The organism is uncultured Apibacter sp. (assembly GCF_946479295.1).
Lineage (GTDB): Bacteria > Bacteroidota > Bacteroidia > Flavobacteriales > Weeksellaceae > Apibacter.
Genome location: NZ_CAMLFD010000001.1, coordinates 1 through 115,343 on the forward strand (window position 1 = coordinate 1; position 115,343 = coordinate 115,343).

The following is a 115,343-nucleotide window of genomic DNA, read 5'->3' on the forward strand; positions in this document are numbered from 1 at the left end:
CGATTTTCTAATTGATTGAGTTCTATTCTGACTATCATGATTGTTATTCTTGTTTAGGAAGCTGCTGCTTTAACTCATCGGGTAAAAAAGCTTGAAAGTAGTCAACTCTACCATCAGTAAACGTTATTTTTATATTGCTATTTTGTTGTAAAGCAAATAAAGCAAGTGCTTGTGCTCGATATTGTTGTTTTTGTTTTTCAGCATGGACTAAATCCGTTTGGTATAACGAAGATTCTTTATAGTTTAGTCTTTCTAAAGAAGGTAATTTAATCAATCTAGCAATAGTTGAAAGTTCAATTTTTGTTTTATATAACTCTAATTGCTTAACTTGATTTAAGAGTCCTTGATCTAACCATTGATTAAAGAGTGCATCTTCGATAAACCTGATAGATAGATTATCGGCAAAAATATTCTGCTTTGCTAGTAAATCATCAAAGGTTTTAAAATCAATCTCCAAATCATCGCGAGGAACTAAGCATGACACATAAGCATGATCACCTTTTATATTTACTTGTTGAATTTGATTTTGATCATTAAAAAACAATACTAATTCACCTGTATGATGTGTGCCTTGATAATCTAAATAACGTGATTCAATTTTTTTAAATGAATTATTTTCCCATTGCAAAGACCATTCTCTATCACCCGTGGTTTCAGTAATATCAATATGTTTTTCTTCGTATTTTCTTAACCTACCCGTACCGTCAGGATAAAAACTGATATCTTTTACAATCCAACCATTAATACAAAGTGCTTCACCAGATACAAATCCTGCAAAATAATCATAAAATAAACCAGTAAATGGCTTACCAAGATAAGTATAAGGAATATCATTCATCACATAGTCAAAATCTCCACTATGGACAAGTTCAGAATCCACTTTTACCATACCGTTAGTTTCAAAAAAGCCATAATCTCGACTGCCAGTAATCTCGCCGTCGGTTATTTCATAGACTTGATAGAGCTGATTATCGCGATGATGGTACGCTTCGCCAGTAAATAAAATGTCATTATAAAAGTAGTAATTACTACGTTTTTCTAGTTGATTAAGTTCTATTCTAACTATCATGTTATTAACTCCTTAATCTTTTAATCATCAATACTACCGGCAGGATTACCCATTAACCGCTTCTACAGATTCAATTTCATTGGGTAACATTTGTTTTAAAAGTTCTTCAATTCCATTTTTCAAGGTAAATGTAGAAGATGGACATCCATTACAAGCTCCCTGCAACAGCATTTTAGCAATTTTTGTATTTTCATCAAATGAAATAAGTTCAATGTTACCGCCATCACCGGCTATAGCAGGCAACACGTATTCATCTAAAATATTTTTTATTCTTAGTTCAGCTTCTGAAAATTCTCTATTATTATGATCTATAGATTTATAAGTTGAAAAATTTTTAATGGTACTGATTTCTTTTTCCTCTCGAATATATTCAGAAATATTAAATCTTATTTCCATAGAAATGTCTTCCCATTTAGAATTATCTGTTTTTGTTATTGATACAAAATTATCTGAAATAAAAATTTCTTTTATATAGGGAAAGCTAAATAAATACTGTGCCAAAGGAACTTCTTTAGCTTCTTCTATATTTTTCAATTCAATGATTCCTTCAACTAATATTCTGTTTGTAACAAACTTCATCACGGAAGCATTAGGAGTCATTTCCACATAAACTGAAATAGGAGCTTTGCTTGGTTGTAAAACTACAGTAGGGTTAGCTAATAATTCATCTTCAATTAATTCTTTTACTTCATCTATAACCATATCCCATTCAACCATATCATTTTTTTGTATAGCGATAAAATTTGCCGTTATAAAAATATTAGTAATGAACGGTAATTGCAATAATTCTTGAGCTAACGGAATATTGGCTGCATCTTTTATTTCCGATATTTCATAACTACCTTCAACCAGCGTTGAAGGAGCTATAAATTTTATGATGTTTTTATTGAGGGTATTTTCAATTTTTAATTTCATGTCATTTAGTTTAATTCTTCAAAATTACATAACTTGCCAATAAATCTTTATAGGTTAATAATATTTATTTACTATGGCTCTAATTAAAAACATATTAGATAAAAATCCTTTAATCGGAAATGATTGCTTTTTATCAGACACATGTGTGCTAATTGGTAATGTGACTATCGGAGATCAATGCTCTGTATGGTTTAATGCTGTGATACGTGGTGACGTTAACTTTATAAAAATTGGTAATAAAGTCAATATTCAAGATAATGCAGTAATTCATTGTACTTATATGAAATATCCTACTATTATTGGCAACAATGTATCTATAGGTCATAATGCTATAATTCATGGTTGCACAATTTACAATAACGTCTTAATTGGAATGGGTGCAATAGTAATGGATGGCGTAACAGTTGAAAGCAATGCTATTATAGCTGCCGGTGCTGTTGTAACACAAAGAAAGCACATATTTGAAGGTGAAATATGGGCTGGTATACCTGCACAAAAAATAGGAATGGTTTCTCAACAGTTACAAAAAGAAAAAATTCTACAAACTGCAAATAATTATATTAAATATAGCGAATGGTATAGAAAGAATAAAGATAATGAGGATGACAAGGGAATGTGATTTTTCTATCTATTTTTTTAAATCAAATTATAACTTTTAACTAATAATTATTTCTAAATTATTAGATTAAATTTCAAATAGCAAAAAAATCCTAATTATAAATTTAATGTAATGATGTTTTATAATACAGTTGATTATTAAATTATTAATTTTTATGGATAATTCAATGGATTTTTAAATTTATTTTGAATAGCTTTTTATGATTAATAACATTATTTTAGTTGGATTGGGTGGCTCTTTAGGCTCAATAATTCGATACCTTATATCTTATTATACCCAAAAAAATTGCTCAGATGGATTTCCATTAGCAACATTCTTTATAAATTGTACGGGATGTCTATTAATCGGTTTATTCTTAGGATTATCCGAAAGATTTAATTTTATAAATAATGAAATAAAATTGTTTTTAGTAACAGGTTTTTGCGGCGGATATACTACATTTTCCACTTTTTCAGCGGAAAATTTGCAATTAATTCAAAATAATAATTTAACAACTCTGTCTTTATATATATTTTTTAGTCTTTTTATAGGAATATTAAGCGTTTTTTTAGGAAATTTTATTTCTAAAATTTAATAAATATAAATCATTAGTTGATTAATTATATCTATCTTATTGTAATAGCTAAACTTATAAAAATATAATTTTGAATTAAATTAAAAAATTCTGATTAAAAAAGTGGAAAAATATATATAATTATATCTAATTCGAAAATTGAGAAATTATCTCCTTTCTATCATCCTGTATCTGGAACTGAAGGTATTTAAAACTATCCCTAGGTATTACTCTAATCCATCTTTTATAGGTTAAAAACCATTCATTTCTAATACTTTTAATACCTTTTGTTAAATATGCAGCAACGAAAGGATGAGTATGTAAATATAGCTTGCCTTTATGGTTAACAATAGCATTTATAATTTGTTGCTGTATTCTATCTATTAATACAATAGGAGATTCTATTTTTCCATTACTATTAGGATTTTCTTCTGTTGTATTAAGTTGTTTTTGAGGACGTACACGTTGTCTCGTAATCTGTACAATTCCAAATTTACTCGGTGGTAGAATCTTATGTTTTGCTTTGTCATCTTTCATGACTTGTTTTAAATATTCATAAAGATCCTTTTTATGCTGTGAAGAAGTTAAATCTATAAAATCCACAACGATAATTCCTCCAATGTCTCTTAAACGTAACTGACGAGCAATTTCTGCTGCAGCTAATTTATTAATGTGGAGAGCTGCATCTTCTTGCGATTTTTGATTGGCAGTAACATTTCCAGAATTTACATCTATAACATGCAAGGCTTCGGTATGCTCAATAATCAAATAGGCACCTTTTGATTGATATATATTAACGTGTTTACCAAATAATTGCTTTATTTGTTTGTCAATGTTATAATATTCAAATATAGGAATATGGGAATCATAGTATTTAACCAATTTAGATTTTTCAGGAGCTATGATATTAAGATAATTTTTCATTTCTCCAGCTAATTCCTCATTATCACAAACGATGCTTACAAAATCCTCATTAAAATTATCTCTTAGAATTGAAGATGCCTTATCCAATTCACCCAAAATTTTAGCAGGAGACTTACTCTTCTTTATATTACGGAAGCATATATTGTTCCATTTGTTTAATAAATAGACTAAATCCGATTGTAATTCCTGAGATGATTTTCCTTCTGCAACAGTTCTAATAATTAAGCCGAATCCATTAGGCCTAATTTGCTCTCCTATTTTTTTTAATCTCTCTTTTTCTTCAGCAGTTGATACATTTCTTGACACTGATGTTTTTGATGCAAATGGAATAAGTACAAGATATCTACCTGCCAAAGAAATTTCGGATGATATACGAGGCCCTTTAGTTGAGATAGGCTCCTTGGTTATTTGCACTAAAATATCTTGGTTGGGAACTAAAACGTCTTGTATAACGCCGTCTTTATTTATATCTTCTTCAAATGAGAAAGAAGTTAATTTAGGAGAATTAATTTTGCCTGAAGAGACTCCTTTACAATATTTTAATGATGATTTAATTTGAGGACCTAAATCGTGATAATGTAAAAAGGCATCTTTTTCGTAACCGATATTTACGAAACAAGCGTTAAGACTAGGGGCAAGTTTTTTTACCTTACCCATAATAATATCTCCAACAGTAAAATTATTGCCTATCTCCTCTTCATGAAGTTCTTGAATTCTTCCTCCTTCTAATATTATAATTCTAACTTTTGAATGTTCATATGATACTATTAATTCTTTACTCATTTTTTTACATTAATTTTCCTCTCTTATATACATTCACTTTTGAACAAAAACATTCTTTACCTATTACTTTGGTAAAGAATGTTAAAATATCTTAAGTAAAAAAACCTTAGTTTTATGGTAGAAGAAAATTATTTATTTTTCTTTTTATGACGATTTAATCTTCTTCTTTTTTTTCTTTTGTGGGTCGCAACCTTATGACGTTTTCTTTTTTTTCCGCTTGGCATAGTATTCTTTTATTTATTATTTATTATTACTAATTTTTAACTTTAACATTAGTTTTTACATCTTCTACAAAAGACTTAGCTGGTTTAAAAGCAGGTACATTATGAGCCGGTATCTTTATTGTTGTATTCTTAGAAATGTTTCTCCCTGTTTTAGCTGCTCTTTTCTTAATTAAAAAAGTTCCAAAACCTCTTAGATAAACATTATCTCCATTAGCCATAGCTGTTTTTATCTCATCCATAAAAACTTCAACGACCTTTTGAGTTTCAACCTTTTCTAGACCAAGTTTACTTGAAATCGAATTTACGATATCTGCTTTTGTCATACTTTTTAAATATTATCTTATTATACTTCTAATTAAATTTTGAGTTTGCAAATATAATATTATTTTTGGAAACTAAAACTTATAAACATTTAAAAGTGTGAATTTTATTAGTCTTTTACAGAAGTGGTATAAAATTAATAAACGCTTATTACCGTGGCGTGAAACTCTCTCTCCTTACAACATATGGATTTCGGAAATCATTTTCCAGCAAACCCGTATTAATCAGGGATATAGATATTATTTAGATTTTACAAATCGGTTTCCGACTATTGAAATTCTTGCTAAGGCTTCAGAAGATGAGGTATTAAGTTCCTGGCAAGGTTTGGGATATTATTCTCGAGCCCATAATTTACATTTTACGGCTAAGTATGTTGTAGATAAGCTAAATGGAATTTTCCCCAACTCTTATCAAGAAATAATAAAGCTTAAAGGAATTGGTAAATACACAGCAGCTGCCATTGCTTCCATATCTTTTAATGAAAAAATTCCCGCTATTGATGGAAATGCTTTTCGAGTATATTCACGAATTTTTAATTCTGAAAAAGATATTAGTAAAAGTAGTACATTCAAATATTTTTTTGATTTAATAAAGCCCATAATGCCTGATAATCCTGGCGATTTCAATCAAGCCATTATGGATTTCGGATCTTTAGTTTGTATTCCATTAAATCCTAAATGCAATCAATGTGTTATAAAAGACGAATGTTTGGCTTATAAAAATAACTTACAAAATGATCTTCCTATAAAATCTTCCGCTATTAAAATTAAAGAAGAAAAAATTCATTACGCATATTTTTATCACAATAATTATATCTTAATAAAAAAGAGAGATAATAATTCTATTTGGAAAGGGTTATATGAGTTTCCTTTATATGAGAAAGAATTTGGAAATTATAATAACCTACACAACCACCAGATAAAACACAAGCTTACTCATAAACTATTATTAATAACAATAAGTGAAATTAAAATTGATGAAGCTGAATTCTATAAAATTGCGAGTAAAACAAAGGCTATAATTTTGAATAAAAACAACTTAAAAAGTTATGCTTTTCCAAAACCGATGGAAAATTTTTTATTTTATAATTAATTTTTTTCTTATTTTTGCTCTTCAATGCGATCAATTTAAATATAAAATGAGTACATCTATTAATAAAGTAATTTTAGTTGGAAATTTAGGTACTGACGTAAAATCTTATAGATTTAGTGATGGAAATATCGTTGTAAATTTTCCGGTAGCTACTTCTGAAAGTTATATAAACAAAGAAACTGGTGAAAAAGTAGATGTAACAGATTGGCATAATATAACTGCTAGAAATAAATTAGCAGAACTTTGTGAGAAATTTCTTAAAAAGGGAAGTAAAGTTTACATTGAAGGTAAGCTTAAAACCCGAAAATTTGAAGATAACGGTATCACTAAGCATATTACAGAAGTTATTGCAGATAATATTTTATTTTTGTCAAACTTATTAGGCAAACAACCTGATAACGATGAAATAATTCAGAATGATTTTTAAAACGCAAAAAAAGCTTACTTATAATAAAATTTAAATTCATATGGAAGACCCCGGGCCCACGAGTATTTCATTAAACTATTTCCCATTACTACATTTTTGTCTACTCTTAATTTTGCATCATTTTAAGAGAATTGATGTCTTTAAAATTGTTATTAAAATTTTACAAGATTGGGTTAGTTATGCTTTTACATATAAAAATTTGATCAAAAAATATTTTCAATTTATTAGTAAAACATGGGCTAACATACATATTATATTTAAAAATCCGTTAAACATATTATTTGATTTAAGATAAAATTTAGATACCTAAATGAGTAAATTATTAAATAAATTATATTTTTTATATCTTACAGCACTATTTATTATTTTCTTTATCAGTTGTGAAAAAGACGATTACTTTCCTAAACCGGAAGGTCAAGTAAGATTAGAATATCCTATGCCAAAATATATTCTTTTTAAAAAGGATGATTGTCCCTATCAATTTCAATATTCTGACTTAGCAAGAGTAATAGACAAACAAAAAAATTGTTGGTATAATTTCACTTATCCAACTATGAAAGCTACCCTATATTTAACCTATTCAAATGTTAATAACGGCAATTTGAATTCATTGCTAAAAGAGACACAGAGGCTTGTATATGAGCATACAATAAAAGCCAACTCTATAAAAGCTAAAACGTTTTCTTATCCTGAAAAAAAAATATTTGGAAATCTATACCGATTAGGAGGCGAAACTGCCTCAAATATTCAATTTTATGTTACAGACAGTGTTAAACATTTTCTTTCGGGTACACTTTATTTTAAAGTTCAACCTCGACCTGATTCATTACAACCTGCTGTTGAATATATTGAAAGAGATATAATTAAAATGATTGAAACAACTACCTGGAAATAAACTTAATTTTTTTATATTAAAATGTTAGAAATAGGAATTCTTTTATTATTAACTCTTTTAAATGCCTTTTTCGCTGTATCAGAAATTGCCTTAGTATCTGTTAAAAGGCAAAAGATTGAAAATAAAGTTAAAAAAGGTAATAAAAAGGCACAAATAGTACTAAGTCTCTTAGAAAAACCAGAAGACTTTTTATCTTCCATTCAAGTAGGTATTACATTAATCGGAATTATTTCCGGTGCCTATGGGGGAGCTACTTTAGTGAAATATGTTGAACCGTTTTTCGAACATTTCTCTTTGACACAATCTCATGCTAATGAGCTTTCATATATGGTTATTATTGCATTAATTACCTTTGTATCTATTGTTTTAGGGGAACTTATTCCTAAAACATTCGGCATGAGAAATCCGGAAAAGATTGCATTATTCGTAGCTCCGATTATCAAAGTTTTTTCAGTGGCTTTGTATCCATTTGTTAAAATACTATCATTTTCAACACATTTATTTAATAAGATATTTAAAATTTCTAATGTAGAAGGGGAAAAAATATCTGAAGACGAACTCATATATATGCTTAAAACAGCTAGTTTGCAAGGTGTTTTAGAAAAAGAGGAAAGTGAGTTACATCAAAATGTTTTTGCTTTTTCAGAGCAAAAAGCTAAAAGTTTAATGACGTATCGTAAAAGGGTTGAATGGATAAATTTAAAAGACAACTTTGAGGAAATCGAGAAACAGATTAAAGAAAGCAATTTTACAAAATTTCCTGTTTGTGACGGAGATTTAGATGAAGCCAACGCTTATTTAGCTATTAAAGAATTTTATGAAAATATAAATTCTCCCAATTTTGATATTAAGTCAATTCTTAAAACACCAATATTCATCCACGAAAACATGCATTCCGTTGATATTTTACAAGAATTTCGAAAGAATAAGCAACATATGGGGTTTGTAGTTGATGAATATGGTACTTTTCAAGGTATAATTACCTTACAGGATCTTATTGAAGGTATTGTCGGTGATATGCCTGAAAGCGACGAGGAAGAGACTGAAATTGTGGAACGTGAAGATGGATCTTATTTAGTTAATGGAAATATTGGAATTAGAGATTTAAATTCATTCTTCGATGATGTAATTATTGATTTAGATGACGACGAATATGTTACATTAGCCGGATTTATAATTTATCATATGGAATATATTCCGGAAGTGGCTGAAAAATTTAACTACAATGGATTTTCTTTTGAAATAGTAGACAAGGATGCCTATAGGATAGATAAAGTATTAATGGAAAAATTAAAGCCTATCGATGAGGTTGATAACATCTTAAATGAAGATGAAACTAAAGACTAATAAAATTCTAAAATGGTTTACCTTATTTATAGCATGTTTTTTATCATATTTATTTTAATATCATTAAAACTTTATATTTTTTTATTGAAAACAACAGATATTATGAAGTTTATGTTTTACATTATTCTGTATATCGTTGGTATTTTATTATTTTTTCAAATTGCGGAAACATTTGTTAAGTATTTTTATGATCCAATTCCCGATATTTATTTAAATTTTATGTTCCTTACTTACCTTTTTTCTACTATGATAGGATTTATAAGTATTTCTATCATTACAATAAAAAAATTGAAAAAAAAATAATTAATTATTTGTATTAACTACTTTAACATAGTAATTTTCATCAACATAGAAATATTTATTATCTACATTAATTTTTTTAGATTTCCAATTTTCAGAAGGTTTAATTTTCCCAATAGAAGTATTTATTTCCATTGAAAAATCTTGAACAACATTTGACCATTTATAATATAATAAATTGTCTTTTATATAATAAGTCAGCTCAGGTATTTTAATCGTTCTAAGGTATTGATCAAAAATTTTTGAAAAATCGATTCCTGCTTTTCTTGATATGTAATCCTCAATTTGCTTTGTTGTAACTGTTTGATGATAATATTCTTTATTTAAACCTCTCATAATATCTCTAAATAACTGATCATTATCTATAATTTGCCTTAGGGTATGTATCATATTCGCTCCCTTATCATACATATCTTGGCTTCCTTTTTTATGTATTTGGTAAGTAGCAATAATTGGTATGTCGTTAATTACATTTTTTCTTTGACCAATAATATATTTATTTGCCATTTGTTTCCCGAAATAATATTCTATAAATAAAGTTTCCGAATAGGTTGTAAATGCTTCATGTATCCACATATCTGCTATATCTGCATTAGATATATTATTACCAAACCATTCATGCCCTGATTCATGTATTATAATAAAATCCCATTTTAAACCTATTCCTGTACCGCTTCTATCCTCTCCTAAATAACCATTCCTATATCTATTACCATATGCGATCGCACTTTGATGTTCCATACCTAAATAGGGAGACTCTACCAGCTTATATCCGTCTTCATAAAAAGGATAAGGACCGAACCAGTATTCAAATGCTTCAAGCATTTTCTTTACTTGTATAAATTGTTGTTTAGCTTTATTTAAATTATACGGTTTTACCCAATAACTCAATTCTAAAATCCCTTTTTCTCCTTTATATTCATCACTGAAATTAACATATTCTCCAATGTAGGGAACTATATTGTAATTATTTATCGGATTTATAACCTGCCATTTAAAATAGTTTTTATCCAATTCTTTCCAATATTTTATTAATTTACCATTTCCTATTCCTTTTAAATCATCGTCTGTAATAATAGTCAACGTCATCCCCTCATCAGGCTCGTCTCCAAGATAATCTTTACACGGATACCATATACTAGCACCTATACCTTCACAGGCAACACTCATCCAATCTTTACCACTCCTATCTTTAGTAAAAATCCAACCTCCATCCCAAGGTGCATTCTTGGCTATAATTGGTTTTCCGCTAAAATAAATGGTAAGTTCATTATTTATATTATCTTCATTATTTAAAACGCTTATATCTAGATAATAGAAATTTCCTTGCTTATTAAATGTAACAACTCTATTTTTTACAGAAAATATACTGTCGATTTTCATAGGCTCTTTCAAATCTATTTGTATGATCTTCGATCCTTTATTTTGGAATTTTATTGTATTCGATCCTTTAATATATTTATTTTTAAAATCAGGTTCAATTATAAGATCATAATGCTTTACGTCCCATTTTTTTCTATATTCTGTATTACTTCCTAATAATGAATCTTCTAAATTTGAGTAATATTTATCTTGAGCAACAAAAATTGCTGGAAGTAGGATTAATATTAAATAATTAAGTTTGATTTTCATAGTTTAAAATTAAATTCCTAATAATATACAAGATAAATAATATTTAATAAATTTACCTATAAAAATTTAAAATTAAATTAATAAATTTATAATGATTGTGGTTACTGTTATCGAATATATTCAGGACCAAAAATGAGGAAAATATGGCTATCGACTTTATTTATTACTTTCCAAACTAGTTGTAAAATATCTATTTTCTATCCTCTAAAATTAGATTTGCGTTAATTATGCGCTTAATTCAAAAAAAGTTATAAACCAAAAGATTTATGGATTAGTGACAATAAAGTACTTTAATACTGATCAAATCTTTTTCGACTTCATTGTATTCCTTTTTATTCAAAATATACTTCATAGCTTCAATAACAGGGGGATTTTTGACTAATATCTTGATTTATCAATGTTTCTGTCATAACAATGTCATTTTTGATGTTGTGAAAGTCCTGTTAGCGCAGGGCTTTTTTGGTTTTATGTAGTTTCTTTTTTGTTAAGTTTATCAAACTCTTATACTTTTTTTATTTATAAGGTTTTGTAGGTAAGATTTATTTACGAAAAAAACTTGCTAAAATCTCTGCCTCTTTTTCTTTACTTAAAGGTTTTATTTTTTTGTGGTAAGACCTAGGAGCGGCTCCTACACCGCCCTGAGCCTCTTTTATTACTTCAAGTGTGTAATTCAATTCTTTTTTTCCATTATTAATTATTATATGCACATTGTTTATAATGTTTTCTGCTGCATCTAATGCTTTTAAAGCAATTTTTATATTATTAATTGATTTATTAAATTTATCCCTGTGCTTGATCATAATTATTTCGCTAAAATTTTTTTATCCTCATCTATCTGTTTTACTTTAACCGATATGCTTGCTTTACTTATTTAAAGTATTTTCTATCTCTAGAACTAATTCTTTATACTCTTTTCTAATAGTATCGGAAGTTTGGCTATTTCGGTCCCCTCTCAAGCATTGACGTATGTAATAGCCGGTAAAACCGTGTTTCTCTGAAAGTTTATTTACTACCAAAGAATTCCACTTATTCCTTTTTTGAGTATTTTTGATCATTGATTTGTTTGTTTTTAATTCTAAAGCAAATATATTAAGATTTTTTCTAATTAAACAAATATTAATTAAAATATTTTCTAATAAATGAGCAACACTTTGCATAGAATAAAAGAATTTATTGATTATAAAGGAATTACAAATCAGAGTTTTGAGAAGAGTATTGGGTTTTCAAATGGCGCTTTCGCAAGTCAATTGAAAAATAATCGAACTATAGGAGTAGATAAATTAGAAAATATACTAAAAGTATATCCCGATATAAACCCCGAATGGTTATTAACGGGTAAAGGGGATATGTTGAAAAATGCAGGGTACACTACTAATGAGGAAACTAAAACAACAGTAAAAGAACCAAAAACAGCTTATATCCGTAAAGAAAAAGAGACAGGGAAGGGAATTCCTTTAATATCCATTGAAGCAATGGCCGGGTTTGGTTCAGGGGATATCCAGGTAATGAATTATGATTCGGAATTATACAACATCCCTGAATTTACGGAATTAAATGTTGATTTCATGATACGAGTAAAAGGGAGCAGTATGTACCCTAAATATAGCAGCGGCGATATTGTGGCCTGCAAAAAATTACTTCTAACTGATTTATTTTTTCAATGGAACAAAGTTTATGTCTTAGATACCACTCAAGGAGCTCTCATTAAGAGAATAAAAAAAGGTTCAGACTCTGAGCATGTTTTGATAGTTAGTGAAAATTCTAATTACGATCCCTTTGAACTTCATTTATCACAGATATACGCAGTTGCTATAGTATGTGGCGTAATAAGATTAGAGTAAAAAAGATAGAACAAGTATTATGCGTATAAATTTTACAGAAATGAATATTATTGTAGATAAGAAATTGATTTTGAATAATATAATAAATCATTTAGGAGTTAAAAAAAAATCAGATTTTGCAAAATTTTTAGGAATTGCTCCAACTACATTATCCAGTTGGTACGCAAGAAACACATTTGACAAAGATTTAATATACTCAAAATGCGAATTTTTAAACCCGAATTGGCTTTTAACGGGAAAAGGCGAAATGCTGAAAGAACCGGAAAGCCCTAAATACAGAGAAGTTAAAGAAGTAGACCCTAATTACATGGAAGTGCCTTTAATTGGAATAAAAGCTCAAGCAGAATATTTGAATGAGTATAATGATACTGCTTTTGTTGAAGAATTGCCCACGGCAAAAGTTCAAGTTGACAGAACTTTTCACGGTAAATACAGATGCTTTGAAGTTTCCGGAGACAGCATGAATGACGGCTCATTCCGTTCTATTTGCGAAGGAGATGTTATTTTGGGTAGAGAAGTTAAAAAAGAGCTTTGGTGTTATAAATTACATTTTAACCAATGGTTTTTTGTAATAAACCATGTTAACGGATTGCTGATAAAACAAATTGTTGCACACAATGTCGAAGAGGGAACTATTACTTGTCATTCATTAAATCCTAACTACGGAGAAGATTTTACCCTAAATCTTAATGAGGTTAGAGAATTATACAACGTGATCAAAATAACAGAAAGAATTTTAAGATTTTAGCCCAAATATAAGGCTAAAATTAATTTTTCAACCAATAGAGTTTCTTTTCTAAAAGAATATTATTTACATTATTCTTATGGGTTTTTTGGATTTCTGAAAAACCCATTTATTATCAAAGCTTGCCTTAAGAAACCCAATTTCTTATCAATTTACATAATCAGCAAGTATATACTTATGTCGCCTTAGGCTGTTTTTTAACGTTTTTAGGCTTTCTGGCGAACTTTCTCTTCAAAGATAAGTATTTGTTCATCTGATGTATTTTGAGTGCTTAAAAACGATTAATTATTCTTTTCTTTTTTGCCCCAACTTTTTTCTTTTCTCACTCATCGGTTTTTAATTGGGATTTTGAAATCACTAAATTTTCAATCTCGTTTTTTTAGATTTTTTTATTTTTCACTTTCTCCTAACCTGAACAACTGAACAAACAAGTCGATACGTTCACGAAATTTCTCGTATTTCGATATTTTTAGCCTTTCTGGTGGACTTTTTTATCAAAGATAGGTATTTGTCCGCTTGGTGTATTTTGAGCGCCTTAAATCGCTTGTTTTTTCTTTTCTTTTTTTTGGCGGAACTTTTTTTTCTTTTCTTCTCTTCGAGGTGGTTAAGTTTGATATGGCTGATTAGGAAATTTGATTTTTTTAAAATTGGTTTTGAAATTGAATTTTTTTGAAAAATTTTTTTTGCCCTTTATAAACGTTTGTTTTTTTCTTTGTTTTTGTTTTTTTCTTTTTTTTCTTTGGTTCTTTCTTTTCTTTCTTTTTTTCTTTTCTTTCTTTTCTTTCTTACTTTATTAGCTTCTGGTTGGGTTTGATTTTGGTTTGATTTTGGTTTGATTTTTTAAAAAATGCTATCAAAAAATAAAATTTTTAATATGAAATAAATTATTTTGAAAAATTAATAATTTAGTTAATTAAAAGGGGGCAAAATACCCCCTGTTTTTAAAATTCATTTTGAAGGTGTTTTAATCGTTCTAATTGTCTTTGTTTTTCACCTATTGCATAATTTTTTTCTATCATTTTTGTAGTTGTATGAGATGCCATTTTTGCTGCATCTTCCATTGATAATATTTCGGTAACTTCATCTAGGTTTAAATGTTTTAACGAATAGAAATCTGCTGTTATTCCTAGTTTATCCTTGACATGAACTCGCCAACGTGTTGTTATTTGGTCTCTATTTATAGGTTTATCTGAAACTTGGGGGGCTAATCCTTTATGAAAAATATATGCTTCTGCATCTGCTGTTTTACCTATAACTTCTTCCCAATAGGGCAATGCAATTGTTTTAATTACTTTCCATACCTCTCTATTTAACCCTCCTTTTCTTATAATTGTTTTATACCGTTGGTTTTCTAAATCAATATCTTTTATTTTTAAACTTAATAATTCTTTCATACGACCTCCGGAATGAAAAAATATTACAGTAAATAACCAAAAATTCCTATAATTTTCTCTTAAAAAATCATTTACTTTTTTGCGTTCTTCAGAAGTTAAAACTTGACGTAATTCATTTATAACTGATAATTTTTTTATATTATGACAGGGGTTATTTTCTATTGCGTCATATTCTATTATATCTTTAAAAATTCCTGACAAATAATTAATATATTTATTTCTTCTTTTATCCGTTAATGTATGATAGGTTACCTTTTGCCCCTTTACTTTTTTCTCAATAACTTTATTGTTTGAAAGATATTCTAAGATGAATTTTATATGCTTACGCTTTACCTCTGAAATTGTAAGTGTATCCAGATGGAGATTTTTTATCGCTAAAATTGTATATTTGATAACAGATTTAAGATCTGCTTTTGTATCATTATCTTCTCTTTTATTAAAAACAAATTCTATGGCATCGACAAAGGGGGGGGCTCATCAATATTCTGATTTACCTCTACTTCTCCCATAAAGGTTTTAGTAATAGGGTTAAATCCGGAATCTAGTAATTTCTTCATATTATTATATAAAAAAAGTACTAATCTTTGCCTTCCTTTTAGTGTTCTAGGCTTATTTCCTCGTTTTCTAAACTGAAAACCATTAGGGTATTTTTCTTTAAAAGCGGGATCGTAAAAAATACATTGAACGTACCAATTTACAGTAAGATTTTTCTTATTTGAAGTTTTCCAGTCTTTTTGAGCTTATCTATAATCTATATTTCAGAGTATGAACACCCGAATTTTGTTTCTTTTGTCATAGTAATTACATTGCTGCTTGCATTGTGGTTTTGTAACTACAAGTTTGATATTTAATAAAAAAAGCTACAAACCCTTTGTAGGATAGGTTTATAGCTTAGTGACCGCGGAAGGAGTCGAACCCTCAACCTTCAGAGCCGTAATCTGACGCTCTATCCAATTGAGCTACGCGGCCATTTAATTTGCGTGCAAAAGTAGTATATTTTTTCTTTCTTTTAAAATTTTTTTATTTATTTAACTAATATTTTTCATTACCATTATTTTCTTAGCAATATTTTTTTCAGAATTCTTGATAATGGAGTTTCTAAATATTTATAACTATATAGGGAAAACATACATGCCAAAAAAGCTATTATTAAGGGAACTAAAAGTACTTCTCTTCCTAAATATTTAAATATACATTTTATAGTAGCAACTCCTATATGGTAATGAATTAAATATAATGAATAAGAGGCTATACCTAATTTACAAAACCATTTGTTATTTAAAAAAGAGAGGTATTTGGGAAAATAAATAAAAACTAAAAAAATACATAGAATCAAAAAATAAATAAATAATAACTTTATTTCCCGTCCCCATAATGTTAGAATAATAATTATAAATGACATTATGAATATATTTTTATAATCTCTTTTGTTAAGATATAATTTATGTAAAAATAGACCTATAAGAAACCATAAACATTCGTGAAAAAATGCAAAAGACCTGCTAATTAATTTAAAATATTTTATTTTTTCGAGAGTAATATAATTTTGTAATATGCTATGTCCCATTTTACTGGAAAATAGAATAAATATCGGTATACCAATGATACAAATCAGCGTATAATTTCTTATCACTTTTTTGGGTGATAAGAAATACAAAAATCCTATTATTATATAAAAATTTACTTCTATCCATAAACTCCAATAGGAATTATCAATGTAATAATATTTAATATATCCTACAAACACGTCTATAACATGGGGGTCTATAAAAGTATTGGCTATAATATAATTAACCGGGTCTTTTGAATATCCATATCCTGATCCTGTATAAACAAATTTAAAAAATAGAAAAGTCAACGTAGAACAAACAAACATTCCTGGAGCTAACCGAATATATCTTTTTATTAAAAATTGTTTATAATTTTGAGAGTTTTTGAGAGAAATTGAAATAACAAATCCTGAGATAATGAAAAAAAATTGTACACCTAAATATCCATGTATTGCCAAATATTTTACTATATTATTATTTGAAAAATTATAATAATGTCCTAGCATAACCATACCTATAGCTAAAACTCTGAATCCATCTAAGACAGGAACTCTGGATTTCTCCATATTATATTAAAATTATGGTAAGTTTTTCTTTTATCTTATTAATTCAAATATTTCTTCCGGTTTGTCAATTATATATTCGGCTCCATTTTCTATTAACTCTTTCTTAGACCTGAAGCCCCATGATACTCCTATACCCTTTACTCCTGCATTTTTTGAGGTTTGCATATCTATTCCTGTATCGCCTATATATAGAATTTCATTCTTATCCTTAATTTCTGTTTCATTCATTATATCATATACAATTTGTGGGTTTGGCTTAATTGGTACTTCTGTTCTTTGACCTAATACAGAAGAAAAATTGATTTCACTAAAATATTGACTTACTAACATTTGAGTTCCTTCAATAAATTTATTTGATGCAACAGCTAACTTTATATTCATGGAATATAATGTTTTTAACATATCTATAACTCCTGTATAAGGCGCTGTTTTGCACATGGAATGAATTTTATAATATTCAATAAATTCTTTTCTTAGTTTTTCAACTATATCAGGGTTTATACTTATATCTACCGGGAGTGCTCTTTCTATTACTTTGCTCATTCCATTACCCACAAAATATTTGTAAGAGTCAACAGGATGTATAGGAAAATTATTTTTTTGCAATATGTAATTGCATGAATCAGCCAAATCATTTATCGTATTAAGCAATGTTCCATCTAAATCAAAAATAGCTAACTTTATCATAATTTTAATTATTTTTATTGACAAATATAGTTCTTAACAAATAGTTAACATCATTTGTGAAGCTCCAATTTTCAATATAATCTTTATTTATCTTAACTTTATCTTTCCAAATTATGTTATCATTATATAATTTCGGATCTTTTACTTTTGAAAGAATTTCTTCTTCATTTCTATATTTTAATTGTGCCGGACCAGTAATTCCTGGCTTTACTGAAAGAATAATTCTATCTTCTCCTTCTAATTTATCTGCATATCCGAAAACATCCGGTCTGGGACCAACCCAGGACATATCGCCTTTTAATATATTAAATATTTGTGGTATTTCATCCAATTTGTATCTTCTCAAGAATTTGCCCAGTTTAGTTATTCGCATTTCTCCTGTAGTAATTGAAGAACTATATTCTCCTTTCATTGTTCTAAACTTATACAAATTGAAAGCTTTACCATTTTTTCCTACTCTTTCTTGAATAAAAAACCCGGACATCCCAATATCGATTGTGACGAAGATAAAAATAAATAGGATGGGAAATATAAATATAATTAGACATAAAATCGCTAATAAATAATCTAATATGATTTTACTATTTTTCATAATGATAATTACAAAAATATAAAAGAAAAAGGATTTCCAAGGAAATCCTTTTTATACATAGCATCTATTAATATATTAAATAATAATTTATTCAGTCATTTCTATATCACTTTCTCACCGTGTTGTGACAAATCTAAACCTAATTCTTCTTTTTCAGGATCTACTCTTAAAGGAACGATTTTATTAACTAAAAATAATATTAATAAAGTTCCAAAAAATACAAATAAGGAAACCACAATCATGGCAATAAAATGATGGATAAATAGGGCGCTTTCTCCAAAAAACAATCCGTTACTAGGCACATCACTATTTATAGATTTATCTGCAAATACTCCCGTAAGAAGCATTCCAACCATCCCTCCTACTCCATGGCATGGAAATACATCCAGCGTATCATCTACATCATTATTATGAAAAAATTTAACCATGTAAAAACTTATCACGCTAGCTATTAAGCCTATAAAAAAGGAATGACCTAAGGATACAAATCCGGCTCCGGGAGTAATGGCTACTAAACCAACTACAGCTCCAACACATACTCCTACAGAGGATAATTTTTTACCATTAATTTTTTCCAAAAATCCCCAAGTTAAGGCACTTAATGCAGAAGCAGCAGTTGTATTTGCAAAAGCTAATACACCTAACTCATTGGCTGCAAACGAAGATCCCGCATTAAATCCAAACCATCCAATCCAAAGTAAGCTTGCGCCTAAAATTACATAAGGAACTTGCGCTGCAGTAAGTGTTGTATCTCTTCTTTTTTTTAAAAAAATCGCCCCGGCTAGAGCTGCCCACCCCGAACTCATGTGTACTACCGTACCTCCGGCAAAATCCAAAATTCCAGCCTTTGCTAAAATTCCTTCTGGATGCCAAGTAGCATGTGCTAAAGGTGAATAAATAAAAATTGAAAACATTACAATGAATAGTAAATATCCCCAGAAATTTATTCGCTCAGCCACTCCTCCGGAAATTAATGCAGGTGTTATTATAGCAAATTTTAATTGAAATAAGGCAAATAAAAGAATGGGAATTGTAGGTGCACCTACCCATGAAGATGTTGTGCCAATTCCTTGCATAAACATATGAGGTATAGGATCTCCTATTACTCCTCCTATATCGGGTCCAAAAGCTAATCCGAATCCAAACATAAACCATAAAACAGTTATGGTAACCATGGCTATAAAGCTTTGAAAAATAGTACTAATAATGTTTTTATTATTAACCATTCCCCCATAAAAAAAACCAACTCCCGGTGTCATCAAAAATACTAACACTGAGGCTACCAGCATCCAGGATACATCTGCCGCATTGAAATTTACGCCATCTGCTACCGCTTTAGCTGTTCCATCTGCAAACCAATAATTTGAAAAGAGGCTTATAACACCTACAACAATTAAAATTAAAATTAAAAATTTGTTACGCATACCTATATATTTATAGGGCAAAATTATAATTTTTTATTTATAAATAAAATAAACATATATAATTTAATGGGTATAAATATTATTTTTATTATTTTTTTTAAGACACCCCTTATTTTACTTAATTATATTTTTAACATACAAGAAACATCTTCCCGATAAAATTATAGTTAGCTTTATCACTAAGTATCATTTTTACATAAAATTATATTATTGTTTTTAAACAATTGAAAATTTTAATTTTTCACATATTGTTTAGATATGCATTTTGCACTTTCTTAAATTATACAATAAGATCATTCAATCCTCACATATAATTATTCAAAATTTTAAACAAATTATCGCCTTAAATAATAAAAAATATATACTACATTATAATAATTGTTTATATATAAAAATAATAATTACATAAATAAATATTTTTTTTATACTTTAAATAAAAAAATAAACTTATCTTTATAATATATTTTATTTATTTATATTTAAAATATAAATACCTGATTTGAAATATTTTACTAATTCTAAATAATAATTATAATGAAAAAAATTATTTTAACAATTTGTACAATTTTAGCACTTTATTCATGTAATAATAATGAAGATCTTTATGACCGTTCATCATCAGTTCCTTCTTTAAGTAAAAATATAATAAACAAGTCAGGAAAAATAGACGGAGTTGATTACACATTTGACAATGTGGAGGTAAATCCTAATTTAGTCATATTAAATTCTAAAAATAGTAAAATCCTTAGTTCTCAAGCTGAAATGTCAAAGGGTATATTCAGATTAGAGGTTTTATCCGAAGATTTAACTAAAGAACTTATATCCGGGAATACTATCTATTTGATTACTGATGAAAATACCTATATTAAAAATATTACTTCAGTAGATCAAAGTAACTCTACTTATAATTTACAAACAACAGATGCGAGCATAGGTGATATTTTTAAAAATGGATCTCTTAAAATTTCATTATCCTCTACCGAACCTACTGTAAATAATAATTCTTTAAAAGCAGTTACCAATTCTTTTGATAGAGATTATATTTTTAAACCTATCATTTTTGACAAAGAATTTAAATTTGATGGAATATCTTTCAATCCTAATACTTTATATACCTCAGCCTTATCAATTAAATTAGGTTTTACTAATACACAGAAATTTCCTAATAAAGTTGAAATGATTTATCAAACAAACTTATCAATTAATCCTCATATAAAATTTGAAAAAGCTATAAATAAAAAATTAAAACATGATTTTGTTGAGCAAATGCCTAATGTAATTTTAGATCAAATAAAAAAAATTGAAGTTGGCATCAATATACCTACCGGTAGTTTTTTAGGGGATATACCGGTAAGAATTAGCATAAACCAAATCAACTTTCCTACAGAGTTAGAGGCTAATATTCAAAATAAATCATACCTCAGTTATAACTTTAACCGATCCCTTAAAATAGGTTTTAAATATTGTAGTGACCCTAATGAAAAAAATACTTTTATTTATGATAATTCGGTTAATCACGTTAATGAAATAGATAGTGACCTGATAGGAGAGGCTACTACTAATATGGAAATTTCAATTATACCTAATATTAAAGTATTTGATTCAAATCTCATAGATATAAATGGAAAAATCATTTTAGGTGTTAATACTTATAATATTGGCGACGTTAATATTTCTCAATCTCCAAAATCATATTCAAAAGGACATTTTCATTCCTCTGCATTATTTTCATTCGGAAGCTTAGGAATTCCGGTTTATTCTACAGATATTTTCAAAAAATCTATTGATCTATGGGAAATTGGAGAATTTGAAAGGACTATAAATTTTTCAAATTTTATACCTGGAAATGCTTCAATACTACCATGCAACGGATTAACATCCTATGGATATGATGTATTTTTAAATTATAAGTATCCTATATCTGGAAAATTAATTTCAGAAAATTTAGAAATGACTTATGATGTATACGCAGACAATGGTGCGATACTTGAATTAAATAAAAAAATAAAAATTTACCCAAAAGACATTACTGCGAATAGTTTTAAATTTCCAATGTGCATTCCTTTTAGAAAAATTGGTTTATTCAATACTGCTAAAACAAGTTACCTAAAAAACATAACTATCAAGGATGCCAATGGTTATGTAGCAAATGGAATATCAGATCCAATTTCAGATATTCTAATAAATGAAATAAAATTAACAAGATAATTCAATATACATTTCATTAAATAAAAAAAGACAAACATAAAATTGTTTGTCTTTTTTTATTAAGAATATTTTAATTATAATAAATTATAAAATTATTGCAATAAATACTTTAAAGTACTTACAGATTATTATTAAATTTGCACGATAAAATTGTTATTATGCAACTTTCAGAACAAGAACTAATTCGAAGAGAAAAATTACAAAAGCTTAAAGATGCCGGGATAAATCCTTATCCTGCAGCCGAATATAAGGTAACACATACTACTCAAGAGATTAAAAACAAATTTAAGGAAGGAGAGAAAGTTGTAATTGCCGGAAGGTTAATGTCTAATCGTATTCAAGGTAAAGCCGGTTTTTCCGAATTACAAGATACTACAGGGAGAATTCAGCTTTATTTTAATAGAGATATTATTTGCCCTGACGATGATAAATTTAAATATAACGATTTTTATAAAAAATTACTTGATTTAGGAGATTTTATTGGAATTGAAGGAGAGTTATTCTTGACAAAAATGGGAGAAAAAACCGTAATGGTTAAGGATTTTACACTACTTTCGAAAGTATTGCGCCCATTACCTCTTCCTAAAATTGATGAAGAAGGAAAAGTACATGATGCTTTCAATGACCCAGAACTAAGATATAGGATGAGATATGTAGATCTTGTTGTAAATCCACATATTAAAGAAATCTTCATTAAAAGGACTCGTCTTTTTAATGCAATGAGAACCTTTTTTAACCAAAAGGGATACTTTGAAGTAGAAACTCCAATTCTTCAATCTATACCCGGAGGAGCTGCGGCAAGACCTTTTATAACGCATCATAATGCACTAAATATTCCTTTATATTTAAGAATTGCAAACGAATTATACTTAAAAAGATTAATCGTTGCTGGATTTGACGGGGTTTATGAATTTTCTAAAAATTTCAGAAATGAAGGGATGGACAGAACTCATAATCCTGAATTTACTGCAATGGAAATTTATGTTGCTTATAAGGATTATAATTGGATGATGGAGTTTACCGAACAATTATTAGAATATTGTGCTATTTCCGTTAATGGTACAACAAATACTAAATTCGGAGATTACGAAATAGATTTCAAAGCTCCTTATGCAAGAATTACCATGACAAATGCCATAAAAAAATACACCGGATTCGATATAACCGGCAAATCTGAAGACGAATTAAGAGAGGCAGCTAAAAATATGGGTATTGAGGTAGATGAAACCATGGGAAAAGGTAAAATTATTGATGAAATTTTTGGTGAAAAATGTGAAGGTAATTTTATACAACCCACCTTTATAATAGATTATCCTAAAGAAATGTCGCCCTTAACCAAACAGCATCGTGATAATCCTGACTTAACGGAACGCTTTGAGCTAATGGTTTGTGGAAAGGAAATTGCAAATTCTTACTCTGAATTAAATGATCCGTTAGACCAACGAGAACGTTTTGAAGAACAATTAAAACTTTCAGAAAAGGGAGATGATGAAGCGATGTTTATTGACCAAGATTTTTTACGCGCACTAGAATTTGGAATGCCTCCTACGGCTGGATTAGGAATAGGAATGGATCGATTAATAATGTTCCTTACTAATAATCCTTCTATACAAGAAGTATTATTCTTTCCACAAATGAAGCCAGAAAAAAAATCGTCATCTATTGAGCATACCGAGGAAGAAAAGGTTATTATTAATTTATTGCAGAATAATGATTCGCAAATGGATTTAAGTGAATTAAAATCTCAATCTGGATTAAGCGGAAAAAAATGGGACAAATCTATGAAATCTCTTTCCAAGCATTCAATAATTAAAGTTATTGTAAATAATGATAATAAGATTGTTGAACTAATTCAATAAAATTTTAATTATAAAAAAACGTAAGACTATCATTCATGATAGTCTTTACTCTATTATAAATCAACAAATTCGCATAATGAAAACTTATAAAATATCATATCCCAACAATTTAAGGTAAAATACTTTTAATATCTACTAAATCTATAGGAATTAAATGAATATACATTCTAATTTCTTATCTTTGATCAAAAAACAAAAAAATATTTATGGAAACAATATCTAAAAATAAAAGCGAGAAATTATTAACAAGCATTGATAATTTAAAATTAAACAAATCTGATTATAAACAGGTTGCATCAGAATTATTTAAATATGATTTTAAAGATTATGACGCTGCTTTTAATATTAGTGAAATTAATGTTCCTGAAGAAAGTTATGTAAGAATACCTATATATTCCGATAATTGCTGTGCTATATTGATGCTATGGGGAATTAATAATAAAACAGCTATTCATGATCATTTAAACTATGATGGCTTAATAAAAGTATTGAAAGGAAATCTTACAGAAATAAGCTATGTTGAAGAAAATAATTTTATAAAATATGAAGGAGAAGGCGTAGCTTCAGAGGGTGCAATTTTTCCAGAAGATTTGGGAGGCATACATTCAGTTGTAAATAATTCTCCGGAAATTTCGGTTAGCTTACATATATATAATACCTCACAAACCTCTTTAAATGGCGTAAGAATTTTTGATATTGAAAATAAAATGATAGGCATTTTAAATGAAAAGGCTACATCTTGTTCTTGGAATTTACCTAAAGACAATTTTGAGAAAATAACTAAAATATAAATAAAATATATTTTTATTCAAACTATTTTTTAATTCTAATTTCCTATAGAAGTTAGAATTTTATTTTTTATTTATAACGATTATTAATTAATTTATTTTTTTTAAGCATTACGTATTTTATAACTTAAATAAAAAGCTATTTCATTAATAATGAAATAGCTTATCAAATTTATAATTTTTATAAACTATTGTAATAATTTTTGAAGATTTAAAGCATCTTTATTTTGAGGATCTATTGACAAAGTTTTATTCAAATAATTTTCTGCTTTTTCTTTATTGCCTGCTTGATATTCTTTATAGGAAAAGAATGTATAAGCTATAGTCAAATAGGCTTTTTCATTATCTGAATATTCTTTTTTAGGTTCAACCATATCTATATATTTTTGAAATGATTGTGCCGCAAGACCGCTTTTATCATCAGAGTCATACGCATATAAAGCCATTCCTTTTCCGGCATATGCAACTTCCCATGATGGAATTAAAGATATTAACTTATCCCATGATTCAATAGAACCTAAATAATCTTTAGCTTCATATTGTTCTAAAGCTAAATTATACCACGATGTAGTATCATTAGCATTAGCAGCTACCAATTTTTTTAAAGCTTCTATTTTGGAATTGGTAATTGCAGTTTGGGTAGATGCACCAGGACGTAAGGTCAACAGAATGGCTTGATAATCATAAGTTCTGTCTCCTCCTTCTAAAGCTTTAGTCAAATTGAATACAGCCTCTTTCTCTAATTTTTCTTTTTCTTGACCAGTTGCTGAAGATAATAGAGAAGATTGAATTTTTCCTAAAATACCATAATCCGATCCTTCTCTTTTCGATTGTGGTGTAGATTTAAGATATTGATTCATATTATTATATGCTTCAGAAAATTCTGAATTCTCAATTAATACCAAAGCTTTTAACTTATACTTTAATGGATCCGAAATATCATTCCAATTAGCATTCAAAATTGATAGAGATTTGCTATAATCTTTAACATAATAAGAAATCTTGGCTAATTCGAATTGGGTGTAAGAATCATTATTCTCAGTCAAAGAAATGTACTTTTGTAAATTATTTGAAGCATCATTATAATTACCGGTTCTAAAATTAAATTCCGATAAATATTTATATGTTAAAGGGTTATTGGGATTGGCAGCCAATGCCTTATCAAAATTTTCAGTAGCTAATTTTACTTGTCCATTAGTTCTTCCCCATATATTACCTATTAATGAATATGGTAGGGATTTATCCTCTGAAATTTCTAAAGCTTTGTTATAATTTGACAATGCTTTACCCGGATCTTTTTTTTCTAAATAGGCATTACCCAAAAGAATATAATATTCAGCCTTATCTTTGCTTTTCACTAAATCTAACAGTCTTTGAAGATATTCTATACTTTTATCATAATCAGAGCTTTCCGGCTTATTATTAAATAATTGATAAGCTTTTGCTATCTGAAACAGAATTTCTGCATTTTTATATTTTGATCCTTTAGCTATATTTTCGAACTCAGTATTCGCTTCTGCTTTATTTCCTTGATACAATTTTATGGTTGCCAACCCAATACTATTTAAATTTGATTTAGAATCTAAGGCAAATCCCTTATTGAAATTTTTAGAAGCAAGCTCAATATTTGGCTTTGATATAGATAAATAATAAGACCCTAAGTAATAATAATTATCAGCAGAGGGAGATTGAGCTACTAAACTTTCAAAAGTATTTTTTGCTTTGTTGAATTGGTCGCTTCCTAAATACTTTATACCTTCTTGAATACTTTGTGCATTCATAAATCCTGATAACATCATAGCAGAAATTACAAATGTGGCACCCATTTCTTTTTTCGTGTAATTCATTCTATATCTTATTTTTTTATTGTACTTAATTTTATTAAATTTACTTATGTTTAGTTAGTATCATTTTAAGAATATAAAAAATTTAGCAAATTTATTTTATTAATCTCTTAAGCATAATTAATCAATGTAATTCTACTCTTCTCTCATATAAATAGTAAGGTTGTAGCCCAGCCCTAGTGACAATAAGTTGTCCCCTTTGAGATCCACAGAATCTTGCAAAACTACTACCAACCTTAAAACTGTTTTCTGCATTTAATAGAAATATTCTTTTTGTAAACGGATATATACCCTTTCTTAAATTGGGAACTGTCGGGTATATTCTAGTATCCTTAATCTTTATTGGTAAAATTTTTACTTTTGATAGAAACTTTTTAACTTCATTATTATTTTCTTCACTAAGCTCATCAAATCCTATAACCCCAATATGTGAAGTATTTTTACTTACAAAATCGATTACTTCTTTACCATTAGTAAATGAATTTATTTTCTGATCTTTAGAAAGATTAAATCCTAACTTTTTTTTTAAGTTATTAAAATTGCTTGAATTACCACCATCAAACACAACTTTACTCTCTTTCGATTCGATATTGGATTTTAATGAACTAAGATCCAATTCACTTATTGAACTTTGCTTTGATGCGATAAAAATAGTTGCATCGCAAGCTATTTGCGAGGATATATAATTTACATTCGTCCTGTTATATAAAATTTTTGCTTCATCTAAAGTCAAATCTCTTGTAGTCATTGCCATTGAAATCTTTCCATTCAAAAGATCAGCAATTACTAAATCTTCTACTTCTTGCTTGAATATGATCTTCGAATCTGGATATGTAGATTGAAAAACCTCAGCTAATGAAGAACCTAAATTAGTTAAAGATGGATCAATAGCTAAAATTAAAGTACCTTTACGATATGCTTGTTTCTTTTGGATATCTTTTTGGCAAGAAATCAACATTATTATAAAAGCTAAAAATAAAGTAAATTTTATAAATACTTTGTTATTCATTCTTTTTTATATATCTTGTAGACCTATAAGCCCTAAATAAACCATATATAATGAATAAAGCCCCTAAAATCCAAGAATATATAGGCTCCAATTCAATAAAAAATTTTTTATAAATAATAACTAAAATTCCTATTATAAAATATCCTATCCCTATGAATAAAGAAAGTGATTTATAAGTAATTCTCATACTTCTTTTTTGAAGAATTCTAAATAACAAATATAGAAATAATTATTTACTTAATTTTGTACATATTTATTATAATTTTTTTCATTATGAACTTTATTATAAATACATTTTTTGATTTAGAAAGGGCAGCTGAAGAGATAATTTCAAAGTCAAAATATAAGATTTTTACACTTAATGGAAATTTAGGTGCAGGAAAAACTACATTAGTGAAATACCTTTGTAAGGTGTTAAATTGTACGGATTCTGTAACGAGTCCAACTTTTTCATTAGTCAATGAATATCTTTCAACCTCGGGAAAAATCTTTCATTTTGATTTATACCGTATCAATTATGTTGAAGAATTATTTAATATTGGATTTAACGAATACATAGATTCTGATAATTATTGTTTTATAGAATGGCCAAGTATATGTGAAAATGAATTACCCGAGCATCATAAAATTTTATTAAATTTGGTGGATCAAACCAGGTATATAACATTTAATTAAAATGAGTATTTATACACCTTTTTCCGAAGAAGAACTTATTCCTCTAGAGGAAAGGATCGATGTAATAAAAAAAGGAGGAAAAGTTAGCATAGGTATTCCTAAAGAAGATCATCTGATTGAAAGTAGGATTGCGCTTACCCCTGATGCCGTATCAGTTCTTACTTCCAATGGAATTGATGTAATATTGGAAAGTGGAGCTGGATTAGGAGCACATTATTCAGATACGCTATATTCCGAGGCAGGAGCAAAAATATCATACGACCCTAAAGAAGTATTATCTCAACCAATAATTTTAAAAGTTAAGCCACTAACTGTAGACCAAATAAAACATTTACAACCTAATACTTATCTAATATCTGCCGTACAAATTAATACTCAATCTAAAGAATATTTCGAAAATCTTTCAAAGAAGAAGATAACAGCTTTAGGATATGAATATATAAGGGATGAACATAATGAATTATCAATTGTTCGGCTTATAGGTGAAATGGCAGGAACATCAAGCATACTTATAGCAGCAGAATTACTATCTTCATCACATAATGGTAGTGGACTTTTGCTAGGAGGAATAACTGGCGTTCGGCCCACTAATGTTGTAATTATAGGAGCAGGAAGTGTAGGAGAAAGTGCAGCCAGATCGGCATTAGGCTTAGGAGCTACCGTAAAAGTTTTTGATAATTCTCTTACTCGTTTACGGAGATTCCAGGAACTATTAGGAAGAAGAGTATATACCTCAACCTTGGATCCTAAAGAGCTTAATAAAGCACTTATTCGTTGCGATGTAGTCATAGGATGTTTAAAAGGAGAATTAAGAGCTCCCATTATTGTCCCTGAATCCGTTGTTAAAAGAATGAAACCGGGCTCTGTAATTATTGACGTTAGTATTGATAATGGAGGTATATTTGAAACTTCAGAGATAAATCCTAAAAATGAAGCATTTATTAAACATGAAGTTTTACATTATTGTGTTCCCAACATAACTTCTAAATTCGCTCGAACATCATCTAAAGCATTAAGCAATTTCTTTTTAAGTTATTTTTTAAATTTATGTGATCAAGGAGGTTTTGAAGCTATGTTTAGAAAGCATCGTGGAATTTGTCAAGGTATTTATATGTATAGAGGGAGAATAACTAATAGGCAAATATCCAACTGGTACGACCTTCCCTATCAAGACATTCATTTATTAATTATTTAATTATGACTTTTACTAAGAGGTTAAGCCTATATCTTTCCGGATTTTTCATCAGTTTAATATTTATTTTATTTATATTCGGAAAAAAGATATTTTCTTGGTCTTATCTACCCAATGATAGAGTTCTCGCTGAAATCAAAACTAAGCCTTTGAAGCTTTCGGACCAAAGTATTCGCCAATTAAAATTTAGAAAATTGTCACTCGATTATATAAAAGATACTGTTCTTGTTAAAGGAAAAATAAATTTCAAAAAAAGTCATGCTCAGGAAGTCCCCTGCCCTGATTATATTCTTAACTACAAATCTCTTGAGGTTAAATTCACCAAATGTAAAGATACTATAATAATAAACTATATAAACTAATTTTATTAAGGATCTTTTAACATAAAATTTCATTTCTTCATTTTTTTCCTATATTTACAATCAAAATGTAAAACAGAATATATGAGATGGTTTACTAGACAGAAGAAAAACATCAGTACTGATATTAGCGAAAAGATGGATGTTCCTAAGGGGTTATGGTATAAAACTCCATCAGGAAAAATTATCGAGACCGATCAATTAAGAGCTAATTATTATGTAAGTCCGGAAGATGATTTTCATGTGAGAATCGGAAGTACCCAATATTATGAAATTTTATTTGATAATGGTCAATTCAAAGAACTTGATACTAAAGTCCATAGTAAAGATTCTTTAAATTTCACCGATTCTAAACCTTATAAAGATCGATTAAAAGAAGCCCAATCCAAAACTAATTTAACTGAAGCCATACGAAATGCTGTAGGCAAAGTAAATGGTAAAGAAATTTACATTTCTTGCATGGATTTTAGTTTTATCGGAGGATCTGTAGGTTCTGCAGTAGGTGAAAAAATTAGAAGAGCCATTGATTATTGCATTAAACATAATTTACCTTATGTGATTATAAGCCAATCTGGAGGAGCTAGAATGCAAGAGGCAGGTCTATCCCTCATGCAATTGGCAAAAGTTGAAGCAAAATTAGCACAATTAAGCCAAGCAGGCTTACCTTATATATCAGTTTTAACCGATCCAACATTTGGAGGAATTACGGCCTCATATGGCTCAACCGGAGATATTATTATTGCAGAACCCGGTGCATTGATAGGATTTGCAGGACCTAGAGTAATTAAAGAAACTATTGGTAAAGATCTACCTCCAGGCTTTCAGTCATCTGAATTTCTTCTAGAAAAAGGATTTATAGACATTATTTCACATAGAAAAGATTTAAAAAATACCATTTCACAATGTGTGGATATGCTAATGAATAAAGAAATAAATTAAAATTTTATACAATCACAGAAAGCTAATTTTTATTAGCTTTTCTTTTTTTAATTCATCTCATCTAATTTCAAATCTTCAATACTTATTTAAACTAATGACTCTTAATTATATTTGGATTGCCTTTATTGTAATATCTTTTTTAGTAGGATTATTTAAACTTATATTTTTAGGAGATACTGTCGTATTTAAGTACATGGTCGATGGTTTATTTAGTACCACAAAAATTGCCGTAATGGATATTGCCCTACCTTTGGCCGGTATGATGACTTTTTGGTTAGGAATAATGAAAATCGGAGAAAAAGCCGGGGCTATCAGATTTTTATCTAAAATAGTATCTCCATTTTTTTCAAAATTATTTCCTTCAATACCTAAAGGGCATCCGGCAATAGGAAATATGATGATGAACTTTAGTGCAAATTTGCTTGGTTTAGATAATGCAGCAACTCCTTTAGGACTAAAAGCAATGAATAGTTTGCAAACTTTAAATAATAAAAAAGATACGGCAACAGATGCCCAAATTATGTTTTTAGTATTGCATACCTCTGGATTAACATTAATACCTACGTCTATCATGCTTTTTCGCTATCTAAACGGAGCTCAAGATCCAACCGATATTTTTATTCCATGTATTATTGGAACCTTTTGTACTACCCTATTTGGTATTATAATTGTCGGAATAAAGCAACGACTTAATTTATTAAGTCGTGATGTAGTATTAGGATTACTTTTAGCAATATTGATTATATTCGGTCTTTCTTATTTTATTAAATATTCTACTGCTTCTCGTACTAAAGCTGCAGTTGAATATGTTTCAAAAATCACCCCTAAATCTATCGATATAGAAAATACTTCAACCAATGATTTAATAAAATTATATCCGACCACATTTCAAAATGAAATAAAGATAAAAGACAAAAAAATAACACCTGAACTTATTAATAAAACTAATCAGGAATATATCAATTTTGAACAAGGCACCCCATCAAGAGTTTTAAGCAATGTTCTTTTATTATTAATTCCCGTTATATTTATAACAGGAGCTTTTGTAAAAAAAATAAACGTTTTCGATAGTTTTATCGAAGGAGCTAAAGAAGGTTTTGGAGTATCCGTAAAAATAATTCCTTATCTAATAGCCATGTTAGCTGCTATAAGCTTATTAAGGACCAGTGGCATTATGGATTATATTATTAATTCTGTTACCTATTGCTTGTCTTCTTTACATATTTCAACTGAATTTATTCCGGCTTTGCCAACAGCATTAATGAAACCGCTTAGTGGCAGCGGTAGTCGCGCCCTTATGATTGAAACTATGCAAGCCTATGGCGCAGATTCTTTTGTAGGTAGACTTACATGTATATTTCAGGGAAGCGCCGATACAACTTTTTATATTATTGCTCTTTACTTTGGAAGTGTTGGTATTAAGAGAATACGTTATTCATTATCTGCAGGATTACTTACCGATTTATTGGGTGTAATAGCAGCAATTTTTATAACTTATTATTTTTTTGGATAATTAATTATAATAGAATCTATAAATTCTTTAACATTTAACTCTAATCTCATAACAATATTTTTCTTAAGTAAATATTAATATCTTTGCACCTGTAAATATTTAATTTTATCATGTTCATATGAATGATTTTAGTTGGGGACAATTAGTTAATCCGGAGTTTTATATAAAGTTAGGGGGTATTTATTTAGTGTTATTTATAGTTTTTGCAGAAACTGGTTTATTTGCAGGTTTTTTTCTTCCAGGAGACAGCTTATTATTTCTTTCCGGAATATATAGCAAAGAATTAATTCGAGAAATTACATATATTGAATCAGACTTTTTATGTGTTTTATTATTGTCTTGCCTAATTTCAATTACAGGCATTATAGGTAATGAAATAGGTTATTGGTTTGGGAAAAAAAGTGGAGCCTATCTTTATAATAAAAAAGATACATTATTGTTTAAAAAACGATATTTATTCCAAGCAAAAGAATTTTATGAAAAACACGGAGGAAGAGCTATTATTCTAGCTCGTTTTTTACCGATACTTAGAACATTTGCTCCTATAATAGCCGGAATTGTCCAAATGAATAAAGGTAAATATTTATTATATAATATTCTAGGTTCGACGGCTTGGTCATTTTCTTTAATATTTGCCGGACATTATCTTTATCATATATTTCTCAATGAATTTGATTTTGATTTAAAGCGTCATATTGAGACTATAGTTTTAATAATGGTAGCCGTAACTACTACTCCCGTAGTATTCAAATTGTTTTTTCAGAAAAATAAGGTTAATTAAAAAATAAACAAGGATAGAAAATATAATTTATAACTCAATTACAATATATTATTGACTCTTTGAGCTTTCTTAATTCGAGAGTTTTTATGCTTTTGGAAAAATTTAAAATAAAATTTATAGTGCAATCGGAAGGACCTCTTCTCTCATTTGAAAAATTAATAGATTTCTTATACATCGAAGTTATCTTTACTTTAATTATTATAGTAGAGATAACGATGTTAGATTAAATTTTATTATTATAAACGAATGTTAAATTTTTACTTTCTATCAGTTTTCTTAAATTTAAAATTGCATATCTCATTCTACCCAAAGCAGTATTTATTCCCACATTTGTTTCTTCCGCTATTTCTTTAAAGCTCAAACCCTTATAAAAGCGTAATTCCAAAACTTCTTTTTGATCCTCAGAAAGTTCATCTATTAATTTTTTAAGATCTTGATTAATTTGTTCATTAATCATTATATCTTCAATAGAAAGTTCTGATACCTTCACAAAATCGAAAATATTATAATCCTCATTTTGACCGCTCGATTCATTAATTATTTTCGTTTTATTAGTAACTCTGAAATGATCGATAATCAAATTATGTGAAATTCTTAAAACCCACGGCAGAAATTTTCCTTCTTCATTATATTTTTTCTCCTTAAGGGTTAATATAACTTTTATAAATACATCTTGAAATAAGTCTTCAGCTAATTCGGGATTATTAACTTTCCTGTTAATATAATTGAATATCTTCAACTTATGTCTATCCAACAATGCTTTAAGAGCACTTTCATTTCCATTTATATAAGAATGAACTAATTCACAGTCAGTCCTTTGTATCATTTTTTATGATATTTTGTTAGTTAACAGAGTAAAATTATATCTTATAATTACATATTCTAAATTTCAATTAATACAACTTTATTAGTGAACAAATGTATATATAAAATTTTAAAAAAAACTAAAAAATGTTAATAAAAATATAATTTTTAAATTATCTCATATAAATATTACTTATTTAACTGTTTTATATAAAACAATTAAAGGATATTGATATCATATTTGCGAAATTGAAAATTTTTGTATAGATTAATATATTTTCAAAATATAGAACAAATTTATATATTGCAACTTGAAAAGAATATTTAAATATGAATAAGACAAAATATCAGCTAGAATTTCCTATGAAATGTTCCACTACTCTTTTATTTGAATATATTGGAACTTCTTCAGGAATGAGTGAATGGCTGGCAGACGATGTGGTAGAAAGGGGAGATAAATTTACTTTCATATGGGGAGATCAAGAAGAATCAGCCAATTTAATCCGATACAAAGAAGAGTCTTTTGTAAGATTTAGATGGGAAGAAGATGAAGGCACCAAATATTACTGGGAATTGGCTATTAATGTGGATGACGTGACTAGCGATGTAGCCCTTGTTATAACAGATTTTGCTGAAGAGAATGAGCTTGAACATTCCAAATTATATTGGGAAAATTTGATTGAAGCCTTAAAAAAGATTATAGGATCTTAAATTATCTTTATATTAATTGACCTTTAAAAACCATCATCAATAAATCAAAATACTAATATTTTTAGTATGAAAATAATTTTCAATCAAACATGCATTGAAGAAAATCAATTAAATATAAATTACACTGAAAACAATTATTTTTCCGGCGATTTTGTAAATGGATTTTGCTGGTTATTTCAAAATAAAATTCTTTATTGGGAATACGTTTATTTTCAATTAATGGCTTCTATGAGAAAAATGAGAATTGATATTCCTTTATCATTTACTCCCAAATTATTCGAAAGCCAAATCAAAATACTCTCTGAAGAATTGCATATTACACAAGGAAGAATAAAAATAACAGTTTATAGAAACACGCAAAGTAAATCTCCTTCATTTGTAATAAAATTTTTACCCTATAAAAATTTTATTATTGATAGCGAAAATGAAATAGACGTTTTTAAAGAAATACTTACATATCCAAATTTATTGACTGAAATGTTACTATACCAGCCAATTGATAGTATAGCTAAGCAATATGCAAATGAAAATGATTTACAAGACGTTATTTTGCTCAATAACGAAAAAAGAATTGCAAGATCTATTCTAGGCAATATATTTTTAATACAAGATAATATGATTATGACCCCTTCTTCTACGGAGGGATCTATATTATCAGTATTGAAAAAAAATTTCATCATTTTTTTACGAGAAAAAACAGATTATGTTTACAGAGAGATGCCTCTATCCCCATTTAGTGCACAGTCAGCAGAAGAATTTTTTATTTTAAGTGATGAAAATGGAATAATACCCATAACTAAATTTAGAAAAAAAACTTTTAAAAAGGATATAATCGGCTTACTTACAAAAAAATTCATTGGCTATTCCCTTGAACAATATAAACAGGTTGTGAATTACTAAAATATAAAGAAAAAGGTCGCATAAGCGACCTCAAACTAAAACCACAAAAAAATGAGAAAGCGATTACAATTAAGTAATCTTGTATTGAAAGATCAATAAAAAAAATCTTTTTAAAGAAATCTCTTACTTTCTTATTGCAAAAGTAATTTAAATATTGATCTATAAAGGATATTATCAATAAAATTATTTTATAGTGTAAATAGTACGTTTTTAATGGCTCCTCTCTTCTAAGGAGATATACATACTAAAGTGTATCATAAATTTTAAGATTGTATGATAAAAATCGTGGGCTCTTTATGAAATTTAGGCTTTTTAGTCCTCCATTCTTTGCAGTACAATGTTCGAATAGATTCATTAGGTAGGGTAACATTGGTAGCAATACATAAGAAGGTATTAGGGTTAAGATATTTAATCAGATGATCAAATAAAGATTGATTCCGATAAGGTGTTTCCATAAAAATTTGCGAAGAACCATTTGTCTTGCTTATTTTTTCTAAATTCAGTATAGCCTTTTTTCTTTCTCCGGCATCTATGGGAAGATAGCCGTTAAATGCAAAATTTTGGCCATTTAAACCACTAGCTATTAAAGCTAATATTATTGAAGAAGGACCAGTTATTGGTATTACTCGTATATCATTCCTATGGCACCAAGATACAAGAAGATTACCCGGATCAGCGATACAAGGCAAACCTGCTTCAGAAATCAAACCTATATCTTTACCTTCCTTTAATGGTTTCGAAAGATATTCCAACTCTTTTTCCGAAGTTCTTTTATCTAAGATTGAAAAACTTAAATCGCTTTGGGTTATCTCCGGACAAAGAAATTTTACAAATTTTCTTGCTGATTTCTGATTTTCTGCAACAAAAAATTTTATTTCTTTCAATAAATCGATCTCCTTAAGAGAAAATATATCTTTAGGTGATGTTTCGCCTAAATAGGCAGGCAGTAGATACAATATAGCCATGATTTATTTGCTAAATTTTTTTCTTCTTACAAATATAATGATCCCCCCTATCATACAAACCAATACCAACGGAACACATAAATTTAGCCATTGCCAATAAGATTTATCCAGAACTAACAAAGGTTTATTCAGCATTCTCATTTGTACAGTTCGATTTCTTAAAAGCATCAACCCATGATCATCAAGTAAATAATCCAGTGCATTAATTAAAAACTCTTCATTCCCATATGTAATCCCTGTAGAATAATCAAAACCTAAGGGTAAAGGTTGTCCTTTAATAACCTGATTCCTTGCGATATCTCCATCAGATATAACAATCATTTTATTTTTTTTAGATTGATTTAAAAAATTTTTAATTCCGAAGGATTCTATTCTATCCTTATAGGCTGATGTAAATTTGCCTTCCAGCAATACTGCCATAATTTTAGGACCTTTATTATATTCATAGCTATAAGTACTATCTTTAGTTGATATTTTTGCTTCTTCTAATGAAATATAAGAGGGCACCCCTTGTAAAGCAGTATAAAGAGAACTTTGATACAGAATAGTTTTTTTCACTTCCGGAGTATCTAAAGTATCGATTGAAGTGGGAAACTGAAAAGAAACCGGATTTATATTTTTAGTTATGGGATTGTTATTCAATGAAAAGCCCATAGGAAAGTATACCCATGGCACTCTTGCATTTTGAGCGTTTCCTTGTATACTACCCACTTGTAAATTTATATAGGAGGGACTTTTAATATCTTTTATGATACCCGAATTAATTCTTACACCATAAGAAAATAATAAATCAGTTAAATTCAAGTCATTAGGATAGGCTAATATTTTACTCGATCTTAACAAAGTGTCCATTTCTGCATTTACCTGATCTATTGCCCAAAGAGTTTTCCCTCCATTCATGATATATTGGTCAATAGTTATTTTCTCCTTATCTGTAAAAGCTTTTCTAGGCTTAGCTATGAGTATGGCATCATATCTTTTTAAATTGGGTAAATCTTGAAGAGTTAACGACTGACTATCTTTAGGAAAAATAGGTCCGAAATTATAACTTTGAATGATTCTATTGGCTAAACTAAACATTTCAAGTCGATTCAGTTCTTTCTGATTGGTCAAGATACCTACACTCTTCAAATGCTCAGCCGTTAACTTATCCATAGCACTTATAAAACCGTATTCCAGATTTTCAATGGATTTAGCCATTTGTTCATCACCCGTAATTCCAGCCTGAGAAATTATTAAAGGAACGGTTTGCCCATAACCTTTATATTTTATAGTTGCATAAGGAAATAAAATTATTTGAGAAGACATCCCGTCTTTTTCAACCCGCAAAGCTGAGGGCGACATTCCCATTGCTTGTAATGTATCCTGAGATAATTTTTCTTTAATAGGATCTACTAAGGTATAAGTAATATTCGAATTTATCCGCTTAAATTCGTCCAAAAGACTCATGGTTTCAGCTTGCAACTGTTTAAAATCAGCAGGAAAATCTCCTTCTAAATAAACATCTATAACCATAGGTTCATCTATTTTTTCTAATAAACGTTTCGTATTTTCAGTCAACGTATATCGTTTATCTGAAGTTAAATCAAATCGTTTATATAAAAATCCAAGAGCTAAAAAAAGACCAATGAACATTAAAAATAGCAGACTTATATGTATCTTTTTTATAATTTTCATTATTTTTTTCTATTAATTAATTGTATTGAAAATAATATAAAAATTAAAATGATAAAAATAAAATATCCTATATCTCTCGTATCTATTATACCTTTTGTAAAGCTGATATAATGTTGAAAAAAACCTATTTTTTGAAGTGTATAATCGAAATTTCCTAAAAGATTGTAGGAAGCTAAGTTTTCAAATCCATAAAAACAAAAGAAACAAAAGAAAACACCTATTACAAACGCTAATACCTGATTTTTAACTAAAGAAGAAGAAAAAATACCAATAGAAGCAAAAGTCATAGATAAAAAAAGTAATCCAATATATCCGCTACATATAATTCCAAGATCAATATTTCCCTCAGGCATACTTATACTATAAATCGTATATACATATAACGAAGTTGGAAATAAAGCGAACACTACCAATACTATAACTGCCCAGTATTTTCCCAAAACAATTGAGGTTATTGACATCGGCTGAGAAAATAACCATACCAAAGTTCCATTTTGTTCTTCTTCAGCAATGCTCTTCATAGTTAATGCAGGTATCAAAAATAATAATATCCAAGGCGCAAGTACAAAAAAGTTATTTAACGAAGCCAATCCTATATTAAAAACATTAAAATCATTATCAAAAAACCATAAAAATAACGAACATATCAATAGGAATAAACCTGAAACTACATATGCGCCCAAGGTTCCAAAATATGCCCAAAGTTCTTTCTTAAAAATTGAAAACATGTTATTGTTACTTTTTCTTTTTTCTATTTACAAATTTTACTACCAACATTATCACCAAAACCAATACAATAAAGCTTATTAATAAACTAACCCACATACCCATAAAGTATTGCTTAAAAATAACTATAAATATAACCGCAAATAGGATGATGGTAGCAACTTCATTCATCATTCTAAGCTTTATAGAGGTAGTATTGAATTTTCCAAGCTTTATTTTCCTTATGCATCTCCAGCTCCAGTAATGGTATAAAGCCAACCCACATACAAAAACCAATTTAATATGAAACCAAGGCTCTCTTAAGATATAAAAAGAAACATCTCCACGTGTATTAATCATCATTAAAATTCCAGTAATAAGCATAATGATTCCTGCCGGAACGGTAATAATATCCCATAAACGTGAAATCATGTAAATGTATTGTTTTCTTAGAATTTCTCCTTCGGGTTCAGACTTTTCCTTGGTATCAATAAAATAAACAAAAAGACGTATTAAGTAAAAAATCCCCGCAAAATAGCTCACCATAAAAATAATATGAATTGCTTTTAAAGCAAAATAACTGGGGATATCAGGAATATGCATTATAAAATAAATTTGAATGCGAATTTAATAAATTTAATATTATTTATATTCTTTCAAATGTATTTGTAAAAAAGTTATTTAGATGATTACAATTCATAAAAACCTAAATTTAAATCATATTTAATCATTATAATGTAAATACATACAATCTATATTAGATTTTACTTTATAAAATTTTATTTAAAAATTATTTATTTAGCTCATTGTGTATTAAATAAATTTTAGGCATTTTTTTTGAAAATCGTTTTACATGAACAAATAACATACTATTTAAAAGTCTTTAAAATTAAAAAATTGACTATTTATTAACCCTTTTATTAATTTTATTTATGAAAAATATACCTTTACATCCTAAAAAAAATGTAGCTCTACTTGTAGGAATTATATCAGGAATCATTTCTGGTTTTATAAAATTCGGTTGGGAAGTACCTTTTCCGCCTCGTACTCCTGAACGAGATTTTACAAATCCCCCACAACAGCTCCTTGAGCAATTAGGAATGTCTCATGATCTTTCTCATTTGATGTATTATTTTAATGAAAATCCACGCCCTATCATGAGCTTTATTATCCATTTTGCATTTTCAATTGTTTGTGCAATGATTTATTGCGTGGTTGCAGAATACCATCCTAAAATAAAGCTAGGACAAGGAACGGTTTACGGAATAGTAATTTATATACTGTTTCATATTATCATAATGCCTATTTTAGGAACTGTACCGGCTCCATGGGATCAACCCTTTGCGGAACATTTTTCTGAATTTTTCGGACATGCCTTTTGGACATGGATTATAGAAATAACCCGTAGAGATTTAAGAAATCGAATTACAAAAGAACCGGATTCAGAAATCCCAGTCTTTTCTCCTTTTAGATAAATTCAAAATTTTTTAGTATAAAAAGAAAAGGGACTTAAAAATTAAGCCCCTTTTCTTTTTATATTTTTTTCATTAACTAATCATTTATTATATCCACAAAACTTAAACCATAGTTCTATAAAAAATGAAAACTATTCTATACCTTTGTTTTAATTAATAAGAAAAATAAACATGAAACCCGGAATTCCTAAAGGCACAAGAGATTTTACCTCTAAAGAATTACAAAAAAGAAGATATATAATTCAAACACTTCAATCTAACTTTGAAAAATTTTGTTTCCAATCATTAGAAACACCTTCTTTTGAAAACTTAGATACTCTTACCGGTAAATATGGAGAAGAAGGAGACCGATTAATCTTTAAAATATTGAATAGCGGTGACTATCTAGCTGAAGCTAAAAAAAAGAATCCTGATATGTCTCAATGGAATTCTAAATCCATTACTCGTTTTATTTCTGAAAAAGCTTTGCGCTATGATTTAACTGTTCCTTTTGCCCGCTATGTAGCTATGAATCATGGGCAGCTTACTTTACCTTTTAAACGATATCAAATACAACCGGTCTGGAGAGCAGATAGACCCCAAAAAGGACGTTATCGCGAGTTTTATCAATGTGATGCCGATATTGTAGGCTCTAATAGCTTATGGCATGAAGTTAATCTTATCTTATTATATGATTCAGCTTTTTCCGATTTGAATATTCCTGTAGAAATCCATATAAATAATAGAAAGCTTTTAACTGCCATTGCACAATATGCATCCATTGAAGATAAATTAATAGATTTTACTGTCGCCTTGGACAAATTGGACAAAATAGGATTAGATAAAGTATTAGAAGAAATGGCTAGTAAGGGGATTGGACAAAACTCTCTTCAAAAACTAATTCCGATAATAGAGCTTACGGGTAATTTTGAAGAAAAGATATCTAAATTAAAGGATATACTATTGGACTTAGAAATAGGGCAAGACGGCATTAATGAAATGGAATTCATTTATAACCAAATAAAAGAAATAGAACTTAAATCTTCTGAGCTCATCTTTAATCTTACTCTAGCCCGAGGATTGGACTATTATACCGGAACCATCTATGAAGTTAAAGCTAAAAATATTTCTTTAGGCTCCATTGGAGGCGGAGGACGATATGATAATCTTACTGGAATATTTGGAGTTAAAAACATGCCGGGTGTAGGTATTTCCTTTGGTTTAGACCGCATTTATTTGGTAATGGATGAACTTAATCTTTTTCCTTCGGATACCTTGCAACAGAAACAAATTCTATTTTTCAATTTCGGAGACCGAGAATGCGTTCATGCCCTGAAGCTTATTCAGGAATTAAGAAATAAAAATATAGCCTGTGATTTATATCCTGAAAAATCTAAATTGCAAAAACAATTTACCTATGCCGAAAAAAAGGAAATACCTTTTGTTGCTTTTTACGGTGAAGACGAAATCAACTCAAAAACGTTAACGCTAAAAAATATTAAAACCGGAGAACAAAAAAACTTACCTATTGCTGAAGTCGAAGATTTTTTATAATAGTTTTCTAGATTAATTCTTCAAATTTTATATAAAAATTGGTTATACAGCTATTAATTAATAAGAATACAATTGAAAAATATATGGCATATTTTTAGATTGTAATTGTATAAAAAACATTAATTAATAAACTAATAAAAATGAAAAAATTATTAACCTTAGCATCTTTTTTTATGTTATCAACTTTCGCTTTTTCCCAAAGTGGAAGGAACGAAATGAATAAAGAATATGGTAAACAATATAAGGAAATTGGTAAAAATCCGCATTTATCCGAAGATGAAAAAAAACAACAAAAACGTGAACTTGGAATTAACCAGAGACATGATAATATAAATTATAATAATAGCCATGAATCTAATGATAAGCAAGATCTATATACAGAAAGAAAAAAAGAGGAGATAGACCGTAAAATAGATCAACTGGAAAAGAGTTACAAAAGAGATAAGGAAAGGATTGAAAATAATGATCAATTAACGAAAAATCAAATAAAAACCCAAAAAAGTGAGCTAGACAAAATTTATAAAGATAAAAAAAATGCCCTAATTAAGGAAAAGAAATTAATTATAAAATAAATTTAGTTTATGTGATAAAAATTATTTCTTTTTTACTAAAATTGCATTTAAATTTATTTCATGAAAAAATTAAAAATTTTAATTTTTCTTTCATTGATCTTTTGTTCTCTTAACGCCCAAAAGCAGCGATTAGAAAATGAAATCTATTCTATAATTAAGAATAAAAAAGCAACTATAGGAGTTGCTATCATTTATGATGGAAAAGATACGTTGACAATACACAACGATAATAAATACCCAACGATGAGTGTTTTCAAGTTCCATCAATCACTTGCACTCTTGGATTTCATGAACAAAAATTTACTTTCGTTGGATTCGAAAGTATTTATAAAAAATTCAGATATTGATGCTGAAACATACAGCCCGCTCGCAAAGGAATGTCCTAATGGTAATTTTTATATATCTATTGGAGATTTAATAAAATATACTGTTTCGCAAAGCGATAATAATACTTCCAATTTTTTATTTAATTATATGAATGGGACCTTAATGACCGATATGTATATTCGTACTTTGGGAATTAAAAACTTTTCCATTACTATGACAGAGAAGGAAATGGAAGGTCATTTTAACAATCAATATGTTAATTGGACTACGCCCTTAGAAGCAGCTAAATTGTTGGAAATATTTCTAAAAAAAGATCTTTTTTCAAATAATTTTAAAGATTTTCTAATTCAAGCCATGATAGATACCTCTACTGGCAATGACAAGCTTAAAGCTTCACTGCCTGAAAATATTATCTTAGGCCACAAAACAGGAAGCTCTTCAAGAAACGCAAATGGGCTAAAAGCTGCAGATAATGATATTGGCTTTATATACTTACCTAATGGAAAACAATACACCATTGCAATTTTTGTAAAAGATTCAAAAGAAGACGATCAAACTAATGCGAATATTATTGCCAATATATCCAAAGCAGTTTTTAAATTTTATAACGATATAGAGAATTATACTAGTTTATAGAAAAATTAAACTAAGACCTATTATGGTATTATACCAAAACCTCTAACGAAATTATAAAAAGTCATTGTATTTTTAAGAAAGCTAACCTATATATCATTAAGCATCACAAAAAACTCTATGAAAAATAGTTTCTATTTTAATATTTAAGTTCTTCCAAAGATAATTTAATATATATAAATTCTAAAATTTCCATTATCGATCAAAAAATTCCCACTTAGTTTCTTTAAACTTGATAAAAAATATTATTAAATCCTTATATTGAAACTAAAATATGAATAACAGTATCAGAAAAATTTAGAAACTTATTGATTTACTCAGTCATATTTTTATTATATAATTTCAAGTTCAAAAAGCATAAATTTAATTATTTGATTAAAAAATTTTGATTTGCTTTAATGAATACATCTAATATAAAATATAATTGAAGTACATTTTTCTTATACTTTTAAAAATGAATTGCTCTATTCTCGGTAGCAGCTAAAGCTGCTTCTTTTATAGCTTCCGCATAAGTAGGATGTGCATGGCTCATTCGTGCAATGTCTTCAGCAGAAGCCCGATATTCTAATAAAGTAACGGCATCTGCAATTAAGTCGGCTGCACGAGCCCCTATAATATGTATACCCAAAACCTCATCCGTTTCCTGATCAGCTAATATTTTCACAAAACCATCCGTATCTCCACTAGCTCGGGAACGTCCTAGGGCTCGCATCGGAAATTGTCCGATTTTATATTTATACCCCTCTTGCTGCAATTGCTCTTCGGTCTTCCCTACCCCTGATACTTCAGGCCAGGTATAGACTACATTAGGAATAAGTGCATAATCTATATGAGGTTTTTGCCCAGCTAATTGCTCTGCAACTAAAATTCCTTCTTCTTCAGCCTTATGCGCTAACATAGGCCCTCGTACCACATCTCCTATGGCATATATATTCTGAATATTGGTTTGTAATTGATTATTTACTTTTATCCTGCCTATCTCATCAATATCAATACCAACATTTTCAAGTCCTAAATTTTCTGTATAAGGTTTTCTACCTACTGCCACCAAACAATAATCTCCTTCAAATAGCATATCTTTTCCATTTTTATCTGAAGCCTTTACAATAACTTTATTAGCTTCTCTTATTATATTTTTCACCTCAGTAGATAAAGAAAATTTCACGCCTTTTTTCTTCATTACTTTTAATAACTCTTTAGATACCCCTCCATCCATAGTAGGTATCAATCTATCTGAATATTCAATAACCGTAACTTCCGAACCTAATCGTTTATATACCGATCCAAGTTCTAAGCCGATAACACCTCCGCCTATTACCAATAAGCGATTAGGAATTTCTTTAAGATTTAATGCTTCTGTTGAAGTAATAATTCGTTCTTTATCGATTTGGGTAAATGGAAGATTTATAGGCTTTGAACCAGTAGCTATAATGAAATATTTGGATTGAAGTATTTCTATATTTCCTTCTGCATTTTTTATTTCTAATTCCTTATAAGATTTGAAAGTACCGACTCCATGAAAAACAGTAATCTTATTTTTTTCCATTAAATAATTGATTCCTTTACTTGTTTGTTCCACTACTTCGCATTTACGTTGAACCATTCTACTAAAATTGATTTGAGGCTGAATAATTTCAATTCCTAAATCTTTAAAATTATACATTGCTTTTTCATAAAGTTCAGATGCATCTAATAGGGTTTTGGAAGGAATACATCCCACATGTAAACAAGTCCCACCAAGACTTGAATATTTTTCAACTAAAGCAACTTTAAATCCTAATTGAGTACAACGAATTGCAGCGACATAGCCTCCGGGGCCGGATCCAATTATTATGATATCGAAATTATTCATGATTTATTTATACATAATGGATTGAATTCAAATATAAAAAAAATACATCAGGACGGTTAAAAAAATTTATATAGATATTTTAGTATATTTACCTACAAGAACATATTCTAAATATATGCTTTATGAAATTTTATCTGTTTGGGGGATTTTTTTGTCCTCTATTGGCTGGGGAGCATGGCTAAAATATTTTCTTCACTTAAAAAATAACTCTTTAGCGATCACTTCTTTATTGGGATTTGCCTTACTTTTTGTATTATCTTTTTTGCTTTCTTTAGTGAGCCCTTTAGATGGAAAAATAGAAATTGTATGTATCGCCTTATCAAGCATACCTTATTTTCTTAAGCAATTTCATCTTTATAAATTATTAACTTCAAATCATGTCTTCAAATCATGTTGGTTTTGGTTATTCACAGCATTTATATTATTAGTAGGTTCTTATTATCCATTTAACTCTGATCATTTTGGATATTATATTCCTACTATAAATTGGCTTAATCAATACGGAACTGTATGCGGATTAGCTAATATTAACTGGGCATTGGGCCAGCTATCTTCATTTCATTTCATTCAAGCTTGCTTCGATTCAACCTTAGACATTTATATTCGGTTAAATGTATGTATTTCTGTCATTTTTCTGATTTATATTTTTGAAAGAAAAGCTTTTTTATTACTACTTTTCATTCCATTCTATTTTTTATACGTACAAAGTGCAACTCCGGATATAATTGTATTTTTTTTGTGCTTATTAATTACAAATGAATTATATAAAAATTCAGAAAAAACTAATTTTCAAACTCTACTAATACTATCTACTTTTGCATTTATCGTAAAACCAGTTGCATTTTGGATTCCTTTATGGGTTTTTATAGTAGGTCTGAGTAAGCACGGAAGAAAAATCTTACATTACAACTATTACCTCTTTCCAATTCTATTGGTAGTTTTATACTTGATTAAAAATTTCATTGTTTCCTCTACCCTATTATTTCCTGTAACATTTACAAAAATACCCACATACTGGCTAACAGATAGTAAAATTCTGGAAATTTCTAAGCAAGAAGCTGCTTATTATACTTTCGATCATTATTTTTCTGCTGAAAAAGCATATAACTTTTCAATTTATGAAAAAATCTATTATTGGTTTTCTCTAAGAGAGTTGCAAACTGTTGTTAATATCTTTATAAGTGTAGTAACTATTGTTTTTGGATTTTTTTCTATATATAAAAAGAAATTTATTTTCTTATCGTTGTGGAGTCTTATTCTACTTAAGTTTATAATAACCTTTTTATTTTCGGGACAATATAGATTTTTCTTAGACGGTATTTACCCTATGCTTTTTATTTTAATTTCACAAATACGTTTTGCTCGTTTGCCAACTCTGATTCTTATTACTTCTCTATATTTTTTGGCACTATTATGCATTAGCTATCCTTCTATATTAAAAAAAACATTGCCACAATTTAAACTATCTAATTACATTCATGGTTTTTCTAAAAAGGCTTTAATTAGACCTGAAAATTATGTAATAAAAAAATATTCAAAAGAAAAGCTCGGTACGCTCAACTTTAATGTTACCCAAAGCTACGGATATACTTTTGACATACCTGCACCGGCATTTACCTTATATATGTTAAAAACATATTGTGATCTATCAATATTTCCACAATTAAAAGATTCTTCGAATATAAAGAAAGGTATATATATGAAAAAACTCACAGATGTAGAAAAAGAAAAACTATTATTAATACTTAAAAAATTAGAAATTAAAAAGTAACTATCTCCATTTCCAATCTAACATTTTTTCAAACGGAATAGAATGATTTTCGGCTAAATCCATAATATTTTTAGCTAATATATCCTTAGCTTCTACTTGCGATTTTGGAATTATAATATTCCTTCCCCTATCTAATTTTATAAAATAATGAGAAGGTATTTCGTATATTATTTCTATTTCTGATATAGGAATTCCACCCTCGTTTTTTCCGTTTGAAAGGACAATATCAGTAGTTGAAAATTTCAACCCAATAGTCTCTAATTTTGTTTTATTAAAATTCCGATAAACAAAACGTTTATAATATCTTTTATAAATCCATCGAGAATAAATCGGATATATAAATATAAAGCCAACTCCAAATATCCCAAAATAGGCTGCTAAGGCATAGTTGCCTAAAAATAAAAAAATAATTGCAAGAACAAAGAAAGCCGAAGTCCATAAAAGTAAGCCCTTTTTCCTTTGTCCCTTAACTATTTGATTCATTGAAGCACCAAAGAGCTGATGAGTCAAATAATCTTCTGCTGATATTTTATAAGTAAAAGTATGCTCTTTCATATTTGTAAATTTATCCTATTTATTTAATTCAATATTTATTTATATTTCTATAAATATTTTTTACCATTTAAAATTAATATTCCTATCTACTCATAAATAAAAATTAATTTTATTTGACACGTAGATAGGAATTAATATCAATAAACTACTGTTCGTTAAAAATATAACATTTATATAGTATAAAGAATCTTTTTATATTTTTTTCAGTAAAGATTTAATATCTACATTCTCCCCTATTATTTCACGCAAAGAATCTACAGATACTCTTTCCTGTTTCATTGTATCTCTATTCCTTATAGTCACCGTATGATCTGAAAGTGTGTCATGATCTATAGTAACACAATAAGGAGTACCGATGGCATCTTGTCTGCGATAACGTTTACCAATAGCATCTTTATCCTCATACATCACATTAAAATCAAATTTCAAATCATTGAAAATCTTTTCTGCATACTCAGGTAGACCGTCTTTTTTAACCAATGGAAATATAGCAACTTTATTAGGAGCCAATGCAGGAGGTAAACTTAGTACTATCCTAGAAGTTCCGTCTTCAAGCTTTTCTTCTTTTAAACATTTAGACATAAGAGCCAAAAACATCCTATCTAGCCCTACAGAGGTTTCTACTACATAAGGAACATAACTCTCATTCTGTTCCGGATCAAAATACTGCAGTTTTTTACCGGAATATTTTTCATGAGCAGATAAATCAAAATTTGTTCTGGAATGAATACCTTCAAGTTCCTTAAAACCAAAAGGAAATTGAAATTCTATATCTGTCGCAGCATTCGCATAATGAGCTAATTTTTCATGATCGTGAAATCTATAATTTTCTTTTCCTAGACCTAATGCTAAATGCCAATTTAACCTTTTTTCCTTCCATTCTTTAAAATAAGAAAGCTCAGTGCCAGGAGGTACAAAAAATTGCATTTCCATTTGTTCAAATTCTCTCATTCTAAAAATAAATTGTCTTGCAACAATTTCATTCCTAAACGCTTTTCCAATCTGAGCAATCCCAAAAGGCAATTTTTTTCTTCCTGTCTTTTGAACATTCAAATAATTTACAAAAATACCCTGCGCTGTTTCAGGTCTTAAATATAAATCCGTAGCAGAATCGGATGTTGAACCTAATTTGGTCCCAAACATTAGATTAAACTGACGAACTTCGGTCCAATTTTTAGAACCTGTCTCCGGATCTGCAATTTCCAACTCTTCAATTAAAGCTTTAGTATCTGCTAAATTTGTTTCTAAAGATTTTGCCAATCTTTGTAATATATCTGCCTTTTGTTTTCTATATTCCAACACTTTCGGATTGGTACTTTCAAATTGCTTAAGATCAAAAGTTTCCCCAAATCTTTTTTTAGCCTTTTCGATTTCTTTCTTTGCTTTATCTTCAAATTTTTCTGCAAACTCTTCCACTAATACATCTGCACGAAATCTCTTTTTAGTATCTTTATTATCAATTAATGGATCATTAAAAGCATCTACATGCCCCGAAGCCTTCCAAATGGTAGGATGCATAAATATAGCAGAATCGATGCCTAGGATATTTTCATTCATCTGCACCATTGCTTTCCACCAATATTGCTTAATGTTATTTTTCAATTCGACACCATTTTGACCGTAATCGTAAATAGCTGATAATCCATCATATACTTCACTGGAAGGGAAAACAAACCCATATTCTTTTGCATGGGCAACTACCTTTTTTAAAACATCTTCTTGAGACTTCATATGTATTTTTGGTTAGATATTTATATTCAAAGTTCAAATTTACTATAAAAAATGAGATTTTTATAAATTACTAACCGATACTCCTATTTTAATAAAAATAATAAAATTTTACTTTTTCATTGAAATGAGATTTCTCATTTATAAAAAATAAATTTGCGTTTGCAAATTATCTTCATATATTTGCACTTCGAAAATAAATGAAGAACAAAAAAGAGATGTTATTATGTTAATCATTCCTGTAAAAGATGGAGAGTCTATTGATAAAGCTCTAAAAAAATATAAAAGAAAATACGACAAAACAGGTGTTGTTAAAGAATTAAGAAAAAGGCAACAGTTTATAAAACCTTCTGTTACTAAAAGACAACAGGTTATTAGAGCAGCTTACAAACAAAGATTGCAAAGTCAAGAAGAAGCATAAAAAACTTTTTCTACAAAATATTAGCCTATTTTTTAAAATTATTTTTAATTTTGAAAAGTAGGCTTTTTTTATGTTACAAAAATTTCTTGAATATCTTCATTTAGAGAAACAGTATTCTCCCTTAACCATACAAAGCTATGAAAGAGATCTGCTTGATCTTAAACAATTCTTTTCAGAAACAGAAAGTATTTCTGAAATTGATCAAGCTACCGCTAAACAATTAAGAAATTTCATCATACATTTATCTCATAAAAAATTATCCGAAAGGTCAATTAATAGAAAAATTTCATCCATAAGAAGCTTTTTTAAATTTTTACTTAAGATCGGTTATCTTGAAATAAATCCAACTCATTCTTTGCAAAACTTAAAACAAAAGAAAAAAGTTTTAGTTCCCTACACAGAAGAAGAAATCTATTCAGTAGAAAAATATATAAATACTAGTGAAGAAGAAAATAAGAATCAAGATCATTTTAAAACAATTAGAAATCATCTCATCTTTGAAATCTTTTACCAAACTGGCATCAGAAGGATGGAACTTTTGCAACTCAAAACCTCAAAAATAGATTTAACCAATAAATCTATAATTGTAACTGGAAAAAGAAACAAAGAAAGACTTATACCTATTACCCAAGACTTAACCGAAAAGATAAGGCAATTTATAGCCTATAAAAACAAGTTTGGTATACCTTATGAATATTTATTTACAAATGAAACCGGTAAAATTCTGAGTGAAAAGTATATATATAACCTTATACACAACTATCTAACTACCGCAACTACCAAACACAAAAAAAGTCCTCATATGCTACGCCATACCTTTGCAAGCCATCTATTGCACAATGGGGCAGAAATAAACTCAATTAAGGAAATATTGGGACATAGCAGTTTAGCAGCAACCCAAGTTTATACACACAACAATATAGAAGATTTAAAAAAAGTATTTAATCAGTCCCATCCATTTGGGCATAAAAATAAAAAAAATGAAAATTAATGTTCAAGCAGTAAACTTTAATGCACAAGATACTCTATTAGCTTTTTTAAATAAAAAAGTTCTAAAATTAGATCAATATTATGACAAAATCATTAATGCTAATATATTCTTGAAACTGGAAAATGTTGGAAATAAAGAAAATAAGACTACAGAAATTATATTAGAAGTTCCGGGAGATGAATTAGTAGCCAAAAAAACATCCAGCTCATTCGAAGAAAGCATTGATTTAGCTTGCGAAGCTGTTAAAAAGATGATACTCAAAAGGAAAGAAAAAATATAGAAAAAAAATAAGTATTTTTTTTTATAAAAATTTGGAAATAATAAAAAATTATCTACCTTTGCAATCCGTTAGACGAAGATATTGATCTTAGAAAAATAACGAAATATTTTCTTTGAAATAAAAATTTAATGCCGGTATAGCTCAGTTGGCCAGAGCACGTGATTTGTAATCTCGGGGTCGTGGGTTCGAATCCCTCTACCGGCTCGTTTTTGAAGGGGAGATACTCAAGCGGACAACGAGGACAGACTGTAAATCTGTTGGTTTTTACCTTCGGAGGTTCGAATCCTCCTCTCCCCACAAAAAAATGAAAAAAAAATTTTGTAGATCAAAAAAATATTCTACCTTTGCATCGAATTACAAAGGTAATCAAAAAAATAAGCGGAAGTAGCTCAGTTGGTAGAGCGTCAGCCTTCCAAGCTGAATGTCGCGAGTTCGACCCTCGTCTTCCGCTCAATTTTTTTTCAGCCGATGTAGCTCAGGGGTAGAGCGCTTCCTTGGTAAGGACGAGGTCACGGGTTCAATTCCCGTCATTGGCTCTCAAATACAAAACCCACAAAAATAATTATTAAAAAAGCCTAAACTTTCTTAAAGACATATATCATTAAACAATTGTTTATAAAAAAGTATTTATTTTTTATAAGCTATTGTTATTTAAAAAAAATTGAGTATATTTGCACTCATTTTTGGAAATATAAACAAACATATTTATCATGGCAAAAGAAACTTTTCAGCGTACCAAACCACATCTTAATATAGGTACAATCGGTCACGTAGACCACGGAAAAACGACTTTAACAGCTGCTATCACTAAAGTTTTAGCAGAAAAGGGATTAGCAGAAAAAAGAGATTTCTCTCAAATTGATGCTGCTCCAGAAGAAAAAGAAAGAGGGATTACAATCAACACTGCACACGTAGAATATGAAACTGAAAACCGTCACTATGCACACGTAGACTGTCCAGGACACGCTGACTATGTAAAAAACATGGTTACCGGTGCTGCACAAATGGACGGAGCTATTCTAGTGGTTGCTGCTACAGATGGCCCTATGCCTCAAACAAGAGAGCACATCTTATTATGTCGTCAGGTAAACGTGCCTAAAATCGTAGTATTCATGAATAAAGTGGATATGGTTGATGATCCCGAATTATTAGATTTAGTAGAAATGGAAGTAAGAGATTTATTATCTTCTTACGACTACGATGGAGATAACACTCCTGTAATTCAAGGTTCTGCTTTAGGTGCACTTAACGGAGATCCAAAATGGGTTGCTACTGTTGACGAATTAATGGCTGCTGTAGATAGCTGGATTGATTTACCGGTTCGTGATCAAGATAAACCTTTTTTAATGCCAATCGAAGACGTTTTCTCTATTACAGGTCGTGGAACTGTAGCTACAGGACGTATTGAAGCAGGAGTTATAAACTCTGGTGAGGCCGTAGATATTGTTGGTATGGGAGATGAAAAATTAACATCTACTGTAACAGGAGTTGAAATGTTTAGAAAAATATTAGATAGAGGAGAAGCTGGAGATAATGTAGGGTTATTGTTAAGAGGTATTGAAAAAACTGATATCCGTCGTGGTATGGTTATCGCTAAACCAGGATCAATTACTCCTCATAAAAAATTCAAAGCTGAGGTTTATATCTTAACTAAAGAAGAAGGTGGACGTCATACTCCATTCCATAATAACTACCGTCCTCAGTTCTATGTTAGAACAACTGACGTAACTGGTACTATTACTTTACCAGAAGGAACTGAAATGGTAATGCCTGGTGATAACTTAACTATTACAGTTGAATTACATCAACCAATCGCACTTAATAACGGTTTAAGATTCGCTATCCGTGAAGGAGGTAGAACTGTAGGTGCAGGTCAGGTAACTGAGATTTTAGATTAATTAAATTAAAATCATAATAAAAGAAAGAACTTAAAGTTCTTTCTTTTTAAGCGGGTGTAGCTCAGCTGGTAGAGCAGTGGTCTCCAAAACCAAAGGTCGTGAGTTCGAATCTTTCCGCCCGCGCAAAATAATAATAAATGAACGGACTCATTAAGTACTTAAAAGGTGCAATAGAAGAATTCAAAGATCACGTTGAGTGGCCTAAATGGTCCGATTTGCAATCCTCAACAACAGTTGTAGCAATTACGTCGATCATTTTGGCTATATTTTGTTTTGGCGTAGATTGGACTTTTGCTAAAGCACTTCAAAATATTTACTCTATTTTAGTAGGATTAAAATCTTAATAAATTTGGACGTGATGGATGATATGAAATGGTATGTACTGAAAACGATCAGTGGACAAGAATCTAAGGTGAAAATGTATATCGAAAATGAAGTTTTAAGATATGAACATCTTAAAAAGAATCTTGGTCAAGTAGTCGTACCAATGGAAAAAGTAGTACAAATTAGAAACGGTAAAAAAATTCGTAAAGAAAAAGTTTATTATCCCGGTTATGTTATGGTTGAAGCTAATTTGATTGGTGAGTTACCACATACCATTAAAAATATACCTGGAGTAATTAGTTTTTTAAGTGCTACTAAAGGAGGAGATCCGCTTCCAATGAGACGAAGTGAAGTGAGTAGAATGTTCGGTAAAATGGATGAATTATCTGAATCTGAAGATACCGTTAACATTCCTTTCGTATTTGGTGAAACCGTGAAAGTAATCGATGGTCCATTTAATGGTTTTAATGGAACGATTGAAAAAATTAATGAGGAAAAAAGAAAATTAGATGTCATGGTGTTGATTTTTGGAAGAAAAACACCTATTGAGCTAAGTTTCTCTCAAGTTGAAAAGATATAGGCTGCTTCCACAGATATAAATAAAACATTTTTAAGTAAAAATTAAAATGGCAAAAAAAATTTTTAAAATGGTAAAACTCCAGGTGAAAGGAGGACAAGCAAACCCTTCACCTCCTGTAGGACCTGCTTTAGGTGCTGCCGGGGTTAACATCATGGAGTTTTGTAAACAATTTAATGCCCGTACACAAGATAAGCAAGGACAGGTATTACCGGTTATCATTACTGTATATGAGGATAAATCATTTGACTTTGTTGTTAAAACTCCTCCGGTAACCGTACAACTTTTAGCAGCTTCTAAAGCTAAAAAAGGTTCCGGTGAACCAAACAGAGATAAGGTAGCATCCGTTTCTTGGAGTCAAGTGCAACAAATCGCGGAAGACAAAATGGTAGATTTAAATTGCTTTACAATTGAATCTGCGGTTAGTATGGTTGCAGGTACTGCAAGATCTATGGGTATTAAAGTAACTGGGCAAAATCCCTTTAATAATTAATTGTAGGAATCATGGCAGTTTTAACGAAAAAACAAAAAGCAGTTGTTGCTAAAGTAGATAAATCAAAGCTTTATACATTAGAAGAGGCTTCAAGCTTAGTTAAAGAAGTTAACTATACCAAATTTGATGCATCTGTTGATATAGCCGTTCGTTTAGGAGTTGATCCTCGTAAAGCCAATCAGATGGTACGAGGTGTAGTATCCTTACCTCACGGTACAGGTAAAGAAACTCGTGTTTTAGCTTTAGTTACTCCGGATAAGGAAGAAGAAGCTAAAAACGCAGGTGCAGATTATGTAGGATTAGATGAGTATCTACAAAAAATAAAAGAAGGATGGACTGATGTTGATGTAATCGTAACACAACCTCAAGTTATGGGAAAATTAGGTCCTTTAGGAAGAGTATTAGGTCCACGCGGTTTAATGCCGAACCCTAAAACCGGAACTGTTACTACTGAGATAGGAAAAGCCATTTCAGAAGTAAAAGCAGGTAAAATAGATTTTAAAGTTGATAAATATGGAATTGTACATGCTGCAATAGGCAAAGTATCATTCGATGCTAAAAATATTCAGGAAAATGCACAAGAAATCATTTCAACTTTAATAAAATTAAAACCTCAGGCAGCTAAAGGTGTATATGTTAAAAGCATTTACCTTTCTTCTACCATGAGTCCGGGTATTGCTATTGATCCAAAAGGTATAAACTAATTTTAATTTTACCAAACCATGACAAAACAAGAAAAAATAGAGGTAATTAAAGAATTACAGGAAGTACTTGAAAGTACAAATGTATTATATATAGCTGATACTGATGGATTAAATGCTCAACAAACTTCAGAATTAAGAAGAGCTTGTTTCAAAGGTGAAATTTCAATGAAAGTTGTTAAAAACACCCTTCTTAAAAAAGCAATGGAAAATGTTGAAGATAAAGATTTTTCAGGTGTTTTTGAAAGTTTAAAAGGAAATTCTACTATTTTCACTTCAGAAAGAGGAAATGCTCCGGCTAAATTAATACAAAATTTCAGAAAGAAAACTGAAAAGCCTTTATTAAAAGCTGCTTGGATAGATTCTGCAGTATTTGTAGGAGATGCACAATTAGATACATTGGCAAATCTCAAATCTAGAGAAGAGCTTATTGGAGAAATTATTGGATTACTTCAATCTCCAATTAAAAATGTTGTTTCTGCTCTTAAATCAAGTGGAAATACCATTGCCGGTTTAGTTAAAACCTTATCTGAAAAAGAAGAATAATTTCACACTCATAATAAATAGTTGTTAAACAAAAATTAAAACAAAATTAAAATGGCAGATTTAAAACAATTAGCTGAAACTCTAGTAAATTTAACAGTAAAAGAAGTTAATGAATTAGCTGAAATATTAAAAGAAGAATACGGTATTGAACCTGCTGCTGCTGCTGTAGCTATGGCTGCTCCAGTTGCTGGTGCAGAGGCAGGAGCTGCTGAAGAAAAAACTGAATTTGATGTTATTCTTAAAGCTGCAGGTGCTAATAAATTAGCTGTTGTTAAATTAGTTAAAGACCTTACAGGTAAAGGTCTAAAAGAAGCTAAAGATGCTGTAGATGGAGCTCCTACTCCAATTAAAGAAGGAGTAGCTAAAGACGAAGCAGAAAGTCTTAAGAAACAGCTTGAAGAAGCTGGAGCTGAAGTTGAATTGAAATAATTCATTCTACCTAAAAATAAAGGTTTAGGCCTCCAATTTGACATTGGTAAGGTCTAAGCCTATTTGTGTTTTAAAGATTTTAATATATCATATGAGTAAATCATTGGCGTCAAAAACTCAAAACCCAAAGAGATTTAGTTTCTCTCACTCTAAAGGACAAATTGAATTTCCTGATTTCCTAGACATACAGGTTAAATCATTTCAGGATTTTTTTCAATTAGAAACTCGTCCTGATCAAAGAAAAAACGAAGGACTTTTTAAAACGTTTACTGAAAATTTTCCTATTTCAGATACAAGGAATCAGTTCGTTTTAGAATTTTTAGATTATTTTGTTGATCCTCCAAAATATTCTATTGATGAATGTATTGAAAGAGGATTAACTTATAGTGTACCACTTAAAGCACGTCTCAAATTATATTGTACAGACCCAGAACATGAAGATTTTGAAACTGTAGTTCAAGATGTATACTTAGGGCCTATTCCTTATATGACACCAAGCGGTTCGTTTATCATAAACGGTGCTGAAAGAGTTATGGTATCCCAATTACATCGTTCACCTGGTGTATTTTTTGGACAATCCTATCATGCCAACGGTGCAAAATTATACTCATCTAGAATTATACCATTTAAAGGATCTTGGATGGAATTTGCCACCGATATCAACGGTGTGATGTATGCTTATATTGACAGAAAGAAAAAACTTCCGATGACAACCTTGCTTCGTGCAATTGGTTATCAAAGTGATAAAGATATATTAGAAATATTCGATCTTGCAGAAGAGGTAAAAGTAAACAAATCCAACCTAAAAAAAATGTTAGGAAGAACTTTAGCTGCAAGAGTTTTAAATACTTGGTTTGAAGATTTTGTTGATGAAGATACCGGTGAAGTTGTTTCTATAGAAAGAAATGAAATTATACTTGACCGCGAAACTATTTTAGAAAAGGAACATCTTGATTTGATCATAGATTCCGGAATTAAAACCATTTTAGTTCATAAAGAGAACAGCAACGAATTTTCTATCATTCATAATACTTTACAAAAAGATTCAACTAATTCCGAAAAAGAGGCTGTAGAGTATATCTACCGTCAATTGCGTAATGCAGAACCACCTGATGAAGAAACTGCAAGAGGTATCATTGATAAATTATTTTTCTCTGATGCTCGATACTCATTGGGAGAAGTGGGGCGTTACAGAATTAATAAAAAATTGAATTTAAATATCTCTGAAGATATTCAAGTTTTAACAAAAGACGATATTATTGCTATTGTTAAGTATTTAATTGAATTGATAAATTCAAAAGCTGAAGTTGATGACATCGACCACCTTTCCAATAGACGTGTTAAAACCGTAGGAGAACAATTAGCCGGACAATTTGGGGTTGGGCTAGCTCGTATGGCACGTACTATTAAAGAAAGAATGAATGTTCGTGACAATGAAGTTTTTACCCCTATCGACCTTATCAATGCAAAAACTTTAACCTCAGTTATAAATTCTTTCTTTGGAACAAATCAATTATCTCAATTTATGGATCAAACAAATCCATTATCTGAGGTTACACATAAAAGACGTATGTCTGCCTTAGGACCCGGAGGTCTATCAAGAGAAAGAGCCGGATTCGAAGTACGAGACGTACACTATACTCACTATGGTAGAATTTGTCCTATTGAAACACCAGAAGGACCAAATATCGGTTTGATATCTTCTTTAGGTTGTTATGCAAGAATTAATGACTTAGGATTTATGGAAACTCCATATAGAAAAGTTATTAACGGTAAAGTAGACTTGGAATCCGAACCAGAATATTTAACTGCAGAAGAAGAAGAAGGAAAAATTATTGCTCAAGCAAACATTAATATGGATAGTGAAGGAAAAATTCTTGATGAAAGAATTGTAGCTAGAGAAGAAGCTGACTATCCAGTTGTTGAGCCAGATAAAGTAGATTTGATGGATGTTGCACCTAATCAAATTACTGGTATTTCCGCTTCATTAATTCCTTTCCTTGAACACGACGATGCTAACCGTGCATTGATGGGATCTAACATGATGCGTCAAGCGGTACCTTTATTAAAACCTCAAGCTCCAATTGTAGGAACAGGTTTAGAATTCCAGGTTGCAAAAGATTCACGTATCTTGATTAATGCTGAAGGTGAAGGAATTGTTGAATATGTTGATGCTAATATTATCACCATAAAATATGACAGAACTGAAGAAGAAGAATTAGTTAGCTTTGATTCTGCAAGTAAAACTTATAAATTAACTAAATTTAGAAAAACAAATCAAAGTACATCTATTACGCTTAAGCCAATCGTTAAAGCTGGGGATAGAGTATCTAAAGGTCAGGTCTTAACAGAAGGTTATGCAACTGAAGATGGAGAGCTTGCATTAGGTAGAAACTTATTAGTAGCTTTCATGCCTTGGAAAGGATATAACTTTGAGGACGCAATTGTTATTAATCAAAGAGCAGTAAGTGAGGACTGGTTTACTTCAATTCACGTTGACGAGTATTCTCTAGAAGTTAGAGATACAAAATTAGGTATGGAAGAACTTACACCAGATATTCCGAATGTAAGTGAAGAAGCCACTAAAGATCTTGATGAGAACGGAATGATTCGCATTGGAGCAGAAGTTAAACCGGGAGATATTTTAGTAGGTAAAATTACGCCAAAAGGAGAATCAGACCCAACTTCAGAGGAGAAATTACTTCGCGCCATATTCGGAGATAAAGCCGGAGATGTTAAAGATGCATCGTTAAAAGCTGAACCTTCCTTAAAAGGTGTAGTAATTAATAAGAAACTATTTACCCGTAACATTAAGGATAAACGTAAACGAGGCGATGAAAAATTAAAAATTGAGCAATTAGAAGCTGAATTTAAGGTTAAACTTAATGATTTAAAAAATCAATTATTAGAGAAATTATATGTCCTTTTAAATGGAAAAACTTCTCAAGGAATTTATAATGATTTAAATGAAGAAGTAATACCAAAAGGAGTTAAATTTACTCAAAAGCTTTTATCAAGCATTGATGACTACTTTAACTTAGCTGGAGAAAATTGGACATTAGATGATAATAAAAACAATTCTATTAAGGAATTGCTTCATAATTATAAAATAAAACATAACGATCTACTAGGTTCACTAAATCGCGAAAGACATACTATTTCTGTTGGAGACGAATTACCGGCAGGTATTGTAAAACTTGCTAAAGTTTATATCGCAAAAAAACGTAAATTAAATGTAGGTGATAAAATGGCGGGTCGTCACGGTAATAAAGGTATTGTTGCAAGAATTGTGCGTGATGAAGATATGCCATTCCTAGAAGATGGAACACCGGTTGATATTGTACTTAATCCACTAGGAGTACCTTCCCGTATGAACATAGGTCAGATATATGAAACTATTTTAGGTTGGTGCGGAAAAAAACTGGGTAAAAAATTTGCAACTCCTATCTTTGATGGAGCAACTTCTGAGCAAATCGACGAACTCACTAAAGAAGCCGGCGTACCTCAATGGGGTACTACATATTTATACGACGGAGGAACAGGAGAACGTTTTGAACAAAAAGCTACCGTTGGAGTTATCTATATGTTGAAACTTGGACATATGGTTGATGACAAAATGCACGCACGTTCAATCGGACCTTATTCATTAATTACTCAGCAACCGTTAGGAGGTAAAGCACAATTTGGAGGCCAAAGATTTGGAGAGATGGAGGTTTGGGCCTTAGAAGCTTTTGGAGCCTCAAACATCTTAAGAGAAATTATAACCATTAAATCTGATGACGTGATTGGTAGAGCTAAGGCTTATGAATCAATTGTTAAAGGTGAACCAATGCCTGAACCAGGTATACCTGAATCATTTAATGTATTTCTACATGAATTACAAGGTTTAGGATTGGATGTAAGATTAGAAGATTAGTTATTTCATTCTTTTTAATCTTAATAAATTTAAATTTTTTTCAATTTAATTGATTACAAAATAATGGCAGTTAAACAAAGAACTAGCAAATTTAGTAAAATTATAATCGGATTAGCTTCTCCAGAAAGTATATTACAACAATCCAGAGGAGAAGTTTTAAAACCTGAAACAATCAATTATCGGACTCATAAACCTGAACGTGATGGTTTATTTTGTGAAAGAATTTTCGGTCCGGTAAAAGATTATGAATGTGCTTGCGGTAAATATAAAAGAATACGTTACAAAGGAATTGTTTGTGATCGATGCGGTGTAGAGGTAACGGAAAAAAAAGTAAGACGTGAAAGAATTGGACATATTAATTTAGTAGTGCCGGTGGCACATATTTGGTATTTTCGTTCTTTACCGAATAAAATCGGATATTTATTAGGTATTCCTTCCAAAAAGTTGGATATGATTATCTATAATGAACGCTTTGTAGTTATTCAGGCAGGAATAGCAAAAAAATTAAATGGTGAAGAGTTAGAGCATCTTGAGTTTTTAACAGAGGAAGAATATTTAGACATATTGGAGACACTTCCAATTGAAAATCAATATTTGGATGATTCTGATCCAAATAAATTTGTCGCTAAAATGGGGGCAGAATGTTTGGAAGAGCTATTAAAAAGAATAGATTTAGATGCCTTATCTTATGAATTAAGACATAAAGCAAATACTGAATCTTCTAAACAGAGAAGAACCGAAGCATTAAAACGATTACAAGTAGTGGAATCATTCAGAGATGCTAATTCCGACGGTCGTATCAATCGCCCAGAATGGATGATCATGAGAGTGATACCTGTTATACCTCCAGATTTACGTCCATTAGTACCTTTAGACGGAGGACGTTTTGCTACTTCCGATTTAAATGATTTATACCGTAGAGTTATCATCAGAAATAATCGTTTAAAAAGATTAATAGAAATCAAAGCTCCGGAAGTAATTTTGCGAAATGAAAAACGTATGCTTCAGGAAGCCGTGGATTCATTATTTGATAATACCAGAAAATCATCAGCTGTAAAATCTGAATCTAATAGACCATTAAAATCACTTTCCGATTCATTAAAAGGAAAACAAGGACGTTTTCGTCAAAACTTATTAGGTAAGCGTGTGGACTATTCTGCTCGTTCGGTTATTGTTGTAGGTCCTTCACTTCAACTTCATGAATGTGGTTTACCTAAAGATATGGCAGCTGAGCTTTATAAACCTTTTATCATTAGAAAATTAATTGAAAGAGGAATTGTAAAAACAGTAAAATCTGCAAAAAGAATTATAGAAAGAAAAGAACCGGTAGTTTATGATATCTTAGAAAATGTGATGAAAGGACATCCGGTTTTATTAAACCGTGCCCCTACCCTTCACCGTTTAGGTATTCAGGCTTTCCAACCAAGGATGATTGAAGGTAAAGCAATTCGTCTTCACCCGTTAGTTTGTACAGCATTTAACGCGGATTTTGACGGAGACCAAATGGCAGTACACCTACCATTAGGACCAGAAGCAATTTTAGAAGCTCAATTATTAATGTTGGCCTCTCAAAATATTTTAAATCCAGCAAATGGTTCGCCTATTCAAGTACCTTCTCAAGATATGGTTTTAGGACTATATTATATGACTAAGCCATTAACACCTACTGAAGAAATTAAAGTTAAAGGTCATGGTTCTATTTTCTATTCCTCTGAAGAAGTAGATATTGCTTATAATGAAAAAGCCGTAGATTTAAATGCTATAATTAAAGTAAAAGCAACGGTTATAGAAGGAGAAGAACTAGTAGAAAAGATGATTGAAACCACAGTAGGAAGAGTATTATTTAACAAAATCGTACCTAAGAAAGTGGGTTATATTAATGAGGTTTTAACTAAAAAATCATTACGTAACATTATTGGTACCATATTACAAAGAACTGATTTTCCTACTACTGCTAAGTTTTTGGATGATATGAAAACTTTAGGATATGCTACTGCATTCAAAGGAGGACTTTCATTCAGCTTAGGAGATATCAAAACTCCTGATGAAAAGAAAATTATGATTCAGGAAGCTAATGAACAAGTTGACGGAATTAGAGCAAACTATAATATGGGATTAATCACCAATAATGAAAGGTATAACCAGGTAATTGACGTTTGGACTAATACAAATGCACGATTAACAGATTTAATCATGCAAAGAATGAAAACCGACAAAGGTGGTTTCAACTCAGTATACATGATGCTTGATTCGGGTGCACGGGGTTCTAAAGAACAAATTCGTCAGCTAGCAGGTATGAGAGGATTGATGGCAAAACCGCAAAAAGCTGGTTCATCAGGAGGTGAAATTATTGAAAACCCTATTATTTCAAATTTCCGTGAAGGACTTTCCATCTTGGAATACTTTATATCTACACACGGAGCTCGTAAAGGTCTTGCAGATACTGCATTAAAAACTGCTGATGCTGGATATCTGACTCGTCGTTTAGTTGATGTGGCTCAAGATGTAATAATTAATGAACAAGATTGTGGAACCTTAAGAGGTATTGAAATTTCCCCATTGAAAAAGAATGATGAAATTGTAGAACCTCTTTCTGAAAGAATATTAGGTCGTGTATCACTTCACGATATCTACCACCCGGATACAGATGAACTATTAATTGAAGCAGATCAAATGATCACATCTGAGACAGCCAAATTAATTCAACAATCCGGAATAGAGTCAGTAGAAGTTCGCTCTCCATTAACTTGCGAATCTAAAAAAGGTATATGTGCAAAATGTTATGGAGTAAACCTATCTACCAACAAATTGATAAACAAAGGCGAAGCAGTTGGTGTAATAGCCGCTCAGTCTATTGGTGAGCCAGGTACACAGCTTACATTAAGAACATTCCACGTAGGAGGTACTGCTGGAAACGTTGCAGAAGTGAGCAGCATTGTTGCAAAAAGAGACGGTAAAGTTGAATTTGATGATATAAGGACTGTAGAAAGTGAAGATGAAAACGGTAATAAAGTTTTAATTGTTGTTTCCCGTTCTACAGAATTTAAATTATTAAATGCTGAAGGAAATATACAAATGCTTACCAATATACCTTATGGATCTACATTATTGGTTAAATCAGGAGATGAAGTTAAAAAAGGAGATATAATTTGCAAATGGGATCCGTACAATGCAATTATTCTTTCAGAAACTGCCGGTAAGATCGAATACGAACAAATTGAGCAAGGTTCAACTTATCAGCTAGAGATTGATGAACAAACAGGATTCGAGGAAAAAGTAATTTCTGAATCAAGAAACAAAAAACTCATCCCTACTTTAAAAATACTAGATACAAAAGATGAGGTACTAAAATCAATAAATTTACCTGTTGGTGCACACCTTATTGTAAATGACGGTGAAAAAATTAAAGCTGGAAGAATCTTAGTAAAAATTCCTAGAAGGTCAGCAAAAGCCGGTGATATTACCGGTGGTTTACCACGTGTAACCGAGCTATTTGAAGCAAGAAATCCTTCTAATCCAGCTGTTGTTTCCGAAATTGACGGTGTTGTAAGTTATGGTAAAATAAAAAGAGGTAATCGTGAAATAGCTATAGAGTCTAAAAACGGTGAGATAAAAAGATATTTGGTTAAATTATCCAATCAGATTCTTGTTCAGGAAAATGACTTTGTACATGCAGGAGATGCCTTGTCAGACGGTGCAATAACCCCGAATGATATTCTTAACATTAAAGGCCCAACAGCAGTTCAAGAATATTTAGTAAACGAAATCCAAGAAGTATATCGATTACAAGGGGTAAAAATCGATGACAAACATTTTGAAATTATTGTTCGTCAGATGATGACTAAAGTTGAAATTGTAGATGCTGGTGATACCAAATTCTTAGAAGGAAATTTAGAGCACAAAATTGATTTCATCGAAGAAAACGATCGTATTTTCGGAATGAAGGTTATAACTGAACCTGGAGACAGCCTAGAATTAAAACCAGGGCAAATAATTTCTTCAAGAGAACTTAGAGATGAAAATTCTAAATTAAAACGTGAAGATAAAAAACTAGTTGAAGCTCGTGAAGCACTTCCGGCTACTGCAAGTCCTGTTTTACAAGGTATTACAAGAGCGTCATTACAAACTAAATCATTTATTTCTGCAGCTTCTTTCCAAGAAACTACTAAAGTATTAAATGAAGCTGCTGTTGCAGGTAAAATCGATTACCTAAACGGATTGAAAGAAAATGTAATTGTAGGGCACAGAATCCCTGCTGGTACTGGTTTAACAGAATATCAAAATGTTGTGGTAGGTTCGAATAAAGAATTTGAGGAAATGATAACCGAAAAAATTTAAAAACAATTCGAAATGGAAAATCAAAATCAGAATCAACAAGACTTAAATATTGAATTAACTGATGAAGTAGCTTCAGGAGTATTTTCAAATCTGGCACTAATAAATCATTCACCGACTGAATTTGTTGTAGATTTTATTCAGATTATGCCGGGTGTACCTAAAGCTAAAGTTAAATCAAGAATCATCTTAACTCCTGAACATGCAAAAAGATTATTAACAGCTTTAACTGATAATATTCAAAAATATGAGCAACAATTTGGAGCTGTTAAAGATGATACCTATCATTTAAATTTTGGACCAAAAGGTCAAGCATAAATAAAAATAAACAAATTATTTATAAAAAAGCCGAGATATATCTCGGCTTTTTTTGTTAATATATTAATTACTAACATCATAAAAGAAGCGTAATTTATAATATAGCCAACTAAATAACTAATTAAATTTGAGAATTATTTAATTATTTAACAATTATTTTAACATAATTAAAAAATATATTATATCTTTGAAGAGATAAATTAATGTATTAAATATGAGAATAAACCGAATTTTCTTAGGATTTTTGTTTATCTTCATGAGCACGGCTTTTGTTTGGGCTCAGATGAAAACGATTAGCGGGAAAGTTCTTGGGAGTGATGGACAGCCTCAAGCAGATGTTTCCGTTATGATACAAGGATCTACCAAAAAAACTTATACTGATGACGCAGGAGAATTTTCAATAGATGCTGAACCAGGACAAACGATTGAAATTTTATCTTTTGATGATGAAACCGCAAGTTTTATTGTTAATGACCAAAGTTTTTACGATGTTGTACTTAAGCCTTTGAAAACAGAAAGGGATGATCCCTCAAAAAGAAAAGAAAAAGTACTTGATGATGTCATTGTAACGGCTTTAGGAATTACAAGAGAAAAAAAATCTTTAGGATATGCAACTCAATCTGTAAATGGAGATGATCTTTCTAAAACCAGAGAAACTAATCCTATAAACTCACTTTCGGGAAAGGTCTCAGGACTACAAGTGATCAATAATAGTGGAACTATAGGAGGTTCAACGCAAATAAGACTAAGAGGTATGAGATCTCTTTCTCAATCTAATAAGCCACTTATAGTGGTAGATGGAATACCATTAATTGATCAAAATATAAATTCAAAAAGCACAGAAAGAGGAGCTGGTGGTATAGATTATGGGGATACATTTGGCGATATAAACCCTGACGATATCGAAAATATATCAGTACTTAAAGGCGCAACGGCTGCTGCTTTATATGGATCAAGAGCTATGAATGGTGCTATCATGATTACCACTAAAAAGGCAAAAAGAGGAAAAACCGAAATTGTCCTTAATTCAGGGGTTGTATTTGATAAAATATATAAAATGCCTCATCAACAAAAATTATATGGCGGAGGTGGAAGTAATAAGTTCGTTACTCAAAATATTAATGGGGTAGATTTTTTAATCGTCGATTATAGAACAGATGAATCGTGGGGACCAAAATACGATCCTAATGTAAATGTCTTACATTGGAATGCATTTGACCCGGAATTTGCTGACGATTATTTAAAAGCAAAACCATGGATCTACCCGAAAAACGATTATAAAGAATTTTTTAAAACCGGAATCACTCATAATAATGGTATTTCATTTAGTAGGAGCATTGAAAATACCAATGTAAGAGTAAGCTATAACAATTCAAAATCATCGGGAATAACGCCTAATTCAGATTTAACAAAAAATTCATTATCAATGAATTTAAATTCCAAATTATCTGACGATCTAAAATTGGATGCTTCTGCAACTTATACATCAACTAAAGGATTTAATAGACCAGAAGTTGGATATAGTAACAGCAATATTTTGCAAAAAATGTTTCAATTTGGACAAACATCTTTAGATTATAAAGACCTCCAAAAATATCAGTTAGCTGATGGAACTCAAAGAACTTGGAATAGAAGAAGTTGGAATAACTCAAATCCCGCATATTCTGACAACCCATATTGGACGGTATACAAAAATACTAATGAAGATAATAGGGATCGCTTATTTGGTACAGCAGGATTAATTTATAACATTACTAATGACCTATATGTTAACGGAAAAGTAATGCTTGATACCTATACGACCCATATAAGTGAAAAAACAGCAGTAGGTTCTCATTCGCTTTCTGAATATATAACTTCTGAAAGAAAATATACAGATTTAAACTACGAAGCCACTGTTCATTACGATAAAAACATAGGTAATTTCTCTCTTAATTCTTTTGCTGGAACAAATAGAAGAGATTATAAATATAGATATATGTATGGAAAAACCAAAGGAGGTTTAGTCATCAGAGATTGGTATAATTTAAACAATTCAATGGAACCTTCGATTGTGTTGAATCAAAAGGAGAAAAAAAGAGTAAATAGTTTATTTTATTCTTTAAGCCTAGGATACGATAATTTTGTATTTTTAGAAACAACCGGGAGAAATGATTGGTCATCTTCACTTCCTTCTAAAAATAATTCCTTTTTCTATCCCTCTGTAGCTACAAGCTTTGTTATCACTAGATACCTTGAAAGCAATTGGTTGAATTTCTTGAAAATCAGAGGAGGATATTCTGAAGTAAGGAATGATACTGATCCATATCAATTAATTAATACATTCTATAATTTTGACATTGAAAGCGAACCAGACTATGAAAGTTTATTTTTAAAAGATCCATGGTTTTGGCTAACAACTACAGCTAAAACTAATAATCTGAAACCGGAAAAATTAGAATCTTATGAAGTTGGAATAGAATTTCAACTGTTTAAAAGTAGACTAAGTGGAGATATTTCATTTTATCAAACTACGACAAAGGATCTAATTACTAAAGTACCTTTAGATGGCTCTGCAGGGTTCTATAATGCATTGATGAACGCAGGAAAACTAGTAAATAAAGGCGTAGAAGTATCTCTTAATATTGTTCCAATTAAAACAGAAAATTTTAAATGGAATTTTAATTATAATTTTTCAAAATCTGATAATGAAATCAAATCTCTTGCAGAAGATTTAACATCCCTAACAATAGCTAAAGCACCTTTCAATGCATTTGTTGTAGCAATTCCTGGCTATAGATATGGTCAAATATACGGTACTGATTTTGTGTACAAGGATGGAAAAAAAGTTGTAGGTAAGGATGGATTATATTTAAAAACCGTAAATAATGTACCATTAGGATCAATACTTCCTGATTTCAATATGAGTTTTAGAAATTCTTTTACTTATAAAAATTGGAGTTTAGGTTTACAAATTGATTGGCAAAAAGGCGGAAAATATTTTTCGACCACTTATATGTTAGGAATGAATTCAGGAATACTTCCTCAAACAGCGGATAACAATATAAGAGAAAATGGTATTATTGTAGATGGTGTTAAAGAAGATGGTACTCCTAACGATATTAGAGTATCAGCATCAGAATATTCTAAACATTTTTTTAATGGTCCTTCCGCTCAAAATGTTTTTGATGCAGATTTTGTAAAATTACGTGAACTATCAGTATCTTATACACTTACCGGCCAATACTTAGGTGATTATATCAATTCTATTACTTTTTCGGCATTTGGAAGAAATCTCTTTGCTTGGGGGCTTGATTGGAAATCCATGGATCCTGAAGTTGCAAATTATGGAAGTGGAAATGCTTCAGGAATTGAGGGAGGTTCTATGCCTACTACGAGATCTTTTGGACTTAATGTGCAAGTCAAATTCTAATTTAAAAATTCAACCATGAAAAAACTACTTACATATATCAGTTCTCTCATTATCCTATTATTTTCAGCTATATCTTGTGATAATGATTTTGATAATATAAATACTGATCCTAATAATCCGAAGAAAGTTCCGGGTTATACAACTTTTAGATTTGGATGCCGATATTTTATTGATAATACCAGAGATGAATGGGGGTCAGGAAGGATGGTTTTACCTTGGATCCAATACTGGTGTCAACTAAATTATACGGAAGAAGATCTTTATCAATATAGAGATGGTGCTAATCAAAATTTATGGAAAGATTATTATCGAGCCGCTGAAAATCTTAAAACTTCTATAGAACTGGTAGAATCCGATCCTTTAACTAATGTACAATTTGGTGCTATTGAAAACCAAACAGCAATTGCACGGATTATGCTAAGCTATTTATTTATGCAACTTACAGATACATATGGAGATGTTCCTTATTGGTCTTATGGTGGAAAATCAAATCCAGATTTTCAAGCCTTACAAGTTGAAAAGTACAAAACTCCCAAGTTTGTAAGACAAGATACTATTTATAAAGACATCTTGAAAGAATTAAAAGAAGCCTCAGCTCAACTTATTCTGAATAAAAATGTTTCAACAGGAGATCATATGTATAATGGAGATGCAGCAAAATGGAAAAAATTTGCTAATTCTTTACGTTTACGTTTAGCCAATCGTTTAAAAGAGATAATGCCTAAAGTAATAACTGAAGCAAATGATGCAATTTCGCAGGGTGTATTTACTTCTAATGAAGATAATGCCATATTTGCCTATGGAACTACTACCTCAGATGCTAATCCTATGTGGAGGGCCTATTTTGTTAAAAATAGAACCGACTTTGCTGTCACCAATACTTTTATTGACTTATTAAAAGGAAAATTAGGTACTTTTTCTGCTGATCCAAGACTTCACAAATTTGCATCTCCTAAAAAGGCAAAAATTGATGATGTTAAAAATAATACTTATGTTTCTTCTTCAAATTTAAGTGATTATGAAGGTATGCCATACGGTATTACAAGTGCAATGGCTTCTGAAGTTTTCTCCGCTGACAAAATTTCATATCCAAGTTATGATGTTTTACATATAGATAGAGGTGAGGTTCTTATGGAATATGCTGAAGTTCAATTTATATTATCCGAATTAAATAATTGGGATAATGGATATTATCAAGAAGGTGTAAAAGCTTCTCTTGAAAGATGGGGAGTATCTACTAAAGATCAAGCCGATTTCTTAAGTAAGTTACCGATAGCCAACGAAGAAAATGTACTTACCCAAAAATATATTGCGCTTTATATGCAACCTCATGAAGCTTGGGCAGAATATAGAAGAACCGGATATCCTAAAACTTTATTGTTACCTGGAAAAACGTATGCTCTTCCCGAAAACCCAACCTTTCCCGCAGGAACTAGCTACGAATTTAAACCGTTAGTTTTTGGTATGACTGACTTACCAACTCGTATTCCCTACCCCTCTCATCTTTCCACTCAGAATACTAAAAATTATTACGAGGCTGTTAAAAACATGGGAGGAACTGATGATATGAAAACTAAATTAATCTGGGATAAAAATTGATACTTAGTTAAAATTTCATCTATAAATAACGCTCTGTTTTTCATTAAACAGAGCGTTATTACTTTATAAAATTATTTTGAATTCAATTAATATTCCAATAGTAATTGAATATCTTGCGTATGATTTTTTAATTCACCAATTCCATTTAAAAAAGACAGTCCTATTAAAAAGCTAAATTGAGAAACTAAAGCTCCACAATTCTCTACTAATTTTGCACAAGCAGCTGCCGTTCCTCCAGTCGCTAAAACGTCATCGTGTATTAAAATTCTTTGTCCCGGCTGTATATGTCCTTTTTTTACTTCTATTATTGCTTTTCCATACTCCAAGTCATATTCTTGTGAAATTATCGGAGGAGGTAATTTTCCAGCTTTACGCACTAAAATAAAAGGAAGATTAAGTTCTCTTGCAATTTGAACTCCAAATAAATATCCTCTACTCTCAATACCACATACAGCATCCACTTTTCCTTTACTTAACTCTGCAAATTTTTTTACAATTTTAGTACATAACTCAGGATTTAGAAATATTGGAGAAATATCTTTGTATTGTACTCCTTCTATAGGAAAATCCTGAACCCTATCAACATGTAAATCGATTTCTTTACTTAAACTTAATTCTTTCATTAAATTAATTTTTTATTCATACCTAAAAATTTACTTCCAAGTATCTTCTTTTATTTCTTTAGTTTCTGTATTAGTAATTAACCAATTATCTTTTATTTTTTTTAAAATAAAATTTTGAGTTAAAGTTTTTATTTTTCCATTTAGATCTTTAATCTGATATTGGGCTATAACAGTTAATTGATCTTTAATAATTTCTTCCGATTCCGCATTTAATAAATTAGTTTCTGCAATCGTTCCAAATCCGTTGGATGTGGAAGAAAAGTTTTCCAAAGATGACCATTTAGGATTTTGTGTCAAACTATATGCTTGAGAGAATTGTTTAGAACCTATCAATTGTATAAATTTTTTAACATTATCTAAAGCTACTTGTTTATTAATCTCATTTTCTATAGGAGATAATGCATCTCTTGTTTTATTTAAATCAATAGGAATTCCTGAAAGTTTTCCATATAGATATTTATTTGCAACATTAATCTTAGCCTCCACATCAATATTTGAAGTAGTTAACTTTTTATTTTCAAACATGGAATAAAGGATTTTTATTCCTTTCTTTAAAGTGGGATTGCCTATTTCTGATGAGTTTATCTCTCTTTGTATCATATATACGATAACACCGTTATTTATAAATGATATGGATAAATTTAAGGGTAAATCTTTATAAGAAACTGCTAATCCTGTATCGTCTACTAATTCCGGATATAGGTAAAAGCCGTCGTTCACTGCAGCATCTTTATCAATAGGTGTAAATCTAATATTAATACGAGTGGCCTCCTCTATTTGTTTAAGTTTTTGTTCTGCAACTGTTAAGGGCTTTATATCCTTATCGAAAACTGAAGGATCCACTGAATTCATAGAAGTACTTGACCAAGGTATTTTATTTTTTTTTGCAATATCTTCAGCTATATCAAAAATTTGCTCCGTATTTTTTCCATCAAGTAATTTATAAAGTTGCTCCCACCTGTTGTTTTCATCTTGCCCTTCAGTTTTAAACTTATAAATTAATTTAATAGCTTCTTGCATTTTATCCCGTTGAAGGATAGTTAACTTGGAAGATATAGACTTAATACTTTTATTAAAAGTTTCTTTAGTGGTTCCATCTATAACTTTATATTGCTTATCGCACGCATTACATAAGAAAACAAAAGTTAATATTATTAAAATTTTTTTTTTCATAAAAGTATATTATGTAATTAAAAATATGCTAAATATTTTTTACAATATAACCTGATATTTTTAAAGTTGAAAAATTCTTATACGTAATCTGTTTTTTCGTTTCATAATCTACTATTTCCAAGCCTGCATATTTAGCAATAGCATGCCCTCCTGCAATATCCCAAAAATTAATCGGACTCAATCTTGCATATTCATTTGCTTTTCCTTCTGCAACTAATCCTATCTTAATAGCACTTCCCATTTGAAACATAACCAAATTTGGATGCTGTATTCTTAGTTTTTCAATATATTCTTTATCTATAGAGCTATAATGAGAGCGACTTGTTAATATAGTATAATTCTTTAAATCAATCTTTAAAGGGAGTTTCACAGATTTTTCCAATATTTTTTCAGTAACATCTTCTTCATTTAATAGTTCATATAAATCTTCATATTTTCCATTCCATTTATAACTACCTAAACCTTCAGCAGCAAAATAAAATAATTCTAATGATGGGGCTGCTAAAACCCCCAATAAAGAAGTTTCTGATGTCAACAAACCTATGGAAATACAATATTCTCCAGTCTTATTAACATATTCTTTTGTACCGTCAATAGGATCAATGCACCAATATTTTTGCCATCCTGCAATTACACTTTCTGATTCATGCTCAGTTTCTTCACTTAGTATAGGAATAGAGGTTTGCTTTAAATATGCTGTAATGATTTCATTAGATTTTAGATCACCCGAGGTAACGGGTGATTTATCTTCTTTTATTGAAACAGAAAAGCCTTCATCATATATTTTGTGTACTTCTTTTGAAGCATCTATTGCTGCTCTTAGAGCAACATTAATTAAATTTTTCATTAATATGAATTTTTTGAATCACCTTTTTCAGATAGAGATTTGGCAGAGGATGTTCCTATTCTTTTTACACCCATTTCAATCATTTTCACAGCTTCATCATAAGTACGAACACCACCCGCAGCTTTTACAGGTAAAGGTTTTGAATAATTAAGCATAATTTCAATTGCAGGGAAAGTTGCTCCATTCGGCTTCCCATCTTCTGTTTGATAAAAACCTGTTGAAGATTTTACAAAAATTTTACCAAAATCATCTTTATTAAAAGTCTCTTGAGCCCATGTTGAAAAATAATAGCAAATAGACTTTATTTGTTCATCTGAAAGTGCTGCAATCTCAATAATCCATTTTACGACCTTAGATGCTTTTAAACCTAAAATAGTTCCTGAAATAAATTCTTGCTTAACTAAATCTATGTCCCCTTTTTTAAAAGCCTCATAATTAATAACATAATCCAGCTCATCAACTCCATCCTCTATCGCTTTTTGAGCTTCCGTAAGTTTTTCATCAATTGAATAATTTCCTTCGTGGAATCCAATTACTGTTCCTACCTTCACATCGGAATTGACGCTATGAATCATTTCTTTTACTTTTTTAACATATTCGGGACGAATCATGACCAAATAAAATTGATTATCAATTGCTTCATTGGTAAGTTTTTTAACTTCTTCAAAAGTTTGCTCTTCTGTCAATCCACTTTGTGATGCCAACTTAAGGTAAGTTGAATCTAAATATTTTCTAATATCCATTTATCTTAAAGTTTTAATTGATTTCAAGGTATGATTTGGCGTGAAATACTTTGCTCTAATGAAATAATTGTCTCAGTTCTTTCTATACCTTTTATATTTTGTATTTCATTTCTTAATACCGACATAAGATGATCATTATCCTTACATAATATTTTAATGAAAATTGCATAATTGCCAGTTGTGAAGTGCGCTTCTATAATTTCTGGAATTTTCATCATGCTCATTATAGCTTCTTGGTATTGTGCAGATTTTTCCAAAAAAATTCCTACATAGGCAGTAGTTTTGTATCCCAATAATTTATAATTTAGCGGGGTAATCGGATCTTCTATTATTTTTGCAGCCTCCAATTTTTTTATTCTTTGATGAATGGCTGTAGAAGAAACTCCCACTTGTCTAGCTATATTTGAGACAGGAGCTTTCGAATTCTCCATTAAGGCTTTTAAAATGATTTTATCAATACCATCTAATTCTATTGTATGTAAGTCTGATATTCTCATTTTTTTGTAAAATTACAAATACTTAATTAATATTATACAATTTACTTTTTTATCTTTTATAAGCTTTACCATATTTCACGATTCAGACAATTTTAAATTGATTTTACTTTTTGCCGTTCTATATAAAAATAATTAACTTTGAATTTAATAATTTAAAAATAGCTGTACATGCAGGACAATATGCTTAATCATCCGGGATTAATTACCATATTCGCGGTTTCGATTATTATTATGCTTCTACTTGATTTGGGAATTCTTAATAAAAAATCGCATGTAATTTCCAATAAAGAAGCAGCTATTTGGTCCGTAGTCTGGATTTCATTAGCCATGATTTTTAGTGGAATTATATATTTTGTATTTAGCCAAGCTGACGGATCGAGCTTTGCTCTTGAGAAATTTTCTCAATTTCAATCTGCTTATTGGATTGAAAAAGCATTATCAGTAGATAATCTTTTTGTGTTTATCATGGTCTTTGGTTTTTTTAAAATACCTAAAGAATTTCAACATAAAATTTTATTTTGGGGAATTATAGGTGCCCTAGCTTTTAGAGCAGTCTTCATTTTCCTAGGTGTTGAAATGATTAATAAGACTTATCTTCCTCCCTTTTCAATCGGTAATTTTCATTTTATATTAAACCAAGAAAGTGCAGAGCATGCTAACTATGATCAATTGCAGTTTTTCAGACCCAATATAATTTTAACTATTTTCGGTTTCTTCCTCATTTATGCAGGGATTCATTCATGGAATTCAAAAGATGACGAAGGTGAGGATAAAAAAAATCTGAATGAAAGTTTCGGTGCTCGTTTCGTTAAACGTTTTTTTAAGGTCTCCGATGAGTTGGATGGAAGTAAATTCTTTACCATAAAGAAGGGTATAAAAATGGCAACTCCCTTATTTACAGCTTTAGTGATTATAGAATTCACGGATTTAATTTTTGCAGTCGATTCTATACCGGCTATTTTTGCTGTAGCTCCTAATGATCCTTTTATTTTATATACATCTAATATATTTGCTATTTTAGGATTGAGATCTCTATATTTCTTACTAGCTAATTTTATGTATATGTTCAGTAAATTAAAATATGGATTAGCAATCATATTGAGTTTCATAGGCATTAAAATGTTGATTGCCCCATTTTTACATATTTCATCGATTGTGTCGTTAGGAGTAGTCGCGGGAGTATTAATAATTTCAGTATTACTTTCAATTACATTTCCTGAAAAAAAAACAAAAAATGTTTAATTTAATATATAAAAATTAGAATTTACAATGAATAAACCTATTTCGGAATTTATTGAGAAATATTTTTTACATTTCAATTCTGCAACCTTAGTAGATGCTGCTAAAGGTTATGTAGCTCATCTTAAAGATGGGGGAAAAATGATGATTACTATGGGAGGTGCAATGAGCACCGCTGAATTAGGTAAAATTTTGGCAGAAATGATCCGCCAAGATAAAGTGTCTATTATCTCTTGTACCGGAGCTAATCTTGAAGAAGACATTATGAATTTAGTTGCTCATTCTCATTATAAGAGAATTCCAGAATATCGCGATCTTACTCCGCAACAAGAATGGGAATTGTTGGAAAATCATTTAAATCGTGTTACAGATACTTGTATTCCTGAAGAGGAGGCTTTCCGAAGAATTCAGCAACATATTGAAAAAATATGGAAAAATGCAGATGAGAAAGGAGAAAGATATTTTCCTCATGAATATATGTATCAAATGCTACTTTCAGGAGTGTTGGAACAGTATTACGAAATAGATCCGAAAAACAGCTGGATGTTAGCAGCTGCTGAAAAGAACTTACCGATTGTGGTTCCAGGCTGGGAAGACAGTACTATGGGAAATATATTTGCAGCAAATGTTATCAAGGGAAATTTAAAAGCTTCTACCATGAAAACAGGTATAGAATATATGATTTACCTTACCGAATGGTATCGCAATAATTCCGGTGGTAAAGGAGTTGGATTTTTCCAAATTGCAGGAGGAATTTCAGGAGATTTCCCAATTTGTGTTGTACCTATGATGTATCAGGATTTAGAATGGGAAGATGTACCGTTCTGGAGTTATTTCTGTCAGATATCCGATTCAACAACCAGCTATGGCTCGTATTCAGGAGCTGTTCCTAATGAAAAAATTACTTGGGGAAAACTAGACATTAATACCCCTAAATTCATTATTGAAAGTGATGCTACAATTGTAGCTCCTCTTGTATTTGCATATATACTGGAGATGTAATTGCTTATCCTGAGTAAATAATATAAAAAGTTCGGATAATTAAAACTCCGAACTTTTATCTTAAAACATACTATCAATTCATAAAAATATTTTTTATTTAGATTTACATAGTATTATTTAATATTCATTCAAAAAATTTATATTTTTCAATTGTTATTTCTCATCTCAACTTGGATTTTAACTAATTACATTTCCTTACAAAATATATAAAATAAGATGAGTTTTTAAAAAAATAATTTTCTTCATTTCATTTTTTAATATGTAACTAAAGCGCGATACCACTCCCAAAGTACAATTCCGGCACAAACACTAACATTTAAAGAATGTTTTGTTCCAGATTGAGGTATTTCAACAAAAACATCAATTAAATTAAGAATTTGCTCGCTTATTCCTTCCACTTCATTTCCAAGAATTAATGCATATTTTTGTTTCATGTCTATGGAATAATCTTGTAACATTATACTTCCTTTTACTTGCTCTACGCCTATTATAATGTAGCCTTGTTCCTTTAAGCGAATGATTAATTCTTCTATATTTCCTTGATGTTCCCATTCTACACTTTCTGTAGCTCCTAAAGCGGTTTTTTGTATTTCTCGATGAGGAGGACAAGGAGTTATCCCACATAAATAAACTTTGTCAATAGAAAAGGCATCTGAAGTTCTAAATACTGATCCTACATTGTGCATGGATCGTACTTGATCAAGTAATACTACAACAGGAATTTTCTTACTTTCTTTATATACTTCTATGGATTTCCTATTTAGTGATTCTAATTTTAATTTTTCTATTTTTCCTTTTGAATGCATATTTTAGGGATAACTTTAATCTAAAAACTTAATTAATTTTCAGCCATTTTTCTTACGACCGGAAGAATTTCATTATTCGAAAGAGCATATTTTTGCATTTCTTTCTCTGATAAAACTTCATAATATTTAACTTTTTCAACCTTGAAACCTACTTTTTCAAGTCTTTCAAAATAATCCATTCCGTACCATCTTACGTGATCATATTGTCCAAAGTGTTTTTTTCTCTCTTCTCTATCTTTTATAGAAAAATCTTCATAAGTTTTTTCATAACTATATCTCATTGGAACTTGAAAAATTCCCCAACCTCCCGGTTTCATAACTCTATATAACTCAGACATAGCTTTCGAATCATCCTCAATATGTTCTAACACATGATTGCAAAAAATCACATCAAATTCGCAATTGTTAAATGGTAAATCCAGGATATCGGCTTTTACATCTACGATAGGTGAATAAAGATCCGCCGTTGTATAATCCAGATTTTTTAATGCTTTGAATCGTTTAAGAAAACATTGTTCAGGAGCAATGCTTAAAACTTTCAACCGAGCAGAAAAAAAATTCGTATCCCTTTGAAGATACAACCACATTAATCTGTGTCTTTCAAGTGATAAAGTTCCGGGAGATAATGCGTTTTCTCTAGGATTTCCATATCCATATGGAAGAAATTTTCGATATTGTTTTCCATCTATAGGATCGACCAATTTATTTCCTCTATATAATAATGAGAATACGGGAGCTAAAAAATAGCTGAATTTAATGAGTATGGGTCTAGGGATTAAATTCAAGAAAAATTTAAATATTTGCTTCATTTATTAGTGCGGCTATCTATTTATATAAAAATTCTTCTTCCTCATTTGAGGAAATCCCTAATGCTTCATATATATATTTATAAGTTGACAATAATTTGGGTTCTCCATCTACTACAGCCACATCATGTTCAAAATGGCAGGATGGTAGATTATCTTTGGTTGTTACAGTCCAACCGTCATTATGAAATTTTACTTTATAAGTTCCCATATTAATCATCGGCTCAATGGCTATTACTAATCCTTCTTCGATTTTTGGGCCGCTTCCTTTTCTTCCGTAGTTTGGAACTTGGGGATCTTCATGCATCTCTTTTCCTAAACCGTGACCTACCAATTCACGTACTACGCCATATCCTGCATTTTCACAAATCAATTGAATAGCAAAACTTACATCCCCTATTCGATTTCCAACTTTACATTTTTTAATACCTGCATATAAACTTTGTCTTGTTATACGCATCATTTTATCAATTTCAGGATCAATAGTCCCGACAGCAAATGTAAAGGCCTGATCTCCATAAAAACCATTTTTTAAAGCTCCGCAGTCAATAGAAATAATATCTCCTTCTTTAAGTGGCTTGTTATTAGGTATTCCATGAACCACTTGTTCATTGGGTGACATACAAAGAGTATTAGGGAAATCATATAGACCTAAAAATCCGGGAATTGCCCCATTATCCCTTATATATTCTTCCGCTAATTTATCCAGGTGTAATGTAGTAACTCCAGGTTTTACTTCTTTAGCCAACATACCCAAAGTTTTAGAAACTAATTGAGCACTTTCATACATCAATTCAATTTCATCTTTTGTTTTTAATTGTATCATAAGTTAAAAATTCTTGAAAAAAAACCTCTCTTATTTTTATGTTTACGTTTAGAATAGGCTAATATCTGTTTTCCTTCTATTCCAAATTCTATTTTTTCTTTTATAATTTCATATACTTCTCCCCAACCTGGAAAACCTCCTAAATTTCGATCATCAATAAAATAATCTGCATTTATTTTCCTACTTTGATTTTTAATATCAAATATTTCTCCTTCAAAACTGGAGTTTACTGCATAAAATTCAATTCCATTCTCATAACAAAATTTAACTGCCTCGTCTAATTTTTCACCTTGTCTATAGGTCCAAAGTATTAAACGGAAACCTTTATTTTGAAGTCTTTTCATAGTTTCAAACGCAAAAATCATTGGTTTTCCTATTTCAGGGTATTTATCTTCTACTATTGTCCCATCAAAGTCTATAGCAATAATCTTATTATTCATTTAGTTAAATTATTTTTTTTTCAGCCTTATATATAGCTAATTTTTTCGCAAATTTACAAGTTTTTAATCAATTAATTTTTAGTTATTTTATATGATTTTCTAATTGTATAATATTTATAATTTATAATGTTGGAATTGTTTGCTATTTTTATAAATTTTGGTATAATATTAGATTGTCAATTTTTAACCTAAAATATTAATTAAAATAAATATGTCTATGAAATTAAAGCTTTTAGTCATGGCTGCTTTTTGTATTTTACTATCAAGTTGTGCATTAACTACCTCCTATGACTATGATAAAACAGTCGATTTTTCAAATTATAAGTCTTTTACAATTTATCAGCAAGGAATAGATAAATTAAAAATGAATGACATAGATAAAAGTCGAATTACAAGGGCTTTGAAACAACAATTAGAAAATAAAGGACTAACCGAAAGTACTAATGGGGATCTTATAGTAAATGTACTTGCTTCATCTAAAAAAGTAATTAATGTTTATAATGACCCTTATTGGAATGGTCCATGGGGCTGGGGGTATTATTGGGCTCCTACAAGTACCGTATATGAAACTCGTGAAGGAAAATTGACTTTTCACTTGGTTGATTCTAAAAAAAATATTTTAGTTTGGGAAGGTATCGTAGAAGGTTTTGATGTGGGTGATATGAATAATAAAGAAAAACAAATTAATAATGCATTTCAAAAAATCTTTAATTACTATCCTCCTAGAAAAAAAAATAATTCCTATTATTAGGATTATTAAAGCCTCAAAATTAGATTTTGAGGCTTTTTTACTTATTAAGTTATTTTTCATTCCAATTATTTCAAAATTTTCTTAGTTAATTATTTAGTTTGAATTCTTTACGAATATTTCTTTCAATTTCTCTGATTTTCGCATTTTCAGGATCTAATTTTATATTTTGTTCAATGATTTTTAATGCTCCCTCCGTTTCACCAACTGAAAGCGCATATTCCGCCAAGTTTAAAGTAAGTTTTCAGAAGGTTCAAATGTATAATTCAATTCTGATGATAGTTTGTTATAATATTTGTCTATTAATTCCGGGTTTTTAGGAATTTTCTTAACAGGTAAAGTAATCCCTTGAAAAATAAATTTAAATGCATCGTAAATTCCCGGCATAATTATAGTTCCATGATCTTCCTCAGGATAGTATTTCCATTTGAATCTTAATAAATTATTTTTCAATGAATTTTCACTGGATAATTCTTGACAAAAATCATTTATAGCATCGGAATGTTCATTATTTCCTTGTTTGTCCTTTTTAGACATAGCTATATATAAGTTTTTTCCTTTATAGCCTATCTTCTTCCAAATATCTTTTGACTCTTTAATTATTTTTCTATTATCCCACCATAAACTAGGATCTATGGATACGTAAGAATTAAAAGACAATGGATGATGCACCCATGTATTTATGGCAAATAAACCTCCAAATGAATGTCCGACCAATATATTATAATTATTGGATCTATAGGTTGAGTCTACATGAGGTCTTAATTCTTCAATTAAAAAATTATAAAATTTTTCCGCACCTCTACTGTTTTCAAAAAAAATATTCCCGTCTCTCTTGAGAAAAGATTTACTGGGCGTCAAATCTCTGGTTCTATTCGTGTTTACAACTCCTACTATAATGGACTCCGGCATATAATTATACATTCCCTTTGTCAATGCCTTCTGCACGGCAACTAAGGTAAAAAAATTAGATTCTCCATCAAGTAAATAAATCACTGGTTACTTTTCTTTATAGGATTCATATCCATCAGGAAGGTATATCCAATATTCTCTATTTTCATGTAGTTCATTTGAGTAAAGATTATATTTTTTACCAACATTCAATTCTTCTTGTCCATATAGAGATGTAATAAATAAAACCATACCTATTATTAGTACTAGATTTTTTTTCATATATTAATTTATATTAAAAATTATAACTTAACGATGCTAGGATTTGTCTTGGTTTTTGTGGTTGTGCCCAATAGCTGCTCGTCCAATATGTTTTATCTGTTATATTATTCATTTTTAGAGAAACTTTATAGTTATCAGTATTATAAAAAATACTCATATCTAATGTGGTGTATCCTGAAATAATAAAGGTATTAACATCATCCCAAAATGATTTTCCTACGGAATTCATACCCATTCCTATCCCTACTCCCTTTAATTTGTTTTGGGTAAGAGCATAATCGGTCCAAAAATTAAAAGAATTATAGGGGGTATTATAAGGATGTTTACCCTCAATGGAAGCATTAGCTTTTTTATGGCGACTATCATTATATCCATATCCGATAAAAATATTCCATCCACTTATTAGTGCAGCTTTTATCTCAACTTCTATTCCTTTACTTTTTCTAGTACCATCTTGAACCGTATAGATGTCTGTTCCGTCTGAAACAGTTCGTAAAGAGTTTTTTACTTTTATATCATAATAGCTAATCGTGGATACTATTTTATGATCTAACATATCTAACTTCACTCCACCTTCCCATTGGTTGGCATGTTCAGGTTTATAACTCTTCTTTTGACCAACAGGTGAACTGGTATCTACCACATTACTAAACCCATCCATATAATTTCCAAAAAATGATAAATTATCTTTAATTATTTCGTATACTAGGCCGAACATAGGAGACCAAGAAGTTTGGGAATCGTCGTAGTTATATGATTTTATATTTAGATAGTTACCGCCTTTAGCTTTATAATAATCCATTCTTAATGACATGAGTAAATTTAACCGATCTTTTATTTTAACAACATCTGAAACATAAATTCCTAATATATTATGTTTTCTGAAATATTGTGCAAATGGGGGTTCCGCAGCAATCAATGAATTGTATTTATCTATAGATAAAGATAAATCTGCTTGGTAAATATTTATTTCGTCATACACTATTTGCGATCTTTTATCTTCATTAGTGTAATATAAATAGTCTATCCTGCAATAAACTCGTTTTTTACTCTCCCTAAATTAAATTTACCTATAAAGTTTTGTTGTGCGTTATAACGATTAAAGGTACTAGGAACTTTCATAATCTTTCTTTGAATGTTTTCATTGTCTAAGAAGGTTAAAAACAGATAATTTGCTTTATTTTCAGACTTTGAAAAAGAGTACAGAGTTTGCGAAATCCAAGTATTTGATATTTTATATTTTGCCTCTGCAAAAACATTTATTATATCGTTATCACTAACTAAATCTTTATCAGATAAAGATTTTTTGGGATTATACGGTAAATATGTAAACTTTTTAACATTTAGTTTATTTCCTTTGCTATAAAAATTAGTATTTCCGGAAGTTTGAAATAACTCAAGATCGAAATTTAATGTTAAGTGATCATTTACCAAATAAGTTAAACCCGGATCTATTGCCCAAGTTTTCCTTTCCGCATATTCCTGAAAATAATCTTCTGTATGGTATAAGGCATTAATTCTGAACAACACGGCCGTATCTTTTATGGGAGAATTAATATCTAAAACTAAACGTGATAAGCCTCATGAACCGGTAGTATAAGAAATCGCACCTCCAAATTTATCATAAGGCTTTTTAGTTATTTTATTTATCATTCCTCCATAGGATATAATAGAGCCAAATAAAGTTCCAGAAGGTCCTTTTACCACTTCTAATCTTTCTACGTTAACCATATCGGTCAGGCCTGCTAAATTGGTTGAAAGTCCATTGCGTAAACCTATATCCGTATTAAATCCTCTCATCATTAATGATAGCCCTACCCCTCCCGATCCAGGTCCTTGCACGATATTGTTTCCTCCCGGTACATTTTTTAAAGCTTCTTCTGAAGTAGTTACCATCTGTTTATTTATAATTTCTTTAGTGATCGTTGTATAAACCTGCGGATTTTCAATATTTTTTAACGGCATTTTAGCCACATATTCACTTTGATTTTGTGTATGACTCCCTTGTACAATTATTTCTTCTATATCATTAAATTTATATGAATTCGTAATAAAATCTAAATGGTAAACAATTGGTTGATCCAATTTAGCTACTCCTTCATAGACAATTTCACCTTTATCTAAAATGAAAACGGTATATTCTCTTATATTTAAATCGGAAATTTTAAATTTTCCATCAGCATCACTATAAACAGTCAGAATGGTATCACCTATAAATCTTATTTCGCAATTTCCTACAGACAATCCATTTTTTGTAACCACTTTACCCTCAATTGTTGCGAAAACTTGACTATATCCACAAATGCACAATAATGAACAGACAAAGCAAAAAAAGATTTTCATATTATAAATTTACATACAAACTTAATATTTATCTAGATTAATTCTAAATAATTAAATCCATATATTTTTACCCATATTTTTAAAAACAATTTGAATATTTAAGCTAATTATTAAATGATATTTATACTTTTGCAGTTGCTATCATTTCCTTTATTAAAAAATTTAAAAAAGTCGGAATGAATTTTAACACATTTTTTCGTAAAAAAAATATATCTGATTTACAAGATACAACTAAAAGATCTGAATTAATTAGAGTATTATCTGTAAAAGATTTGACTTTTTTTGGAATAGCGGCGATTATTGGCGCTGGCATTTTTAGTACCATTGGAAGAGCCTCTTATGAAGGAGGACCTGCTATTTCTTTATTATTTATTTTAGTAGCTATTGCTTGTATATTTACAGCTCTATGCTATGCCCAATTTGCTTCCATGATTCCGGTAAGCGGTAGTGCTTACACCTATGCCTATGTATCCTTGGGCGAAATATTTGCTTGGACTATAGGTTGGGCACTAATTTTAGAATATGCTGTATCGAACATGGTAATAGCCATTTCATGGTCTGGATATTTTGTTTCTATGCTACAAGGCTTCGGCATCCATTGGCCTGATTGGCTTTCTATTGATTATTGGAATGCTCATAGAGCTTATCTCGAATGTCAGGCCAATCCTCTTACAGCTTCTGCCAATGATCTTAGGCTTTCGCAAATTTATCAGTCAGCTCCTGAGATTTCTACTATTAAAATAATTTTTAATCTCCCTGCCGGATTAATAACGTTATTAGTAACGATATTGGCTTATCTAGGAATAAAAGAATCTACTCGAGTAAGCAATGCTTTGGTTTGGATTAAATTATCTGTAATAATAGGCATTATACTCATAGGTGTATTTTATATCAAACCGGAGAATTGGTCTCCCTTTTTTCCTAATGGTTTAGGAGGAGTAATGGGAGGAGTAGCTGCCGTATTTTTTTCATTTATTGGATTCGATTCGATATCAACGACAGCAGAAGAAGCTAAAAATCCGCAAAGAGACCTACCTCGTGCCATGTTATATTGTATCATTATTTGTACTGTTTTATATGCTTCCATAGCATTGATATTAACAGGCATGGTTAATTATAAAGAATTACGTGTTGATGATCCGCTAGCTTATGTATTTAATAAAATAGGAATAAATTTTATAGCCGGAATTATTTCCGTTAGTGCTGTCATTGCCATGACGGGAGCTATTCTCGTATATCAAATAGGACAACCAAGAATATGGATGACCATGAGCCGTGACGGTTTATTATGGAAACCTTTTGGTACCGTACATAAGAAATATCATACTCCTAGTTTTGCCACCATTATTGCAGGTTTTTTTGTTGGTATTCCCGCTATGTTTTTAGATATGCAATTAGTTGTTGATTTGACGAGCGTAGGAACCTTCTTTGCTTTTATATTAGTTTGTTCAGGAGTTTTATATTTAGATAATAAAGGTCTTTCAAAACAAGCTAAGTTTAAATTACCCTATATTAACGGTCAATTTTTAATTCTTTTTTTCTTTTGTTTAGGACTAATTTTGTTTGTGACTCAATTTAATTATAAGGAAATTTTTAAAGAAAAACCTTTATTATCTATTTTCTGGATAATATGGTTAGGTTTATCTATTAGCGCTTTAAAATATAAATTTTCATTAATTCCAATTCTTGGTATACTCTTTAACCTATATTTAATGACTGAACTAGAATGGTCTAATTGGGGAATGTTTATATTATGGTTATTTATAGGCTTAACTATATACTTTATATACGGAAGAAAAAATAGTAAGCTTGGAAAATTATTACAAAATAACAATTCGTAATTATTTATAATATAAAATTTCTTATTTTCAAATAGCCTTATAAATTTTAAATTAATGATTTAAAAAATGTTAATTTACACTAAACTTAGATAAATATTCATATTACGACTCATTTGTAAAAACATTTTCATTACTCTTCCCATATATACATTTAACAATCAATATATTATATTTCGTAAGTTTCATTTTGTTTCGTATTTTATTTTATTCCTTTCATATGAATATTAAAATTATAATGTCGAAAAAAAATAAACTTACTATCTTTGCATTTACGAACTTAGCTTGAAAGTTAATTTTTTCTTGCTCAATTATTATAATTAAGTATTATGAATCAGAACTTAATAAATTATTTTCCAAAAGAAAATGAAATTCCTGAAAATTTTCGACTTCAAAACGAAATCACGCAGAAAAAGGTCTTGATTGATGGAGAATTTATTGAATGGGAAGGTCCATATCAAGAAGTCTATTCTCCTATTTATACTCGGTCAAATTCTACTGATGAATTAGTAAAAACTAAAGTAGGAAGATATCCTATTTGTACTACGAAGGAGTCCGAAATGGCATTAAATGCAGCTTTGAAGGCTTTTAATGGAGGGAGAGGTGAATGGCCTTCTATGTCAGTTTCTCAGAGAATCTCTGCGATGGAGAATTTCATCGTAAAAATGGTTGAGCAAAGAGAAAAAGTAGTAAAATTATTGGTTTGGGAAATTTGCAAAAGCTATAAGGATTCTGAAAAAGAATTTGATAGAACTGTGGATGCTATTAAATGCTCCATCGAAGCATTAAAAGAAATAGATATAAATTCATCCAGTATTAAAACAGATGAAGGGGTAATTGCTCAAGTTAAAAAATCTCCTTATGGTGTTGTCCTTTGTATGGGACCTTACAACTATCCATTAAATGAAACTTTCGCAACTTTAATCCCTGCTTTATTAATGGGGAACACCGTTTTATTTAAACCACCTCGTCGTGGTACTTTATTGTTTGAGCCTATATTAGACGCATTTAAAGATTGTTTTCCTAAAGGAGTTATAAATACTCTATATGGTAGAGGTAAAGATGTAATCCCTTCTTTAATGCAATCAGGAAAAATAAATGTATTGGCGTTTATCGGTTCCAGTAAAGTAGTTGACGGTATGATCAAAAAACATCCTAATGCTAACAGTCTTCATTCTGTATTAGGATTGGATGCGAAAAATGCCGCAATTATTGACAAAGCAGCTGATATAGACATAGCGGTAAAAGAATCCATTTTAGGAACTTTTTCTTTTAACGGTCAAAGATGTACTGCTATAAAAATATTATTTGTACATTCATCTATTGCTGAAGAATTTAATAAAAAATTCATAGAGGAAATATCCAAATTGAAAATAGGGATGCCTTGGGAAGAAAATGTGATCATAACACCTTTAGCAGAACCAGATAAACCTCAATTTGTTCAAAAATGTATTGACGAAGCATTACAAAATAATGGTGAAATTATTAATAAAGAAAATGGCGGAGGACAAATTTTACATTCATTAGTTAATCCAACAGTTGTTTATCCTGCTAATGAAAAAATGAACTTATTATACAATAATGAACAATTCGCTCCTATTATACCCATAGTTCCATTTGACGATCTTGAAACTCCTATTAGTTATATAACAAATTCCACTAAAGGACAACAAGTAGCTATTTTCAGTACAAATGAAGATACTGTTGCACATCTAGTAGATGCTTTATGTTGTCAAGTGGGTAGAATCAATATAAATGCGCAATGTCAAAGAGGACCTGACACGCTACCATTCAATGGAAGAAAGAACTCAGCTTTAGGAACTCTTTCCACTATTGAAGCTTTGTATGCTTTATCTATTGATTCTGTTGTAGCAACTAAAGAAACAAAATCAAATTATAGTCTTATTGATTCAGTGATAAAGAATGGCAAATCATCAAGATTAAGCTAAAATGAGGTTATTTATCTTATAATATCAATTATTTATAAAATGAAGCCATCTATCTTTGATAGATGGTTTTATTTTTTATAATATTCTAATTTGTTTAATAATTCTATACTCTTATATATAACATATCTCTTAATTTTATTGAACATAAATACGATCTTTCTCTGTACAAACTTTCACAAAAAGCTAATTTATTTATTCATTTGATTATTTTTAATGAGATAATTAAGTACAATCATCTATATATTCTATGATCTATTCTAATTTATACGGATATATATATGACAAAACTATACTTTGGTTTAGAATTTGCACCGAAAATAAGATAATATTCTTATCATCATCAATTTAAAAATTGACTCATAACTATATGGCATATATTGACTATTATAAAGTATTAGGATTAAATAAAAATGCATCTCAAGATGAGATTAAAAAGGCATATCGTAAGTTGGCTAGAAAATATCATCCTGATTTAAATCCTAATGATAAAGAAGCTAACGTAAAATTTCAGCAGATTAATGAAGCTAATGAAGTTCTCGGTGATCCTGATAAACGAAAGAAATACGATCAGTATGGAGAAAACTGGAAACATGCAGAACAATTTGAGCAAGCGCGACAACAACAAGGTTCCGGCAAAGGACAATATTATTATGATAATTCCGGTAATCCTTTTGAAGGATTTTCTCAGGGTTTTGGAACTGAAGATTTTTCTGATTTTTTTAGTGATCTCTTTGGGGGTAGAACCGGAAGAACAAGAACTAGAAGTTCCAAATTTAAAGGACAAGATTATACATCCGAATTACGCATATCATTAAAAGATGCCGCTACAACACACAAGCAGACCCTTACAGTAAACGGTAAACAAATAAGAATTACAATTCCGGCCGGTATTTCTAATGGTCAGCAAATAAAATTAAAGGGGCAAGGAGGACCGGGAGCTAATGGAGGGCCTAATGGAGATCTCTATATTACCTTTAATCTTTTAGACGATCCTAATTTTAAAAGATTAAACAACGATTTAAATACTACAGCAGAAATAGACTTGTATACAGCCGTTTTAGGCGGGGAAGTTATGGTTAATACGCTGGATGGAAAAGTGAAGCTCAAAGTAAACCCGGGTACTCAAAATGGCACTAAAGTACGTCTTAAAGGAAAAGGGTTTCCAATATATAAAAGAGAGGGAGAACATGGTGATTTATTTGTGACTTACCAAGTAAAAATACCTACTCATCTATCTGAAAAGCAAAGAAATTTGTTTAAGCAATTAGCAGAATCATAAAATTATTTCATATATGAAAAATGATTTAATAACCATAGAAGAATATTCCTCCCATTATAAAGTAGATTTATCATTTATTGAAGAGTTGGAAAATCTCGGACTTATACGTATCATTCAAAAAGAACAAAAAAAATATATTCCGTTTGATATTCTTTCTGAAGTGGAATCTTATGCTAGAATGTTCTATGAGATGGATATTAATATTGCCGGAATTGATGCTATACAAAATCTTCTTATTAGGATTCGGAAACTTCAGGGAGAAATGACCGAGCTAAAAAATAGGCTTAGATTTTATGAATAGGTAAATATTTTTATTTATTAAAATTTATTTATCATATAATACATAAATGTAATAGCCATTCTATATAAATTGAATGGCTATTAACTTTCTATATATGTACAAATTATAGAATATTCTTAAAAATTACCCCTCCTTGTATCCATCTTCCCGGCATAGGTACTAAATTCGTCTCAGTATACTTCGTATTTAGTATATTAGTCATTTGAATGTAAAATTGGCTTGATTTATTCCAATATGTAATACGATCATCCACTAAATGATAATCCTCCAAATTAACTCTATCATTGTATCTGTAAATGATTTGATTCGATATATTTTTAAACATCTTGTGTTCTAACTGAACAACAAGCTGATGCCTTAAGTTATCCAAGGAAAACCTAGAATAAGTTCGAGATGATTTTTTCATCTCATTATCCAGATAGGTATATCCTAAATTAAAAGATTTAAAGATTGAGGCTGTAAAATGATAATTAAAATCTATTTCCAGCCCATTTGTATCTATTCGAGTAATATTTTCAGGTTTCCATCTATCTTCTTCGTGCTCTTTTGTCCAATCGATACTTTTTCTCGATTCTCGTCTAAATAGGCTTATTGTTGTTTTGCAATTATCTTGAATGAATCGATACCCTAGTTCGTAAGAAAGTGCATTTTCCGGTTTTAAATTTGAATTACCTTCATTAATAGGATCAGAATAATTTAAATCCGTATAAGTTGGTACTCTATATGTTTTACCAACATTCACAAATAGTTTATTATGTTTATTTATACTATATCCGACATCTATACCCGGATACCAAAAATTACCAAAATCTGAATAATCAGCAAAGCTAATTCCCGGGGTTATATCCAATTTATCTTCTAAAAAAATAAATCGATGTTCAAAGAAAATAGAACTAACTGTACGTTGATTATTGCCCAAATTATTAGAGGATAGATATTCTTTTCTAAAATCTCCTCCTAAGGCTGTAACCCCTAATGAAGAATTATAATTAGCATTGGCTTCCAGCCCTGCATTATTACCGATATGAAGATTCCTATATTTTAAAGGATTATTTCTATCAAATATATATTTGTCTTGTGAACGTCTCCAATATGCATTCGATTCCAGTTTAATCTTTCCAAATTTTTGTTTCCAACCGATATTTACTAATGAAGTTTGAATGGCTTCGTATTGATCTTTAGCGGAGGGTGATGAATAAAAACCGTTGGCACCGAATTTTTTATCCATATATCCTCCCTGTATTCTTATTTCACCTTTTTTCAACTTATATAGGTTCTGATACCATACATTTTTTACTTGATAATCCGTATTATACCGATATCCGTCGGATTGCGAAGTCTCAGCCTGTAAGAATTGGGAAAATTTTCCCCCGGATAGGTTTATTGCCGTACTTAAAGAATACGTATCAAAATCACCCGCGGTTGCTGAAGCTGTTATATCATCCTTACCAGATGGGCGCGTGACGATATTTATAGCTCCGGCATACGCATTTTGTCCAAAACGACGAGCTGAAGGTCCTTTAACTATTTCTATTCTTTCAATGAAGGCTAAATCTATTGGAATATTCATGGAATTATGTCCTGTCTGGCTATCGTTCATTCTTACCCCATTTATTAAAATAAGTACTTGCTCGAATGAGCTTCCTCTTATACTTATATCAGCTTGTACTCCGTGTGCCCCCCTTTGTCTGATATCGACTCCTGAATAATATGAAAGTACTTCTTCAATACTGGAAGCCGGCATAGAAGCAATTTCTTCTCTACTAATTATCTGCACGTTCTGTGAAGTTTTATAAAAGGGTAAAGAGAGAGTTTTCCCTTCTATAACAACTTCCCCTAAATCTTTATGGTTTTGTGCAGCTAATATAAAAGTTATAGATAAAGCTACATTCGATAGCAGTAGTTTCATATAATATATAATTTGATTAAAAACAATTTATAATTGAAATTTAGAGCAAAAGTACTATCTTTCCGGATGATTCAACTATACCAGTTTTAGTATTATGGCTAGTCCGGTTATTACTCACTATCTTAGTTTTATACAAATAGATCGAAATTCAACTATTTCTGTATATCTGCAAATTACGACTCAGATGATTAATGCCATCCAAAGAGGATATCTACCTAAAGGAACTCGTCTTCCGGGAACCCGTATCTTAGGAAATTTGCTTCAGGTAAATCGTAATACTATCGTTAAGGTATACGAAGAATTGGAAGCGCAAGGTTGGATTGAAGTATTTCCTAATAAGGGTAGTTTTATCATACAAAAATCTAATGATACTAATAAAAAAATTAAACAGGTATCTACAGACTATTTAACGCAATATCCTTCTAAAACAGGATTTTCTTATAAAATATCAAATTTATTGGATAATCCTTTTGAATCTTCAACTTGTTCTTTAGCACTGAATGATGGAATACCTGATACTCGTTTATTGCAGATACACTTGCTTTCAAGTTTATATTCTTCCAACTTAAAAAGAAAAAGATTTCATAAAAAAGGAGATGATTCTTTCATTGACCACAGTGAATATTTTAAAAATAATTTATCTAATTTTCTGAATCTAACGCGAGGGCTGCATATTTCAAAAAATAATCTTCTTATCACCCGCAGTATTGAAATGGGAGTCTATATTGCCGCCGAACTTCTTATTTCTCCTAAAGATGTTGTATTAGTTGGAGAACTAAGTTTTTTTGTCACAAATATGATATTACAAAAGGTAGGAGCAGAAATTGTAACCATACCGGTAGATGAGGAAGGAATTTCTTCCGAAGCTGTAAAAAAACTTTGCGAACAAAGAAAAATTCGTATGCTTTATATAACCCCACACCATCATTACCCAACTACGGTTCCTTTAAGTGCGGGTCGGCGATTAGAATTATTGGAACTTTCCCAACTTTATGGTTTTATAATTTTGGAAGATGACTATGATTACGATTTTCATTACGAAAATAATCGTCTGCTCCCTCTTGCCAGCGCTGATACATCGGGCATGGTCGTATATATAGGTTCATTTGGAAGATCACTTGCCCCTGGATTTCGTATGGGCTTTGTCATAGCTCCCGAAAATCTTATTTCTGAAATGCAAAAATTTTCCAGTATGCTTGACAGACAAGGCGATATTTTTATGGAATACGCATTAGGTGAACTTATTGAAGAAGGAGAGATACACAGACATTTAAGAAAAACTTCAGCCGTTTATAAAGAAAGAAGAGATTATTTAGGATCTTTATTAAAAAATCAATTGAATGAATATGTAAATTTTACACTTCCTTCTGGTGGATTAGCCATATGGACTCAATGGAATTCGTCTATAAATCTAATGAAATTAAGGGAAATCTGTCTAAAACAGGATCTTTTTATTCCTAAATCTTTACTTTATCAGAACAAAAAAATCTCTGCCATGAGATTTGGGTTTGGAAATTTCACAATCGAAGAATTGAAAAAAATAATTGAGATAATTAAATATTCTATATAAATTTTAGAATAGGAATATTCCGCAGATAAAAGATAAATAAAATATTTTCTTATTTTTTACTATTAACTTTCACCAACTTTTTCGAATAAAATATAACCCTCATTTTTATGTTTTTTATTCTACTTGTGATCTAAACTTAGTATAGTACAAAAAAATCAGAAATCCTATGCCTGTTAATATTACACCGGGTAAGGCACTATATTCATAGGGATAATGTTGGCTTATGGGAATACCTCCTAAAAAAGCACCCAATGCATTTCCTATATTAAAAGAAACTTGGGCCATAGCTGATCCTAGCATCTCTCCTCCTTTAGAATTATGTAATAATAAAATCTGTTGAGGAGCAGATACAGCAAATAAACAACCGGTGCATATAAACATAAGTGATAAAGAAATAAAATGAGAATTTACGAAAAAGAAAAATAACAATAAGGTTATCATTGCCAGCCCCTGAGTTGCAGTAGCTACTTTCTGGGGAGAATATTGGTCAGAAAATTTTCCACTTGCCATATTCCCAATTACCATTCCTAAACCGGCAAACATCATCACTCCTGTCATTGCTTCTTCTGAAAAACCTACAGATTGAGTCATAATCGGATTTATATAACTATACCAACAAAAAATTCCTCCATTTCCCAGAATAGTAGTCAATATGATAAGCCAAGGATTTATATTTTTCAAAAAATAAAATTGTTTTTTAAACCCCGTATAAGGAAGTGGCTTAAGTTCTGGAACAAATTTCCTAATTGATAGAAAAATTAAAACTCCAAGTATTGAAATTAAAAAATAGGTAATTTTCCACGAAAAATGATGACTCACAAAAGTACCTAACGGTACTCCTATTAAATTAGCAATAGTCATTCCTGAGATCATACCGGAAACTGCTGAGGTTCCTTTCCCTGGAGGAGCAAGTTTACTGGCAACAATGGATCCGACACCAAAATAAGCCCCATGAGGAAGTCCTGAAATAAATCGAAAGAACAAATTTAATTCATAATGTGTACATAAAGAAAAAAATAGATTTCCTACTATGAAAAGGAGAATTAAAAACAATAATATTCTTTTTAAAGGAAGCTTTCCGGCGATTAAAACAAGTAATGGCGCTCCTATTGCAACGCCAATAGCATAAGCAGAAATAAAATATCCTGCTTTTGGAATACTTATAGACATATTTTGGGCTATATCCGGAAGTATTCCCATCATACCAAACTCTGACATTCCTAATCCTAAGGTACCTAAGGCTAAAGCTATAGTAGATTTTTTCATCTATATCAACAAAATATAATGAACAAAATTATACGAAATAATTGCTTTGATTATATTTTTAAATAAAAAAATTAATTGTATATTTGAATTATATTTAATTTTGAAAATATAATTTGGAGTTTTATAGTAATAAAAAAATACATTAGCTGCTTTAAAAGAATCAATATTTAACGGTAATAGAGTAAAACAAGATATTACTAATAACAAATTAAGTAAAATAAGTAAAAAAAGAAATGAAATAAGGTTAAATTTTTTTATATTACTTATGGTTTTTTATCTAACAATGTATTAACTTAAAGACGATGAATATCCGCCTGTTGAAATGAGCTTTAATGAATTAATGAAATATATCAAAAATTAAAGTAATAAGTTGGATAATTCCTAAATGTTTTTCAATTCTATAATAAAATATTATGAATATTACAGATATTTCTGGAACTACTACTTTATCTAATGGTGTTAAAATGCCTTATTTGGGATTAGGCGTATATAAAGCAGATGGAGGGCAGGAAGTTATCAATGCTATTCATGATGCTTTAGATGCGGGATATCGACATGTTGATACGGCCGCTTATTATTATAATGAAGAAGGTGTAGGTAAAGCTATAAAAACAGCTTCTATACCTAGAGAGGAAATTTTTGTTACCACAAAAATATGGTTTAGCCGACAAAAATACGAAGATACTTTCAAAGCTTTCGAAGAATCCATGGAAAAACTAGGTCTTGAATATTTGGATTTATATTTAATCCATTGGCCGCATCCTGATTATTATTTGGAGGCATGGAAAGCGATGGAAGAATTATATAAAGCTGGAAGAATACGTGCTATAGGATTATGTAATTCTTTACAACATCATATCCAGAAAATCATCGATTTAGGGCAGACGATGCCCATGGTTAACCAAATGGAATTTCATCCTAGCCTAGTTCAACAAGACCTACTCGATTTTTGTAAGAAAAATAAAATTCAGTATGAAGCATGGTCTCCATTAAAACGGGGTGCCTTATTCAACGATCCTTTACTTCTAGAAATAGCTAAAAAATATAATAAAAACGTCGCACAAATTATTATAAGATGGGATTTGCAAAAAGGAGTTGTTACCATTCCTAAAAGTACCAATAAGGATAGAATTATTTCTAATGCTAATGTTTTCGACTTTCATTTAAGTGATGAAGATATTAAGAGAATAGATTCTTTAGATTGTAACGACCGAACTGGTGCCCATCCTGACCATTTTTTAGAATATTTTGCAAAAAAAGGGATTAAATAAGCTAATTTTAAATCTTTTTTATTTCATACGATTTTACGATATCATATCTTTAGATATAAATTTTTCCATAAATGAATAATTAGTATATAATCTTAATTTAATGCCGAAACTTCCTGACATTTACTTATAAAAATATTATTAATATTTATGCACTTTGGTATCAAATAAAAGGTATTCGTGAACTTATAAAAAATATATTAGGTAAGCTTGTATATAATTATTTTCTGTGATATTTATTAAAACACTCAACTATATTATATATTTATCCCTATTATATTATAAATATAATTATATATTATTTTATATATTTGATCTAATTTAAAATAGAAAGTGAAATTTTAATGAAAATTGCATATTGTATTGGTAACATTCATAATTCCGGAGGCATAGAACGTGTTATTTCACTTAAATCAAACTATCTTGTTAATAAGGGCTATGAAGTACATATTGTGGTCATATATCCTTCCTCTGAAAAACCTTTCTTTCATTTTGATTCTCATATTAAATTTCATTATTTAAATTTGGATTTTGAAAAAGAAATTGGAATAATAAAACATATTAATTTTAAAAAAAATAAAAAAATTTTCCTCCAAACTATTGCTAAACTTTTTGAAAAATTAAGCCGGATATAGCAATATCTACATTTTGCAAATATTCAAAGTACATTTATGAGCTCAAAGATGGAAGTAAAAAAATTATAGAACGTCATTTTGCAAAATATAAACGAGCACAATATTATTCAAAACTAGATAAATATTATCTGGGTAGAAATATTACTTATTTATATCGTAAAAAAGATTATGATATTGTTAAACATTTTGATCGTTTTGTAGTTTTAACCCATGAAGATAAAAAATCATGGGGTGAATATTTAACCAATCTTGAAGTTATCGAGAATCCACTTACCCTAATCCCGGAGAACTATGCTTCTCTTACTAATAAAAAAGTAATTAGTTTAGGTAGATTGAACCAACAAAAACAGTTCGATCATCTTATTGACATATGGAAAATAATAGCGCAAAAATATCCTGATTGGAAATTAGTAATTTATGGAAATGGAGAGAAAGAGAAGGAGCTTAAAAAAAAGATTAAGAGCCTAAATTTAGATTCCAGTATTAAAATTTATCCAGCGATTTCAGATATAAGCTCAGTTTTACTCGAAAGTTCAATTTACGTAATGACTTCCAAATATGAAGGTTTTCCATTGACATTGATTGAAACCATGTCTCATGGAGTCCCCCCGATTTCTTATAACTGTAAAAGCGGACCAAAAGAAATCATTTGTGATGGAATAGATGGATTGTTAGTTCCTTTTAATAATAAAGAAATTTTTGTCGAAAAAATTTATTATTTAATTGAAAATGACAAAATTAGAAAACTTTTAGGAAGAGCTACCTCTCAAAATATACTTCGTTATTCACCCGATACAATTATGGAAAAATGGATAAACTTGTTTCAAAGTTTAGTCTGTACTTAAGATTTGGATGTTGGCTTTATTTCCGAATCGTATAATTCTATTTTTGTATTAAAATTTTTGGATTTTATTAATTCTCCTTCATCTGTAATAATAAGGCATCCATAATCTGGAAAATGATTGATCAGCTCTATGCCTTTTTGCGTTCCTAAAACCATAATAGAAGTACTGAACCCGTTTGCCATTTCGGTTTTAGGTCCTACAACACTAACACTCAAAATTCCTTTTACCGGATATCCGGTTCGGGGATCGATAATATGAGAATATCTTTTCCCTTCAAGTTCTACAAATTTTTCATATGATCCTGAAGTAGTGACGCATTCTTCTTTAAGGCTAAAAGCTCCAATAATATCTGAAGGGATGAAAGGGTTCACAATTCCAATTTTCCAATTTTCTCTATTCAGTCGGCTTCCCCATACGCTTATATCTCCTGAAGCATTGATGATTCCTGCTTTAACTTTTTTATATGCCAATACTTCTTTAGCCTTATCGGCAGCATACCCCTTACCTATCGATCCGAATCCGATTTTCATGCCGGGTAATTTTAAAAAAATGGTCGAATTAATGGTATCTAATATAATATTTTTATATCCTATTTTTTTTATCGATTTTTTGATTTGATTCGGCGAAGGCACATGCTTCATGGAACCATCAAATTTCCAGATCTTATCTATTGCCGCAAAACTTATGTCAAAAGCACCATGGGTAATTTCTGATACATATATAGCCCTTCGTGTTAGCTCTAAAACTTCTCGATCGACTTTAACCGGTCGTATTCCTGCATTTTGATTTACTTTTGATATTTGAGATTCCGATTTCCAATCGGAAATCAAATTATCAATACGAACAACCTCATCTATGGCCTGATCAATGTATTTTTCTGCCTGTAATGAATCTTCCGCAATTATTGTAAAATCAAAACGACACCCCATAAGAGTTGTTGTACGATGTCTTTGTACCTGAGTTTTACCCTCTGTTATAGATAAAATTAAAATATAAAATATTAGTATTATTTTCCAATTTTTACTCATATCAACCATACATCATATTTTAATAACAATCTGTTAAAATCTGTCCATTTTTTTTATAATCGGAACATTTTTTATTGGTTCTTTTAAAAAGTATATCGTCTAAAACTTCTTCCACGCTTACTTGCATTTGTAATGATCCACAAATCATGATAGCTCCGTTATTTTCAAGCAAATTAACCAAAAAATCATAATCTTTTCGCAATAAATCCATAACGTATTTGTTTTCAGAATTTGATGAAAAAGATAAGCTATATTTTTCTAGCTTATTTTTGTTTATTTGCTCTTCCAAAAAATCTTTATATCTTAGGACTATCTCCGTTTCCTGTCTGAAACCTCCATAAAGATAAATTTTCCTTTTTTTAACATTTTGGGAAATCATTCCTAAAAACGGTCCTATTCCTGTTCCATTTGCTATCATAACTACCTGAGTTGCTTTTATGGGAAAATGAAATGGAATATTGTTTATTATTCTTCCATAAATAAAATCTCCACTTATACTATTAATTAGGTACTCTGAAGCTAACCCGGATGGATAATATTTTATTGATAATTGTATCTCATTATCAATTTTGGCTATGGAATAATACCTCTCTCTTTTATCTTTACAGGGATATACAGCTAAAATATCACCTGAATTATATTTCCTTTTTCCAGGATTTAATTTAACAATAAAAGTGTCATTAGTATCTTTAGGTATATAGACCTCTTCTACTTTCATCTTTTTTATGTTCTTAGGGCGTTGACTATAATAGTGAGTGTCTGCATATAATTTTAACTTTGTTTTATTATTCCATTCCTTTATCCACTTTACAAAATCATCAGAAGATTGATCATTAACTGTATGCATTTCAATCAACTGTTGACTCCATGACTGTACTTTTATTTTTTCATTTACATTTTTTGCATACAAACAAAAGTCTTTATAAGATTTGGAACCAAATCCTATTACGCTAAATTTTACTGCTCGATTTTGCGGATAAGCGTTTAAAAGAGCTTCGAATTTTTGCGCATTGGAGGGAGCATCTCCTAATCCATACGTTGAGGTTAATATAAGTAGATATTCAGCATTTGGAAATAGCTGATATTTATTAAGCTCTGTTAGATGAGAAGTATAATTTTGCGACAATAATTGTTGATGTATTGCATTTGCATAGCTAAATGTGCTTCCATTTTCAGACCCTACCAAAATAATAATTTTACTTTCTGAAGCTTTATATTTATTTTTCAACTTAGATTTAGTTCTTTTCAAAGTTATTGTGAAACCTGAACCTATAAAAAATAAAATAAATAAAGAAGAAACCAATAAGAATGTCGCCCAAATTATATTAGTTCTTCCGGTATGAAGATCTAAACTTACGTTTATTAACTTTTGTGATAATGGAAAATCTTTTTGTGAAACAATCGATCCCATAAATTGATCAACAGTTATTTCTCTATCTTTCAACTTTATAATGAAATATTCATCCGGATCGTCAGAAAAAGGAAATTCCACTTTTCTTATTTCTGAAAGCTTGATAGTTGAAAATAAAGGGATGTCTTTATAAGCGATATGTGTACTTTCATCACTTAATTTCGGCAGATTAAGAATAGTATTATATTCTTTTTTAGAAAAAAAATTAAATCTATCCAATGACAGATAACTTCCGGTTATAGAAATAATGAGTATGGGTATAAGCATCAATCGCCCAAATAGAGTGTGATAATACTGGGAAAAAGTAGCTTTTTTAATTTTTGAAAAGAAATTTTTGATATTTTTTTGTCTTCTAATAATAAGTATGCTTCCTGAACTAACTATTAAGAAAAGTAAAAATGCATTGGTACCCACTAGTATTCGCCCGGTTTCATGTAAAAACAAGGATCTATGCAAGGAAGTTATCCAAAGAATAAATTGGCTCTTATTTTTAGGTTTTCCAAGCATTTCCCCAGTTTTAGGGTTGATATATACCTCTACGTCATCTCCAGATTTATCAATACCCCTTAATTTTACATAAGAGTTTTCAGAAACCTCCAATTCAGAAATTTCTTGAACTTTTGTTTGTAATGAAGATATTGTTTGGGCTAAGCTTACATGATTTAATCCATGAATACTATAAGAGGAAGATTTTTCTTTTATTGCATTAATAGCAAGTATGGATCCCGTTATGGAAGCCATACTTAAAAACACAAAAGATACTAATGCTAAAATTAAATGAGCATATCTCCAAATAGAAAGAGTCATTGAATTATTGAATCTTACTAAATCTCACATAATTAATATATCCGGTCCCTGAATTTTTTCCCGAAAGTGTTTGTGTAGTTAGGGGAATTTCCAAATCTTTCACATAATAATCTTGATCTTCCACAGCTGTTTCAAATCTAAGTTTATATCCTTTATCGATTTTGGAATCTTCTATTTCTAGAGTTGTTGTGCTTCTATCTCCTCCAGCTACCGATGCTCCTGTTTTAGCATCAACACTTTTCTTTTTTGAATAGAATTTATGCCACTCTTTTAATGTATTGTACCATCTTTGATCTTCTCCCATTATATATAATGTTTTTTCATACTGCCCTTTAGGAGAAATCAAGGATACCACAATATATGCTCCTTCTCCTATATAGTTGTTCATTTGAAGTAAGCATTTATATTTATGTGCTTGAGAGTAACCCATTATAGGTAGTAACATAAGAAGGAAACTGTATACTAGTAATTTTATATGTATTTTCATACGAGTTTATTTTAAAAAATCTACAGATATATTATTTTGAGTTAAAATTTTATTTTCTTTTGCTAAATCATAGGCTGTTTCGCCGAATTCCGTTTTTACATTTTTTTTAGCCCCTAAAGATACTAGATATTTTAGAATCTGATCATCTTTGGCTACCATAGCTGCCCTTTGCAAAGGTGTAATACCTTCGTTATTTGCTATATTCACATCTACATTAAGATCAAAAAGCTTTTTTATTAAATTTAGATCGTTTTTTATTATAGCTAAATGATAAATGGTATTACCTTCCTCTTGTTTTAATCCGAAATTTACCCCTTTATTCTTTAACATATTTAAGTTTGAATCAAAATCTTTATTTCTTGGATGATAAGATTGAACAAGATAATACGCTAAATTATTTCCTTTATTATCTTTTTGATTGATATTGGCTCCTTTATTTAGAAGTAAAGATATCATTTCAGGAGTACTTGATTTAACCGCAAGCATTAATGCGCTTTCACCTTTGTTATTTGTATCATTTATATTCTTAACAAAAGGTAAAAATACTTCTGTATTTTTAGAATCTTTTCCAGAAGCACTAATCATAAAAGCAGTATTTCCATTTTTGTCTTTTTTTTGTGTATCTACTTTTTTGTTTATAAAATAGGTAATAATCTGCTGCTGATCAGGTTTATTAGCGAGAATATGAAGAACAGTTTGTTGATCTTCATTAGTAATTAGTGGATTAATTTTTAAATCATCGACCAGATATTGGAAAACTTCAATGGTATTTGCCGTCCTACGTGTTGCCTCAGCGGCCATAAATAAAGCATTATTTGTATATTTTACTCCCTTATCCTTTAGATTTTTCAACAAATCAACGTTACCTTTTTTGGTTGCATAATCAAATACAGTATTGCCTTTATCATCCGTATCGGAAAGAGAAAGTCCCTTGGACTGTAAAAAAGCTGTAAGCCGAAGATCGGAATCATACGGTATTGCTAACAGTAATATATTAGTACCGTTTTTATATTTTGTTTTAGGATTTACACCAGCGTTAAAAAAAAGTCGGTATATTTCTATATTAGTTTGTCCCGCATTTGCAGCAAATACTAGAGGAGTTAATCCATGAGAATCTTCAATATTTATGTCACTTTTTTTATCTATTAAATATTTAATTAATTCTGTATTTCCCTTAAACGCCGCCCAATGGAGATAAATTCTATTATCGTGAGTCAATTTATTTATTTCATTTCCCTTTTGCTTTATCAAATATTTAATAGTTTCCAATGGTGCTTCATTTAATATTGCAACCGAAACCGCATCGAACTTATTATCATTAAATTCTACTGGGCTATTACCTTTTTTAATTTCCGCTTCAACTATCTGTACATTAGGTTTATTCTTCCAAAAGTCATTATCCAATAAGGTATTATTCATTTGTGCATGCATCCAGGTAGATGCAATACATACTAAGGTTATAAGAATTCTTTTCATTTATTTATTTTTTTAGTAGAGGGTATAAATCTACATTTTTTTGCAATATTACTTAATATAGACTAAATAAAAATATAATAGTTTAAAGCAGTTGATAATTATCAACTGCTTTATTAAAATTTTAGTTAAGTAAAAGTACTTAATTTTCAAAGTATGTTACGGCTCTGATATGTTCTTTATCACTTGCAAGCTCAAATCCTTTTTTAGCAATTCCAGTCACCGGATCAATTTCATATATGGCTGAATTACCGCTTACTAGGTTTAACGGTAAATATATTTTACCTTTGTGTGCTAATGGCCATCCGTTACTAGATATTTGAATATAGTCCGGAATTCCATCAATCCATTTAAATTTCTTATTTTCCATTTTAACCACAGCAAAGCGAGTAGCGCTAGATGTGTTTCCTGAATCAGAAGTTTCATTATAGAATTCAATCAAATAATAATCTTGAGTAATAGGGAAAACTTTTCTAAATTTATATCCTCCTGCAGCAGTTTCTATATCAAAAAAATAGTCAGAATCAAATGTTATAGCCCCCTTATTTATTTTTAACGCACCGGCTTTTTTGGTAGTTTTATTTCCGGAACCTGCTCCAGAAAATACATAGATATTCCCTGATTGATCTGGCCAAATTTGCGAATATATAGCTCCTCTCCACTGACCTCCGGAAAAACTAATACGTGTATCTTGTATTACCGTTTTAATAGTAAAGTTATAATCCATAAAGGCTACAAATACATTATCTGAATTCGTATATTTAAAAGTAACTGCAATTTCATTATTCCCTCTATCTGCAATTCCAGTTATGGATGGTTTTTTATCTTCAATCATATGGGATGCTAAATCTATAGGTTTATCAACTAGGGTCATATTATCTCCATTTCTTTCATAGATGTAACTATTATCATTATTAGATATTGCATAGATGTATTTTCCAAAATTGCCTGTTACTGAAAACCTTCCTGTTATAAATGGACTACCTTTTAATTCCTCAATCTTATTGTCTCCAGAAAGTTTAAATGCTCTTGACCCAGATTTTCCTTGTCCTAAATCTGAACCATTCGGATAAATGAATCCTACTAAATTATTAGAATTATTGACTACAATCTGTGTAAAAGAACTGGTAGTTTTTACAGAGTTAAGATTTCCTGATACACTATCTTTCCCCGAATCTAAATGATCTAGAGCTAAAAAATAGGTGCCTGTCCCTAACTTTCCACTACCAGGAGAGGCAGCAACTACAAACTTTCCTGTTTTTGTAGGACCGATAGTTTTAGCATTATTGTTATCATCATCACTGCTACATGATAAAGTCATATAACCGGCCAAAAAGCTTAAGAATACTCTTTGGAATACATTTGTTTTTTTCATACTATACTTTTATTTAAGAGTTTTTATTTTTTATTATTTTTTTAAGAGCGACAATCCTGTTATTCCTTCCGATTCAACTACCAAGCCTCGTTTTGCGGAAGTAGTTTTCGGATCGATTACATACACAGTTGGTTGCTCATTAGTTGTAGTTACCGGCAAATAAATTTTCCCTTCACAGCTTAATGGCCATCCGGTAGCCGTGATTTGATCCTTTGAAGGAAAGCCTGCTCTTAACCAGTTAAAGGTTTTTGTACTCATTTTTAGAATTGCATATTGAGAGGCAGAACTTATAATTGAATAATCTAAATCATTATAAAACTCTAAAAGGAAATAATCTTCAGTTATATGGAAAACTTTTCGAAATCTATACCCACCTGATGCCTGTTCAATGTTATAATAGTAATCTTTATCAAATGAGGTACTTCCTTTTTTAATACATAAAGCTCCAGCCGGTTTTGTCGTTGCACTTTCAAAAGAACCTGAAAAAACATATACGTTTCCGGAATCATCTTTACCCATTTGAGAATACATAGCGGATCGCCATCTACCGGAAGAATAACTGATTCTATCATCTGAATAAATTCGTTTGACATTTAAATCTTCATCTAATGCCAATACGTATACTTTATCCGGGTCATTAGGAGTAACTAAAGCAGTAAGAAATTCTCCATTCCCAATATCCACAATACCACTTATGGTTGGATTATAACCATTGCCAACAATATTATTTGTATGTAATGTCTTTTGTTTGATAGATAAATCATTTCCTTTTTGTTCAATAAAACTGAATATGGCTCCGGTTGTTCCATCTGCTAAAGCTTGCGAACCTCTTGCAGCAATCATATAATCTCCAAAGTTCCCTACAGTATTATAGCTATTTACCTGAAATCCCATATCTCCATCTCCTTTCAATTTTTGTATCTTGCCATTTTGTCCAAGAATGAAGCAATATCCAACATAAGCTCCTCCTTGTCCATATACAAGTCCTACTAAAGACTTATAATTATTATTTATAAAATGAGTAAATACTCTCCCAACCTCTAACCCATTTCTGGACATAGTTGTTGTACCAGTATCTAAATGATCTGATGCCAACATATAGCTTGAACTCCCCATGGTAGCTGCTATTACAAATTTTTGAGTAGCATCATCATATCCGTTATTGTCAAAATCATTTACATTGTCATCACTTCCACAGCCTATTATAAATGTGGAAATAGTTATTAGTAAAAAAAATTTCGTTGTAAAAAATAGATCTCTCATATTGATTTTTTAGATTTTTTTTGTAATTGATAAAATAAATACCTTAATTTGATATAATAAGCTCTTCCTGGCTTCTGTAAGCTATAATTATCATAAAGAAATTCATTGGTTAAATTCTTTAGTTCAAATGAAACATTAAATGCTCCTTTATTGAAAGTATAGTTTATGATTATATCATGAGATAATTGCCCGGGTAAAGTATATTTTGATTTTTTTGTTCCTAAACTTTCCCAGTTGAGATAAAATTTCTCTATAAAGTTAAATGTGTACCCAATACTTAAGTTATTCCCTTTATGTACGATATTATTGATGTAATAAGCTGCATCAACATTTCCGAAAAAATAAGGAACATTAGGAATTCTGTCATTATAGGTAATATCTTTTCTATTTCCACTTATTGAGGAATAACGTTCTTTATTTCTTATATCTTGATAAGTTATATTTCCTCCAATCATATACTTATTTTTATAATAAAATTTAACCTCTGCATCTACTCCTATATTTCGCACTTTTCCATGGTTTACATAGGTTGCCGTTCCATAATGTTGCTCAATGATTCGCCGGATATAGTCTCGAGTATCTCTGTAATATCCATTTATATCAAAATATATAGCATTGGAATTTTTAAATTCTTTGTTGAGTATCATTCCAATATTATAGTTCATTGAATTTTCTGCTTTTAAAACTGAATTACCCATCTCTAATACTTCATCTCCAAAGAGCTCATTATCTGTTGGTAACCGATACGCTTTTTCAAAAGATCCTTTTAGCTGATAATCTTTTAAAAAATATGTAAATGCAATTCCATATCCAGTGGTATTAAACTTTTCTGTGTTTTCAACGTATTTTGAACCGTTTGTTACAGTAGAAATATTTTTAGGCCCCTTTACTTTTTCATAATAATATTTCCCAAAAGCAATCGCATTCCATATATTTCGATAATTAAATTTATATGATCCCGCCAAAATATTTTTTAGATTGGTTCTACGCATTGTGTCTTTTACAGAGCCTATTTCTACTATGGAAACCCGATCAGATTTTTTTCTTTTAAAATCTGTTATAACATCATTAATTGAAAAAGAATGCATTTCATTCCACTTATAGCTTAGATTAGCTGTAGCAGAATAATTATCATTGAAAAATTTTGAAAGTGAATAAATTCCTTCTCCCTTAGTTTTTTTTGGTACATAATCTCCAAACCAATTATATTGTCTCGCTGCCGTATCTGTATTTTTATTATAATTTCGATTATAGTTACCCGTCAGTTTGAAGTTTAATTTTTTAATTAAAAAATTATTCTTCTCATAAACCAAAGAAGGCATAACAGTCGTTCCCATTCTTTTTTTCAAACCATACACAATTTCCATCAAATTAGCATTTTGTATATCGGCATATTCTTCTCCTAATGTAATTCCGATTAAAAATCGATCTGCCCAACTTTTTTTAACAAACCCTAATTTTAAGATACCTGTCTCGTTGTGATATTTACCATGAAATCTTTTTACCCAAAATTTTTCTGATGAAAAAACATTTGTTTTTAAATCTAATACAGAGGTTTTGACTTTATAATTGTTATCTGAATAGTTTTGAAAAGCGTTTAATTGAATTGTAAATCCGGAGTTTGTTGTATGACCGAAATTAATATTGGTTTTATAGGTATTAAAAGAACCTGATGAATAGGATAAATCCATGTAGGTATTTGCGCTTTGTGCTGTTACAATATTAATTACTCCTCCAATGGCATCTGTACCAAATTCAATAGGAACCACCCCTTTATATATTTCAATGCGATCCGCAATATTTACAGGAATATTATTTAATTGAAAAGCTGTTCCAAATCCCTGCATAGGGACACCATCCATAAATAATTTTACATGTTTACCTGTAAAACCATTTAATGAGATAGACATGTCTGAACCTACTCCTCCCGATTCCCTTATTTTGACTCCGGGAGCTTTTTCAAGCATATGCGCCAAATCCAATGAACTATTATAAAATGATTTAGCATCTAATACAGTGACACTAAAAGGAATTTCTTTTGTTTTTTGGATAGCTGTTTTCCCTTTAATTATTACATCTTCAATATCTTTATATTGTATAGTTTTAAGTTCAATTACAATATTTTTATTCTCTTCTTTTTTTATGCTAATATTAAGACGCTGATTTTCATACTCATCTTTTGAAAAAATGAGAAAATAATTCCCTTCAGGTAAAAAAAGTTTAAAATATCCATTTTGATCTGTTTTAATAGCATAGTCGGTACCTTCAACTTCGACTTTTATTTCCTTTAGAGGAATATTATGTGATTTAACTTTTCCCTCTATTATTCCAAACTGTGCATATAAATGATCTGAAAATGAACAAATAATTAAAATAGTTATCAATAATTTCATGGAGTAGTAAGTTATATCTCTCAAATATTTTTTATTCCTTATCTTTGTTTAGACTAAATAAAGATTATTAGCAAAAGTAAAATTAAATAACATATAATAATACCATATTTGGTACAAAAAATAACATAAATAGTATAATGCGTATTTATTCTGAAATAGATAAGAAATTCCTGTTAAAACTTGAAATTCAAGATGAGTTGAATATAAATTTCCCTATTACTATAAACCAAAATTATATTGAAACAAATTGTGCAAGTGGGCTGCAAAAAGTTATACATACCAGTGGATTTTGTATAATTTTTCAAAATTTTACTGTATTAAACAATTTCGCAAATTCGTTGTCTATAGAAAAAGACTATATACAATTATCATTATTATTAAAAGGTAAAGTACAAATAATTAAGCCTTTAACTAAAACTATAAAAGATATTCAATCAGGTTTTTTACAATTAGCTTTTAAAAATAAAGATAATATAGATATAAAGGTGTTTAGTCAAAAAAAGACCATAAACTATACAAGAATCTTTATTTCAAAATCATTTATTTTATCTATATTTAAAAATGAAAAATGGTTTTCAGAAACTATATTATATAGGAAAATAAAATCCGATAATTATATAAATTTTGGTGAAATATTTTTACCTGTTAATTTTAATATCGTAAATATATTAAGTGAAATAGTTAAAAATTCAGAAATTGGAGTATTGGGTCACAGCTATTATCATATTAAATTCAAAGAATTATTTTTATTAATTTTAACAGAATTATCTACAAAGTATAAGGTGGTTAATCTTATAAAAAAAGAAGATTTAGATAAGATTAATATGGCTGAAGCTTATCTAAATACTCATTATGAAGAGCCTCCGACAATTAAGCAACTTTCTAAAATTATTCATTTAAATGAATTGAAACTCAAAACTGGCTTTAAAATTCTAAATAAATGTACTATTCATGATTATATAACAAACGTGCGTATGAAACATGCTCATCAAATGCTGTATAATAAATATCCTATAAACGAAATAGCTTTAGCGGTTGGGTATAAAAGTTCTTCTCATTTTATAACTTCTTTTAAAAAATTTTATGGAAAAACACCTAAACAATATATTATGGAACAATTGCCCTAAGTATTTTTTTACTTTTTTTATTAAAAATACAACTTTAATTATTTATTCATCAATCGCTACTAAAAAGTCATAAAATTTCATAAGCACATGGTGACATTCATCTCTTAAATTTAATTTCTACACACATATTTATTATCCCATTTTTAATCTCTATTAAATATTTATTTTTTTACACTAAATTTGCCTTTTAAAGATTTACATTAATTATGTTACAAGTTGCATTTATTAAAGATAATAAAGAAAAGGTCTTAGCTGGATTAAAGAAAAGAAATTTTAGCAAATTAGAACTTATCGATGAAATTCTTTCACTAGATGAATCAAGAAAAAAAATCCAATTTGATTTAGATTCACAACTTTCGGAAATGAATAAAATTTCAAAAGATATAGGAATTTTAATTAAAGACGGAAAAAAAGACGAAGCTGAACAAGCAAAATCTATGACCCTTTCTTTGAAGGAATCCACAAAAAAATTGCAACAAAATTTATCTGATACGGAAGAGAAATTAAAATTTGTTTTATATGAAGTTCCGAATATTCCAAACGATTTGGTTCCTGCCGGAATTAATGAAGAAGATAACTTAGAAGTGTTTAGACATTCGGCTAATGAAAATATTGATACTAATGCTTTACCTCATTGGGATCTTACCAAAAAATACGATCTAATTGATTTCGAACTGGGAGTCAAAATAACTGGAGCAGGCTTTCCCGTGTATAAAGGAAAAGGAGCAAGATTGCAGCGCTCTCTAATACAGTTTTTTTTAGATAAAAATGCTGAAGCAGGTTACACGGAAATTGTTCCTCCCTTCGTTGTCAATGAAGCATCGGGATACGGAACAGGGCAACTACCAGATAAAGAAGGACAGATGTATTACATTAATGAAGATGGACTTTATTTAATTCCAACTTCTGAAGTTCCTGTAACCAATATTTATAGAGATGTACTTCTAAACGAAAATCAATTGCCTATAAAATTAACTGCTTATTCTCCATGCTTTAGAAGAGAAGCTGGATCTTATGGTAAAGAGGTAAGAGGACTCAATAGATTACATCAGTTTGAAAAAGTTGAAATCGTTCGAATTGAAAAATCTGAAAATTCATATCAGGCTTTGGAAGAAATGGTTACTCATATAAAATCTCTATTAGAATCGTTACAGTTAACTTATCGTATATTACGATTGTGCGGAGGAGATTTAGGGTTCACATCAGCCATTACCTATGATTTTGAAGTATGGTCAGCGGCACAACAAAGATGGCTAGAGGTTAGTTCTGTTTCAAATTTCGAGACTTTTCAAGCTAATCGTTTAAAACTACGTTATAAATCAGAAGGTAAAAATAAACTTTGCCATACGCTAAACGGTTCTTCTCTAGCTTTGCCAAGGGTTTTAGCTGCTTTGCTTGAAAATCATCAAACAAGTGAGGGCATTACCATACCAAAGGCATTGGTTCCCTATACAGGTTTTGATCAAATAATTTAATTTTTTTAGCATGACTATTTCGGAGATACAACAAGAATTAATAAATGAATTTAATTTATTTGATACCTGGGAACAGCGGTATGAGTATGTTATTGAATTAGGTAAATCTCTGCCGAAAATGTCTGAAAAAATCAAAACAGAAGATAAATTGATTAAAGGCTGCCAATCTCAAGTTTGGCTGGATGCTAGAATGGAAAATGGTAAATTGTTTTTTGAAGCTGATTCTGATGCTATTTTACCGAAAGGAATAGCTGCTATTTTAGTGCGTATTTATTCGGGCCAGCGATTTGAGGACATATTAAAATCTGATGAAAATTTTATCGAGAAAATTGGTCTGCAAGAATTCTTATCTCCTACACGTGCAAATGGACTATTGGCAATGATCAAACAAATAAAATATTACGCAATTGCTTACTCTGCAAAAAAATAATTAGATAAAAGTGAGTAAGATTAAAGAAAAAATTTTAGTCTTTCGTTTTTCTGCAATGGGAGATGTCGCAATGACCGTACCCATTATAAGGGAATTTGTAGAGCAAAATAAGGAAGTAGAATTATTGATTGTTACTCGTCATTTTTTTTCGCCCTTTTTTCAATCAATTCCAAATACAACCATTATAGGAGTTGACATTGAAAACTATAATGGAATTGTAGGACTAAAAAAGCTCGCTGATGAGCTAAAAGAGTATAAGCCTACAATGATAGCAGATTTACACAATGTACTTAGAACTAGATTTTTAAAGCTATTTTTATATAAATATGTAAAAAAAATAGCTACTTTAGATAAAAATCGAAAAGAAAGAAAATTATTGACGCGTAAAAAAAATAAAAAACTATTTCCATTACGCCCTGTATCTGAATGTTATGCCGATGTTTTTAGAAAATTAGGATTCCATTTACAATTATCTCATAAACTTACTACTAGTCCAATCAAAAAAGAAAACTCTATCGGAATTGCTCCTTTCGCTAATTATAAAGAAAAAATGCTTCCTCTAAATAAGATGAAGGAAATATGTGTAAATTTAGCAAAAGAAAATTATCATATTTTTTTATTTGGAGGTGGAAAGGAAGAATCGGAAATTCTTGATTCATGGCAAAAATTACACCCTAACATACATTCCCTATCGGGCAAAATCACCTTAAAAGAGCAAATGAATTGTATTAGTCAATTGCCTGTAATGGTAACTATGGATTCCGCTAATATGCATATTGCTTCTCTTGTAGGAACAAAAGTTATTTCCATATGGGGTGCAACGCATCCTTTTGCCGGTTTTTTAGGTTACGGCCAGGAACAAAAAGATATCATACAAAATAATGATCTTGCTTGTAGACCTTGCTCAATTTTTGGAAATAAGACATGCTATAGAAAAGATTGGGCTTGTACAAGAAATTTAGACAATTTTGATATTTTAAACAAAATAAAAGATCAAATCATGATAAAAAATTAATTCTATTTTTTAATATTTATTCTTCGACTTTTTAAATGTAAAGGCATTTATATTTTATCATTGATAAAGATCTTACAATTATATCTCTTATATCCAGTCCTCGTAAAATAAACACATTAACAATATAAAAGATAAGAAAATAGCATCAGAAATTTATTTTATACAAAATAAATTCTCATTTTTATACAAATTTTCTTTTTTTTTAAACATAAAAGAATTTGATTGTACAAAAAATTCGTATTTTTGCCGTAATAATTTAAAGTACAATGAAGGAAGTTCAATTTAGACAGGCAATTTGCGAAGCCATGAGTGAAGAAATGAGAAGAGATTCTTCTATTTTTCTAATTGGTGAAGAAGTTGCTAATTATAATGGAGCTTATAAAGCATCCAAAGGAATGGTAGACGAATTCGGAGCCAAAAGAGTCATTGATTCCCCTATTGCTGAAAGTGGTTTTACAGGAATTAGCGTCGGTGCAGCTATGAACGGATGCCGCCCTATTGTAGAATTTATGACATTTAACTTTTCTTTGGTTGCTATCGACCAAATCATAAATAATGCAGCTAAGATTTACCAAATGACCGGTGGACAATGGAATGTACCAATCGTATTTCGTGGTCCTACTGCTTCAGCAGGACAATTAGGAGCTACCCATTCCCAAGCTTTTGAAAGTTGGTTTGCCAACTGTCCCGGATTAAAAGTTATTGTTCCGTCTAATCCTTATGACGCTAAAGGTTTATTGAAATCTGCCATTAGAGATAATGATCCTGTTATTTTCATGGAGTCTGAGCAAATGTATGGAGACAAAATGGAAATACCTGAAGATGAATTTCTAATACCTATAGGAGTTGCCGATATAAAGAAACCAGGGTCAGATGTTACCATTGTTTCCTTTGGAAAAGTAATGAAAGTAGCATTAGAAGCAGCTACAGAATTGGAAAAAGAAGGTATAAGTGCAGAAGTAATAGATTTGAGAACCGTTCGACCATTAGACTATGATACTGTAATTAATTCAGTTAAAAAGACTAATCGTTTGGTTTTATTGATTGAAGAGTGGCCGTTTGCTTCTATAGCCAGCGAAGTAGCTTATATGGTACAACAAAAAGCATTTGATTATTTAGATGCACCTATAAAAAGAATTACAACCGCAGATGCGTCAGCACCTTATTCATCCTCTTTATTTTCTAAATGGTATCCAAACGTTAATCAAGTAATTACTGCGGTTAAAAATACTTTATATAAAAAATAATTCATATTTATTTTCTTTAAAAGAATAATTAAAAATATTTTCAGGTTTCAATTTTAATAAGTAAATTAATTTTGAAGCCTGAATTTTAAATTAATATCAGCTTTATAAAAGCTTATGGAACAAAAATGCACTTTTTGCGGTAGAAAAAAATCGGAAGTTCAATTGTTAATAGCCGGACTTCATGGTCACATATGTAATGACTGTATTGAACAGGCTCATCATATTGTTGCTCAGGAAGAAAATCACAAAGAAAACAAAGCATTTGAACTTCAAATAAAAAAACCGAAAGAGATAAAAGATTTTTTAGATCAATATGTAATAGGACAAGAAAATGCAAAAAAAACATTGTCTGTTGCGGTCTATAATCATTATAAAAGACTAGCTCATTCTTTAGAAGTAGATCGGGAAGTCGAAATTGAAAAATCAAACATTTTGATGGTTGGCGAAACAGGCACCGGAAAAACACTTATTGCTAAATCTATTGCAAAACTTCTGGATGTTCCCTTTACAATCGTAGATGCTACTGTGCTAACCGAAGCCGGTTATGTCGGCGAAGATGTAGAAAGCATTCTCACTCGTTTATTACAAGCCGCAGATTACAATGTTGAAAAAGCTGAACAAGGAATAGTTTTCATTGATGAAATAGATAAAATTAGTAGAAAAAGTGACAATCCTAGTATCACTCGCGATGTTTCAGGAGAAGGTGTACAACAAGCCTTATTAAAACTTTTAGAAGGAAGTATTATTAATGTACCTCCTCAAGGAGGCAGAAAGCACCCGGATCAAAAATATATTCAAGTAAATACACAAAACATTTTATTTATAGCGGGCGGTGCTTTTTCAGGAATTAATAAAATAATCTCAAACAGACTAAATAAAAACTCAATCGGATTTAGTAATACAACCGATATAAATGTTGAAAAAGAGCATATTTTATCTCAAGTTAATGCAACCGACTTAAAAAATTTCGGTCTTATTCCTGAATTATTGGGAAGATTTCCGGTAATTACTAATCTAGAGCCGTTAGATGAGAATGCAATGCTTCAAATTTTGACTAAACCTAAAAATGCAATAATTAAACAATATCAGGCCCTTTTTAAATTAGATAATATAGATCTTTCGATTACTGAAGATGTTTTAAAAGAAATTGTAAAAGAAACTCAGCTCTTAGGCTTAGGAGCAAGAGGACTAAGAAGCATAGCCGAAAATTTATTTTCTCAAATTAGTTATGATATTGACAATTATAAAGGAAATTTATTTATAGATATGGATAAATTTGTCATCTTAACAAAACACAAATCAATAAAATAAAAAAAAATGGCTTGTGAATAATATTTTTATTTATCTTTGCATTACTAGTATATATTATATTTAATAAATAAATTTTAACTAATAAATACTTAATAAATGAAAATAAAATTTATACCCTTACTTTTTGTATTGGGTTGTATTGCAAGCAATTCACAAATAACCACAACGGGTGGGGCGAAGTTCTTTGTGAGTCAAGGTACGACTCTATATAGTACTGGTGACATAACTATAGAAAGCAGTTCGGATGTATTTACCAATAAAGGTAATATAAAAATATCAGATGGTACTTTAAAAAATAATAGTCTTCCTAAAAATTTTGTACTTTCTTATGATGATGAACAAAAGTATGGTCAATTAATTATTGCAACTAATAAACGCAGTATTGGAACAATAACTTTACAGAAAAAATTACCGGATGGAACTGGAACATCTGGTGAAATTCTTTTCGGAACACCATTTATAAATTATACCTATGATCAATTTGTAAAAGATGTTTCAAACTCAAGTATCAATGCACCTGACTTAATATGTGGTTTATTTTCTATAAACAACAATTGCGGGGGCAATGCAACTAAATGGTTAAAACATCCTGTTTTTACTTGGAGAGAAGATCGATTTAGATTTGATCCTTTCCAAAAAGATGAAAAATTTATTCCTGGAAAACATTATTCTTTTAGAGCAGAAAGTTTTGCTAGTGGTTCTAACCTTAGTGATATTATTTCATTTATTGGATCTCCTTATGTTGCAGGAACCAGTCCTAATGATGGAGGAGTATCTTCAAATCTGTCCCTCTCTGTTATCGACAGAATCGGTACAGGATATCAAATTGGATCTAATAGCGCAAACGGATATGGTATCTATTATTGGACCTATTTAAATGATCCTTTTGTTCCCGGTATAACTTTTAATCAATCTACTACTAATGACGAATTAAACAATGCCAACTATTGGACTAATATGTTGCGCATGGTTAATCCGTATACTTCTAATTTGGATATAAATGAATTATTAAAAGAAAATATTAGAAATAATGAGATTATAGGTATTGGTAGTGACGGTAATATAATGGAACGTGTTGTTGATGGGTATACAAGATACAAGACAAAATATCAAAGACAAACCTTCGGTCCTGGTGACTCGGTATTCGGTGACGATTTAAGTGTAATTCCTCCTATGACCAATTTTTTTATAAAAACTATCCCAAATAGTAGAGTAAAAGTAAATTTGTATACAAATAGTAGTATTCAGACTTTTAAATCATCAAATTATAAATTTGATAAAGGAAATGTTTACGCTAAAGGGAGTGAACAAATGAATAGAAGTTCTGCCTATTCAGTTAACAATGAAAAATATCAGTTAAATCTTGAATTATATTCAGGTAATACGTTTTATGGTAACACTTATGTAGCAGCGGGTTCCGATCTCATAACCGGAGAAGTAAATAAATGGGAAGCAACAGGTTTAAATAATAACGATGACACAAGTATATATACTATACCGGAATCAAATACAGGAGGAATTCAAGCTGGATATGAAAATACAAAATTATATATTAATGTAATTAATTCAAATGATGCTTCTAGAATTGCTATACCGGTAGGTATAAATCTGAATGATAATGATAAGGGAAATGAATTTACATTTAAGTCAGAGCTTAAATTAAATATGGTTCCTTTAGTGGATGAAGGAAAAACAAATTTTGATAATTCAAATGCAAAATTTTATTTTCATGATAAATTAACTAATGTAGTTAAAGAAATCGATACAAACTTTACTTATAGTACAAAACTTAACGAATCTACTAATGATAGATTCGAAATCTTTTGGAAAGAGCCTGGAACCTTAGGAAATGAGGATATCAATGCCCTATCAGGCTTAACTACTATTTATAAGACAGGAAATGAATATAAAGTCAAATTTGACAAAAATTGGCAAAAGGCTGAAGTAAATATTTTTAACGTTTTAGGTCAGTTAATTTCTACAGAAAAGAATATTAATACGAATAATGACTATCTACTACCAATTTATACTACATCTTCATCTTTGTACGTTATAGTAGTAATTAATCAAATTACCGGTGAGAAAATAACTAAAAAAATAGTTAAATAATAAAGTAAATTTGAAATGAAAAAATTATTTTCCATAATACTTATAGTCCTAGTTTATAGCCATTCTTTTGCCTACAATATATTGCAAGTTGTAGTTGAAACAGAAGAAGTTCCACCTATACCATCTGCTGAAGGAGATTCGGTAGCTTATGGAATTGGTATCCCAGGCAAAACTACTCCCATCAATTTTATAGTACCTTTTTTATTTATAAGTGCTATATTTTTAATACTTTATATATATAAAAAGAGAAGAATAAAATCTATATAAAGATTTAATTTTATAAATTAGCCTTGTTAAAAATAACAAGGCTTTTTTATGAAAAAAATTTCAATTACATCTTTTTTAATTCTCACCTGCTTATTAACTCAAGCACAGTTTGTTTTTAAAGGTTCTATCTCTAATTATTCTAACAAAAGAATATTAGTAAAAATAGATAGAGCATTTGATGATATACTTATAGGAAATATAACCACCAATTCAAAAGGAGATTTTTCAGTTCCTATTAAAGAAAAATATTCTGGAATAATTGAAATTTCATTACTTGACGCAAAAAAAAATTTCAACTTTATATCTGACAATACCAATATCGATTTTACCGCCTCAATCGGTCCTTCGGGGGAGTTTCGTATAAACAATCCTGGTAATTTAATTAATGTTAGATACCAAGATTATATCAATTTTGATATTAAAAAAAATTCCATACTTAATCAATTACAATTTTTTTTAGAATATTATAACTCACAAGACCAAT

The 115,343-nt window shown here is 29.8% G+C and carries 106 protein-coding genes and 6 tRNA genes (1 of these 112 running past the window's edge); 65 read left to right on the forward strand and 47 right to left on the reverse strand.

Features of this window, described 5'->3' with window-relative positions; translation table 11 throughout:
• Nucleotides 1-43 precede the first annotated feature (43 nt).
• Both Q0T35_RS00005 and Q0T35_RS00010 read right to left on the reverse strand, forming a co-directional pair.
• Nucleotides 44-1,069, reverse strand: coding sequence for a hypothetical protein (locus Q0T35_RS00005; protein ID WP_295840332.1), 1,026 nt, complete (start codon nucleotides 1,067-1,069; stop codon nucleotides 44-46).
• A 45-nt stretch (nucleotides 1,070-1,114) separates the two neighbouring features.
• Nucleotides 1,115-1,984 (reverse strand): NifU family protein, encoded by an 870-nt coding sequence (locus Q0T35_RS00010; protein WP_295840336.1) that lies wholly within the window; start codon nucleotides 1,982-1,984, stop codon nucleotides 1,115-1,117.
• A gap of 73 nt (nucleotides 1,985-2,057) precedes the next feature.
• On the opposite strand from Q0T35_RS00010, the gene Q0T35_RS00015 reads away from it, so the two are divergent.
• Together Q0T35_RS00015 and crcB are read left to right on the forward strand one after the other, a co-directional pair.
• Nucleotides 2,058-2,603 carry a gamma carbonic anhydrase family protein gene (locus Q0T35_RS00015; protein WP_295840339.1) on the forward strand — a complete coding sequence of 182 codons (546 nt, stop codon included), beginning with the start codon at nucleotides 2,058-2,060 and terminating at the stop codon, nucleotides 2,601-2,603.
• Between the two features lie 199 nt (nucleotides 2,604-2,802).
• The gene (gene crcB / locus Q0T35_RS00020; protein ID WP_293919216.1) at nucleotides 2,803-3,177 is read left to right on the forward strand and encodes a fluoride efflux transporter CrcB; all 375 of its coding nucleotides are present in this window, start codon (nucleotides 2,803-2,805) and stop codon (nucleotides 3,175-3,177) included.
• A gap of 126 nt (nucleotides 3,178-3,303) precedes the next feature.
• Here crcB and Q0T35_RS00025 read toward each other — a convergent pair whose 3' ends face one another.
• Both Q0T35_RS00025 and Q0T35_RS00030 read right to left on the reverse strand, forming a co-directional pair.
• Nucleotides 3,304-4,863, reverse strand: coding sequence for an Rne/Rng family ribonuclease (locus Q0T35_RS00025; RefSeq protein ID WP_293919218.1), 1,560 nt, complete (start codon nucleotides 4,861-4,863; stop codon nucleotides 3,304-3,306).
• Nucleotides 4,864-5,116: 253 nt separating this feature from the next.
• Entirely contained in the window at nucleotides 5,117-5,410 is a 294-nt protein-coding gene (locus Q0T35_RS00030) for an HU family DNA-binding protein (protein WP_293919220.1), read from the reverse strand.
• Between the two features lie 97 nt (nucleotides 5,411-5,507).
• On the opposite strand from Q0T35_RS00030, the gene mutY reads away from it, so the two are divergent.
• From mutY to Q0T35_RS00050, 4 genes are all read left to right on the forward strand, one after another.
• Nucleotides 5,508-6,500 carry an A/G-specific adenine glycosylase gene (gene mutY / locus Q0T35_RS00035; RefSeq protein WP_295840341.1) on the forward strand — a complete coding sequence of 331 codons (993 nt, stop codon included), beginning with the start codon at nucleotides 5,508-5,510 and terminating at the stop codon, nucleotides 6,498-6,500.
• A 46-nt stretch (nucleotides 6,501-6,546) separates the two neighbouring features.
• Nucleotides 6,547-6,927 carry a single-stranded DNA-binding protein gene (gene ssb / locus Q0T35_RS00040; RefSeq protein WP_293919224.1) on the forward strand — a complete coding sequence of 127 codons (381 nt, stop codon included), beginning with the start codon at nucleotides 6,547-6,549 and terminating at the stop codon, nucleotides 6,925-6,927.
• Nucleotides 6,928-7,237: 310 nt separating this feature from the next.
• On the forward strand, nucleotides 7,238-7,822 hold the full coding sequence (gldD, locus tag Q0T35_RS00045; RefSeq protein ID WP_293919130.1) for a gliding motility lipoprotein GldD: 585 nt from the start codon (nucleotides 7,238-7,240) through the stop codon (nucleotides 7,820-7,822).
• A 21-nt stretch (nucleotides 7,823-7,843) separates the two neighbouring features.
• Nucleotides 7,844-9,169, forward strand: a complete 1,326-nt coding sequence (locus Q0T35_RS00050) for a hemolysin family protein (RefSeq protein ID WP_295840342.1) — start codon at nucleotides 7,844-7,846, stop codon at nucleotides 9,167-9,169.
• A 303-nt stretch (nucleotides 9,170-9,472) separates the two neighbouring features.
• On the opposite strand, the gene Q0T35_RS00055 is transcribed toward Q0T35_RS00050, so the two are convergent.
• From Q0T35_RS00055 to Q0T35_RS00065, 3 genes are all read right to left on the reverse strand, one after another.
• Nucleotides 9,473-11,101, reverse strand: coding sequence for a M1 family metallopeptidase (locus Q0T35_RS00055; RefSeq protein ID WP_295840344.1), 1,629 nt, complete (start codon nucleotides 11,099-11,101; stop codon nucleotides 9,473-9,475).
• Nucleotides 11,102-11,640: 539 nt separating this feature from the next.
• On the reverse strand, nucleotides 11,641-11,901 hold the full coding sequence (locus Q0T35_RS00060) for a hypothetical protein (protein ID WP_295840346.1): 261 nt from the start codon (nucleotides 11,899-11,901) through the stop codon (nucleotides 11,641-11,643).
• A gap of 63 nt (nucleotides 11,902-11,964) precedes the next feature.
• Nucleotides 11,965-12,156 (reverse strand): hypothetical protein, encoded by a 192-nt coding sequence (locus tag Q0T35_RS00065; protein WP_295840348.1) that lies wholly within the window; start codon nucleotides 12,154-12,156, stop codon nucleotides 11,965-11,967.
• A gap of 84 nt (nucleotides 12,157-12,240) precedes the next feature.
• Between Q0T35_RS00065 and Q0T35_RS00070 the strand changes: the two genes are divergently transcribed.
• Together Q0T35_RS00070 and Q0T35_RS00075 are read left to right on the forward strand one after the other, a co-directional pair.
• The gene (locus tag Q0T35_RS00070; protein ID WP_295840352.1) at nucleotides 12,241-12,942 is read left to right on the forward strand and encodes a LexA family transcriptional regulator; all 702 of its coding nucleotides are present in this window, start codon (nucleotides 12,241-12,243) and stop codon (nucleotides 12,940-12,942) included.
• 19 nt (nucleotides 12,943-12,961) lie between these two features.
• Nucleotides 12,962-13,690, forward strand: coding sequence for a helix-turn-helix domain-containing protein (locus Q0T35_RS00075; protein ID WP_295840354.1), 729 nt, complete (start codon nucleotides 12,962-12,964; stop codon nucleotides 13,688-13,690).
• 938 nt (nucleotides 13,691-14,628) lie between these two features.
• Here the strand turns inward: Q0T35_RS00075 and Q0T35_RS00080 are convergent.
• Entirely contained in the window at nucleotides 14,629-15,282 is a 654-nt protein-coding gene (locus Q0T35_RS00080) for a tyrosine-type recombinase/integrase (protein ID WP_295840356.1), read from the reverse strand.
• A 106-nt stretch (nucleotides 15,283-15,388) separates the two neighbouring features.
• On the opposite strand from Q0T35_RS00080, the gene Q0T35_RS00085 reads away from it, so the two are divergent.
• Nucleotides 15,389-15,592: a hypothetical protein gene (locus tag Q0T35_RS00085; RefSeq protein WP_295840357.1), complete on the forward strand. Its 204-nt coding sequence runs from the start codon at nucleotides 15,389-15,391 to the stop codon at nucleotides 15,590-15,592.
• A gap of 384 nt (nucleotides 15,593-15,976) precedes the next feature.
• Here Q0T35_RS00085 and Q0T35_RS00090 read toward each other — a convergent pair.
• The 5 genes from Q0T35_RS00090 to Q0T35_RS00110 all read right to left on the reverse strand — a co-directional run bounded on the left by Q0T35_RS00090 (nucleotide 15,977) and on the right by Q0T35_RS00110 (nucleotide 19,900).
• Nucleotides 15,977-16,050 (reverse strand) — tRNA-Arg (locus Q0T35_RS00090).
• Between the two features lie 82 nt (nucleotides 16,051-16,132).
• A complete protein-coding gene (locus Q0T35_RS00095) occupies nucleotides 16,133-17,197 on the reverse strand; it encodes an acyltransferase (RefSeq protein WP_295840359.1) in 1,065 nt (354 codons plus the stop codon).
• A 30-nt stretch (nucleotides 17,198-17,227) separates the two neighbouring features.
• Nucleotides 17,228-17,884, reverse strand: a complete 657-nt coding sequence (locus Q0T35_RS00100) for an HAD family hydrolase (RefSeq protein WP_293919125.1) — start codon at nucleotides 17,882-17,884, stop codon at nucleotides 17,228-17,230.
• Between the two features lie 4 nt (nucleotides 17,885-17,888).
• Entirely contained in the window at nucleotides 17,889-18,476 is a 588-nt protein-coding gene (locus Q0T35_RS00105) for a sugar transferase (protein ID WP_293919124.1), read from the reverse strand.
• 101 nt (nucleotides 18,477-18,577) lie between these two features.
• Nucleotides 18,578-19,900 (reverse strand): ammonium transporter, encoded by a 1,323-nt coding sequence (locus Q0T35_RS00110; RefSeq protein WP_295840363.1) that lies wholly within the window; start codon nucleotides 19,898-19,900, stop codon nucleotides 18,578-18,580.
• Nucleotides 19,901-20,434: 534 nt separating this feature from the next.
• On the opposite strand from Q0T35_RS00110, the gene Q0T35_RS00115 reads away from it, so the two are divergent.
• The 3 genes from Q0T35_RS00115 (at nucleotide 20,435) to Q0T35_RS00125 (ending at nucleotide 24,758) form a co-directional block, all read left to right on the forward strand.
• A complete protein-coding gene (locus tag Q0T35_RS00115) occupies nucleotides 20,435-22,108 on the forward strand; it encodes a hypothetical protein (RefSeq protein WP_293919105.1) in 1,674 nt (557 codons plus the stop codon).
• A 158-nt stretch (nucleotides 22,109-22,266) separates the two neighbouring features.
• On the forward strand, nucleotides 22,267-23,967 hold the full coding sequence (gene lysS, locus Q0T35_RS00120) for a lysine--tRNA ligase (RefSeq protein WP_293919106.1): 1,701 nt from the start codon (nucleotides 22,267-22,269) through the stop codon (nucleotides 23,965-23,967).
• Nucleotides 23,968-24,173: 206 nt separating this feature from the next.
• Complete coding sequence (locus tag Q0T35_RS00125; protein ID WP_295840365.1) at nucleotides 24,174-24,758, forward strand: cysteine dioxygenase family protein; 585 nt, start codon at nucleotides 24,174-24,176, stop codon at nucleotides 24,756-24,758.
• A gap of 185 nt (nucleotides 24,759-24,943) precedes the next feature.
• Here the strand turns inward: Q0T35_RS00125 and Q0T35_RS00130 are convergent, their stop codons facing one another.
• Nucleotides 24,944-26,602 carry a tetratricopeptide repeat protein gene (locus tag Q0T35_RS00130; RefSeq protein ID WP_295840367.1) on the reverse strand — a complete coding sequence of 553 codons (1,659 nt, stop codon included), beginning with the start codon at nucleotides 26,600-26,602 and terminating at the stop codon, nucleotides 24,944-24,946.
• Between the two features lie 121 nt (nucleotides 26,603-26,723).
• A complete protein-coding gene (locus tag Q0T35_RS00135) occupies nucleotides 26,724-27,608 on the reverse strand; it encodes a substrate-binding domain-containing protein (RefSeq protein WP_295840370.1) in 885 nt (294 codons plus the stop codon).
• A 273-nt stretch (nucleotides 27,609-27,881) separates the two neighbouring features.
• Between Q0T35_RS00135 and tsaE the strand changes: the two genes are divergently transcribed.
• The 6 genes from tsaE to Q0T35_RS00165 all read left to right on the forward strand — a co-directional run bounded on the left by tsaE (nucleotide 27,882) and on the right by Q0T35_RS00165 (nucleotide 33,067).
• A complete protein-coding gene (gene tsaE, locus Q0T35_RS00140) occupies nucleotides 27,882-28,283 on the forward strand; it encodes a tRNA (adenosine(37)-N6)-threonylcarbamoyltransferase complex ATPase subunit type 1 TsaE (RefSeq protein WP_293917696.1) in 402 nt (133 codons plus the stop codon).
• Nucleotide 28,284: 1 nt separating this feature from the next.
• Nucleotides 28,285-29,478 carry an alanine dehydrogenase gene (locus tag Q0T35_RS00145; RefSeq protein ID WP_295840375.1) on the forward strand — a complete coding sequence of 398 codons (1,194 nt, stop codon included), beginning with the start codon at nucleotides 28,285-28,287 and terminating at the stop codon, nucleotides 29,476-29,478.
• 2 nt (nucleotides 29,479-29,480) lie between these two features.
• Nucleotides 29,481-29,837, forward strand: coding sequence for a hypothetical protein (locus tag Q0T35_RS00150; RefSeq protein WP_293917694.1), 357 nt, complete (start codon nucleotides 29,481-29,483; stop codon nucleotides 29,835-29,837).
• A gap of 81 nt (nucleotides 29,838-29,918) precedes the next feature.
• Nucleotides 29,919-30,773, forward strand: coding sequence for an acetyl-CoA carboxylase, carboxyltransferase subunit beta (gene accD / locus Q0T35_RS00155; protein ID WP_293917693.1), 855 nt, complete (start codon nucleotides 29,919-29,921; stop codon nucleotides 30,771-30,773).
• 94 nt (nucleotides 30,774-30,867) lie between these two features.
• On the forward strand, nucleotides 30,868-32,286 hold the full coding sequence (locus Q0T35_RS00160; RefSeq protein ID WP_293917692.1) for a nucleoside recognition domain-containing protein: 1,419 nt from the start codon (nucleotides 30,868-30,870) through the stop codon (nucleotides 32,284-32,286).
• A gap of 118 nt (nucleotides 32,287-32,404) precedes the next feature.
• Nucleotides 32,405-33,067, forward strand: a complete 663-nt coding sequence (locus Q0T35_RS00165; RefSeq protein WP_293917691.1) for a VTT domain-containing protein — start codon at nucleotides 32,405-32,407, stop codon at nucleotides 33,065-33,067.
• A 223-nt stretch (nucleotides 33,068-33,290) separates the two neighbouring features.
• Here Q0T35_RS00165 and Q0T35_RS00170 read toward each other — a convergent pair whose 3' ends face one another.
• Nucleotides 33,291-33,893, reverse strand: coding sequence for a sigma-70 family RNA polymerase sigma factor (locus Q0T35_RS00170; RefSeq protein ID WP_293917690.1), 603 nt, complete (start codon nucleotides 33,891-33,893; stop codon nucleotides 33,291-33,293).
• A gap of 308 nt (nucleotides 33,894-34,201) precedes the next feature.
• On the opposite strand from Q0T35_RS00170, the gene Q0T35_RS00175 reads away from it, so the two are divergent.
• The gene (locus Q0T35_RS00175; protein ID WP_293917689.1) at nucleotides 34,202-34,582 is read left to right on the forward strand and encodes an START-like domain-containing protein; all 381 of its coding nucleotides are present in this window, start codon (nucleotides 34,202-34,204) and stop codon (nucleotides 34,580-34,582) included.
• Between the two features lie 66 nt (nucleotides 34,583-34,648).
• A complete protein-coding gene (locus Q0T35_RS00180; RefSeq protein WP_293917688.1) occupies nucleotides 34,649-35,482 on the forward strand; it encodes an aminotransferase class IV in 834 nt (277 codons plus the stop codon).
• A 263-nt stretch (nucleotides 35,483-35,745) separates the two neighbouring features.
• Here Q0T35_RS00180 and Q0T35_RS00185 read toward each other — a convergent pair whose 3' ends face one another.
• From Q0T35_RS00185 to Q0T35_RS00200, 4 genes are read right to left on the reverse strand one after another with little or no spacing between them, the layout of a single operon-like run.
• Complete coding sequence (locus Q0T35_RS00185) at nucleotides 35,746-36,441, reverse strand: SAM-dependent methyltransferase (RefSeq protein ID WP_295840822.1); 696 nt, start codon at nucleotides 36,439-36,441, stop codon at nucleotides 35,746-35,748.
• Between the two features lie 9 nt (nucleotides 36,442-36,450).
• Nucleotides 36,451-38,124 (reverse strand): gliding motility-associated ABC transporter substrate-binding protein GldG, encoded by a 1,674-nt coding sequence (gene gldG, locus Q0T35_RS00190; protein WP_295810189.1) that lies wholly within the window; start codon nucleotides 38,122-38,124, stop codon nucleotides 36,451-36,453.
• Nucleotides 38,124-38,852: an ABC transporter permease subunit gene (locus Q0T35_RS00195; protein WP_295840377.1), complete on the reverse strand. Its 729-nt coding sequence runs from the start codon at nucleotides 38,850-38,852 to the stop codon at nucleotides 38,124-38,126. Before Q0T35_RS00195 ends, gldG begins: the two co-directional genes overlap by 1 nt.
• Before the next feature lie 7 nt (nucleotides 38,853-38,859).
• Nucleotides 38,860-39,432 (reverse strand): CopD family protein, encoded by a 573-nt coding sequence (locus tag Q0T35_RS00200; protein WP_295810195.1) that lies wholly within the window; start codon nucleotides 39,430-39,432, stop codon nucleotides 38,860-38,862.
• Nucleotides 39,433-39,761: 329 nt separating this feature from the next.
• On the opposite strand from Q0T35_RS00200, the gene Q0T35_RS00205 reads away from it, so the two are divergent.
• From Q0T35_RS00205 to bla, 4 genes are all read left to right on the forward strand, one after another.
• A complete protein-coding gene (locus tag Q0T35_RS00205) occupies nucleotides 39,762-40,304 on the forward strand; it encodes a DUF1440 domain-containing protein (protein WP_295810198.1) in 543 nt (180 codons plus the stop codon).
• A gap of 171 nt (nucleotides 40,305-40,475) precedes the next feature.
• Nucleotides 40,476-41,837 carry a histidine--tRNA ligase gene (gene hisS / locus Q0T35_RS00210; RefSeq protein WP_295840379.1) on the forward strand — a complete coding sequence of 454 codons (1,362 nt, stop codon included), beginning with the start codon at nucleotides 40,476-40,478 and terminating at the stop codon, nucleotides 41,835-41,837.
• Between the two features lie 140 nt (nucleotides 41,838-41,977).
• Complete coding sequence (locus Q0T35_RS00215) at nucleotides 41,978-42,409, forward strand: hypothetical protein (protein ID WP_293917682.1); 432 nt, start codon at nucleotides 41,978-41,980, stop codon at nucleotides 42,407-42,409.
• Between the two features lie 60 nt (nucleotides 42,410-42,469).
• Nucleotides 42,470-43,372, forward strand: a complete 903-nt coding sequence (bla, locus tag Q0T35_RS00220; protein ID WP_293917680.1) for a class A beta-lactamase, subclass A2 — start codon at nucleotides 42,470-42,472, stop codon at nucleotides 43,370-43,372.
• A gap of 445 nt (nucleotides 43,373-43,817) precedes the next feature.
• Here bla and lpdA read toward each other — a convergent pair whose 3' ends face one another.
• Nucleotides 43,818-45,221, reverse strand: a complete 1,404-nt coding sequence (gene lpdA, locus Q0T35_RS00225; protein ID WP_293917679.1) for a dihydrolipoyl dehydrogenase — start codon at nucleotides 45,219-45,221, stop codon at nucleotides 43,818-43,820.
• A gap of 115 nt (nucleotides 45,222-45,336) precedes the next feature.
• Between lpdA and Q0T35_RS00230 the strand changes: the two genes are divergently transcribed.
• Nucleotides 45,337-46,992, forward strand: coding sequence for a hypothetical protein (locus Q0T35_RS00230; protein ID WP_293917678.1), 1,656 nt, complete (start codon nucleotides 45,337-45,339; stop codon nucleotides 46,990-46,992).
• Here Q0T35_RS00230 and Q0T35_RS00235 read toward each other — a convergent pair whose 3' ends face one another.
• The gene (locus tag Q0T35_RS00235) at nucleotides 46,993-47,547 is read right to left on the reverse strand and encodes a YcxB family protein (RefSeq protein WP_293917677.1); all 555 of its coding nucleotides are present in this window, start codon (nucleotides 47,545-47,547) and stop codon (nucleotides 46,993-46,995) included. It abuts the gene before it with no gap.
• A 192-nt stretch (nucleotides 47,548-47,739) separates the two neighbouring features.
• The gene (locus tag Q0T35_RS00240; RefSeq protein ID WP_293917676.1) at nucleotides 47,740-49,278 is read right to left on the reverse strand and encodes a glycine--tRNA ligase; all 1,539 of its coding nucleotides are present in this window, start codon (nucleotides 49,276-49,278) and stop codon (nucleotides 47,740-47,742) included.
• A 223-nt stretch (nucleotides 49,279-49,501) separates the two neighbouring features.
• Here Q0T35_RS00240 and rpsU point away from each other — a divergent pair, with 223 nt between their 5' ends.
• The 20 genes from rpsU (at nucleotide 49,502) to Q0T35_RS00340 (ending at nucleotide 69,515) form a co-directional block, all read left to right on the forward strand.
• Nucleotides 49,502-49,696: a 30S ribosomal protein S21 gene (gene rpsU, locus Q0T35_RS00245; RefSeq protein WP_055425292.1), complete on the forward strand. Its 195-nt coding sequence runs from the start codon at nucleotides 49,502-49,504 to the stop codon at nucleotides 49,694-49,696.
• Nucleotides 49,697-49,766: 70 nt separating this feature from the next.
• Nucleotides 49,767-50,687 carry a tyrosine-type recombinase/integrase gene (locus tag Q0T35_RS00250; protein ID WP_293917672.1) on the forward strand — a complete coding sequence of 307 codons (921 nt, stop codon included), beginning with the start codon at nucleotides 49,767-49,769 and terminating at the stop codon, nucleotides 50,685-50,687.
• On the forward strand, nucleotides 50,677-50,967 hold the full coding sequence (gene raiA / locus Q0T35_RS00255; RefSeq protein ID WP_295810211.1) for a ribosome-associated translation inhibitor RaiA: 291 nt from the start codon (nucleotides 50,677-50,679) through the stop codon (nucleotides 50,965-50,967). Before Q0T35_RS00250 ends, raiA begins: the two co-directional genes overlap by 11 nt.
• Before the next feature lie 130 nt (nucleotides 50,968-51,097).
• A tRNA-Thr gene (locus Q0T35_RS00260) sits at nucleotides 51,098-51,171 on the forward strand.
• Between the two features lie 10 nt (nucleotides 51,172-51,181).
• Nucleotides 51,182-51,264 (forward strand) — tRNA-Tyr (locus Q0T35_RS00265).
• Between the two features lie 81 nt (nucleotides 51,265-51,345).
• A tRNA-Gly gene (locus Q0T35_RS00270) sits at nucleotides 51,346-51,418 on the forward strand.
• Between the two features lie 13 nt (nucleotides 51,419-51,431).
• A tRNA-Thr gene (locus tag Q0T35_RS00275) sits at nucleotides 51,432-51,503 on the forward strand.
• Between the two features lie 174 nt (nucleotides 51,504-51,677).
• Nucleotides 51,678-52,865, forward strand: a complete 1,188-nt coding sequence (gene tuf, locus Q0T35_RS00280) for an elongation factor Tu (RefSeq protein ID WP_295810214.1) — start codon at nucleotides 51,678-51,680, stop codon at nucleotides 52,863-52,865.
• Nucleotides 52,866-52,915: 50 nt separating this feature from the next.
• A tRNA-Trp gene (locus Q0T35_RS00285) sits at nucleotides 52,916-52,988 on the forward strand.
• Between the two features lie 14 nt (nucleotides 52,989-53,002).
• Nucleotides 53,003-53,209, forward strand: coding sequence for a preprotein translocase subunit SecE (gene secE / locus Q0T35_RS00290; protein ID WP_293917967.1), 207 nt, complete (start codon nucleotides 53,003-53,005; stop codon nucleotides 53,207-53,209).
• A 14-nt stretch (nucleotides 53,210-53,223) separates the two neighbouring features.
• Entirely contained in the window at nucleotides 53,224-53,769 is a 546-nt protein-coding gene (nusG, locus tag Q0T35_RS00295; protein WP_293917965.1) for a transcription termination/antitermination protein NusG, read from the forward strand.
• Nucleotides 53,770-53,815: 46 nt separating this feature from the next.
• Complete coding sequence (gene rplK / locus Q0T35_RS00300; protein ID WP_293917963.1) at nucleotides 53,816-54,259, forward strand: 50S ribosomal protein L11; 444 nt, start codon at nucleotides 53,816-53,818, stop codon at nucleotides 54,257-54,259.
• Nucleotides 54,260-54,270: 11 nt separating this feature from the next.
• On the forward strand, nucleotides 54,271-54,963 hold the full coding sequence (gene rplA / locus Q0T35_RS00305) for a 50S ribosomal protein L1 (RefSeq protein ID WP_293917961.1): 693 nt from the start codon (nucleotides 54,271-54,273) through the stop codon (nucleotides 54,961-54,963).
• An 18-nt stretch (nucleotides 54,964-54,981) separates the two neighbouring features.
• Entirely contained in the window at nucleotides 54,982-55,506 is a 525-nt protein-coding gene (gene rplJ, locus Q0T35_RS00310; protein ID WP_295840382.1) for a 50S ribosomal protein L10, read from the forward strand.
• 51 nt (nucleotides 55,507-55,557) lie between these two features.
• Nucleotides 55,558-55,935 (forward strand): 50S ribosomal protein L7/L12, encoded by a 378-nt coding sequence (gene rplL / locus Q0T35_RS00315; RefSeq protein WP_293917957.1) that lies wholly within the window; start codon nucleotides 55,558-55,560, stop codon nucleotides 55,933-55,935.
• A gap of 91 nt (nucleotides 55,936-56,026) precedes the next feature.
• The gene (rpoB, locus tag Q0T35_RS00320) at nucleotides 56,027-59,851 is read left to right on the forward strand and encodes a DNA-directed RNA polymerase subunit beta (RefSeq protein ID WP_293917955.1); all 3,825 of its coding nucleotides are present in this window, start codon (nucleotides 56,027-56,029) and stop codon (nucleotides 59,849-59,851) included.
• Between the two features lie 63 nt (nucleotides 59,852-59,914).
• On the forward strand, nucleotides 59,915-64,189 hold the full coding sequence (gene rpoC, locus Q0T35_RS00325; protein WP_293917953.1) for a DNA-directed RNA polymerase subunit beta': 4,275 nt from the start codon (nucleotides 59,915-59,917) through the stop codon (nucleotides 64,187-64,189).
• A 12-nt stretch (nucleotides 64,190-64,201) separates the two neighbouring features.
• Nucleotides 64,202-64,504 carry a DUF3467 domain-containing protein gene (locus Q0T35_RS00330; protein ID WP_293917951.1) on the forward strand — a complete coding sequence of 101 codons (303 nt, stop codon included), beginning with the start codon at nucleotides 64,202-64,204 and terminating at the stop codon, nucleotides 64,502-64,504.
• Nucleotides 64,505-64,718: 214 nt separating this feature from the next.
• Nucleotides 64,719-67,916, forward strand: coding sequence for a SusC/RagA family TonB-linked outer membrane protein (locus Q0T35_RS00335; RefSeq protein WP_295840385.1), 3,198 nt, complete (start codon nucleotides 64,719-64,721; stop codon nucleotides 67,914-67,916).
• Between the two features lie 15 nt (nucleotides 67,917-67,931).
• Nucleotides 67,932-69,515 carry a SusD/RagB family nutrient-binding outer membrane lipoprotein gene (locus tag Q0T35_RS00340; protein WP_293917947.1) on the forward strand — a complete coding sequence of 528 codons (1,584 nt, stop codon included), beginning with the start codon at nucleotides 67,932-67,934 and terminating at the stop codon, nucleotides 69,513-69,515.
• A gap of 86 nt (nucleotides 69,516-69,601) precedes the next feature.
• Here the strand turns inward: Q0T35_RS00340 and Q0T35_RS00345 are convergent, their stop codons facing one another.
• From Q0T35_RS00345 to Q0T35_RS00365, 5 genes are read right to left on the reverse strand one after another with little or no spacing between them, the layout of a single operon-like run.
• Nucleotides 69,602-70,138 (reverse strand): adenine phosphoribosyltransferase, encoded by a 537-nt coding sequence (locus tag Q0T35_RS00345; protein ID WP_295810239.1) that lies wholly within the window; start codon nucleotides 70,136-70,138, stop codon nucleotides 69,602-69,604.
• A 30-nt stretch (nucleotides 70,139-70,168) separates the two neighbouring features.
• Nucleotides 70,169-71,311 (reverse strand): hypothetical protein, encoded by a 1,143-nt coding sequence (locus Q0T35_RS00350; protein WP_295810242.1) that lies wholly within the window; start codon nucleotides 71,309-71,311, stop codon nucleotides 70,169-70,171.
• 28 nt (nucleotides 71,312-71,339) lie between these two features.
• Nucleotides 71,340-72,158, reverse strand: a complete 819-nt coding sequence (locus Q0T35_RS00355; protein ID WP_295840387.1) for a 3'(2'),5'-bisphosphate nucleotidase CysQ — start codon at nucleotides 72,156-72,158, stop codon at nucleotides 71,340-71,342.
• Nucleotides 72,158-72,901 (reverse strand): deoxyribose-phosphate aldolase, encoded by a 744-nt coding sequence (deoC, locus tag Q0T35_RS00360; RefSeq protein ID WP_295840389.1) that lies wholly within the window; start codon nucleotides 72,899-72,901, stop codon nucleotides 72,158-72,160. The genes Q0T35_RS00355 and deoC overlap by 1 nt, the downstream gene beginning before the upstream one ends.
• Nucleotides 72,902-72,924: 23 nt before the next feature.
• Nucleotides 72,925-73,398, reverse strand: coding sequence for an Lrp/AsnC ligand binding domain-containing protein (locus tag Q0T35_RS00365; protein ID WP_293919110.1), 474 nt, complete (start codon nucleotides 73,396-73,398; stop codon nucleotides 72,925-72,927).
• Between the two features lie 168 nt (nucleotides 73,399-73,566).
• On the opposite strand from Q0T35_RS00365, the gene Q0T35_RS00370 reads away from it, so the two are divergent.
• Nucleotides 73,567-74,640, forward strand: coding sequence for a hypothetical protein (locus tag Q0T35_RS00370; protein ID WP_293919111.1), 1,074 nt, complete (start codon nucleotides 73,567-73,569; stop codon nucleotides 74,638-74,640).
• Nucleotides 74,641-74,667: 27 nt separating this feature from the next.
• A complete protein-coding gene (locus tag Q0T35_RS00375) occupies nucleotides 74,668-75,639 on the forward strand; it encodes a deoxyhypusine synthase family protein (RefSeq protein WP_293919112.1) in 972 nt (323 codons plus the stop codon).
• A 254-nt stretch (nucleotides 75,640-75,893) separates the two neighbouring features.
• On the opposite strand, the gene Q0T35_RS00380 is transcribed toward Q0T35_RS00375, so the two are convergent.
• From Q0T35_RS00380 to Q0T35_RS00395, 4 genes are read right to left on the reverse strand one after another with little or no spacing between them, the layout of a single operon-like run.
• Nucleotides 75,894-76,445 carry an RNA methyltransferase gene (locus Q0T35_RS00380; RefSeq protein ID WP_293919113.1) on the reverse strand — a complete coding sequence of 184 codons (552 nt, stop codon included), beginning with the start codon at nucleotides 76,443-76,445 and terminating at the stop codon, nucleotides 75,894-75,896.
• A gap of 32 nt (nucleotides 76,446-76,477) precedes the next feature.
• The gene (locus tag Q0T35_RS00385) at nucleotides 76,478-77,254 is read right to left on the reverse strand and encodes a class I SAM-dependent methyltransferase (protein ID WP_293919114.1); all 777 of its coding nucleotides are present in this window, start codon (nucleotides 77,252-77,254) and stop codon (nucleotides 76,478-76,480) included.
• A gap of 16 nt (nucleotides 77,255-77,270) precedes the next feature.
• A complete protein-coding gene (map, locus tag Q0T35_RS00390; protein WP_293919115.1) occupies nucleotides 77,271-78,077 on the reverse strand; it encodes a type I methionyl aminopeptidase in 807 nt (268 codons plus the stop codon).
• A complete protein-coding gene (locus Q0T35_RS00395) occupies nucleotides 78,074-78,517 on the reverse strand; it encodes a BT0820 family HAD-type phosphatase (protein ID WP_293919117.1) in 444 nt (147 codons plus the stop codon). The genes map and Q0T35_RS00395 overlap by 4 nt, the downstream gene beginning before the upstream one ends.
• Nucleotides 78,518-78,734: 217 nt before the next feature.
• Here Q0T35_RS00395 and Q0T35_RS00400 point away from each other — a divergent pair, with 217 nt between their 5' ends.
• Nucleotides 78,735-79,268: a DUF4136 domain-containing protein gene (locus tag Q0T35_RS00400; protein WP_293919118.1), complete on the forward strand. Its 534-nt coding sequence runs from the start codon at nucleotides 78,735-78,737 to the stop codon at nucleotides 79,266-79,268.
• 85 nt (nucleotides 79,269-79,353) lie between these two features.
• On the opposite strand, the gene Q0T35_RS00405 is transcribed toward Q0T35_RS00400, so the two are convergent.
• From Q0T35_RS00405 to Q0T35_RS00430, 6 genes are read right to left on the reverse strand one after another with little or no spacing between them, the layout of a single operon-like run.
• Nucleotides 79,354-79,494, reverse strand: coding sequence for a hypothetical protein (locus tag Q0T35_RS00405; RefSeq protein WP_295840392.1), 141 nt, complete (start codon nucleotides 79,492-79,494; stop codon nucleotides 79,354-79,356).
• Between the two features lie 2 nt (nucleotides 79,495-79,496).
• Nucleotides 79,497-80,261 (reverse strand): alpha/beta hydrolase-fold protein, encoded by a 765-nt coding sequence (locus tag Q0T35_RS00410; RefSeq protein ID WP_295840394.1) that lies wholly within the window; start codon nucleotides 80,259-80,261, stop codon nucleotides 79,497-79,499.
• Nucleotides 80,262-80,264: 3 nt separating this feature from the next.
• Nucleotides 80,265-80,438: a hypothetical protein gene (locus Q0T35_RS00415; RefSeq protein ID WP_293919121.1), complete on the reverse strand. Its 174-nt coding sequence runs from the start codon at nucleotides 80,436-80,438 to the stop codon at nucleotides 80,265-80,267.
• A 13-nt stretch (nucleotides 80,439-80,451) separates the two neighbouring features.
• Complete coding sequence (locus tag Q0T35_RS00420) at nucleotides 80,452-81,420, reverse strand: TonB-dependent siderophore receptor (protein WP_295840399.1); 969 nt, start codon at nucleotides 81,418-81,420, stop codon at nucleotides 80,452-80,454.
• Nucleotides 81,421-81,461: 41 nt separating this feature from the next.
• Entirely contained in the window at nucleotides 81,462-81,968 is a 507-nt protein-coding gene (locus tag Q0T35_RS00425; RefSeq protein ID WP_295840401.1) for a hypothetical protein, read from the reverse strand.
• A gap of 51 nt (nucleotides 81,969-82,019) precedes the next feature.
• The gene (locus tag Q0T35_RS00430) at nucleotides 82,020-82,781 is read right to left on the reverse strand and encodes a TonB-dependent receptor plug domain-containing protein (protein ID WP_295840403.1); all 762 of its coding nucleotides are present in this window, start codon (nucleotides 82,779-82,781) and stop codon (nucleotides 82,020-82,022) included.
• A gap of 176 nt (nucleotides 82,782-82,957) precedes the next feature.
• On the opposite strand from Q0T35_RS00430, the gene Q0T35_RS00435 reads away from it, so the two are divergent.
• From Q0T35_RS00435 to Q0T35_RS00450, 4 genes are all read left to right on the forward strand, one after another.
• Entirely contained in the window at nucleotides 82,958-84,622 is a 1,665-nt protein-coding gene (locus tag Q0T35_RS00435) for an amino acid permease (protein WP_293919165.1), read from the forward strand.
• Nucleotides 84,623-84,948: 326 nt separating this feature from the next.
• On the forward strand, nucleotides 84,949-86,568 hold the full coding sequence (locus Q0T35_RS00440; RefSeq protein ID WP_295810263.1) for an aldehyde dehydrogenase family protein: 1,620 nt from the start codon (nucleotides 84,949-84,951) through the stop codon (nucleotides 86,566-86,568).
• Nucleotides 86,569-86,935: 367 nt separating this feature from the next.
• Nucleotides 86,936-87,847 carry a J domain-containing protein gene (locus tag Q0T35_RS00445; protein WP_293919167.1) on the forward strand — a complete coding sequence of 304 codons (912 nt, stop codon included), beginning with the start codon at nucleotides 86,936-86,938 and terminating at the stop codon, nucleotides 87,845-87,847.
• Between the two features lie 13 nt (nucleotides 87,848-87,860).
• A complete protein-coding gene (locus Q0T35_RS00450) occupies nucleotides 87,861-88,148 on the forward strand; it encodes a chaperone modulator CbpM (RefSeq protein ID WP_293919168.1) in 288 nt (95 codons plus the stop codon).
• Nucleotides 88,149-88,251: 103 nt separating this feature from the next.
• On the opposite strand, the gene Q0T35_RS00455 is transcribed toward Q0T35_RS00450, so the two are convergent.
• Nucleotides 88,252-90,057 carry a TonB-dependent siderophore receptor gene (locus Q0T35_RS00455; protein ID WP_295840405.1) on the reverse strand — a complete coding sequence of 602 codons (1,806 nt, stop codon included), beginning with the start codon at nucleotides 90,055-90,057 and terminating at the stop codon, nucleotides 88,252-88,254.
• A gap of 94 nt (nucleotides 90,058-90,151) precedes the next feature.
• Here Q0T35_RS00455 and Q0T35_RS00460 point away from each other — a divergent pair, with 94 nt between their 5' ends.
• Nucleotides 90,152-91,627, forward strand: a complete 1,476-nt coding sequence (locus Q0T35_RS00460; protein ID WP_295840407.1) for a PLP-dependent aminotransferase family protein — start codon at nucleotides 90,152-90,154, stop codon at nucleotides 91,625-91,627.
• Nucleotides 91,628-91,741: 114 nt separating this feature from the next.
• On the opposite strand, the gene araJ is transcribed toward Q0T35_RS00460, so the two are convergent.
• Nucleotides 91,742-92,893 carry an MFS transporter AraJ gene (gene araJ, locus Q0T35_RS00465; RefSeq protein ID WP_295840410.1) on the reverse strand — a complete coding sequence of 384 codons (1,152 nt, stop codon included), beginning with the start codon at nucleotides 92,891-92,893 and terminating at the stop codon, nucleotides 91,742-91,744.
• A 413-nt stretch (nucleotides 92,894-93,306) separates the two neighbouring features.
• Here araJ and Q0T35_RS00470 point away from each other — a divergent pair, with 413 nt between their 5' ends.
• From Q0T35_RS00470 to Q0T35_RS00480, 3 genes are all read left to right on the forward strand, one after another.
• Entirely contained in the window at nucleotides 93,307-94,164 is an 858-nt protein-coding gene (locus Q0T35_RS00470) for an aldo/keto reductase (RefSeq protein ID WP_293917871.1), read from the forward strand.
• 341 nt (nucleotides 94,165-94,505) lie between these two features.
• On the forward strand, nucleotides 94,506-94,796 hold the full coding sequence (locus Q0T35_RS00475) for a hypothetical protein (protein ID WP_295840411.1): 291 nt from the start codon (nucleotides 94,506-94,508) through the stop codon (nucleotides 94,794-94,796).
• A 278-nt stretch (nucleotides 94,797-95,074) separates the two neighbouring features.
• Nucleotides 95,075-95,641, forward strand: a complete 567-nt coding sequence (locus Q0T35_RS00480; protein WP_295840824.1) for a glycosyltransferase — start codon at nucleotides 95,075-95,077, stop codon at nucleotides 95,639-95,641.
• Here Q0T35_RS00480 and Q0T35_RS00485 read toward each other — a convergent pair.
• From Q0T35_RS00485 to Q0T35_RS00515, 7 genes are all read right to left on the reverse strand, one after another.
• Nucleotides 95,638-96,669: an FAD:protein FMN transferase gene (locus Q0T35_RS00485; RefSeq protein WP_295840413.1), complete on the reverse strand. Its 1,032-nt coding sequence runs from the start codon at nucleotides 96,667-96,669 to the stop codon at nucleotides 95,638-95,640. The two genes, Q0T35_RS00480 and Q0T35_RS00485, sit on opposite strands and share 4 nt — an antisense overlap.
• 19 nt (nucleotides 96,670-96,688) lie before the next feature.
• Nucleotides 96,689-98,887 carry a PepSY domain-containing protein gene (locus Q0T35_RS00490; protein WP_295840415.1) on the reverse strand — a complete coding sequence of 733 codons (2,199 nt, stop codon included), beginning with the start codon at nucleotides 98,885-98,887 and terminating at the stop codon, nucleotides 96,689-96,691.
• 4 nt (nucleotides 98,888-98,891) lie between these two features.
• The gene (locus tag Q0T35_RS00495; protein ID WP_293917864.1) at nucleotides 98,892-99,374 is read right to left on the reverse strand and encodes a DUF2271 domain-containing protein; all 483 of its coding nucleotides are present in this window, start codon (nucleotides 99,372-99,374) and stop codon (nucleotides 98,892-98,894) included.
• A 6-nt stretch (nucleotides 99,375-99,380) separates the two neighbouring features.
• The gene (locus Q0T35_RS00500; RefSeq protein ID WP_295840418.1) at nucleotides 99,381-100,850 is read right to left on the reverse strand and encodes an ankyrin repeat domain-containing protein; all 1,470 of its coding nucleotides are present in this window, start codon (nucleotides 100,848-100,850) and stop codon (nucleotides 99,381-99,383) included.
• A 139-nt stretch (nucleotides 100,851-100,989) separates the two neighbouring features.
• Nucleotides 100,990-102,222 carry a DUF4374 domain-containing protein gene (locus tag Q0T35_RS00505; protein WP_295810283.1) on the reverse strand — a complete coding sequence of 411 codons (1,233 nt, stop codon included), beginning with the start codon at nucleotides 102,220-102,222 and terminating at the stop codon, nucleotides 100,990-100,992.
• Nucleotides 102,223-102,255: 33 nt separating this feature from the next.
• Nucleotides 102,256-103,485 (reverse strand): DUF4374 domain-containing protein, encoded by a 1,230-nt coding sequence (locus tag Q0T35_RS00510; RefSeq protein WP_295840421.1) that lies wholly within the window; start codon nucleotides 103,483-103,485, stop codon nucleotides 102,256-102,258.
• A complete protein-coding gene (locus tag Q0T35_RS00515; RefSeq protein ID WP_295840424.1) occupies nucleotides 103,482-105,878 on the reverse strand; it encodes a TonB-dependent receptor plug domain-containing protein in 2,397 nt (798 codons plus the stop codon). The genes Q0T35_RS00510 and Q0T35_RS00515 overlap by 4 nt, the downstream gene beginning before the upstream one ends.
• Before the next feature lie 137 nt (nucleotides 105,879-106,015).
• Between Q0T35_RS00515 and Q0T35_RS00520 the strand changes: the two genes are divergently transcribed.
• The 9 genes from Q0T35_RS00520 to Q0T35_RS00560 form a co-directional block, all read left to right on the forward strand.
• Complete coding sequence (locus tag Q0T35_RS00520) at nucleotides 106,016-107,005, forward strand: AraC family transcriptional regulator (protein WP_295840426.1); 990 nt, start codon at nucleotides 106,016-106,018, stop codon at nucleotides 107,003-107,005.
• Nucleotides 107,006-107,211: 206 nt separating this feature from the next.
• Entirely contained in the window at nucleotides 107,212-108,480 is a 1,269-nt protein-coding gene (gene serS / locus Q0T35_RS00525) for a serine--tRNA ligase (RefSeq protein ID WP_293917853.1), read from the forward strand.
• 10 nt (nucleotides 108,481-108,490) lie between these two features.
• Nucleotides 108,491-108,910 carry a SufE family protein gene (locus tag Q0T35_RS00530; protein ID WP_293917851.1) on the forward strand — a complete coding sequence of 140 codons (420 nt, stop codon included), beginning with the start codon at nucleotides 108,491-108,493 and terminating at the stop codon, nucleotides 108,908-108,910.
• 10 nt (nucleotides 108,911-108,920) lie between these two features.
• A complete protein-coding gene (locus tag Q0T35_RS00535; protein WP_293917850.1) occupies nucleotides 108,921-109,925 on the forward strand; it encodes a glycosyltransferase family 9 protein in 1,005 nt (334 codons plus the stop codon).
• Nucleotides 109,926-110,191: 266 nt separating this feature from the next.
• Entirely contained in the window at nucleotides 110,192-111,172 is a 981-nt protein-coding gene (locus Q0T35_RS00540; protein ID WP_295810296.1) for a pyruvate dehydrogenase complex E1 component subunit beta, read from the forward strand.
• A gap of 114 nt (nucleotides 111,173-111,286) precedes the next feature.
• Entirely contained in the window at nucleotides 111,287-112,483 is a 1,197-nt protein-coding gene (clpX, locus tag Q0T35_RS00545) for an ATP-dependent Clp protease ATP-binding subunit ClpX (protein WP_295840429.1), read from the forward strand.
• Between the two features lie 96 nt (nucleotides 112,484-112,579).
• Nucleotides 112,580-114,592: a hypothetical protein gene (locus tag Q0T35_RS00550; RefSeq protein WP_295840431.1), complete on the forward strand. Its 2,013-nt coding sequence runs from the start codon at nucleotides 112,580-112,582 to the stop codon at nucleotides 114,590-114,592.
• A 15-nt stretch (nucleotides 114,593-114,607) separates the two neighbouring features.
• Nucleotides 114,608-114,859 (forward strand): hypothetical protein, encoded by a 252-nt coding sequence (locus Q0T35_RS00555; RefSeq protein ID WP_293919184.1) that lies wholly within the window; start codon nucleotides 114,608-114,610, stop codon nucleotides 114,857-114,859.
• Between the two features lie 48 nt (nucleotides 114,860-114,907).
• A protein-coding gene (locus Q0T35_RS00560) for a TlpA disulfide reductase family protein (protein ID WP_293919186.1) crosses the window boundary here: on the forward strand, nucleotides 114,908-115,343 show its start. 884 nt of this gene lie beyond the right edge of the window; the window shows 436 of its 1,320 coding nt (coding positions 1-436); the start codon lies at nucleotides 114,908-114,910; its stop codon lies off the right edge, out of view.

What these genes read in the sequence shown, in the direction of transcription:
- Q0T35_RS00060 (WP_295840346.1), bottom strand. Translation starts at nt 11,901, where the DNA reads ATGATCAAGCACAGGGATAAATTTAATAAATCAATTAATAATATAAAA.
- Q0T35_RS00250 (WP_293917672.1), top strand. Translation starts at nt 49,767, where the DNA reads ATGTTACAAAAATTTCTTGAATATCTTCATTTAGAGAAACAGTATTCT.
- Q0T35_RS00555 (WP_293919184.1), top strand. Translation starts at nt 114,608, where the DNA reads ATGAAAAAATTATTTTCCATAATACTTATAGTCCTAGTTTATAGCCAT.
- Q0T35_RS00230 (WP_293917678.1), top strand. Translation starts at nt 45,337, where the DNA reads ATGCTTTATGAAATTTTATCTGTTTGGGGGATTTTTTTGTCCTCTATT.
- Q0T35_RS00100 (WP_293919125.1), bottom strand. Translation starts at nt 17,884, where the DNA reads ATGATAAAGTTAGCTATTTTTGATTTAGATGGAACATTGCTTAATACG.
- Q0T35_RS00015 (WP_295840339.1), top strand. Translation starts at nt 2,058, where the DNA reads ATGGCTCTAATTAAAAACATATTAGATAAAAATCCTTTAATCGGAAAT.
- crcB (WP_293919216.1), top strand. Translation starts at nt 2,803, where the DNA reads ATGATTAATAACATTATTTTAGTTGGATTGGGTGGCTCTTTAGGCTCA.
- Q0T35_RS00240 (WP_293917676.1), bottom strand. Translation starts at nt 49,278, where the DNA reads ATGAAGTCTCAAGAAGATGTTTTAAAAAAGGTAGTTGCCCATGCAAAA.
- Q0T35_RS00095 (WP_295840359.1), bottom strand. Translation starts at nt 17,197, where the DNA reads ATGGAGAAATCCAGAGTTCCTGTCTTAGATGGATTCAGAGTTTTAGCT.
- Q0T35_RS00135 (WP_295840370.1), bottom strand. Translation starts at nt 27,608, where the DNA reads ATGAATAACAAAGTATTTATAAAATTTACTTTATTTTTAGCTTTTATA.
- Q0T35_RS00455 (WP_295840405.1), bottom strand. Translation starts at nt 90,057, where the DNA reads ATGAAACTACTGCTATCGAATGTAGCTTTATCTATAACTTTTATATTA.
- rpoB (WP_293917955.1), top strand. Translation starts at nt 56,027, where the DNA reads ATGAGTAAATCATTGGCGTCAAAAACTCAAAACCCAAAGAGATTTAGT.
- Q0T35_RS00165 (WP_293917691.1), top strand. Translation starts at nt 32,405, where the DNA reads ATGAATGATTTTAGTTGGGGACAATTAGTTAATCCGGAGTTTTATATA.
- Q0T35_RS00330 (WP_293917951.1), top strand. Translation starts at nt 64,202, where the DNA reads ATGGAAAATCAAAATCAGAATCAACAAGACTTAAATATTGAATTAACT.
- rplK (WP_293917963.1), top strand. Translation starts at nt 53,816, where the DNA reads ATGGCAAAAAAAATTTTTAAAATGGTAAAACTCCAGGTGAAAGGAGGA.
- Q0T35_RS00385 (WP_293919114.1), bottom strand. Translation starts at nt 77,254, where the DNA reads ATGAAGCAAATATTTAAATTTTTCTTGAATTTAATCCCTAGACCCATA.
- Q0T35_RS00375 (WP_293919112.1), top strand. Translation starts at nt 74,668, where the DNA reads ATGAATAAACCTATTTCGGAATTTATTGAGAAATATTTTTTACATTTC.
- Q0T35_RS00450 (WP_293919168.1), top strand. Translation starts at nt 87,861, where the DNA reads ATGAAAAATGATTTAATAACCATAGAAGAATATTCCTCCCATTATAAA.
- Q0T35_RS00475 (WP_295840411.1), top strand. Translation starts at nt 94,506, where the DNA reads ATGAAAATTGCATATTGTATTGGTAACATTCATAATTCCGGAGGCATA.
- Q0T35_RS00515 (WP_295840424.1), bottom strand. Translation starts at nt 105,878, where the DNA reads ATGAAATTATTGATAACTATTTTAATTATTTGTTCATTTTCAGATCAT.
- Q0T35_RS00075 (WP_295840354.1), top strand. Translation starts at nt 12,962, where the DNA reads ATGCGTATAAATTTTACAGAAATGAATATTATTGTAGATAAGAAATTG.
- Q0T35_RS00370 (WP_293919111.1), top strand. Translation starts at nt 73,567, where the DNA reads ATGCAGGACAATATGCTTAATCATCCGGGATTAATTACCATATTCGCG.
- Q0T35_RS00380 (WP_293919113.1), bottom strand. Translation starts at nt 76,445, where the DNA reads ATGCATTCAAAAGGAAAAATAGAAAAATTAAAATTAGAATCACTAAAT.
- Q0T35_RS00085 (WP_295840357.1), top strand. Translation starts at nt 15,389, where the DNA reads ATGAATTTTATATGCTTACGCTTTACCTCTGAAATTGTAAGTGTATCC.
- Q0T35_RS00200 (WP_295810195.1), bottom strand. Translation starts at nt 39,432, where the DNA reads ATGCATATTCCTGATATCCCCAGTTATTTTGCTTTAAAAGCAATTCAT.
- hisS (WP_295840379.1), top strand. Translation starts at nt 40,476, where the DNA reads ATGAAACCCGGAATTCCTAAAGGCACAAGAGATTTTACCTCTAAAGAA.
- map (WP_293919115.1), bottom strand. Translation starts at nt 78,077, where the DNA reads ATGATACAATTAAAAACAAAAGATGAAATTGAATTGATGTATGAAAGT.
- Q0T35_RS00495 (WP_293917864.1), bottom strand. Translation starts at nt 99,374, where the DNA reads ATGAAAATACATATAAAATTACTAGTATACAGTTTCCTTCTTATGTTA.
- Q0T35_RS00460 (WP_295840407.1), top strand. Translation starts at nt 90,152, where the DNA reads ATGGCTAGTCCGGTTATTACTCACTATCTTAGTTTTATACAAATAGAT.
- rplJ (WP_295840382.1), top strand. Translation starts at nt 54,982, where the DNA reads ATGACAAAACAAGAAAAAATAGAGGTAATTAAAGAATTACAGGAAGTA.
- Q0T35_RS00055 (WP_295840344.1), bottom strand. Translation starts at nt 11,101, where the DNA reads ATGAAAATCAAACTTAATTATTTAATATTAATCCTACTTCCAGCAATT.
- accD (WP_293917693.1), top strand. Translation starts at nt 29,919, where the DNA reads ATGAGATGGTTTACTAGACAGAAGAAAAACATCAGTACTGATATTAGC.
- Q0T35_RS00030 (WP_293919220.1), bottom strand. Translation starts at nt 5,410, where the DNA reads ATGACAAAAGCAGATATCGTAAATTCGATTTCAAGTAAACTTGGTCTA.
- Q0T35_RS00365 (WP_293919110.1), bottom strand. Translation starts at nt 73,398, where the DNA reads ATGAGAATATCAGACTTACATACAATAGAATTAGATGGTATTGATAAA.
- Q0T35_RS00335 (WP_295840385.1), top strand. Translation starts at nt 64,719, where the DNA reads ATGAGAATAAACCGAATTTTCTTAGGATTTTTGTTTATCTTCATGAGC.
- gldD (WP_293919130.1), top strand. Translation starts at nt 7,238, where the DNA reads ATGAGTAAATTATTAAATAAATTATATTTTTTATATCTTACAGCACTA.
- clpX (WP_295840429.1), top strand. Translation starts at nt 111,287, where the DNA reads ATGGAACAAAAATGCACTTTTTGCGGTAGAAAAAAATCGGAAGTTCAA.
- Q0T35_RS00530 (WP_293917851.1), top strand. Translation starts at nt 108,491, where the DNA reads ATGACTATTTCGGAGATACAACAAGAATTAATAAATGAATTTAATTTA.
- Q0T35_RS00105 (WP_293919124.1), bottom strand. Translation starts at nt 18,476, where the DNA reads ATGAAAAATAGTAAAATCATATTAGATTATTTATTAGCGATTTTATGT.
- Q0T35_RS00170 (WP_293917690.1), bottom strand. Translation starts at nt 33,893, where the DNA reads ATGATACAAAGGACTGACTGTGAATTAGTTCATTCTTATATAAATGGA.
- Q0T35_RS00415 (WP_293919121.1), bottom strand. Translation starts at nt 80,438, where the DNA reads ATGAAAAAAAATCTAGTACTAATAATAGGTATGGTTTTATTTATTACA.
- bla (WP_293917680.1), top strand. Translation starts at nt 42,470, where the DNA reads ATGAAAAAATTAAAAATTTTAATTTTTCTTTCATTGATCTTTTGTTCT.
- Q0T35_RS00490 (WP_295840415.1), bottom strand. Translation starts at nt 98,887, where the DNA reads ATGACTCTTTCTATTTGGAGATATGCTCATTTAATTTTAGCATTAGTA.
- ssb (WP_293919224.1), top strand. Translation starts at nt 6,547, where the DNA reads ATGAGTACATCTATTAATAAAGTAATTTTAGTTGGAAATTTAGGTACT.
- tsaE (WP_293917696.1), top strand. Translation starts at nt 27,882, where the DNA reads ATGAACTTTATTATAAATACATTTTTTGATTTAGAAAGGGCAGCTGAA.
- Q0T35_RS00500 (WP_295840418.1), bottom strand. Translation starts at nt 100,850, where the DNA reads ATGAAAAGAATTCTTATAACCTTAGTATGTATTGCATCTACCTGGATG.
- Q0T35_RS00025 (WP_293919218.1), bottom strand. Translation starts at nt 4,863, where the DNA reads ATGAGTAAAGAATTAATAGTATCATATGAACATTCAAAAGTTAGAATT.
- Q0T35_RS00470 (WP_293917871.1), top strand. Translation starts at nt 93,307, where the DNA reads ATGAATATTACAGATATTTCTGGAACTACTACTTTATCTAATGGTGTT.
- rpsU (WP_055425292.1), top strand. Translation starts at nt 49,502, where the DNA reads ATGTTAATCATTCCTGTAAAAGATGGAGAGTCTATTGATAAAGCTCTA.
- rplL (WP_293917957.1), top strand. Translation starts at nt 55,558, where the DNA reads ATGGCAGATTTAAAACAATTAGCTGAAACTCTAGTAAATTTAACAGTA.
- Q0T35_RS00430 (WP_295840403.1), bottom strand. Translation starts at nt 82,781, where the DNA reads ATGAAAATCTTTTTTTGCTTTGTCTGTTCATTATTGTGCATTTGTGGA.
- Q0T35_RS00235 (WP_293917677.1), bottom strand. Translation starts at nt 47,547, where the DNA reads ATGAAAGAGCATACTTTTACTTATAAAATATCAGCAGAAGATTATTTG.
- Q0T35_RS00215 (WP_293917682.1), top strand. Translation starts at nt 41,978, where the DNA reads ATGAAAAAATTATTAACCTTAGCATCTTTTTTTATGTTATCAACTTTC.
- nusG (WP_293917965.1), top strand. Translation starts at nt 53,224, where the DNA reads ATGGATGATATGAAATGGTATGTACTGAAAACGATCAGTGGACAAGAA.
- serS (WP_293917853.1), top strand. Translation starts at nt 107,212, where the DNA reads ATGTTACAAGTTGCATTTATTAAAGATAATAAAGAAAAGGTCTTAGCT.
- Q0T35_RS00125 (WP_295840365.1), top strand. Translation starts at nt 24,174, where the DNA reads ATGGAAACAATATCTAAAAATAAAAGCGAGAAATTATTAACAAGCATT.
- Q0T35_RS00350 (WP_295810242.1), bottom strand. Translation starts at nt 71,311, where the DNA reads ATGAAAAAAAAAATTTTAATAATATTAACTTTTGTTTTCTTATGTAAT.
- lpdA (WP_293917679.1), bottom strand. Translation starts at nt 45,221, where the DNA reads ATGAATAATTTCGATATCATAATAATTGGATCCGGCCCCGGAGGCTAT.
- Q0T35_RS00395 (WP_293919117.1), bottom strand. Translation starts at nt 78,517, where the DNA reads ATGAATAATAAGATTATTGCTATAGACTTTGATGGGACAATAGTAGAA.
- tuf (WP_295810214.1), top strand. Translation starts at nt 51,678, where the DNA reads ATGGCAAAAGAAACTTTTCAGCGTACCAAACCACATCTTAATATAGGT.
- Q0T35_RS00505 (WP_295810283.1), bottom strand. Translation starts at nt 102,222, where the DNA reads ATGAAAAAAACAAATGTATTCCAAAGAGTATTCTTAAGCTTTTTGGCC.
- Q0T35_RS00065 (WP_295840348.1), bottom strand. Translation starts at nt 12,156, where the DNA reads ATGATCAAAAATACTCAAAAAAGGAATAAGTGGAATTCTTTGGTAGTA.
- Q0T35_RS00180 (WP_293917688.1), top strand. Translation starts at nt 34,649, where the DNA reads ATGAAAATAATTTTCAATCAAACATGCATTGAAGAAAATCAATTAAAT.
- Q0T35_RS00115 (WP_293919105.1), top strand. Translation starts at nt 20,435, where the DNA reads ATGAAAAAAATTATTTTAACAATTTGTACAATTTTAGCACTTTATTCA.
- Q0T35_RS00005 (WP_295840332.1), bottom strand. Translation starts at nt 1,069, where the DNA reads ATGATAGTTAGAATAGAACTTAATCAACTAGAAAAACGTAGTAATTAC.
- Q0T35_RS00160 (WP_293917692.1), top strand. Translation starts at nt 30,868, where the DNA reads ATGACTCTTAATTATATTTGGATTGCCTTTATTGTAATATCTTTTTTA.
- Q0T35_RS00010 (WP_295840336.1), bottom strand. Translation starts at nt 1,984, where the DNA reads ATGAAATTAAAAATTGAAAATACCCTCAATAAAAACATCATAAAATTT.
- secE (WP_293917967.1), top strand. Translation starts at nt 53,003, where the DNA reads ATGAACGGACTCATTAAGTACTTAAAAGGTGCAATAGAAGAATTCAAA.
- Q0T35_RS00050 (WP_295840342.1), top strand. Translation starts at nt 7,844, where the DNA reads ATGTTAGAAATAGGAATTCTTTTATTATTAACTCTTTTAAATGCCTTT.
- araJ (WP_295840410.1), bottom strand. Translation starts at nt 92,893, where the DNA reads ATGAAAAAATCTACTATAGCTTTAGCCTTAGGTACCTTAGGATTAGGA.
- deoC (WP_295840389.1), bottom strand. Translation starts at nt 72,901, where the DNA reads ATGGATATTAGAAAATATTTAGATTCAACTTACCTTAAGTTGGCATCA.
- Q0T35_RS00400 (WP_293919118.1), top strand. Translation starts at nt 78,735, where the DNA reads ATGAAATTAAAGCTTTTAGTCATGGCTGCTTTTTGTATTTTACTATCA.
- Q0T35_RS00195 (WP_295840377.1), bottom strand. Translation starts at nt 38,852, where the DNA reads ATGTTTTCAATTTTTAAGAAAGAACTTTGGGCATATTTTGGAACCTTG.
- Q0T35_RS00070 (WP_295840352.1), top strand. Translation starts at nt 12,241, where the DNA reads ATGAGCAACACTTTGCATAGAATAAAAGAATTTATTGATTATAAAGGA.
- Q0T35_RS00175 (WP_293917689.1), top strand. Translation starts at nt 34,202, where the DNA reads ATGAATAAGACAAAATATCAGCTAGAATTTCCTATGAAATGTTCCACT.
- rplA (WP_293917961.1), top strand. Translation starts at nt 54,271, where the DNA reads ATGGCAGTTTTAACGAAAAAACAAAAAGCAGTTGTTGCTAAAGTAGAT.
- Q0T35_RS00110 (WP_295840363.1), bottom strand. Translation starts at nt 19,900, where the DNA reads ATGCGTAACAAATTTTTAATTTTAATTTTAATTGTTGTAGGTGTTATA.
- Q0T35_RS00205 (WP_295810198.1), top strand. Translation starts at nt 39,762, where the DNA reads ATGAAAAATATACCTTTACATCCTAAAAAAAATGTAGCTCTACTTGTA.
- Q0T35_RS00355 (WP_295840387.1), bottom strand. Translation starts at nt 72,158, where the DNA reads ATGAAAAATTTAATTAATGTTGCTCTAAGAGCAGCAATAGATGCTTCA.
- gldG (WP_295810189.1), bottom strand. Translation starts at nt 38,124, where the DNA reads ATGAAAATTATAAAAAAGATACATATAAGTCTGCTATTTTTAATGTTC.
- Q0T35_RS00520 (WP_295840426.1), top strand. Translation starts at nt 106,016, where the DNA reads ATGCGTATTTATTCTGAAATAGATAAGAAATTCCTGTTAAAACTTGAA.
- rpoC (WP_293917953.1), top strand. Translation starts at nt 59,915, where the DNA reads ATGGCAGTTAAACAAAGAACTAGCAAATTTAGTAAAATTATAATCGGA.
- Q0T35_RS00150 (WP_293917694.1), top strand. Translation starts at nt 29,481, where the DNA reads ATGACTTTTACTAAGAGGTTAAGCCTATATCTTTCCGGATTTTTCATC.
- Q0T35_RS00485 (WP_295840413.1), bottom strand. Translation starts at nt 96,669, where the DNA reads ATGAGTAAAAATTGGAAAATAATACTAATATTTTATATTTTAATTTTA.
- Q0T35_RS00550 (WP_295840431.1), top strand. Translation starts at nt 112,580, where the DNA reads ATGAAAATAAAATTTATACCCTTACTTTTTGTATTGGGTTGTATTGCA.
- Q0T35_RS00440 (WP_295810263.1), top strand. Translation starts at nt 84,949, where the DNA reads ATGAATCAGAACTTAATAAATTATTTTCCAAAAGAAAATGAAATTCCT.
- raiA (WP_295810211.1), top strand. Translation starts at nt 50,677, where the DNA reads ATGAAAATTAATGTTCAAGCAGTAAACTTTAATGCACAAGATACTCTA.
- Q0T35_RS00445 (WP_293919167.1), top strand. Translation starts at nt 86,936, where the DNA reads ATGGCATATATTGACTATTATAAAGTATTAGGATTAAATAAAAATGCA.
- Q0T35_RS00540 (WP_295810296.1), top strand. Translation starts at nt 110,192, where the DNA reads ATGAAGGAAGTTCAATTTAGACAGGCAATTTGCGAAGCCATGAGTGAA.
- Q0T35_RS00510 (WP_295840421.1), bottom strand. Translation starts at nt 103,485, where the DNA reads ATGAGAGATCTATTTTTTACAACGAAATTTTTTTTACTAATAACTATT.
- Q0T35_RS00130 (WP_295840367.1), bottom strand. Translation starts at nt 26,602, where the DNA reads ATGAATTACACGAAAAAAGAAATGGGTGCCACATTTGTAATTTCTGCT.
- lysS (WP_293919106.1), top strand. Translation starts at nt 22,267, where the DNA reads ATGCAACTTTCAGAACAAGAACTAATTCGAAGAGAAAAATTACAAAAG.
- Q0T35_RS00145 (WP_295840375.1), top strand. Translation starts at nt 28,285, where the DNA reads ATGAGTATTTATACACCTTTTTCCGAAGAAGAACTTATTCCTCTAGAG.
- Q0T35_RS00345 (WP_295810239.1), bottom strand. Translation starts at nt 70,138, where the DNA reads ATGAAAGAATTAAGTTTAAGTAAAGAAATCGATTTACATGTTGATAGG.
- Q0T35_RS00435 (WP_293919165.1), top strand. Translation starts at nt 82,958, where the DNA reads ATGAATTTTAACACATTTTTTCGTAAAAAAAATATATCTGATTTACAA.
- Q0T35_RS00340 (WP_293917947.1), top strand. Translation starts at nt 67,932, where the DNA reads ATGAAAAAACTACTTACATATATCAGTTCTCTCATTATCCTATTATTT.